This window comes from Streptomyces sp. NPDC052299 (genome assembly GCF_040679335.1).
Classification (GTDB): Bacteria; Actinomycetota; Actinomycetes; order Streptomycetales; family Streptomycetaceae; genus Streptomyces.
On the sequence record NZ_JBFAUP010000014.1, the window covers coordinates 1 to 115,343 of the forward strand.

Genomic DNA, 115,343 nt, shown 5'->3' on the forward strand with positions numbered 1-115,343 from the left:
GCGTTGTCGATGGGTGCGGACAAGGCGGTTCACGTCGAGGACGACGATCTGCACGGTACGGACGCGCTGGGTACGTCGTTGGTGCTGGCGAAGGCGGTCGAGGAGACCGGGTACGACCTGGTGATCTCGGGGATGGCGTCGACGGACGGGACGATGGGTGTGGTTCCGGCGCTGCTCGCGGAGCGGCTGGGTGTGCCGCAGGTGACGCTGTTGTCGCAGGTGTCGGTCGAGGGCGGTGTGGTGCGGGGCCGTCGTGACGGGGACAGTGCGTCGGAGGAGCTGGAGGCGTCGCTTCCGGCGGTGGTGTCGGTGACCGACCAGTCCGGTGAGGCCCGCTACCCGTCGTTCAAGGGGATCATGGCGGCGAAGAAGAAGCCGGTGAAGTCCCTGGACCTGGACGATCTGGGCATCGACGCGGACGAGGTGGGTCTGGCGGGTGCGTGGACCGCGGTGGACTCCGCGACGGAGCGTCCGGCCCGGACCGCGGGCACGATCGTGAAGGACGAGGGCGAGGGCGGCAAGCAGCTGGCCGAGTTCCTGGCCGGCCAGAAGTTCATCTAGTCCCTTTTGGTTCTTCCTCGTTTCGCTGATGTGCAGGAGTAGGTCTGATGGCTGAAGTTCTCGTCTTTGTCGATCACGTGGACGGTGCGGTCCGCAAGCCGACGCTGGAGCTGCTGACGCTCGCGCGGCGGATCGGTGACCCGGTCGCCGTCGCGGTCGGCGCGGGTGCGTCGGGTACGCCAGGTGTCCTCGCCGAGCACGGCGCGGTCAAGGTCCTGACGTCGGAGGCCGCCGAGTACGGCGACTACCTCGTCGTGCCAAAGGTGGACGCGCTCCAGGCCGCCCACGCGGCGGTGTCCCCGGCGGCGGTGCTGGTGTCGTCGTCGGCCGAGGGCAAGGAGATCGCGGCGCGGCTCGCGGTGCGGATCGGGTCGGGCATCATCACCGACGCGGTCGACGTGGAGGCCGGCGCCGAGGGTGTCGTGGCGACGCAGTCGGTGTTCGCCGCCTCGTTCACCACCAAGTCCCGGATCACGCACGGCACCCCGGTCATCACGGTGAAGCCGAACTCGGCCCCGGTCGAGCCGGTCGCCGGTGCGGGTGCGGTGGAGGATCTGGCGGTGGAGTTCTCCGCCGCCGCGACCGGTACGAAGGTGCTCTCGCGTACGCCGCGTGAGTCGACGGGCCGTCCGGAGCTGACGGAGGCCGCGATCGTGGTCTCCGGTGGCCGTGGCGTCAACGGCGCGGAGAACTTCGCGGTCATCGAGGCCCTCGCGGACTCGCTGGGGGCCGCGGTGGGCGCGTCGCGTGCGGCGGTGGACGCCGGCTGGTACCCGCACACCAACCAGGTCGGCCAGACCGGCAAGTCCGTCTCGCCGCAGCTCTACATCGCCTCGGGCATCTCCGGCGCGATCCAGCACCGGGCCGGGATGCAGACCTCGAAGACGATCGTCGCCGTCAACAAGGACGCTGAGGCCCCGATCTTCGACCTCGTGGACTACGGCGTCGTCGGCGACCTCTTCGACGTCGTCCCCCAGCTCACCGAGGAGATCAACACCCGCAAGGGCTGATATCCCCTCGACCACGCTGCCCGGCCGGGGCGGTGAGCGCGGACAACCCGCTCACCGCCCCGGCCGGTCGCGCGTCAGCCGAGCAGTGCCTCCACCAGGTCGGCGGCCCGCCGGGTGCCGCCCTCCGCCCGGGCGTCCTCGCGCAGCCGCGCCGAACGCCGGGCCACCTCGGGGTCGCCGACGAGCGCGGTGAGCGCTTCGCGCAGGGCCTGGGGGGTGGCGTCGTCGGTGTCGATGCGGCGGGCGACGCCCAGCTCGACCAGCTTGTCGGCGTTCATGAACTGGTCGACGCCCTGCGGCACGGCAATCATCGGCACCCCGCTGTACAGCCCCTCGGAGCTGCCGCCCATCCCGGCGTGCGTGACGAAGGCGTCCGCCTGCTGGAGGATGGCCAGCTGCGGCACCCACCGGTGCACCTCGACGTTGCCCGGCACGGTGCCGAGCTCCGCCAGGTCCGTCTGCTTGCCGACCTGGAGGACGACGTGCCAGCCGGGCAGGTCGCCGTAGGCCGCCAGGCAATTGCGGTAGAACTCCGGGCGGTTGGTGTACGCGGAGCCCAGCGAGACCAGCAGCACCTTCTCCGCCCCGGCGGGCCGGGTCCAGGTCCGCTCGTCGCCGCGCCCCGCGAAGCACGGCCCGACGAACGTGACGGTGTCCATGTCCACGTCGTCCGCGTGCGGCTGCATCGCGCGCGGGATCAGGGCGAGGGTGTTGTCCGGACGGCCGGTGAAGGCGTCCATGTCCAGCGTGGTCGCGCCGCACCCGGCCAGCCACTCGGTGAACCTCGCGCGGTACGCGTCGGCCCCCGGGAGCGTCCACAGCTGGGCCGCGACGTCCTTCTCGTAGCTCCGCCAGCCGACGAACGTCGGATAGAGCTGCATCAGGCGGCGGTTCTGGGACTCGGCCAGCACCCGGGCCGGGTACGCGCCGATGTCGTACAGATAGAGGTCGGCGGGGTCCTCGTCGTAGACGGCGCGCAGCTGCGGCAGGGCCTGGACGGCGTCGTCCAGGAAGAGGCCCATGGCGGCGATCGGGTCGTCGGGCCAGACGTTGTCACCGACCGGGAGCACGGAGTCGTACGGCACGAAGGCGGCGCCGGTGGCCTCGATGCGCTCGGCCATCACCGGGTCGTTGGCGTAGGTGACGCGGTGGCCGCGGGCCACCAGTTCGCGGATGACCTCGATGCTGGGCAGCACATGGCTCACGGCGGGGATGCCGATCATGGCGATGTGGGCACGGCGGGGCGACGGAGATGTCAAGGGGATCACTCGTTTCGGTTCTACGGCGGAGGTGGACACGGCAGAGCGTCGCGCCGCCACCCCGGCAAGGGCCGGTCGGTGGGCGCGTGGACGCGGTGTGCCGGACGGGTCGGGAGCAAGCCCCGTCCACGTCAGCCGTAGAGCTGCACGATGTTCATGCGGCGAGCCTAACCGCGGCCCGGTCCGCGCGCACGGGGTTTTCCGTGGGCGCGGACCGGGGCGGCGCGGGTGGCGGGTCAGGGCTGGAGGGGCATCGACCAGCAGTTGGAGAGGGCGCGCTTGCCCGCCAGGCGGTCGGTCATCCAGGAGATGGCGTCACCCTGGTCGGTAATGAGCGGGACCATGTGGTTGGTGAGGATCTTGTCACCGAGGTTGGGCAGGACGACGGCGTCGTAGGTGACGTCGCCGCCCTTGCGGCACCAGTCGACGGCGAGCTGACGCGCCTGGGCGTGCGGCACGATGTCGTCCTGGGTGCCGGTCGCCACGCGCACCGGTCCGGACGGCTTGAGGGTGCCGATGCGCTGCTTGTCGAGCGCCGCCTGCGCCTTGGGCTCGGCGGCGATGATCTCGCCGAGGGACTTGCCGGTGGTCGTCCACTTGGAGCTCTTCGCGAAGCCGAAGCCGAGGATCGCGTCTCCGACGCACATGGTCGAGGCGTCCTTCAGCGCGGCGCGCCCGGCGTCGTTGATGTTGGCCTCCACTACGTCCCGCAGATCCGCGTCGGCCTGCGCGAAGCCGTTGATCGACCAGGCGAGGGCCCCGGCCAGGGCGCTGCCGTCGATGCCCTTCATGGTCGCGGTCAGGTCGGCGGGCGGCGCCCCGGCGTAGGTGCCGGCGAGCTGGATCTCGGGGGCGTACGAGGGCTGGAGCTCGGCGGCGGACGCGCTGGCGCCGCCGCCCTGGCTGTAGCCGTACAGGCCCGTCCGGGACGTGGCCGTGAGCGAGGTGGCGGGCAGCTGGTGCGCGGCGCGGACCGCGTCGAGCAGCGCGTGGCCCTCGTCCACCCGGTTGACGTAGGTGTGCAGGCGGTCGGTGGTGCCGAGGCCCACGTAGTCGGTGACGACGACGGCGACTCCGGCGGACAGCAGCCGGTAGACGGAGAGGGTCTCGTAGCCGATCGACACGGACTCGGGGGTGACGCTCAGCGGGTGCTGGAGGGCCAGCGAGGGCGCGCACTGGTCGCCCTGGCCCATGGTGCCCGAGGCCAGCGCGACCAGTGGCCGGTCGCCGCCGCCCTTCCAGGCCGCCGAGGGCTCGATGTAGGCACCGGTCACCGCGGCCGGCTGCCCGTTGGAGTCGGTCGTGCGGTACATGAGGCGGGTGGCGGTGCCCGGCATCGGGCGGCCGTCCAGGCCCGGCAGGCTCAGGGCGAGCGGCAGGGGCTCGGTCCGGATCAGCGCCCCGTTGGCGGCGGGCAGCTGGGCGGGCGGGTCGTAGAAGGCGGGGATGGTCACGCCCCCGGAGACGACGGGTTCGGCGCCGTCCGTGGCGGACGCGGGCGCGGCGTACGCGGCCACGCAGGCCGCCGCGGTCACGGCGACGGCCGCGGCGCGGAGGGGACGGACGCGGTGGGGGGGAAGGGTGGAACGCGAACGGTCCTTGCGGCTCAAGGCTCACTCCTCGCTCTGCTCCGAAAGTACGGGTGAGCGCAAGCTAACAGCGACGCTTACCGCTGGTAACCCACCAGTAAGTTACGCATTGGTAACTGTCGTCGGCGGCCGAACTCTCCCTGCCCGGCGGCGGAGTTGCTTAAGGTGGGCCCGAGCTGATCATTCGCAGCACCTCCCGCACCCTGGAGTTGGCCATGTCCCGACCGGAGAACGACCCCACCGCCCCGCTCATCGACACCAGCAAGCCGCATCCCGCGCGGATGTACGACTGGTTCCTGGGCGGCAAGGACAACTACCCGGTGGACGAGGCCATGGGCCGTCAGATGCTGGCCGTCGAGCCGAACGTCCCGGTGATGGCGAAGATCAACCGCGCCTTCATGCACCGCGCGACGCGCTGGCTGTCCACCCAGGGCATCCGCCAGTTCCTCGACATCGGCACGGGCATACCCACCGAGCCCAACCTCCACCAGGTGGCCCAGGCGGCCGCACCCGAAACGCGCGTCGTCTACTGCGACAACGACCCGATCGTGCTGGCGCACGCCGAAGCGCTGCTCAAGGGCACCCCCGAGGGGGTCATCGACTACGTCCAGGCCGACGCGCGGAACGTCGACACCATCCTCGAACACGCGGGCAAGACGCTGGACTTCGGCAAGCCGGTCGCGCTGTCGATGATCGCGCTGCTCCACTTCGTGAGCGACGAGGACGGCGCGTACGAGCTGGTGCGCCGGCTCACCGACGTGCTCGCGCCCGGCAGTTACATGGTCATCTCGCAGATCACCGCCGACTTCCACCCGGAGGAGGCACGCGAGGTGGACAAGATGTACAAGGCCAACACCCTGACGCTGGCGCCGCGCACCCGCGACCAGTTCGCCTCGTTCTTCGACGGTCTGGAGATCGTGGAGCCCGGCATCGTCGCCGCCGAGGCATGGCACGCCGAGCTCGGCGAGCCGGTCCCCGGCACCGGCGAGGTCGTCACGCCCGGCTATGTCGCGGTCGGCCGCAAGCCGTAACGCACGGGCCTCATCCGCGGCAGCCCGGTGGCCGGTCGGCTGTCACCGGGCTGTGTGATGATGCGGGGGAAGACGGACCGGCGCGCGGGCCGGAGGGGCAGGGGGCGCAGCGTGGAAACGGGCGGGTCATCCATACCGGACGAGGAGTGGGAACGCTTCCTGCGGGAGGCCGAGGCCGGGACCCCCGGCGCCCCCGAGGAGCCGTCCGCCCGGGCCCGGATGGTGGCCCAGCGGCTGCGCGAGGAGACCGGTCCGCCCCCGGGATGGCGCACCCACCAGCCGCCCCGTCGGCGCGGCAGGGTCTGGTACGTGGTGGGCCTGGTGGTCGTCGTCGCGCTGCTCGTCGTGGCGCTGGTCCCGGGCCGGGCGGCCGGCTGGCTCGGCTTCCACGGCACGGACGGCTCCACGACGGCGACGCCCGGGCGGCCCACGCTGGACGACCCGTTCAAGGGGTCACCGGCGGAGCACTGGGCCGCCGGAACGGCCGGGATCACCATGCCCACGGCACGGGCGACCGGCTGGATGAGCGAGAAGCAGGTGTCCGACGCGCTCGACAGCAGCCTCGCCTTCCTCGCCGACACCGGCCTCGATCCTGCGGTGCTGCGCGGGGAACGGCCGGTGAAGGCCATCGCGGCCCTCAACCAGCAGCAGCCCGGCACCAAGGAATACCTGGCGAACGCCTTCGACGCCCCGACCCGGACGGACGACCCGCTGCTGCTGTTCAGCCGCTTCGACCCGTCGTACGCGCGCCTGGCCGGTGACGTGATCAAGACGCGGGGCGCGATCACCTACCGGGAGGGCGAGCGCGGCGCGGTCGAGGTCACCGCCGACGTCACCTTCGTCTACGCCGTCGTGCGGGCGTCCGGGGACAGCGACGAGGTCGCCCGGACGATCGCGCGCCGGGAGATCGTGATGAGCTGGGACGACCCGGACAAGGTGATCGGCGATCCGGGGACCTTCTCGCTGAAGTCGTACCGCCTGGACGCCGCCAACGGGGGCTGCGAGAACACCACCGGCTACTTCCGCCCCGATTTCGGGAAGGAGCCGGGGCCCTCGGACGACGCCACGGAGGTCGACCCGTACGAGCGGGGCACGTCGATGGACGAGCGCATGAAGGGCCGGGACGCGGCCGACTGCGACACGGCCACCCGCACCTGAACCCGGGGCCCTCGGCCCGGGGCGCGATACCCGGGCGGGGCGCACCCCCACGACGTACGCTTCCAGCGTGACGAGCAAACCCGACGCGGCGCAGAACCTGCGCGACCTCGCGCGGCTGCGCCGGGTCCGCGACCGGATCGACCGCGAGTACGCCCAGCCGCTGAACGTCGAGGCGCTGGCGCGCGGCGCGCACATGTCGGCGGGCCACCTCAGCCGCGAGTTCCGGAGGGCGTACGGGGAGTCCCCGTACGGCTACCTCATGACCCGGCGCATCGAGCGCGCGATGACGCTGCTGCGCCGGGGGGACATGAGCGTCACCGAGGTGTGCTTCGCGGTCGGCTGCTCCTCGCTCGGCACGTTCAGCACGCGCTTCACGGAGCTGGTCGGGATGCCGCCGAGCGTCTACCGGCAGGAGGCGGCGCAGGCGACCGAGGGCATGCCGTCCTGCGTGGCGAAACAGGTGACGCGGCCGGTCAGGAATCGAGAAGCCCCGCTGCCGGGGACGCCGCTAGCGTGAACGCGCGACGACGGGGCCGCGCGACCGCCCCGCCAATCCAGGGAGACACATGAGCAGGGCCGCAGCTACGCCGCACGCCGCCGACAGCCACGATCTGATCCGGGTGCACGGGGCACGCGTGAACAATCTCAAGGACGTCAGCATCGAGATCCCCAAGCGCCGGCTGACGGTGTTCACGGGCGTCTCCGGGTCCGGCAAGAGCTCGCTGGTGTTCAACACCATCGCCGCCGAGTCGCAGCGGCTGATCAACGAGACGTACAGCGCCTTCGTGCAGGGGTTCATGCCCACCCTGGCCCGGCCCGAGGTGGACGTCCTGGAGGGGCTGACCACGGCGATCATCGTGGACCAGCAGCGGATGGGCGGCGACACCCGCTCGACCGTGGGCACGGCGACCGACGCCAACGCCATGCTGCGCATCCTCTTCAGCCGCCTCGGCACCCCGCACATCGGCCCGCCCAGCGCGTACTCCTTCAACACCGCGTCGGTGAAGGCGAGCGGTGCGATCACCGTCGAGCGCGGCAACAAGAAGGCCGTGAAGGCGACCTTCAACCGGACCGGCGGCATGTGCACCGAGTGCGAGGGCCGGGGCACCGTGTCGGACATCGACCTCACCCAGCTCTACGACGACTCCAAGTCCCTGGCCGAGGGCGCGTTCACCATCCCCGGCTGGAAGTCCGACAGCTTCTGGACCGTCCGGGTCTACGCCGAGTCCGGCTTCCTGGACCCGGACAAGCCGATCGCGAAGTTCACCAAGAAGGAGATGCAGGACTTCCTGTACCGGGAGCCCACCAAGGTCAAGGTGGAGGGCGTCAACCTCACGTACGAGGGGCTGATCCCCAAGATCCAGAAGTCGTTCCTGTCCAAGGACAAGGACGCGCTCCAGCCGCACATCCGGGCCTTCGTGGAGCGCGCGGTCACCTTCACCACCTGTCCGGCCTGCGACGGCACCCGGCTCAGCGAGGGGGCCAGGTCCTCGAAGATCGCGGGCATCAGCATCGCGGACGCCTGCGCGATGCAGACCAGCGATCTGGCCGCCTGGATCCGCGACCTGGACGAGCCGTCGGTGGCCCCGCTGCTCACCGCGCTCGGGCAGACCCTCGACTCGTTCGTGGAGATCGGCCTCGGCTATCTGGCGCTCGACCGCCCCGCCGGCACGCTGTCCGGCGGCGAGGCGCAGCGCGTCAAGATGATCCGCCACCTCGGCTCCTCGCTGACCGACACCACGTACGTCTTCGACGAGCCGACCGCCGGGCTGCACCCGCACGACATCCAGCGGATGAACCGGCTGCTGCTGCGCCTGCGCGACAAGGGCAACACCGTTCTGGTGGTGGAGCACAAGCCGGAGACGATCGCGGTCGCCGACCACGTCGTGGACCTCGGCCCCGGCGCCGGTACGGCGGGCGGCACCGTCTGCTTCGAGGGCACCGTCGACGGGCTGCGCGCCTCGGACACCGTCACCGGGCGCCATTTCGACGACCGGTCCACGCTGAAGGCGGAGACCCGCGAGCCCACCGGTGCGCTGGAGGTGCGCGGGGCGTCCGCGAACAACCTGCGCGGCGTCGACGTGGACATCCCGCTCGGCGTGCTCACCGTCGTCACGGGCGTCGCCGGGTCCGGGAAGAGCTCGCTGATCCACGGCTCGGTGGCCGGACGGGACGGCGTGGTCACCGTCGACCAGAGCGCGATCCGCGGTTCGCGGCGCAGCAACCCGGCCACGTACACCGGGCTGCTCGACCCGGTCCGCAAGGCGTTCGCCAAGGCCAACGACGTGAAGCCGGGGCTGTTCAGCGCCAACTCGGAGGGCGCGTGCCCGACGTGCAACGGGGCGGGCGTCGTCTTCACGGACCTGGCGATGATGGCGGGTGTCGCCACGGTCTGCGAGGAGTGCGAGGGCAAGCGGTTCCAGGCGTCGGTGCTCGAATACCGCCTCGGCGAGCGGGACATCAGCGAGGTGCTGGCAATGTCGGTCGCCGAGGCCGAGCAGTTCTTCGGCTCCGGTGAGGCACGCACGCCGGCCGCGCACCGCGTCCTGGAACGGCTGGTGGACGTCGGGCTCGGCTATCTGAGCCTCGGCCAGCCGCTGACCACGCTCTCCGGCGGTGAGCGGCAGCGGCTGAAGCTCGCCACGCACATGGGCGAGAAGGGCGGGGTGTACGTGCTGGACGAGCCGACCACCGGACTGCACCTCGCGGACGTGGAGCAACTGCTCGGGCTGCTCGACCGGCTGGTGGACTCGGGCAAGTCCGTCGTCGTCATCGAGCACCACCAGGCCGTGATGGCGCATGCCGACTGGATCATCGACCTGGGCCCCGGCGCCGGTCACGACGGCGGCACGCTGGTCTTCGAGGGCACCCCCGCCGACCTGGTCGCCGCGCGCTCCACCCTGACCGGCGAGCACCTCGCGCAGTACGTGGGCGCCTGAGCGAACCCTCGCGCCCGCCCGGTCCCGGTGGCCGGGCGGGCTCTCCTCGTGGCTCTGCCTAGGATGCGGGGCATGACCGACCGTGTGCTCGAACTGTTGCGCAGCCGTCCCGACCTGGCGGAACTCGCCGCTTTCCCGTTCGACTTCGATGTGGAGCGAGCCCGTCACGTCGAGGCGGTTCACCTGGCGTCCGGGATGGAGCTGGAGCCGGTCGCGGGGGACGACACCGGGGGCACGTACTTCCTGTGCGGCGGTACGGCGGTGCTGTACGCCTCCTCCGAGGGCGACGCGGTCCTGATCGCCGACAGCGTCTCCGAGGCGCTGGAGATGCTGGTGCGGCTGCCCGGCTGGTGCGAGGGGCTGACCGCGGAGCTGGACGAGGAGGGGCTGCGGGCCGCCGTGCGTGCCGGGGACGCGGAGGCGCGCGAGGAGTTCGCACCCGAACTCGACGCCCAGCGGGCCGCGTTGATCGAGGGCCTGGGGCTGCCGGAGCGGCCGCTCACCGAACTCTTCGCCCTGACGGAGTCCGCCGCCCGGCGCACCGAGCCGGACCATCTGCTCCTCAACTCCGCGGAGCTGTGCGCCTACCGGCTGGACGAGGCGTACCGGATGTGCCTGCGGGACGTGGTCCTCGGGCCCGGCCGCGCGGCGCTGGGGCGCTTGCGTTCCGGGGAGGCGGGGGCGTGGGAGGCGGTGGACGCCGATCCGGTGCTGCGGGCGGGGGTGGTCCGGGCGGCCTGGGAGGACCGGCGCGAGGGCGATCTTCCCGTGCTGCGGGGGCTGTTGGAGCGGGAGGAGGCGGTGCGCGGTGACGGGCGGGAGGAGCGGCTGGTCGCGGCGGCGCTGGTGGCGGCGCACGGGCGGGACGAGGACGTGGCCCTGCTGCGGTCCGCCACGTCCGGGCGGGTCACCGATGCCGCGTCGGCCGTGGCGTGGGCGCGGGCCGAGGAGGGGAAGGGGCCGGACGCGTTCACCTGGGTGGAGCTGGCGCACCGTCAGGGGCTGCGCGCGCACGCCCGGGTGGAGCTGATCCGGATGCTGGACGGGACGGGGCCGGACGCGGACCGGCTACGGAGGCTGAGCCGGGCGCTGGAGGAGCTGGGTGAGTACGCGCAGGCGGTCCGCGCCCAGCGCAACCTGCTCTCGCTGCAGGACACGGACCGGGACCGCGCGGCGGAGGCGCACGTGCTGGCGCGGCTGGAGGCGGCACTGGAGGGGTGATCAGGTCAAGGCGGCGTGCCGTGAAGGTCATGTGCCGTTTCAGGATGGCCTGTTCACTGCGGCGCGACGGCGACGGCGCATCGTCGCCTTCGCTAATCGCACGCGGCTCCTCCCGGCTTCGATGGAGCCCGTCAGGCCGCTCACACCGGGGCCAAACAGACCCCTCGTAGCCTCACTTGACCGAATCCGACCACATTCGCGCACCTAACTGAACGCAAATTTTCGACGCTGCACGCATACGACGTTGTGCACTAGGCATAGGATCAAGCCGCGCAACGCGAGCCCCACCCGCCCCACCCGTCCCATTCGTAACTGTGCGCACGACGTACGAGCGTCCCTACCGACACCCCACAATCCGTTAACAGGTATCTGCGTGTCACCGATACTCAAGCCCGGTTCCGGCGACGGAGCCGCGCAGTGAAAATCAATCGCCGCCTCGTCCTGCTGGTCACCGCGCCCCTCACCGTCGCGGTCACGTTCTCGGCCCTGGCCCTGGCACCCGCCACCAACCAGGCGCTCCAGGCGAACCGGCTGGCCGACATGGTCGACGTCGCCGCCGGCGCAGCCGATTTAACTCACCAGTTGCAGCGTGAGCGCGCGGCCGCCACCGCGCTGGTCTCCGACCAAGGGGACTCGGCCGCCTTCCAGGCGAGCTCCGACGCGACCGACAAGAGCATCGCCGCCTTCAAGAGCCGCGCCCGCGGGCTCTCCGAGGTGCCCGGAAGCGCCCAGGAGTCCCTGGACCGCATCGACCGCTTCATCGACGAACTCCCCGCCCTGCGCGCCCAGGTGCGCTCGGGCAGCACCACGATCTCCGCGCTCGCCTTCGGCTACCGGATCGTCATCGCGGACCTCAACGGCTACCGCGACGGCATCGCGCAGGCCGACGGTGTCGACGCCGACATCGCCGACCGCATCCGCGCGGCCGCGGCGTTCTCCGAAGCCGCCGAACACACCGCGCAGCAGCAGATCACCGTCATGAGGGCGCAGGCCGCGGGTGGTTTCACCGCGGCGTCCCAGCGCACCTTCGACGCGAGCCGGCTCGGCTACACCGAGTCGACGAGCGTGATGTTCAGCCTCGGGCCGGGCGAGTGGCGGTCCTGGCTGGAGCGCACCCTCTCCGGACCGCGGGCCCTGGAGTCCCGCAAGCTGGAGGACCGGATCGCCCGTACGGACACCAGCAAGCCGATCGGCGTCACGCCCAAGGCGTGGCAGAAGGCGTCCGACGACCGGCAGACCCTGCTGCACCAGGTGGAGGAGCGGATCGACGAGTCCGTCGCCGCCACCGTCGACGCCGAGCGCACCAGGCTGCTGTGGACCGCCGGTGGCGAGGTCGCCCTCGTACTGCTGACCCTCGTCGGTGTCGTCCTCGTCGCCGTCCGCCTCGGCCGGGTCATGATCCGCCGGCTGCGCGACCTGCGCAACGCCGCGCACGAGGTGGCCCACACCCGGCTGCCCGCCGTCATGAGCGAGCTGTCCCAGCCCGGCGCGCTGAGCGGGGCCACGCCCGAGCAGGTCGCCGAACGCACCGGCAACCCCGTCGAGACCACGAGCGGGGACGAGATCGGTGAGGTCGGCGAGGCGTTCAACGCCGTCCACCACGAGGCCGTGCGCCTCGCGGCCGAACAGGCCCGGGTGCACGAGCAGTTCGCCGAGACCCTGGTCCGGGTCGCCCGCCGCGGCGCCCAGCTGACCAGCGTCATGGTGTCCGAGCTGGACACCGTGCAGCGCGACGAGGCCGACCCGGAGCGCATGAAGACGCTCTTCGCCCTCGACCACCTCGCGATCCGCATGGAGCGCAACACCAACAACCTGCTGGTGCTGGGCGGTTACGGCAACGCCCGGGTGCGCTCCGCAGACATCGGCTGCTCCACCGTCATCGTGGCGGCGGCCCAGCAGATCGAGCGCTTCGACCGGGTGTCCCTCGGCGCGATCGAGGCGGGCATCGGCATCGCCGCCCGCGCCGTGCACGACGTCGCGCACATGCTGGCGGAACTCCTCGACAACGCGACCCGCTTCTCCCCGCCGGACGCCCAGGTCGGGGTCGCCGTCTGGCGGCTCTGGGACCGGGCCGTCGTCCAGATCGTGGACGAGGGCGTGGGCATCTCGGCGGAACGCCGCGCCGTCCTCAACGCCGGGCTGCGCGAGCCGAAGGCGGGCATCGGGGACGTGCGGTCCATGGGCCTGCACGTGGTGGCGCGCCTCGCCGCCCGGCACGGCATCGTTGTCGAGCTGCGCGACTCCTCGGGCCCCGGCACCATCGCCGAGGTCACCCTCCCCAAGGAGGTGCTGGCCGAGGTGTCCGAGGAGCCGGCCCTGCCCACGGAGAACGGCTTCGAGTCGCCCCGTACGGTCGTCACCCGCCAGAAGAAGGACAACGTGCGCGGACGGGTCGGCCGCCCGGTCGGCGCGGGCGTCGGTGCCCGCGCGGACGCCCCGGCGGACCCGGGCACCCGCGAGGAGCACGAGGCCCCGTCCCGTACGGACGGCGACGCGCCCGCTCCGCACCCCGTGCACGACGAGCCGGCCTCGCGCATCGCGGGCGTCAGCGCCTCCGGCCTGCCGGTCCGCAAGCGCACCGCGCCCCAGCAGTGGCCCGCACGGGAGAAGCGGGCCGGTACCGAGCAGCGGTCCGGCGCCGGTGCGCCGCGGCCGACCCCCCGCCGCCGGGACTCCCGGCAGGTATCCGACGTCCTGGCGGCCTACGCCCAGGGCATCAGCCGGAGCACGAACCCCCGCGGGCGTCCCGCCAACAATGACGACACCGAACGGACCAAGAAATGACCTCACCCACCGACCTGAGCTGGATCCTGAGCGACTTCGCCGGACGCATCCCGGAGGTCACCCAGGCGATAGCCGTGTCCGTGGACGGACTCGCGCTCGCGTACACCGGCGTGGAGCGCGACGACGCCGACCGGCTGGCCGCCATCGCCTCCGGCGTCGTGAACCTGCTGTCCGCGGCCGCCCAGCTCACCGACACCGACCCGGTGGAGCACAGCCTCACCGCGATGGAGGGCGGCTACATGTTCTCCATGGCCGTCTCCAGCGGTGCCTCGCTGCTGGTCATGACCACCAGGGACGCGGACATCGGCGAGGTCAGCTACATGATGTCCGAGCTGATCAACCAGGTCGGTGACTCGTTGTCCCCCCAGGTCCGTTCCCCGCACACCTCCCCCACGCACTGACCCGGCCGTTCCCCCCACGGTCGTACCGACCCGTCCGCGGAGCCGACTCCGCGGTCGGGTCACACCGTTGTCCGACAACTCCCCGATGAGAGCACTCATGTTCTTCGACATACCCCGCCGCACCCGCCACCGCAGATTCGTCCGGCCCGTCGGTGCCGCCGCCCTCGCCCTCGGCCTGGCCGCCGTCACCGGGTGCAGCAGCGACAGCGGCTCCGGCGACGAGACCGTCAAGGTCGGCCTGGTCGCCTCGCTCTCCGGCACGTACAAGCCGGTCGGCACCGACCTGCGCGACGGCTTCCAGCTGTACCTGAAGACGCACGACAACAAGCTGGGCGGGCGCAAGGTCGAGCTCATCGTGGCCGACGAGGGCGACGGCCCGCCGACCGCCGTGCCGGCCGCCACCAAGCTGGTGAAGAAGGACAAGGTCGACGTGCTGACCGGCCTGGTCAGCGGTGGCTCGGTCAACGCGGTGCTGCCGCTGGTCGGCCAGGCCAAGATCCCCTTCCTCGGTTCCAACGCCCGTCCCGAGGTCAAGGACCCCGAGTACGTGTGGACGACGAGCTTCATGTCCGACGAGCCGGGCAAGGCCATCGCCCCGTACGTCAAGGAGAAGGTGGACGGCCCGGTCTACGCGATCGGACCGGACTACCAGGGCGGTTACGACGAACTGCGCGGCTTCACCGACGAGTTCAAGCGCATCGGCGGCAAGCTCGCCAACCCGGACGGCAAGACCAAGTGGACGCCGTTCCCGAAGACGACCAACTTCATGCCGTACTTCGCGGAGATCGCCAAGACCGACGCCAAGGCGGTCTACTGCTTCTACGCCGGCAAGGCCGCGATCGACTTCGCCAAGCAGTACGCGCAGTCCGACGTCGCCGACCTGCCGCTGTACACCGCCTTCGTCACCGAGGGCAGCGTGCTCCAGGCCGAGGGCCAGGCCGCCAAGGACATCTACTCCGTCCTCAACTACGCGCCCGACCTCGACAACGCGGCCAACCGCAAGTTCGCCTCCGACTGGACCGCCGAGCACGACACCCAGCCGACCACGTACGCCATGTCGTCCTACGACGCGGCCGCCGTGCTCGACAAGGCGATCGCGGACGCCGCGAAGAAGGGTGACGTGACGCCCCAGACGATCAACAAGGCCATCGCGAGCCTGGGCCAGATCGACAGCCCGCGCGGCAACTGGGAGTTCAGCGAGAAGGCGCACGCGCCGGTCCAGACGTGGTACCTGCGCCAGGTGCGCCCGGACGGCAACCAGCTGTCCAACGTCATGGTCCAGGACCTGGCGACGCTCGGCGGCTGACATGGATCTGCTCGATGCCCACCTCGTGCCGGCGGTCGACGGCGTGGCCTACGGGCTGCTGCTGTTCGTGGTCGCCGCCGGCCTGAGTCTCGCGTTCGGCACGGCCGGCGTACTGAACCTCTCGCACGGCATGCTGTACGCGATCGGCGCCTACACCGGCGCCGAGCTGAGCGACGGAACGTGGGGCGGCCTCGCCCTCGGGCTCGCGGCCGGAACGGCGGCCGCGGCCCTCGCCGGGGCGGGGCTCTCCGCCGCCACGGTTCCACTCGCCCGGCGTGGGCATCTGGCGCAGGCCCTGCTGACGTTCGGGATCGCCCTCGTCGGCGGGGACCTGCTGATCCAGTTCTTCGGGGCCGACGAGCTGCCGGTGCGCGTCCCCGGCGCGCTCGACTCGTCGGTCCACCTGCTGGGCCACCGCTACCCCGCCTACCGGCTCTGCTTCATCGCCATGGCCGTCGTCCTGGCGGCCTTCGGTACGTGGGTGCTCACCCGGACCCGGGTGGGCGCGGCGGTGCGCGCGTCGGCGGACGACCCCCAGATGCTCGCCGCCACCGGCCACAACCCCCGCGCCGTGCACACCGGTGTGCTCGCCGCGGCGGGCGCCCTGGCCGGTGCGGCGGGCGTGCTCGGGGCGCCGATCATCGGGCCCGGGCCCGGCACCTCCGAGAACGTGCTGATGCTGTCCCTCGTGGTCGTCGTCCTGGGCGGGCTGCGCTCGCTGTGGGCGACGTTCGCGGCGGCGGTCGCCGTCGGCGAGGTCCAGACCCTGGGCGTCTCGGTGCTCCCGGACCTGGCGCCGTACCTGCTGTTCGCCGCGATGGCGGCGGTGCTGGTGTTCCGCTCCCGCTTCACGGAGCCGGAGGCGCACGAGGAGCGGGGCCCGTCCTCCGACCCGGTCTCCCGGCTGCGCGGGCTCCTCGCCGCGCGGTGGGAGAACCGGCCGCGCAAGGCCGCGCCGCCCGCTCCGGCGACCCCGGGGCGGCTCGGTGCCTGGTTGCACTCGGCCGGGTGGCGGCAGGCCGTGCCGCTGCTCGTCCTGCTCGCCGTCCTCTTCGCGCTCCCCGGAATGCTCGACTCGTACAGCATCTCGCTCGCCGGGTCGGCCCTGGCGCTCGGGCTGCTGGCGGTCAGCGTCACCGTCCTGACCGGGTACGCCGGTCTGCCCACGCTCGGGCAGACCGCGCCGTTCGCCGTCGGCGCGTACGCCACCGCCAACCTGGCCGACGCCGGATGGACGGTGGGCCCGGTCCAGATCGTCCTCTCGGCGCTCGCGGCCGCCGTGTTCTCGGCGGTGACCGGGCCGGCGGTCATCCGCGCCCGGGGCACGACCGTGCTGATGATCACCCTGGCGGTGGGCGAGCTGACGAGTGCGGTGATCAACCAGGTCAAGTCCGTCACGGGCGGCGCCGACGGGCTGGTCGGCTTCCCGGCCACCCGGGCGCTGTGGGGCGGCGAGGGCATGACCGAGGAGCGGGAGCTGTACGTGTACGCGGCGGTCGTCGCCGTCGTGGCCGTCGCGCTCACCCTGCTGGTGCTGCGCTCCCCGGCCGGCAAGCTGCTGACCGGCACCCGGGGCGCCGAGGCGCGGATGCGCGCGTCCGGGCACCCCGTGGGGCGCTATCTCCTGGTGGCCCACATCTGCGCGGGCGCGCTCGCCGGGGTGGGCGGCTCGCTGATGGTCACCGTGCAGCAGTACCTCTCCCCCGCCGACGTCGGATTCGAGATCGCCGCGTTCGCGCTCCTCGCGGTCGTCATCGGCGGTACGACGTCGGTCATCGGCGCCCTGCTCGGCGCCGGGCTGATCGTGTTCACCCGGGACTGGGTCGCCGGCTCCTGGCCCGGCCACGGGCCGCTGCTGCTCGGGGCGCTGTTCATCGCCGCCGTGTATCTGCTGCCGCGCGGGCTGGCCGGCCTGCGCGCCGTCGTCGGCCGCCCCGTGCCCGCCGTCTCCTCCGGGAAGGTCGCCCCATGACGCCCGCATCCCACGCCGGACAGCCGGTCCCCGTGCTCGCCCTCGACCACCTCACCCGCAGCTACGGCAGCCTCACCGCCGTCGACGGGGTGTCCCTGCGGCTGCCCCCGGGCGCCCGGCACGCCGTCATCGGCCCCAACGGCGCCGGCAAGACGACCCTGCTCAACCTCATCGCCGGCACCGACCGGCCCGGCCGGGGCACGATCGCGCTGAACGGTACGGACGTCACCCGGGCGTCCACCGCGAAGCGCAGCCGCCTGGGCATCGCCCGCAGCTTCCAGCAGCCGTCCGTCATCGGCGAGCTGACGGTGCTGGACAACATCGTGCTGGCCGGCTGGACGCACCACCCGAAGAGCCGGGGGGCCTGGCGCAGCCCGTCCCGCTACCGGCTGCACACCGAGTCGGCGGCGCGGCACCTGGAGACCGTCGGCCTCGCGCACCTGGCGCACCGGCCGGCCTCGGAGCTCTCGCACGGGCAGCGGCGCATGCTCGACCTGGCCGCGGCCCTGGCGGGCGATCCGCGCCTGCTGCTCCTGGACGAACCGGCCGCCGGGCTGACCGACGGCGACATCGGCCGGCTGCTCGCCATCCTCGGGGCGCTGCCCGCGAGCGTGGCGGTCGTGCTGGTCGAGCACCACGTCGAGGTCGTCGCCGAGGTCGCCACCTCGGTGACCGTGCTGGCGGCCGGCCGGGTGCTGGTGACCGGGCCGACCGCGGAGGCGCTCGCCCACCCGGAGGTCCGCGAGGCCTACCGGAACACCGTGCCGGACCTCGTCACCGGCAGCCCCGAAGCGAGAGGATGACCGACTCCCGATGCTCGAAATCACGGGCCTGACCGCGGGCTACCACGGCGGCACGGTCCTCCACGGCCTCGACCTGTCCGTGCCCGCCGGCACGGTGCACGCCGTCGTCGGCCACAACGGCGCGGGCAAGACGACGCTCGTCCACACCGTCGCCGGTCTGATGCGCCCGGACGCGGGCACCGTACGGCTGGACGGCCGGGACCTGACCGGGCAGCCGGCGCACCGGATCGCCCGTGCCGGGATCGGCCTCGTGCCGCAGGGCCGCCGGGTCTTCGCGAACCTCAGCGTCGCCGAGCACCTGCGGCTCTCGCACCGTCCGCCGCGCCGGGGCGACGCCTCGCGGCCGAGCGTGTGGACGCCGGAGCGGGTCCTCGAACTGCTGCCGAGGCTGGGCGAGCGCCGGGGGAACCGGGGCACGGACCTGTCGGGCGGGGAGCAGCAGATGCTGGCCCTGGCCCGGGCGCTGCTCGGTTCGCCGAGCGTGCTGCTGCTGGACGAGCCGACGGAGGGCCTGGCGCCGGCTCTGGTCCGTCAGGTGCACGACCTGGTGACGACGCTGGCCGAGGAGGGCATCGCCGTGCTCCTGGTGTCGCCGAGTCCGGCGACGGCGGCCGGGTGCGCGGACACGCTCACGGTCCTGACGTCGGGCCGGGTGGCGCTGCGGCTGGACGGGGCGGAGGCCCGTAAGGACCCGACGGCCCTGCACGCGGCGCTGGAACTCGCGCCCACCGGGTCCTGACGGGCGCGAGGGGGCGGCGGCGCCCCCTCGCGCCCGGGGGGGCTACTTGACCTTCAGGCTGTGGCCGCCGAAGCCGCTGCTGCGGTCGGAGCCGCTGTTCTGGTCCTGCCACCAGGCGTCGAACTCGGGCTGGTGCATGGCCGCCCAGTCCGGGGTGTTCTCGACCTGGGTGCTGCCCATGCGGCGCGCGAGGGCGACCATCGCGGAGCCGACCGGGCCGCGTGCGGCGTCGTAACGCTCCAGCACGTCCTTCCAGTCGTCCCCGGCGTTCCAGGCCGCCTCCAGCGCGGTGGCGTCCTGGAGCGCCTTCACGCTTCCGGCGCCGACGTGCGGGCGGGAGACGCTGGCGGCGTCGCCGACGAGCACCATGCGGCCCGAGGTGTAGTGCGGGACGACCAGGTCGTAGATGGGCTGGATGAACGTCGTTTCGGCGGGCGTGCCGAGCACCTTGCCGGCCCAGAAGGGCGGGAAGTGCTCCGCGACCAGGGCGCGGAGCCAGTCGGTGAGTTCGGAGTTGAGGCGGCCGGGCGGGAGCGAGGTGGGGGTGCGCAGATCCGGGTGGAGGCCGTCCGCCTGCGGGGGCGTGGTGTAGAGCACCCAGTTGAGGCGGTGGCCGCCGGTGCCGTCCGGGATGCGGTAGAGCATGCAGTGGCCGCCGGGGAAGACGATGTTGTGGGCGTCGAGCCCGTCCGAGGGCAGCCCCTCGACGTCCTCGGACGCGCCGCGCCAGCCGATGTAGCCGGCGTACTCGGGGCTGATGCCGGGGAACATGGCCTCGCGGACCACGGAGCGGTAGCCGTCGGCACCGATGACCAGGTCGAAGCGCTCCTCGTGGCCGTCGGCGAGCCGCAGCGTCACCCCGTCGTCGGCCGGCTCCACGGCGCTGACGACGGCGCCGGAGCGGTAGTCGACGCCCTCGGGCACCCGGCTGCGCAGTTCGCTCCACAGCGAACCCCAGTTGTAGGCGCGGAAGGGGAACGGCTGCTGCCCGAAGCCGCGGCCGTGCGGCGCCTCACCGTCCCGTACGCTCCACACCCGCCGGGTCAACGGCGCCCACGGCATCTCGGGGGCTACGTATCCGGCCTCTCTCAGCTCCTCGTAGCGGTCGCTCTGGAGGGCGATTCCGACGCCCCGGTCCCGGAGTTCGGCGTCGGCGCGCTCGAAGACCGTGACCCGGTCCGCTCCGGCGCGCGACGCGGCCAGGGCCGCGGCACACCCCGCTATGCTCCCGCCGACCACGGCAATGCTGCCTCCACGCATGACTGGCTCTCCACTCACTTGATGTCCCGGCCGTCCGCCCGGCCGCTCTCCCGCCGGGGCACAGGCGCGGAAGTACGCTTGCGTTTGCGCTGGTTGGCCCTCGCCTTCGCGGTCGGGGCCCGCACCGAATCCTAGCGACGGGCGTACGGCGCGGGGACGGCCAGGTGGTTCCGCTTTTCAGCCACCGATACATCGTCAACAGTCGTCTTGTGTGCGTCGCTTGGTCATTTCTGATTAGTGTTCTGTCATGTCCCCCTCGCCGGTCACCTGCTCAGCTTCCCGCCCGGCGGCCGGCTTCGGCACCGGCCGCGACGCGCTCCGAAGACGCTCCGCCGTCCCCGGCCGCAGCTGAACGCGCGGGCCCCGGCGCCCGCGCGGTCGGCGGAACCGTCCCCCATGATTCCCGCGAGGACCCCATGACCGAACCGATATTGATCCTGCTCGCGCTGGCGGCGGGAGCCTGCGCCTCGCTGTGGTTCCTGCGCCGCGCCCGCGCCGAGAAGCGGCGGGCCGACGAACTCCAGCAGCAGCGCGCGCAGTTGACCCAGCAGATCCGGGCCGCCGAGCAGTACGTGGCGCATATCGCCCAGAACGTCGTCCAGGCGGCCGCGTCCGAGGCGCAGACCGGCCGTCCCTACCAACTGGATTCGGCCATCCCGCCCCAGCTGGCCCACACCCAGCTCGCCAACGGGCTGACCGCTCTCGCGGACCAGGTGCGCTCCTCGATCACCACGGCGGGCCGCCTCGCGCAGAACGCCGCCGAGGAACAGCTCACCCAGGTATGGGCCGAGACGGAGCGTCAGGTCGCCCAGGCCCGCCAGGAGTCGGTGGACACGGCACGGGCGGCGGTACGCGCCTTCGCATCGAGCACCGTGCACCGGGCGGCGAAGCTGAGCAGCACGATCAGCGCCGGGGTGCGGCGCCACGTGTCGGACGACGCGTACGCGACGCTGGTCGAGATGGACCACCTGGCGCAGCAGATGCTGCTCACCGCGTCCGGCTACGGCGTCCTGGCCGGTGACAAGCTGTCGCGGCGCTGGCCCGCCACCACGCTGACCGATGTGGTCCGGACCGCCATGGGGCGGGTCGAGGGCTACCAGCGCGTCCAGCACACGGACCTGGAGTCCTTCGCGGTGCGCAGCCGGTCCGTGGAGGCGGTCGTCCACACCCTGGCGGTGCTCCTGGACAACGCGCTGCGCTACTCGCCGCCCAACGCCCTGGTGCACGTCTCCCTGGAGCACGGCGCGAACGCGGCGTTCCTCGTCGTGGACGACGCCGGTCTCCGGATGGAGGACGAGCGGCTGACCTGGGCCCGCGAGGTGATGTCCGGCGAGCAGCGGGACGACATCACACGGCTGGGCGCCTATCCGCAGACGGGCCTGCGGGTGGCCTCGGTCCTGGCCCACCAGTACGGCTTCCGCGTCGAGCTGACCGCGCCGAACCTCTACGGCGGCACCCGCGCGATCATCGTGCTGCCGCAGGAGCTGCTGACCACACCCGGGCCGTCCCGGCCGGTGTCCGCGCAGTCGCTGCCCACGGCCCGGAAGGCCACCGTCCCCCCGGCCCCCGGGCCGGCCCCGCTCCCGGAGGCCCCGCCCATGACCGGGCCCGCACCCGACCCCGCCGCCCCCGCCCCGGCCGCGGCCGCCGCCCCGGCGACCGCCCCCGTGTCCCCGCCCACCGAGGAGCCCGCGTCCGGTCCGGCGCCGTCGACCACGGCCAGCGGGCTCACCGTCCGCCGGCGCGGGACGCGGCCCGCCGCCGGGGCGCGGCCCGGGCCCGAACCGGAGGTCGGGCCGGGCAGGCCCGCGGTGGCAGCGGCCTGGATGGCGGGCAGCCGCCGCAGCCGGGACAACCAGAACACCCCTCGTACGGACGAAGGACGTTGATCATGTCGGACACGCACGCGAACACCCTGGGCTGGCTGCTGGACGAGCAGCTCGGATCGGTGGAGGGCGTCCGGTACGCCGTGCTGATGAGCGGCGACGGGCTGCTGAAGGCGCGGACGCGCACCATCAGCCAGGAGGACGGCGAGAAGCTGGCCGCCCTGACCGCGTCGCTGCGCGCGTCGGGCCGGGCCTGGGACGAGTTCACCGGCGGACAGGGCGTGCGCCAGCAGCTGATCGAGTCGGTGTCGACCATCGGGCTGACCACCGCCGCCGGGCACCACACGATGCTGTCCGTCGTCACCACGGGCCCGCACGCCGACGTCGGCCTGATCAGCCACCACATGGCCCTGCTGGTCGTCCGCCTGGGCGAGCAGCTGGGCACCAGGGAGCGCACCCCGGTGCTCCAGCCGGACGGCGGCCCCGCCGCATGAGCGGCCCACGGCACGATCCGGACATGGTCAGGCCCTACGTCCGCACGGGCGGGCGGGTCCGCCCCGACCGGGACGTACGCCTGGAGAGCGTGGTCGTCGCCGCGCCGGGCCCGACCGGTGAGCTGGGGCCCGACGCGCGGCGGGTGATGAGGCTGTTCGCGGTGGGCCGGGGCGGTCTGGCCGTCGCCGACATCGCGGCCGCGCTCCAGCTGCCGCCCTCCACCGTCCGGATCATCGTGTCCTCCCTGATGGACAGCGGCCATCTGGCCAGCCCGGCCCCCGCCGCCGGTGACCAGCCCCGAAACGACCTCCTCCAGAAGGTGCTCGATGGACTCCGAGAACTGGTCTGACGCCTCGAACGGCGTCTCGTACGTACCGGCCACGGTGACCCAGTCCGCCAAGATCGTGATCGCCGGCGGCTTCGGCGTCGGCAAGACGACCTTCATCGGCAGCGTCTCGGAGGTCCGGCCGCTGCGGATGGAGGAGCCGATCACCGAGGACAGCGCCGGCGTGGACGATCTGCGCGGGGTGCCGGAGAAGACCACGACGACCGTGGGCATGGACTTCGGCCGCATCCACCTGGCCGGCGGCGCCCTCGCCCTCTATCTCTTCGGCCTGCCGGGACAGGCGCGCTTCCAGCCGCTGTGGGAGGACCTGGCCCACGGAGCGCTCGGCTGCCTGGTGCTGGCCGACACGCGCGACCTGGACGCGAGCCACGAGGCGCTGGGGCTCCTGGAGGACCAGGGCATTCCGTACGCGGTCGCGATCAATGTGTTCCCGGACGCGCCCGGATACGGCCTGGACGAGATCCGCGAGGCCCTGGCGCTGGACCCCGAGACGCCCCTGACCACCTGTGACGCCCGGGACCGTACCTCCTGCGTGTACGCCCTGATCACGCTCACGGAATACCTCGCCGCGCAACGGCCTGCCCTCTCCCTGGAGCCCACCCGATGACGTCCCCCAGCCTCACCCTGCCGTCGGCCCCGTCGGGCCGGGTCGCGCTCTACGACCCGGCCTACGCCGCCGACCCGCACGCCGCGTACGAGCGGATGCGGGCGGTGTACGGGCCGCTGGTGCCCGTCGAGCTGTCCCCGGGCATCCCCGCCACCCTGGTGATCGGCTACTTCCAGGCCCGCCGCATCCTCAACGACCCGCTGTACTTCCCGCACGACCCGCGCGTCTGGCAGGAGCAGGTGCCGGCCTCCTGCCCGGTGCGGCCGATGATGGAGTGGCGGCCCAACGCCCTGCGCAGCAGCGGCACCGCGCACGCCCGCTACCGGTCCGCCAACACCACCGCGATCGACGCCGTGGACCAGCACGAGCTGCGGGCCCGGGTCGAGAAGCTGGCCGAGGCCGCCATCGGGGACTTCGTCACGGCGGGCCGGGCCGATGTGCTCACCCAGTACGCGTGGCCGATCGCCTTCCGCGTCCTGAGCTCGCTGCTCGGCTGCCCCGACGAGATCGGGGCGCGCATCGCCGACGGCATGTCCCGGATCTTCGAGGCCACGGACGCCCAGCGGGGCAACGAGATCCTGGGCCAGGCGGTCACCGACCTGGTCGAACTGCGCCGCCGCCACCCCGCCGACGACATCACCTCCCGGCTGCTCGGCCACTCCGCGCAGCTGACCGACGAGGAGATGGGCCACCAGCTGGTCACGCTGTACGGGGCGGGCATCGAGCCGCTGACCAATCTCATCGCCAACACCCAGCTGAAGATCCTCACCGACGAGGAGTTCTCCGCCGGGCTGCACGCCGGGCACTCCACCGTGCGGGACGCGCTCGACACCGTCCTCTACACCGACCCGCCGATGGCGAACTACTGCGTCACCTATCCGCCCTACCCGGCGGACATCGACGGGGTGCTGCTCCCCGCCCACCAGCCGGTCCTGATCTCGATGGCGGGCTGCAACAACGACCCCGCGATCGCCCTGGCGTCCGGCGGCATCGCGGGCAACCGGGCGCACCTGGCGTGGAGCATCGGCCCGCACACCTGCCCGGCGCGCTCGCACGCGTACCTGATCGCGGAGACCGCCGTCACCTGTCTGCTCGACGCCCTGCCCGAGATGGACCTCGCGGTCCCGGCCGCCGAACTGCGCTGGCGCCCGGGCCCGTTCCACCGCGCGCTGGAATCCCTCCCCATCGTCTTCCCCGCCTCCCACTGAAGGAGCCCCATGTCCGAGCAGCCGATCATCGTCCTCGACCCGGCGGGCACCGACCGCCACGCGGAGTACCGGGCGCTGCGCGAGCGCGGTCCCGCCACCCGTGTCGACGTCCTCGGGGTCACCGCCTGGTCCGTCAGCGACCCGGCCGTCCTGAAGGAGCTGCTGACCAGCTCCCAGGTCTCGAAGGACGCCCGCGCACACTGGCCGGCGTTCGCCGAGACGGTGGCCACCTGGCCGCTCGCCCTGTGGGTGGCGGTGAACAACATGTTCACCGCGTACGGCGGCGACCACCGGCGGCTGCGCCGGATGATCGCCCCCGCGTTCAGTGCCCGCCGCATCCAGGACCTGCGCGCCTCGGTGGAGAAGATCGTCTCCGAACTCCTCGACGGCCTCGCCGCCCGGCCCGCCGGTGAACCGGTCGACCTGCGCACCGAGCTCGCCTACCCGCTCCCGATCGCGGTGATCGGCCGCCTCATGGGCGTCCCTGAGGACCAGCTCGACGGCTTCCGCGCCAAGGTCGACGGCGTCTTCGACTCCACCCTCACCTTCGAGGAGGCCACGGCCAACACGGCCGCCCTGTACGGGGCGCTCGACCATCTCATCGCCTCCAAGCGGGACCTGCCGGGCGACGACATGACCTCGCTCCTGCTCGCCACCCGCGACGAGGAGGGCGACGGCGGCCGCCTCAGCGACGAGGAGCTGCGCGACACGCTGCTCCTGATGATCTCCGCCGGTTACGACACCACGGTCAACGTCATCGACCAGGCGATCACGGCCCTGCTGACGCAGCCGGAACAGCTCGCCCACCTCCGCGAGGGCCGCGCCGACTGGAACGACGTGGTCGAGGAGACCCTGCGCCACGAGCCCGCGGTCAAGCACATCCCGATGCGCTACGCCCTCTCGGACATCCCGCTGCCCGACGGGCGGAAGATCGCCCGGGGCGAGGCGATCCTGGTCTCCTTCGCGCCCGCCAACCGCCACCCCGACTGGCACGGCGAGACCGCCGACGACTTCGACGTGACCCGCGCCGCCAAGGACCACCTGGCCTTCGGGCACGGCGTGCACTTCTGCCTCGGCGCCCCGCTGGCCCGGCTGGAGATCGCCACGGCCCTCCGTCAGCTCTTCGACCGCTTCCCCGGCATCAGCCTCGCGGTCCCCGCGGAGGACCTGCTCCCGCTGCCGTCCCTGATCAGCAACGGCCACCAGGCCCTTCCGGTCCACCTTCACCCGACGGCGGGCTGACCGGCCGCCGGTGACGGCGGTGGCTGGTGTCGCACCAGGGGTACGTCCGGCTGCGGCGGCAGGTGCAGACGGCGACGACGAAGCGGTCGGAGGTGACGGTCGAGCCGTCCTCCCGGACGATCTCGACCGGCCCCTCGATCAGCACCGGGCCGCCCGGCTCGACGGTGACCCGGCGGGGTTCACGTGCGTTCGGCACGGATGACCACCAGTTCCTCGGCGTCGTCACGGGGGCCGAGCAGGCCCCGCGCACGGAGCCACGGCAGCCGCTCGGTCATGACCGGCCCGAAGGGTACGGAGGACCGGTGCGTGACCGCGGCGCGCAGGCCGCTCGCGGTCAGCCGGGCCAGGGTCTCCTCCGCCCCGCACAGCCCGGAGTGGACGAGGAGCAGCACGCCGTTCGGGCGGAGGGCGTCGTGGGCGTGGGCGCAGAGGCGGTCCAGGGCCTCCCGGCCGCGGAGCCCGGCGTCCCAGGCGACCTCGGGGCCGTGGCCCCGGGCACGGCGGGGCCGCGGGGCGGGGACGTACGGCGGGTTGCTCACGATGAGGTGGAAGCGCCGGCCGACGACGGGGCCGGTGAGGTCGCCGCGCAGCACCCGGACGCGGTGGCCGGCGCGGGCGGCGTTCAGGCGGGCGGTCAGGACGGCCCGCCGCGAGATGTCGATCGCGGAGACCCGGGCCCCGCCGCGCGCCGCCAGCAGGGCCAGGGCGCCGCTGCCCGTGCAGACGTCGAGGACGTCCATGCCGGCTGACGGGCCCTCGGCCTGGAGCGCCCGCGCCAGCAGGTGGGTGTCGGCCTGCGGGGCGTACACGCCGGGCAGGGTCCACAGCCTGCCCAGGTCCACGGGCGGTGCGGCGGCAGTCGTCATCCGAATCCTCCATGAGGGGGAAGGCGGCCCTCGTTCTCCCCGGCGCGGGCTCGTCCAGTCCAGCGTGACCGGGCCCGCCGCCCGCCGCGACCCGGGAGGCCTCTCCCGGGGGCTCCCGCCGCGCACATCCGGCATCCCCGGGTGACCATGGCCGGAACAGGGCAGCCCGGCCCTCCCGTCACCGCGAAGGAGTGCCCGTGACCGACCGGAAGCACCTGCTGCGCGGCCGTACGGCCGTGGTGACGGGCGGCGCGCGCGGCCTCGGCAAGGCCATGGCGCGGGAGCTGGCCGCCCGGGGCGCCCGGGTGGCGCTGCTCGGCCTGGAGGAGGAAGCGCTCGCCGGGGTGGCCGCCACGCTCCCCGCGCCCTCCGGGCACTGGCACGTGGACGTCACCGACGACGCGGCAATGGCCCGCGTCGCCGACGAGGTGCGCCGGCGCCTGGGCCCCGCCTCGGTGGTCGTCGCCAACGCGGGCGTCGCCGAGGGCGGTCCGTTCGCGGACTCCGACCCGGTGAGCTGGCGGCGCGTGGTCGAGGTCAATCTGATCGGCAGCGCGGTGACGGCCCGGGCGTTCCTGCCGCAGCTCCTGGACACCCGGGGGCACTACCTCCAGATCGCCTCGCTGGCGTCCATCGGCGCGGCGCCGATGATGAGCGCGTACTGCGCCTCCAAGGCGGGCGTGGAGGCCCTGTGCCACTCGCTGCGCGCGGAGCTGGCGCCGCGCGGGGTGGGGGTGGGCATCGCGTATCTGAACTGGATGGACACCGACATGGTCCGGGACGCCGACCGGTTCCCGGTGCTCCGCGAGCTGCGCGCCCACATGCCCCCGCCGGCCCGGAAGACCTACCCGGCGCCCCAGGTGGCCCGGCGCCTGGCCGCGGCGATCGAGCGGCGGTCGCCGTCGGTGTACGTCCCGGGCTGGCTGCGGGGCGTCCAGGCCGTGCGGGCGGGGCTGCCGGGTGTCGTCGCCCTGGCGACCCGCAAGGAGCTGAACCGTTCCCAGTTCACCGCCACGGGCCTGCTGGGGGCCGGGGGCCGCGCCGCGGAGCCCGCCCGGCCGGACTGACCCGCGCCTCAGCGCCGCAGCCGTCGCCGCAGCGCCGCGCGCGCCGCGTTCGCGCCCGGCGCCCCGTGCACCCCGCCGCCCGGGTGCGCCGAGGCCGAGGCGAGGTACAGCCCCCTGACCGGAGTCTCGGGGCGGCCGGTGCCCGGGGTCGGGCGGAACACGAGTTGCTGGTGCGCCGACGTCGTGCCGCCGTTGATCGCACCCCCGTAGAGGTTGGCGTCCATGGACTCGATGGTCGGGGGCGCCAGCAGGCGGCGGGCCATGATGCGGGAGCGGAAGCCGGGGGCCCAGCGCTCCACCTCGTGCTCCATGCGGTCGGCCATCGCTTCCCGCTCGCCCCGGTCCCACCGCCCGGTCAGGCCGTCCTCGCCCGCGTCGCCCTTGATGCGGTGCGGGACGTGGGTGTAGGCCCAGGCGGCCTCGGTGCCGGCCGGGGAGCGGGTGGCGTCGGCGGTGCTCATCTGGCCGAAGAGGAGGAACGGCCGGTCCGGCACCTGCCCCATGGCGATCTGCGCGGCGAACCGGGTGAGGCCGTCGACGCCGTCCGCCAGGTGGACGGTGCCCGCCGTGGCGGCCTCGCGGGCGGTCCAGGGCACCGGCCCGTTCAGTGCCCAGTCCACCTTGAACGTGGCGAAGTCCCACTGGAAGCGGCGCAGGTCGTCCAGGAGCCGGGCGGGCAGATGGTGTGCGTCGACCAGTCCGCCGTAGAGCGCCGGGGCGGAGACGTCGGCGAGCACGGCGCGGGACGCGGGCACGGCCTCGCCCCCGGCGGTGCGCACGCCGACGGCGCGTCCGCCGCGTACGACGACCTCCGTGACCCGCTCGCCGCAGCGGAGCACCCCGCCGTGCCGTTCGAGGCGCCGGACCAGGGCGGCCGTGAGCGCGCCCGCGCCGCCGACCGGCACCGGGAAGCCGTAGGTCTGCCCGAGCATCGACATCAGCCAGCCGAAGCCGCCGCTGCCCGCCGCCTCGGGGCCGAGGTCGGCGTGGAGCGCGGTGCCCGCCAGCAGGACCCTGGCCGCCTCGCCGTCGAACCGCTCCTCGCCCAGGCGGCGTACGGGCAGCAGCAGGGTCCGCGCCAGGCGCAGGCCCCCGGCGGCCCGGAGCCGGGCGGCGAGGCGGAGGCCGGAACGCACCGGCGGGAAGGGCGTGAAGAGGGCGCCCAGCACGTCGCGGCGCACCCGGTCCCAGGTGGCGCACAGCTCCAGCCACGCCGCCCCGTCGCCCTCGGCGAAGGCGTCGAGCCCCGCCGCCGTGTCCCGGGCGTCGTCCTCCAGCACCGCGCACCGCCCGTCCGGCAGCGGGTGCGCCAGCACGCGGAGGGCCCGCGACCAGCGCAGCCCCTCGTCCTGGAGGTCGAGCCCGCCGATGACCGGGGAAGCCGCTGCCAGCGGGTAGAACGCGCTGAACAGGTCGGTGACGTAGTCGGGGTGCACCGCGCGGTCGCTGCGCACGGCCCCGCCGGGCCCGGGCTGCGCCTCCAGGACCTCCACGCTCCACCCGGCGGCGGCGAGCAGGTTCGCCGCGACGAGCCCGTTGGGGCCCGCGCCGATGACCACGGCGTCCGGCATCATGCCTCCAGGTGGGTCGCGGGAAGGGCTCAGACCGCTTCGCGGGCGCCCTTCGGGGCCGCCTCGACGGTCTGCGCGAGACGGGCGAGGACGCTGCGGTGGCGGAGCTGGATCAGCGCGTCGACGGCGGTGTTGTGGAGCCTGCCCGCCGGTCCGCGCAGCGGGTGTTCGTCCAGCGTCACCAGGGCGTTGTCGCCCCAGCGCCGTACTTCCAGGGCGATCCGGGCGGTGCCGATCCGCCCGCTGTCGGCCTCCAGCTCCAGGATGTGCGGGGCCTCGCAGCGCCGCACGATGGTCCGCCCCTGCACGGACCACCGGCCGATGCCCAGGGCGTACGTGAGGCTGGCGCCGACCTCCGGCCAGTCGCCCCGGCGGGGGCGTGAGCCGGAGGTCCCGACCACCCAGTCGCTGTAGCGCGAGGGGTCCGCGAGGACCCGCCAGACGTCCGCCACGGTGGCCTCGATCAGACGATGCCTTACGGCCATGGGTCCTCCTCCTGTCGTGCCGTGCGCCGGATGCTCAAGGGGTGACGATGGCGAAGTCCGGGTCCGGGGCGTCGAGGTGGCCGAGGAGTTCGATCAGCCGGCCGGCGTCCCCGGTGACCTCGACGCCGGGCCGGGCCGCCAGATCGCCCGGCTGCACCGCGCCCACCAGGAGGTCCCGGAGATCGGCCTCGGACAGCGCGAAGGTGACGTCGGGCTCGGCCACGGCAGGCCCGGTGCCGACGACGTGGGTGAGGACGCCGTTGCGCAGCCGCATCGTGAGGGGTTCGCCGCCCGCGATGTCCCACCGGACGGTGATGTCGGCGTCCCAGGCGCGGGGGCCGTTGACGCGGATGGCGAGGGAGTCGATCAGCTGGTCCAGGGTGAGGGCCGCCAGGACGTCCGGTGCGACGGTGGAGGTGGGGGTGCCGACCGAACCGTGCCGCAGTTCCAGGGCGCCCATCAGGTAGAAGTTGCGCCAGGTCCCGTTCTCGCTGCCGTAGCCGAGCTGTTCCAGCGCGTCGGCCTGGAGGGCGCGTGCCGAGGCGTTGTCCGGGTCGGCGAACAGCACGTGGTTGACGACCTCCGCCACCCAGCGGTAGTCGCCGTCCGCGAAGGACTGCCGGGCCCTGCGCAGGACTTCGTCGGCGCCGCCCATGAACTCGACGTAACGCCGGGCCGCCGGCACCGGGGGGTGCTGCCACAGGTGCGCCGGGTTGCCGTCGTACCAGCCCAGGTAACGCTGGTAGATGGCCTTGGCGTTGTGGCTGACGGAGCCGTAGTAGCCGTGCGTGTGCCAGGCCCGCTCCAGGGCGGGCGGCATCACGATCTCCTCGGCGATCTCGGGCGCGGTGAGTCCCTGGTTGAGCATCCGGAGCACTTGGTCGTGGAGGTACGCGTAGAGGTCTCGCTGCTCCGACAGGAAGGTGATCACGCGCTCCCGGCCCCAGACGGGCCAGTGGTGGGAGGCGAAGGCCACCTCGGACGACTCGCCGAAGAGGTTGACCGCCTCGGTGAGGTAGCGGGACCAGACGTGCGGGTCGCGGACCTCGGCGCCGCGCAGGGTCAGCAGATTGTGCAGGTTGTGCGTGGCGTTCTCCGCCATGCAGAGGGCGGAGAAGCCGGGGAAGTGGATGTTCAGCTCCGCGGGCGCCTCGGTGCCCGGGGTGAGCTGAAAGACCATGCGGATGCCGTCGACGGTCTCCTCCTGGCCGGTGCGGGTGATGTCCACCGTCGGCGGGATCAGCCCGACCGCGCCGGTGGACAGGGTCTGCCCCAGGCCCGCGCCGATCTGGCCCTGCGGCCCCTTGGGCAGCGCGGCTCCGTACATGTAGGCCGCGCGGCGGTTCATCGCCGTTCCCGCGTAGACGTTCTCGCTGACGGCGTGCTCCAGGAAGCCGTGCGGGGCGAGCACCGGGACGCCTGCCGCGACGTCCTCGTCGGTCAGCACGCCGCGTACGCCGCCGAAGTGGTCGGCGTGGCTGTGGGTGTAGAGCACGCCTGTCACGGGCCGCTCGCCCCGGTGGCCGCGGTACAGCGCGAGTCCGGCGGCGGCCGTCGGGGCGGAGAGCAGGGGATCGATGACGAGGACCCCTCGGTCGCCCTCGACGATCGTCATGTTCGACAGGTCGAAGCCGCGTACCTGGTAGACGCCCTCGGTGACCTCGAAGAGCCCGTGCTCGGAGCAGAGCCTGCTCTGCCGCCACAGGCTCGGGTTGGCGGTGTCCGGGCACTCCTGGTCGAGGAACCCGTAGGCTTCCAGGTCCCACACGGCGCTGCCCGTGGCGTCGCGGATCACGGGGTCCTGCGCGGTGCCCATGAAGCCGCGCCGGGCGTCTTCCAGGTCCTGGGTGTCGCCGAAGGGGTAGTCGCGCCGCACGGCCTGGTTCGCCCGGGCCACCGCGCGCTCGGCTGGCTTGGCGTCGGTGTCCTGCGTCATGTCGGTCTCCCTCAGGGCGGCGGCCGGACCGCGGGCGGGCCCGGGCACCGCCACCCTCACCCGGCGTAGGGGACCCCACAAGCGGGTGTACGCCGTACGGGGAGGCGAACGGGGTAGGATATACCCCTAGGGGTATGAACCATGACCGGGGGCCGCGACCGAGGCCCCGCACTTGGGAGGAACCGTGGAGCTGGACATGGCGGCCGACGAGCTGAAGTCGGTGCTCAACCGGCTGAAGCGGGCTCAGGGCCAGATCGCCGGGATCGTCAGGATGCTGGAGGAGGGCCGGGACTGCGAGGACGTGGTCACGCAGCTGGCGGCCGTTTCCCGCGCCCTGGACCGGGCCGGGTTCGCCATCATCGCGACGGGCCTCCAGCAGTGCATGACCGACGGCGACCGCCCGCCCATGGACCGGGACCAGATGCGGGCCCGCCTGGAGAAGCTGTTCCTGTCCTTGGCCTGAGCAGGCCGCGCCCCCCTCGCCCACATCGGGCACCGGCCCCCGGGCTACGCCTTGCGGGCGAGCAGGTGCACTTCCTGGAACTGGCGCCGGTCGTCCGGCCGGGGCTCGCGGACCATCCGGGCCGTCTCGGTCAGCCCGTGGGCGCGCAGCAGGCCGGCGAGGTGGTCGGGCGCCCACCGGTACGCCGTCGTGACGGCGTGGTCGAAGGACTGCGTGGGGTGACCGGGCCCGTCGGTCGCGGAGAAGCCGATGAGGAGGTGGCCACCGGGTGCGAGTACCCGGCCGAACTCGGCGAGGACCGGCGGGAGCGCCGCCGGCGGGGTGTGGATGACGGACCACCGCGAGAGCACCCCGTCCAGCGTGCCGTCGGCGAGATCGAGGGCGCCCATCTCCCCCACGTCGAACCGCAGTCCCGGGCAGGCCCGGCGGGCGAGCCCGACCATCGCGGGCGAGGCGTCGACCCCGAACGCGTCGAGCCCCAGGCCGGCCAGGTATCCGGTGACGTACCCGGGCCCGCACCCGAGGTCCGCCACCCGCCCGCCCGCGCCGACGGACTCCGCGAAGGCGTCGAGCATCGCGCGGTCCAGCGGGCTGTCGCGCAACGAGTCGGCGAACAGCCGCGCGTACAGCTCCGCGGCGTCGTCGTAGGCGGCACGGGTGACGGAGAGTGCTTCGTGTTCGGCCATGGCGGCGAGGGTAGCGCCCGCCGGGCTCCCTCCGGCGTGCGGCATGATCGCCCACAGCAGCCGAACGTCCGAGGGGGGCAGCATGTCGTGGACCGAGCACACCGTCGTATGTGAGGGCATCCGGCTGGTCTGCCGGGTACGGGGCGGCGGGCCCGGCCGGCCGGTCGTGCTGCTGCACGGCCTCGCCGGACACGCGGGCGAGTGGGACGCGCTCGCGGAGCGGCTGGCGCCCCGGCACCTGGTCGTCGCGGTGGACCAGCGCGGGCACGGCGCGAGCGAGCGGCGGCCGGGCGACGTCTCGCGCGCGGCGTACGTGGCGGATGTCGTCGCCGTCGTGGCGCACCTGGGCCTGGAGCGGCCCGTGCTCGTCGGGCAGTCGCTGGGCGGTCACACCGCGATGCTGACGGCCGCCGCCCATCCGGACCTGCCCGGTGCGGTCGTGCTCGTGGAGGCCGGGTGCGGGGGGCCGAATCCGGGGCTGGACGAGCACATCGGCCGGTGGCTCGACTCGTGGCCGGTGCCGTTTCCCTCCCGGGAGGCGGCGGCCGAGTTCTTCGGCGGGGGCCCGGCCGGCGCGGGCTGGGCGGCAGGGCTGGTGGAGCGCGACGGGGGCTGGGGGCCGCGCTTCGACCGGGACGTGATGACCGGGTCGGTCGCGGAGAACGCCAGGCGCTCGTTCCACGAGGAGTGGGGGCGGGTCGGGTGTCCCGCCCTGCTCGTCCTCGCCCGCAAGAGCTTCGTCCCGGCCGATGAGGTGGACGAGATGCTGCGCCGGCGCCCGGACACGCACGCGGTGAGCGTCCCCGGCACGGGCCACGATCTGCACCTGGAGCGGCCGGACGCGCTGCACGGCGCGCTGTCGGCGTTCCTGGAGGCCGTGTAGTGCTCCGACCCGCAAGGTTCGTCGGCGTCGCACGAATCCGGTGCGCCCCCGCGGAATGATGCTGCCCGCTTCGGCCGGTGACGCGACCGGCAGCAGAACAGCGACAGGAGGACGACTCAGGAGGCGGCCGGCTCGATCTCCCCCGCGAAGACGATGATCTGGTCGATGAGGCTCCGCCGCAGATGGACGACGTCTGTTCCCGCCAGGCGGGGGCCTCCGTCGGGCGTGGTGAAGACCCACTGGTACCGGGCCCATTCGTCAGGCATGTCCACCGCCGAGCAGCGCACCATCGTGCCGGTCCCCGCCGGGTGGCGCCGGATGTCCAGCACGAACCGCTCGACCGCCGCGATTCCGTCGCTGCGGCCCAGCGGTCCCCAGAACACCACGTCCGAGGTCAGGGCCTGCGAGAGCAGGGCCGTCACATAGCTGTCGTCCGAGGCGTTGAACGCGGAGACGAACGTGTCGATCGCGGAGCGTGCGGTCTCTTCCTGCATGCCCCAGTAATACCAGCCGTTTCGCCGCCTCAGGGCCTCCGCCGGTGGGGAACGGACCGGCGGAGGCCCCGTGCGCTACCCGCCGAAAGCCACCTTCGCCTCGCCGGAGCAGCGGTCCGTGCCCGTGTCGCACAGCTGGTACGTGTACGCGGGCCGGGGGCTGCCCGTGATCAGGTCGGTGAAGCGCCCGGTGTTCGGCACGGTCGCGACGACCTTGCCGTCCCGGACCACCCGGACCTCCGCCGTCGTCGCCCCGTTCCAGGTGAGGGACGCGGTGCGCGGCAGCCTGTCCGGGACCGCCTCGGCGGTGAGTTCGAAGCGGGCGCCGACCCTGACCTTGACGACCCGGCCGGGCGCGGTCTTCGTACCGAAGTACGCGTAGGCGCCCTGGGGGTCGATCACGCCGGAGATCAGCGCGTCCTCGTTCTCGCCGAGGGTCACGTAGCCCGTGGACTCGAAGCGTTCCAGGTCGATGGTGACGACGTGGCCCGGCAGCGAGACCGTGCCGAAGGCGGCGAACCGGCCTCCGGGGTCCATCACGGCCGTGAAGAACGCGCCGCCGCCGGACGGGGCGATGGCGCCGTCCCGGGTGAAGGTCCTCAGGTCCACGCGGACGATCTTCCCGCCCGCGCCCTCACCCGTGCCGAAGTACGCGTGGCTGTCGTCGGGCGCGATGACCGCCGACCGCAGCGGTCCCTCGCCCGAGGGGAGGGTGAGCGAGCCGACCTCCCTCATGGCCGCCAGGTCGATCTTGACCACGCGGCCCTGCGGGCTGGTCACCGTACCGAAGTAGGCGAACTCGCCCTGGGAGTCGATGACTCCGGCGTCGAGGAAGTCGTCCCCCGCACCGAGGGTGACCGCGCCGACGCGGGTGAACGTGGCCAGGTCCACCTTGACCAGCCGCCCGGGGTTGGTGCCCGTCCCGAAGTAGGCGTACTTGCCGGCCGGGTCCATGAGCGCCGAGCGGAGGTTGCCCTCGTCCGCACCGAGGACCAGGATCTTGTCCCAGGTGAACGTCTCCAGGTCGACGCGGACGACACGGCCCGGCGTCGCCGCGACCGCGAAGTAGGCGTACTTGCCCTGCGGGTCGATGACCGCGTCCTGGAGGATCTTCTGCCCGACGCCCACCGACAGGGTGCCGACCGTCTTGAACGTCTTCAGGTCGACCTTGGTGATGTAGCCCGGCAGCAGGTCCCACGGGTTGTCGGTGCCGAAGTAGGCGTAGCGGCCCTGCGGGTCGATGGCCGCCGCGTGCAGGTCGCGCTGGAGGACCGACGTGCCCACCACGCCGGTGCGGGCGGGGATCGCGGTCCCGCTGCCCTGCACGCGCACGGTGTGCCCGGCGTCATCCGCGTTGTCCAGGAGGGTGATCCTCCCGTCCTGGGCGGTCTTCTCGGTGGGCCGGAAGGAGAGGTCGAGGGTGCAGTGCTCCTTGCGCTTCAGCCGGAAGGGTGACGCGCCGCAGGTGCCCGGGTCCGCGACGAACGCGCCGTCGTGGTCGGTGACGCGGGCGACCGTGACCGGCTCGCTGCCGAGGCTGGTGAGGGTGACGGCGACCGGGCCGCCGGTCGTCCCGACGGGTACGGTGCCGAAGTCGATGTCGTCCGGGGTGACGGACAGGACCTTGCCGGGCAGGGCCGGGAGCCGGATGTCGGCGGTGGCCGGGACGGCCTCGGCGATCGTCACCTCCGTCCTCGTGGCGGTGTAGGCCGGGGAGGACGTCGTCACGGTGTAGTCGCCGGTGGTGGCGAGCACGGTGTAGTGGCCGGACGCATCGGTCGTCACCGGGAGGCCCACCGGGCCCCCGTCGGCGGTGAGTTGTACGGTGACGCCCTCGACGGGCTCACCGGTGGTCGCGTCGGTGACCGTGCCGTTCAGGGTGCCGGTGGTGCCGCGCGGCGCCTTCTCGGCGGCGGCGTGGATGTCCAGCCTGCCCTGCCCGTACACGTTGTTGTCCTGCGCGGTGCCGCCGCAGGAGACGTCCGGGACGTCGACGGCGGTCTCGTCCAGGAGCCGCCGCGTCGCGTCGATGTCCCGCGCGACCCCCGGGGCGGCCGACCACAACAACGCGATGGAGCCCGCGACATGGGGCGCGGCCATCGACGTGCCGCTGCCCACGGCGTACTTGCCGCCGGGGTACGTGGAGCGGATCGCGACACCCGGCGCCGAGACGTCGGGCTTGATCAGGCCGTCGTCGAACTCCGAGGGGCCGCGACTGGAGAAGGAGGCGATGTTGCCGTCGGCGTCGAAGGCGCCGACCCCGTAACTCTCCTTCAAGTTGCCCGGGTTGCCGTCGGTTCCGCAGTCCGGGCCCTCGTTGCCGTTGGAGAAGACCGGGAAGATCCCGGCCGCCACCCACGCCTGCACGGTCTGCTCGAACCACGGATCGGCGCCCGCAGCGGCGCTGCCCCACGAGTTGTTCACGACGTGCGGGCGCAGGTCGGGGCGCGGGTTCTTGCCGTGGGAGTCGGTCGGCGCCAGCATGAACTGGCCCGCGGCGAGCAGGCTCCGCTGGTCGCACGTGCTGGAGGAACAGCCCTTGGCGGCGATCCACTTGGCGCCGGGCGCGACACCGACGTGGTTGCCGGTGCCGCCGTCGCCGACCATGGTGCCGACGGTGTGGGTGCCGTGTCCGACGTTGTCGCAGGGCGTGGAGACGACGATGCCGCAACTGACCGTGGGGTCGTACCAGTTGTAGTCGTGGGTGAAGGTGCCGTCGCCGTTGTTCCCCCGGTACTGCTTCACCAGTGCCGGGTGGTCGTACTGGACGCCGGAGTCGATGCTGCCGACGACGATGCCCTCGCCGGTGGCCTTGTAGTCCTGCCACACCCGGGGCGCGCCGATCCGGTCGACGCCCCATTCGACGTCGTCCACGGTCGGCTCGTCCTGCGCCGCCTTCATCTCCGGCAGGGCGTACGTCCGGTCCCCGGTGACCCGGTCCACGTCCGGCAGGGCGGTGATCCGCTTCAGCAGCTTCGCGTCGCCCTTCACCTCGACGGTGTTGGCGATCCAGAAGGGCGTGTACGAGGCGCCGGCGTCCCGCAGCACGTCGATCAGGGCGGCCTGGCTGGTCCGGGCCGTCTTCCGGAGGCGGCTCTGCACCTCGCGCCCCTGCCGCGCCCGGTCCTTGATCCGGGCGGCGCCCTTGAGGTCGGCCTCGTCGCGGAGGTAGACCCAGAAGGTGGCGTTCCCGCCGTCGGCCAGGTCCTTGGTCAGGGCGCGCTCGACGGACGGACGGGCGGTGTCGCTCGCGGGCGCGGCCTGGGCGGCCGTGGCGGCGGGGAGTCCCGTCGCCGCCAGGCCCACGGCGAGCAGGAGGCCCCAGGCGCGTCGCGGTCTGCCTTGTCTCGGTGTCATGGAGAGGTGAACCCTTCCTGGTGGGAGTGGGCTTGCTGTTCCGTCGGCCCCCGCGCCCCGGGTCAGCGGCGCAGCGCGTACGCCCGGACCACGGTCTGCTGGGTGCGGCTGCCCGCGTCGTCCCAGGCGGTGACCCGGAGCGTGACGTGCTCCGCGCCGGTGCGCGGGTGGTGCAGGACGGCGGTGGCCGAGCCGTCGGGACGCACCCGCGGCCGTACGGAGTCGGCCCAGGTGGCGCCGTCGTCGTAGGACGCCTCGACGCGCATCCCCGTGACGCCCGGGCCCCGGTAGCCGTCCGGCCGCAGGGTGCTGATGCGCACCGGGAGGGCCCGCCCCGCGCGGGCGGTGTTGTCGCCGTCGACGCCCAGGTCGTAGCCGAGCAGGATCACCGGCAGGACGGCGCACGGGTGGTCCGGACCGTAGACGTCGGTGCAGCCGGGCGCGGTGGCGCCTGGCTTCGGGGCCGCCGAGCGGAAGGTGTACTGGGTGTCGGTGCGGGTTCCGAAAGTTTCCAGGGCGTTGGTGCGGCGGACGACGCGCTGGTCGATGCGGTATTCGGCGTCCTCGGGCACGAACAGCTGGGCGGCGGGTACCTGCTGGCCGTCGCGGTGGTAGGTGAAAGTACTCGTGGAGGCGCCCATGCCGTAGTGGGTGGGGTCCCCGTCGCCGTAGGGCGCGAGCAGGAAGCTGGCTCCGAGGTCGGAGCGGCAGAGGGCGCAGCTGATGCGACGCGGCAGGGTGGGGTGGACGGGCGCGGCGCCCCACGCGCGGTCCGCGGTGGTGCGGGCGCGGTGGGTGGCCGGGTACTCCTCCAGGTAGGTGTCGGTGAGGTCGGACGCGCGGACGGTCTGCGCGTACTGGCTGTCGTCGGCGTACACGTGGTCGGTGCGGGTGCCGGGGGCGATGTGCCGGGCGGCGAGGCGGAACGTGGCCTTCTCCCACGGGTGCCGGACCGTCAGGACGTCGTCGGCCATCCGGGGCGTGCCGTCCGCGTGGAAGGTGTTCACGAGGTGGGCGAACCGGTCGGTGGGAACGGTGAGGGCGGTGCGCTCCGGGATGGACCCGGTCGCGTGGAACGGGGCGGTGTACGTGAAGCGGCTGTCGGCGCGGCCTTCGAGGGCGACCGTGACGGGCCCCTTCGCGAGGGCGGCGAGGAGTTCCGCGCCCTGTCCGTAGCCGACGGCGACGGCCGGGACGGTGCTGTCGCCGTCGTCCTGGACGAGGGTGGCGCCCTCGCCGGGGCGGATCGCGAGGACGGCGGCGGCGTGGTGCTGGGCGGCGGTGGCGAGGGCGGGCGGGAGCCAGCCGTTGGCCCGGACGACGGCCAGCTTGCCGGTCAGGTCGCGGCCCGCGTAGTCGGCCTCGGTGCCGGTGCCCACGTCGACGGCGGGCAGCTCGCGGTCGCCGGTGAACCGCTGTCCGAGGTCCGGGGTGAGGAGGTCGAGCGGGTGCGTGGTGGTGTCCGCCCGCCATGTTCCCCGCACGAGCGGGTCGCGGAGCCGGTGCTCGGCGGTCAGGTCGAAGGTGCCGTGCCCGGCGGTGGTGTGCGAGGCGATCGCACCGTAGCGGGTGGTGTTGTCGCTGAGGCCCTTGGTGATGCCGATCGCGGCGGTGGCGCCGTCGTCCAGGGTGCGGCGGGCGGTGACGCCGAGGGCTGCGCGCTCCAGCGGGCGGTCCTCGCCGTCCACCCGGGCGGTCAGTTCGTGGGCCTGCCGGGCGTCGATGCGTACGGTGGCGTCGCCGTCGACGGTGAACTCCGGTTCGGCGAAGGTGTCCACGGCCAGCGGGATGCGGTTGGTGTCGTAGGTGGTGACGAGGGCCTGAAGTGCGTAGTCGCCCTCCGGGAGCCGCGTCTCCCAGGTGCCGTCCCCCATGAACGTGAGGCTCTGCAGCTCGGCGTCACCGTCGGCCATGCTCAGTATCTGGAGGTTTGTCTGCCCGCCGGGCCTTCCGTCGCGACCGGTGAAGGTGAAGTGCACGGTGTGCTTCGGGGGTTGCTCGGTCCAGCCGACGGCGGTGGTGAGGTGCGTGCCGTCGCCCGTGGCGGTGAGGTAGCCGTCGTAGCGGCCGGTGCCGGTACGGGTGGGGTCGACGGTGAGGGTGACGGCCGCGCTGTCGTGGGCGGGGACGGTGACCGTGCCGGCGGAGAGGGTGGCGCCGCCGTCCGGGACGGTGGAGCCCCGCCCGAGGTCGAGGGCGAGGCTCAGTGTGACCTCGTGGTCCCCGTCGTTGGTGTAGACGACGTCCCGGGTCACCTTCCGCTCCTCGTCGCGCAGGTCCCCGAAGTCGGCGGTGCCGGTCGCGGTGACCGACTGGGCGGAGGCGCGGTCCACGGCGACGCGTCCGGCGCCCTGCTCGTAGACCTCGTCGTCGGGGCCGGTCTGCGCGGCGGAGACCAGCGCGTCCTTGAGCCGGGCCGCCCGCCACCCCGGGTGCTGCTGCTTCAGGAGGGCCGCCGCCCCGGCCACGTGCGGGGTGGCCATGGAGGTGCCGTCCAGGGCGGTGTAGTACTCACCGGTGTCCTTGCCGATGTGGGTGCCCGCGGCCCGGGCGGCGACGATCCCGACGCCGGGCGCGGTGATCTCCGGCTTGAGCGCGCCGGAGGCGGTCGGCCCGCGCCCGGAGAAGGCGGCGAGGTGGTCCTGCCGGTCGACGGCGCCGACGGTGAGCGCGGTCCGCGCGGTGCCGGGGCTGGTGACGGTGGACCGGCCGGGTCCGGTGTTGCCGGCCGCGATGACGAACAGCGCGCCGGAGGACTCGCTGAGCTCGTCCACGGCCTCGCTGAGCAGGTCGCTGCCCTCCTCGGTGGGCGCGCCGAGGCTCATGGAGACGATGTCGGCCCCCTGGGCGACGGCCCACTCCATGCCGGCGATGACCGTGGACTCGTCACCGTTGCCCGCGTTGTCGAGCACCTTCCCGACGAGGAGCCCGGCGCCCGGCGCGACGCCCTTGTACGTCCCGCCGGACGCGGCCCCGCTGCCCGCGACGGTGCTCGCCACGTGGGTGCCGTGACCGCGCCCGTCCTGGACGTCCTGGCCGGGTATGAAGCTCTCCGAGCCGAGGACCCGGCCCTCGAAGTCGGGGTGCCCGAAGTCGATTCCGGTGTCCAGCACCGCGACCTTGACGCCGCTGCCGTCGAAGCCGCTCTTCCAGACCTCGGGTGCGCCGATCTGCGGCACGCTGACGTCCAGGGTCGCCCGCACCCTGCGGTCCGGGCGCACCACGGCCTCCGGCCCGTCGAGGACGGCCCGGTAGAACGCGTGCAGCGCGTCCTTCTCGACGTCCACGGCTGCCGCGCCGAGCGAGGTGAGCGGGGTCCGGTGCGTGACGCCCGGGACGTCGCCGGCGCGCGCCGCGAGCGTGGACCGGGCGGGGGTGCCCGCGTAGTCGACGATGAACGGCAGGGTGTCGCTCCCGCTGTTGCCCTGCCCGTCGGCGGCGAGCCGGGTCACGTTGAACAGCTCCCGGTCGAGCCGCCCGGACGCCAGCCCCTCCCCCGCGCTGTCCGGGATGACATAGGTGTCCCCCGAAGGCCCCTGCTCGGTGCGGAAGGTGGTGGACCTCCCCTTGGCCGTCCCCGCCGCCGCCTCGGCGTCGACCGAGACGCGCCCGTCGGTGTCGGTGGTGACGGTGACCGTGTCACCGGTGACCAGGGTGACGGTGTCGCGGTGCGGGGCCCGACCGGCGACGGTGTCCTGCGTGCGCACGGCGACGGGCGCGGTCCCGGCGGCCTGTCCGGGGAGCACGGGGCCGAGGAGGGTGAGGACGAACGCCGAGGCGAGGAGCGCGGTGCCGCGCGCCGCCCCTCCGCCGCGACTGACGGGACCGGTGCGCATCGTGGCCTCCTGGCGAGGTACGGCCCCGGCAGGGGCTGCCGGGCGACGGACGAACGGGAGCACAGGCACGGGCCGGGCGACCGCAGAGGCAGCCGCGCGGCCCGTTGCCGGTCATCCTCGGGTCGGCGTCGCGGTGAGGCATAGGAGGTGCGGGTGGCGAGGATGCGACATGTCGCCTGTTCGCCGAGGGTCGGCGCGGCCGGGGCACCGTTTCCGGCCACGGTTACGATCTCCCGGTGCCTCGGTTCCCCGACGAAGAAGGCAACGATGAGTGACGGCCCCGACGCCCCCAAGAGCTGCTGCACCCCCTCCCGGGACGGCGCCGCCGCGACCGATCCGGTCCTGAGCATCGGACGGGTGGCCCCCCGCGCGCCGGAGGCGGCCTACGCGGACCGGGTCGAGCTGCCCGGCGGCACGTTCCGGATGGGCAGCGAGGACGCCGACGTGAACCGGGGCGATGCCGAGGGCCCGGTGCGCGAGGTGAGCGTCGGGGCCTTCGCGATCGACGCGTACGCCGTGACGAATGACCGGTTCGCCGCGTTCGTGGAGGCCACCGGCTACCGCACCGAGGCGGAGGAGTTCGGCTGGAGCTACGTGTTCGCGAAGTTCCTCCCCGGCCACCTGCGCAAGGTGTCGCCGCGCCCCCAGCAGACGCCGTGGTGGTGCGGGGTGAGCGGCGCCCGCTGGGACGTTCCCGAGGGCCCGGGGAGCCACATACGCGACCGGGGCGACCACCCGGTCGTCCACGTCACCTGGCGCGACGCGCTCGCGTACTGCCAGTGGGCCGGTGCCCGGCTCCCGACGGAGGCGGAGTGGGAGTACGCCGCCCGGGGCGGGCTCGACCAGGCCCGCTATCCGTGGGGCGACGAGCTCACCCCGGGCGGCGAGCACCGCTGCAACATCTGGCAGGGCTCCTTCCCCACCCGCAACACGGAGGAGGACGGCTACGCGGGCACGGCCCCCGTCCACACGTACGCGCCCAACGGGTTCGGGCTGTACAACACGGCCGGCAACGTGTGGGAATGGTCCGCCGACCCCTGGCAGCCCGGCACCGACGACCGGCGGACCATGCGGGGCGGCTCGTACCTGTGCCACGACTCGTACTGCAACCGCTACCGGGTCGCGGCGCGCACCTCGAACACGGTGGACAGTTCGGCGGGCAACATCGGCTTCCGCGTGGTGTGGTGACCCACGCCGAGGGCCCCCGGGACGAGGTGCGTCCCGGGGGCCCGTGGAAGGCGGTTCAGGTCAGGAGAGCTTGAACGCCGTGACCTGGTGGATGCCGTTGTCGGACAGGTAGTAGCCGCCACCGGACAGGCCGGCGGTGCGGTCCATGCCGCTGTCGTCGCTGTTGAGTGACAGCACCTCGTCGACACCGTCGCCGTCGAGGTCGCCCGCGAAGTAGTTGCGCGCCCCCGTGGCCACGGGCGTGCTCCCGACGTACGCGGCCCAGGAGTCCTTGGACTCCATGATGCTCGGGTCCCAGACGTACAGGCCCGCCTCGGCACCGGCGACCAGCAGCGAACGCCCGCCGGGGCCGGTCAGGAAGCCGCCGCCGTAGGACTGCGGCAGCACACCCTGCTGCTTGTACGCGCCGTTCGCCTCGAAGCGGCGGAAGGAGGCCGTGCCGCCCTCGTACAGCGCCCCGTCCTTGGCGAAGAAGCTGAAGTGCGTCCAGAGGCCGCCGGAGACCTTGCTGAACAGCACCTCCCCGGTGCGGCCGTCCCGGATCTCGAAGAGGACCTGTGTGCCGGTGCCGGCGCTGCCTGCGGTGTCGAACTCGTACGGCGCGTCGACCGTCCAGGCGTAGACCACCGCGTGGCCGTCCGCGTACGGGATGTCCTTGGAGGCGAAGACACCCTCGTTGGTGACCGCGGTGCGGACCGGGGTGACCGCGTTGGCCGGCGCCTTCGGGGCCTGGGTCCAACGGGTCTTGCCGGTCTTGGCGTCCAGCGCGACCCCGCCCACGGCGGGCTTGGCCAGGGCCAGCGCGTTGACGCTGGAGTACGAGACGTACACCTGGCCGTCGTTGACCGACGGGTCGGAGAAGAGCACGTCGCCCGCCTCCGCGGGGGCGTTGTACGTCCAGATCGCGCGGCCGTCACCGGAGTAGGCGCGCAGCGCGTCCGTGGCGACGAGGATGTCCAGCTTTCCGTCGCCGTTCAGATCGGCGAGCCGGGCCGAACGGACGTACGTGCCGCCGCCGTCGATCGTGGCGAGCGTCTTGCCGTTCCTGCCGTCGAGGACGACCGTCGCGGTGTCCGCCGCGACGACGATCTCGGGCTTGCCGTCACCGTTGACGTCACCGGTCCGGATGTCGTGGACGCCGCCCGGGACGGTGGCCTGCCACAGCTTCTCGGGCTTGGAGCCGTTCACCATCGACGGGCCCGAGTAAGCCCAGACGCCGTTGGACGAACCGCCCATGATCAGGTCGTTCTTGCCGTCCTTGTTCAGGTCGGCGCTCTGCGCGTAGGCGATGTCGCCCTGGAGCGGCGTGACCTTCTCCGCCTTGCCGTTGCCCAGCTTGAAGGTGCGGATGTTCTGGCTCTGGTCGATCACCCGGACGTGGGAGCCCTGGGCGTCGGTGTAGAGGTCCTGGAACATCGGGGAGGCCGCGACGCCCTTGGTCTGCCACGCGACCTTGCCCTTGCCGGTGAAGACCGTCAGCGACGCGTAGCGCAGGCTGCCCCGGTTCTCCGGCTCGTACATCTTGCGGTCGTCCTGGGCGGAGGCGACCAGCTTGCCGTCGAGCACCGAGAGACCCCAGGTGCTGGCGGCGTCGCGACTGTTCTCGGCGTCCCGCTTGGTCGTGCTGGACCAGAGGACCTGGTCCGCGCTGTCGCCGCTGACGACGCGGATGGTGCTGGCGCCGATGTTGAGGTTCTCGTCGAACGAGGACTCCGAGACCGCGTACTCGTCGCCCGCCTTCGCCCCGAGGTCACCGACCGCCAGCGCGGTGGGCACCACGTTGTCGCGACCGGCCAGCGTGGAGCGGTCGCCGGTCTTCAGGTCGTACGCGGCGATCTCGTAGTGCACCGCGTCGTTGACGTCGGCCTGCTCGACGGCCACGATCCGCTTGCGTCCGGCGTCCAGACGCATGATGCGGCTGTACAGCCCGTTGTCGGTCCGCCAGGTGACCGATCCGTCGGCGGTGTCGAGCACGGCGGTGTGGCCGCGGCCCTCCACGCCGGTGGCCCTGGCGAGGTTCCAGGAGACGGCGACCTTGCCCGCGCCGAGGTCCTGGATGTCGCCCCAGTTGGTGTACCGGGCTTCCTCGGTGTCGAAGGACCAGGTACTGGCCGGGGTCAGCTTCCCGTCGGCACCCGCCGAGAAGCGAATGCCGGTCAGGGTGGCGGTCGCGTCCGCCGGGACCTTCGCGTCCCCGCTCATCCGGGGCGCGTCGGCGACCAGCAGGGTGCCGTCCACGATCTTGACCATGGAGGCGTAGTTGTACAGCTTCGACCAGACCGTGGCCCCGGTCTTCCCGTCGAGGACCGTCACGAAGGTGCCGGTGCTCAGGTCGGAGCCCGGGGAGGTGAACGGCCGGGGGTACGGCGTGGTGCCGACCTTCGCCGAGAACACCAGGTCCGGGACGCCGTCCCCGGTCAGGTCACCGGCGGAGTAGCCGGAGTCCGAGTTCGGCGAGAACGGCGAGACCGCGTTGTAGCCCATGAGGATCTGGGGCGGGTACGGCTCGGCGCGCCACACCTGGAGCGGCTTGACCTGCCAGTCGGTGTAGAACGAGCTGCTGGTGCGGGCCCAGGTCTCGCTGCCGTCGGCCGCGTGGAGCTGGACGTTGCCCATGCTGTTGACGGAGTAGTAGGCGCCGTCCTTGCCGACCGGCACCGTGGCGCCCAGACCGCGCACGCCTTCCAGCGTGGACTTCGCCGTCATGGTGACCTTGGTGTTCGGGTCGGTGGCGGCGGCCGTCGCCTCGGAGTCGGCCTTGTCCTGCGTGCCGGTGGTGTCCTCGGCCTTCACGTACGGGTCGAGGGTGACGTTGGCGGCCAGCTTCTTCGCTTGGGCGCTGGTCAGCTTCATCGGCGCGCCGCTGCCGCTGTCGGCGGCGAGGGCCTGCGGGGCGACGGTCAGGCAGAGGCCCGCCGCGACGAGGCCGGCGGCGAGCTGAAGCGCCCGCCGGGAGTGCTGGGCTCTCATTACTTCGCTCCCTGGGTGAAGCTGACGGCGGTGCCGTTCGCGATCACGGGCTGGTTGAAGGAGTACTGGAGGGCGTCGGTCCCGGCCTGGTCGGCGATGCCGACGGTGGCACCCGCGCCCTTGTCCGCGACGGACTGGTACTGCAGGGTCACCGCGCCCGTGGCCTCGTCGAAGACCGCCTCGAAGGTGGCGCGGCCCGAAGTGCCGTTGGCGTAGGCGGCGTTGTTCCACACGATGGCGAACTTGCGGCTGCCCTTGGTGCCGGTGGTGGCGGTCTGCACGGAGGACTTCTTGTCGAGCGTCAGGTCGTCCCACAGCGGGGCGACGATGCCCTTCACCGCGTTGAACCCGACCGTCGGCAGAGCCGTGTTGCTGTAGTCGCCGACGCGCGAGGACAGGAAGTTGATCAGACCGTCGGTGGTGACCGAGGCGGTGGAGTACGAGACGCCGTAGTGCTTCACGGGGAAGGGAAGGGCGACCGTGGCGGAGTCCTCGTCACCGGTCAGGGTGACCTTCTTGGAACCCGCGATCCAGGAGTAGGCGGCCGGGACGCAGACGTTGCCGGAGTTGTCCGTGCGGTTGGGGACCTGCACGTTCTTCGTCAGGTCGGCGGCGCCGACGGCGGCGGCACCGGTGTAGACGCCGTTGCAGAGGACCGGCGCGGCGGGCTTCACGGCGAGGGCGTAGGAGCCCTCGGCGACCTTCTTGAAGGTGTACGTGCCGTTGGCGTCGGTGGTGGCGGCGGGCAGCGGCGTGCCGTTCAGCTCGACGGTGGCGCCGGGCAGCGGCTTGCCGGTGACGTCCCGGACGATGCCGGAGACCTGGTGGCTGGGCACCGCGGTCAGCGCGATGTCCTGGGTGTACGCCTGGCTCTCGGCAAGGGTGACGTCGGTGGCCGAGCCGTTCGCGTAGCCGTAGCCGCTGAACGCGAAGGAGTACGTGCCGGCGGCCAGCGGCAGGCGGTAGGCGCCGTCCGTGCCGGTGGTGACCGTGCGGACCGCGCCGGCCGCGTCGGTGGCCTTCACGGTGATGTTGGGCAGCGCGGCGCCGGTGGCCTTGTCGGTGGCCTTGCCGCTGACGACGGCCGCGGTGTGCGGGGCCTTCTCGACGGAGGCGAGGATGTCGAGCTTGCCGTTGCCCCACACGTAGTTCATCCCGGCGGTGCCGCCGCAGTGGGTGTCGTCGACGTCACGGGCGCCCTCGTTGAGGAGGTTGCGGGTCTCCTCGATGTTGCCGATCAGCGAGGGGGCCGCCGACCACAGGAGCGCGACGGCGCCCGCGACGTGCGGGGTCGCCATCGACGTACCGTTGATGGTGTTGTACGCGTTGCCCGGCCAGGTGGACGGGATCTGGACGCCCGGGGCCGAGATGTTCGGCTTGGCGCCGCCGTCGATCGGCGAGGGGCCGAAGCCCGAGAAGTTCGCGATCTTGCCGGTCGAGTCGTAGGCACCGACGCCGTAGGACTCCGCCTGCGACCCCGGCGGGTGCGTCGTGGAGCAGGTCACGCCGTCACCGTCGTTGCCGGCCGCGAACGCCTCGAAGATGCCCGCGGAGTTCCAGGCGTTCAGGATGTCCGTGTAGAAGGTGCCGTCGTCACCGCCCCAGGAGTTGTTGACGATGTTCGGCGCCAGGTCCGGGCGCGGGTTCTGGCCGTTGTGGTCGGTCGGCGCGAGAATCCACTGACCGGCGTCGAGCAGCTCGTCGTCGTAGCAGAGCTCGGTCGTGCAGCCCTTGGCGGCGATCCACTTGGCGTTCGGCGCGACACCGAGGCCGTTCTTGGCGACCATCGTGCCCATGGTGTGGGTGCCGTGGCCGTTGTTGTCGCACGGCGCGGTCGTGGAGCACTGCCCGGTCGCGTCGTAGAAGTTGTAGTCGTTCGAGAAGGTGCCGTCGCCGTTGTTGCCGCGGTAGTTCGCGACGAGGTCCGGGTGGTCGTACTGCACACCCGAGTCCACGTTGGCGATGACGATGCCCTCGCCGCGGTCCTGGTACTGGTCCCAGACCTGGTCGGCCTTGATGTCGCTGACGCCCCACGCCGGGGCGTCGGTGCCGTCGGCGGACGAGTCGGTGCCGAGCGCGGCGGCGCGCGAGGTGGTGACCTGCTTGTCGGAGGTCTCGATGTCGTCCATCTTGAACGAGCGCCGCTCGACGACCGACGCCACGTCCGAGCGCTTCGCCAGCTCGGCGACGAGGTCCTGGTCGCCGGTGACCTTGACCGTGTTGGCGATCCAGTAGTTCTCGTGCCCGACCTTCTCCTTGTCGAGGAAGGCGTTCAGCGACTTCTGGCTGGACTTGGCGTGCGAACGCAGCTCGCTGTACGCCGCCGCGGCCTTCTTCGCGTGCGTCTTCTGCTTCTTCGCGCCGGACAGGTCGGCCCGGTCCTTCAGGACCACGAAGAAGGTGGCGTCCTTGCCGTCGCGCACCGCGCTCATGAGCGCGGAGTCGATCTTCGCCGAGGCGGATGCGGAGGGGGCCGGGGAGTCTGCCGCGAGTGCGGGCAACGGGGTGGTGATCAGGGCAGCCGCGGCGAGCGAGGCCACCGTCCATACGGCGGTTCTGCGCCTGGACGGTCGGGGCAGGGGCATCGAGCACTCCTCCGAGTGACGGTACATACGGGGTGCGCGCACGCTAGGCATCTGCCGTTACTCGGCCATTACACGCCTGGTCAGGCACAACGCACCCAGCCCGGAACGGGGTTGACGCCCTGTCGGCACCTCGGCCCGCCGGACTGGTGGTACGACCGCCGCGGATGTGCCGCTGAGAAGCTACGGGGGCACGACCGTCATGCCCGCACCGCCGGCCCGCCCCAGGAGCACCCCGATGGACGCGACCACCACAGAAGTCCCGACCCCGCTCACCGAGGCGTTCCTCGACGCCCTGCGCGGAAAGCTGGGCGGTCTCGTCGACGCTTCGGCGACGACCCGGGCGGTCTACTCGACGGACGCGTCGAACTACCGGATCGTCCCGGGCGCGGTGCTCATGCCCCGGTCGAAGGAGGACGTGATCACCGCGGTCGGGATCGCGCGTGAACACCGGGTTCCGGTCACCGTCAGGGGCGGCGGGACCTCGTGCGCCGGGAACGCGGTGGGGCCGGGCCTGGTGATCGACTTCTCCCGCTCGATGAACCGCGTGCTGTCCGTCGACCCCGGCTCGTCGACGGCCGTGGTCGAGCCGGGCGCGGTGCTGAGCACGCTCCAGCAGGAGGCCCTGCCGCACGGGCTGCGGTTCGGCCCCGACCCCTCGACGGCCACCCGCTGCACGATCGGCGGGATGATCGGCAACAACGCGTGCGGGCCGCACGGCCTCTCGTACGGGCGCACGGCCGACAACGTGGTGTCGATGACCTGGCTGACGGGCGGCGGCGAGGTGATCACGGTGGGCTCGGGGCCGGAGGCGCTCGCGGCGGTGCCCGGGCTCGACGCGTTCGTCACGGAGCACCTGGCGGTGCTGCGCACCGAGTTCGGGCGCTTCGGGCGGCAGATCTCCGGCTACTCGCTGGAGCACCTGCTGCCGGAGAACGGGCGCAACCTCGCGGCCGCGCTGACCGGCACGGAGGGCAGCTGCGGCGTCCTGCTCGAAGCCACGGTCCGGCTCGTCCCGCAGGCGCCCGCCCCGGCGCTCGCCGTCCTGGGTTACGCGGACATGGCGACGGCCGCGGACGACGTGCCGCACCTGCTGCCGTTGCGCCCGCTCGCGCTGGAGGGCCTGGACGCGCAGCTCGTGGACGTGGTCCGCCGTTCACACGGCGACGCGGCCGTGCCCTCGCTGCCCGAGGGCGGTGGCTGGCTGATCGCCGAGGTGGGCGGGGCGACGTCGGCGGAGGCGGTCGAGGCGGCGCGCGCCCTGGTCGCGGCCTCGCACGCCACGGACAGCGCCGTCCTCCCGGCGGGTCCCGAGGCGACCCGGCTCTGGCAGATCCGGGCCGACGGCGCCGGCCTGGCCGGCCGCACCGCCGACGGCAAGCAGGCGTGGCCCGGCTGGGAGGACTCCGCCGTGCCGCCGGAACGGCTCGGCGACTATCTGCGCGGGCTCCAGGCGCTGATGGCCGAGCAGGGGCTCTCCGGCCTGGCCTACGGCCACTTCGGCGACGGGTGCGTCCACGCCCGCATCGACTTCCCGCTCGACGCCGGGGGCGCGCCGATGCGCGACTTCCTGGAACGCGCCGCCGCCCTGGCCGCCGAGCACGGCGGATCGCTCTCCGGCGAGCACGGCGACGGCCGCGCCCGCTCGGAACTGCTCCCCTCCATGTACGGCCCCGAGGCGCTGCGCGCGATGGAGGCGTTCAAGGCCCTCCTGGACCCGGACGACGTCATGAACCCCGGTGTCGTCGTCCGCCCCGCGCCGCTGGACGCGGACCTCCGGCGGCCGGGGGCGCGGCGGCTGCGGGCGAGCGACGGTTTCGCCTTCGCGCGCGACGGCGGGGACGTCACGGACGCCGTGCACCGGTGCGTCGGGGTGGGCAAGTGCCGGGCCGACCTGCGCGGCCAGGGCGGCTTCATGTGCCCGTCGTACACGGCCACCCGCGACGAGAAGGACTCCACGCGGGGCCGGGCGAGGGCGCTCCAGGAAATGCTGAACGGCGGCTTCGTCTCGGAGGGCTGGAGCTCCCCGGAGGTCCATGAGGCCCTGGACCTGTGCCTGAGCTGCAAGGCGTGCGCCAACGACTGCCCTACGGGGATCGACATGGCCACGTTCAAGTCGGAGGCCCTGCACCGGACGTACAAGGGCCGCCGCCGCCCGCTGAGCCACTACACCCTGGGCCGGCTCCCGCAGTGGCTGCGCCTGCTGGCGCCCTTGGCACCCCTGGTCAACCTGGTCGGCCGGGTGTCCGTGCTCCGGCGGACGATGATGACCCTGATGGGCGCGGACAGCCGTCGCTCACTGCCCCCGCTGCCGGCGAGGCCGTTCCGGTGGAGCGGGGCTTCCCGGAGACGGCCCAGGGCGAACGGCCCCGAGGTGCTGCTCTGGGTGGACTCCTTCTCGGACGCGCTCGCACCGGAGATCCCGCGCGACGCCGTGGAGGTCCTGGCGGCGGCGGGCTGCGACGTGGAGATCGCCGCGCCGGGCGCCTGCTGCGGCCTGACCCTGATCTCCACGGGCCAGCTGACCGCCGCCAGGGCGAAGCTCCGCTCCACGGTGGACCTGCTGCTCCCCCACGTCCGGGCCGGCCGGACGGTGATCGGCATCGAGCCGAGCTGCACGGCGACGCTCCGCTCGGACCTGGTCGAGCTCCTGCCGGACGACCCCGGCGCCGCGGAACTCGCGGGCGCGGTGCGGACGGTCGCCGAATTCCTCGTCTCGATCGGCTGGACGCCGCCGCGGGCGGCTTCACCCCTCCTGGTCCAGCCCCACTGCCACCACTACGCGGTCATGGGCTACGAGGCGGACCGCTCGCTCCTGGAGTCGATGGGCTGCGACGTCGACATCTCCGCGGGCTGCTGCGGCCTGGCCGGAAACTTCGGCATGGAGAAGGGCCACTACGAGGTCTCCGAGAAGATCGCCCGGGAGGGCATCCTCGCCAAGGCGGCCGACGCCCCGGACCGCCGCATCCTCGCCGACGGCTACTCCTGCCGCACCCAGGTCCGGGACCTGGCGGGCCTGGACAGCCGCCATCTGGTGCAGGTGCTCGCGGAGGCGTTGCGGCACTGACCGGCCGCCGGGTCAGGGCAGGGGGAACCACTCCGCCAGCCGCTTGGCGACGACCGGCACGTCGAGGTGGTCCTGCGCGACGTCCTCGACGAACGGGCCGGCCACCGTGACGGGCGGCGGAGCGACGGCGGCGCCGCCGTTGAACCGCAGGAAGACACGCATGGCGAGCCAGGCGGTGCGCTTGTTGCCGTCGATCAGCGCGTGATTCCGGGCGACGGAATGCAGCAGCGCCGCCGCCTTCTCGTGCAGCGTGGGATACAGCTCCGCCCCGAACACATGGGTCCGGGGCCGCTCGATCGCGGAGACCAGGAGCCCCAGGTCACGCACACTGTGCTCGGTCCCGTTGACGGCCCGGGCGATGGCCAGCACCTCGTCGATCCGGACGTACCGCACCTCGGTCACTTCAGGTAGTCCATGATCTCCGCGTCGCTGACCATGAGCTCGGCCAGGACGTCGTCCACCTTCAGTTCGGAACGCTCCTGGGCCTCCCGGATGGCCTCGATCGCAAGCTCCTGCTTGCTGCGGCCCTCTCTGCGGGCACGCTCGGTGAGCTGCGCGTCGAGGTCGTCGGGGAGCCGGAGTGTCATCGCCATACAGAGATGATACCGCTCCGGTATCAGCCGCGCGGCAGAAGCCGGGAGGCCCGGCCACCGAAGTGGCCGGCCCCGGTGTGTCGGGCGTCAGACGCCGGCGCCCACCCGGGCCGCCGGCGCGTCGGCGGTCGCGGGGGTGATGAGGCGCGCGCGGTAGACGCGCAGGCGCAGGGTGCACCAGATACCGATCAGCGAGATCACCATCAGGGCCACCGCCGGCGGCCAGTACGCGCCGCCCGCGAGGGAGGACAGCCACACCGCCGTGACGGGGGCGAAGCCCGCGAAGACCAGGTTGCAGATCTGGTACGACAGGGAGATGCCGGTGTACCGCACGTGCGGGGCGAAGCCGTCCGCGAGGATCGCCGCCATCGGCCCGTACAGCGCCGACATCACGAGGCGCATGGCGAGCATCGCCAGATAGATCAGGACGACGTTGCCGGTGCCCACGACCATGAACTGCGGGATCGAGAGCAGCACCACGCCGGCGAGTCCGCCGACGACGACCTTGTGCGCGCCGATCCGGTCGCCGAGCAGCGACAGGAACGGGGTGACGACCAGTTCCAGGAACGCGGCGAGCGTGAGGCCGTTGAGCAGCATCGACTCGGACAGGTGCTGGTCGTCGGTGCCGTACGAGAGGAGGTAGCTCGTCACAACATAGTAGCCGCCGGTCGCGGTGGCCAGCGAGAAGACGCCCACCAGCACGGTCTTCCAGTCGTTGCGCAGCACCTCGGCGACGGGCAGCTGCGAGGCTCCCCCGCGCTTCCCGTTCTTCTTCTGCTGCTCGGTGTGGATGTCCTCCATCACCGGGGAGTCCTCCAGCTTGGTGCGCACGACCAGGCCGATGACGACGAGGAGCGCCGAGGCGAGGAACGGTACGCGCCAGCCCCAGCTGTCGAAGGCGGCGTCACCGAACAGGCTCATGAGGCTGAACATGCCGGTGGACAGGAGCGCGCCGACCGAGGAGCCGAGCTGGGCGAAGGAGCCGAAGAAGGTCGCCTTGCCCTCGGGGGCGTTCTCCACGGCGATCAGGACCGCGCCTCCCCACTCGCCGCCGATCGCGATGCCCTGGACGAGCCGGAGCACGATCAGCAGGATCGGGGCCAGCGGGCCGACCTGGTCGTAGGTGGGCAGCAGGCCGATGGCGACCGAGGCGATGCCCATCATCATGAGGGTGATGACCAGCGTCTTCTTGCGGCCGACGCGGTCACCGATGTGCCCGAACACGATGCCGCCGATCGGGCGCAGCAGGAAGCCGACGGCGAAGGTGGCGAAGGACGAGATGGTCTTCAGGGCCGTCGGCATGTCGGCGGGGAAGAAGACGTCGTTGAACACGATCGCCGCGGCGGTGGCGAAGGCGTAGAAGTCGTACCACTCGATGGAGGTTCCGGACAGGGCGGCGAGGGCCGTCCGGTACGGGCTCTGCGGTCGGCGGGCGGTGGTGGTGCGGTCCGACAAGGGGACCTCCGGCAGGTGAGTGCAGACGGGGACGTTGCAGCCAGTCGAGTTGGGGAGAAAAGGGGGGTACGGGGCCCGGCGGCCGGGCCACGGAAGGATCGTCCGGCCGCCGGGGAATCGGGGTCTGCCCGCCGGGTCAGCGGCCGGAAGCGGCCCAGGCGCGGCTGCCGCCGACCCAGGTCTCCAGGACGCGGACGCCGGTCAGCTCGTCGGCGGGCACGGTCAACGGGTCGGCGTCGAGGACGACGAAGTCGGCCAGCATGCCCGGGGCGAGCGCGCCGACCGCGTCCTCGCGGTGCAGGGCCGCGGCCGCCGCGCCGGTGTGGGCGTGCAGACCGGCCTCCACGGGCAGGCGCAGCGACTCGTCGCCGAGGACGGTGCCGAGCACGGTCCGGCGGGTCGCGGCGGCGGCGACGGCCTCCAGCGGGGCGGGCGGGGCGACGGGCGCGTCGGAGGAGAAGACGACCGGGACGCCGGCCTCGGGGCAGCGGCCCGCCGGGTTGTAGCGGTGGCCCATCTCGCCGATGGCGGTGAGGGTGCCGTCGCCGGTGCGCAGGTGGTGCTGGGGCTGCATGACCGGGACGACGCCGAGTTCGCCCATGCGGTCGATCTGCTCGTCGGTGGGCAGTCCGGAGTGCTCGATGCGGTGGCGCATGTCCTCGCGCGGGCGCTCCGCCTGGGCCTTCTCGATGGCGTCGAGCACCATGCCGATGGCGTACGGGGACTGGGCGTGGGTCGCCGTCTGGAGGCCGGCCGCGTGGGCGCGGCGGACGATCTCGGCGTACTCCTCGACGGAGTGGTAGAGCTGGCCGTGGTGGCAGCAGTCGGCGGCGTAGCCCTCGGGGAAGTAGGCCGTCCAGCCGCCGAGCGTGCCGTCGGCGTAGAACTTCACGCCCTGGATGCGGAAGTGGTCGTCGCCGAAGCCGCGCACCGCGCCGAGTTCCAGGGCGGTGTCGAGCAGCGCCGAGGTGAGGTAGGCGGAGACCCGCATGCGCAGCGAGCCGTCCGCGTGGGCGCGCAGGTACGTCTCCATCTCGCGGCGCGAGACCTGGGCGTCGCCGATCGTGGTGACGCCGGCGGCGAGGAACACCTCCTGGGCGCGCAGGAGGTGGTCGGCCATGATGTCGTCGGGCTCGGAGAGGTGGAAGTTCGGGCCGTGGTTGCCGATCTTGACGCCGGCCGGTCCGGTCAGCAGGTCGCAGGCGGCGTCCCAGAGCTGACCGTCGGGCTGCCCGTCCTCGAAGTGGCCGATGCTGCCGCCCTCGGGGGACGGCGTGTCCGCGTCGATGCGGCAGGTGCGCAGGGTGTGGGAGTTGACGACGCCGCCGTGGCCGGAGGCGTTCATGACGTAGACCTCGCGGTCCTCGGCGACGCGGTCCAGGTCGCGGCAGCTGGGGTGGCGGCCCTCGGCCAGGCGGCGGTGCTCGTAGCCGAAGCCGCGGACCGGGACGCCGGAGGGCAGGTCCCGGGCCGCCTCGCGCAGCACCTCGACCATGGTGTCGATGTCCGGGACGCGCTCGGGGCGCAGGTCGACCCAGGCGAGCGCCTGGCCGTACATGACGGGGTGGCAGTGGGCGTCGATGAAGCCGGGGTGGACCAGGCCGCCGTCGAGGGACAGTTCCTCGTCGGCCTGGCCGCCGAGCGCCGCGCGGGCGTCCTCGGCGGTGCCGACGTGCACCACGCGGTCGCCTCGCACGGCCAGCGCCTCGGCGCGGACCGAAGTGCCCGGGACGGCTACGGCGGCGCCGGTGACGAGGAGCGTGCGCTCGGGGGAGTCGGTGGGACGGGGCATGGCAGGCTGCTTTCGACCAGAACGTACAGGGCTCGCCGACAGACGATTCGGCTCGCAGAACGATAAAGAGCGAACGCCTGATTAACCAGAGGCTCCGGAGAAGAAGTTTTGTAAAGTTGGATCGCGCCTTGGGTTACGTATCGACTGCCCACCCCCGCCGGGGCGGCCGGACCGGCCCTCAGACGGCGTGCGGGCGGAGGTCGTAGCGCTCCTTGACGAGCTCCAGATGGAGCCAGCTCTCCACCTCGCGCACGGCGCCCAGGCCGCGGATCTCCTCAAGCGTGGCGCGTACGGCGTCCAACGACTCCGCGGTGATCGTGCCGACCGCTTCCGCCCGCCCCAGGCACGTCGAGAGGAAGGCCACGCGCGCGAACCCCGCGACGGTCTCGGCGACCTCCGCCGCCCGACCGGACACGCGCAGGCTGAACCCGCACAGGTAGCCCAGGCCGAGCATGTCGGGCCGCACCAGCGCGACCACCTTCGCCACCCCGCCGTCGAGCAGCCGCAGCGTCCGCGAGCGGGTCGCCCCCGCCGAGAGGCCGACTCGCCCGGCCAGCTCGGCGAACGGCAGCCTGCCGTCCTCCTCCAGCTCCGCGAGGATGCGCTCGTCCGTCGCGTCGAGCACGCCGACGGTCGGCTCGTCGGTGAGCAGGTAAGGGTCCTTGACGTGCCGCGTCGCCACCAGCGGATCCACCGCACGCACGCCGGCGAGGGCGCGGATGTGCTCGATCGTGCGCTCCAGCTCCCCGAAGCCCGCCGTGCGCAGCTCGGCCATGATGGCCCGCCGCCCGCTCGTCAGCGTCACGAAGGGCGCCTGCGGGAGCTCGGCCACCCGCCGCGCCACCTCACCGGCCGGACCGTGCGTGTCGATGGCGAGGTGCGCCGAGGCGGTGAGGGCGCGTACAGCCGGGTGCACGATCGCCACCACCCGCACGGCACCGGACTCCTGGAGCCTCTGCACCCGCATCCGGGCGGCCGGCCGGGACAGCCCGACACGCTGGGCCAGCGTCTCGTAGGTGAGCCGTCCGTCGCCCTGCAACTCCCGCACGATCGCCAGGTCGGTCTGGTCGAGCTCCACGTAGCGCCCCTCTTCGTTCAGCGGTGTCCGCCCATTCTGATCCCGCCGGGCAGGCCGTCCGGCTCCGGGCCCGCTCCGATCCGGAATCCCCCTTCCTCACAATCATCCCGTCCGAGGTGGACAACTGACACAGCCGAAACGTAAGTTTCTCGACGATTACACGATCGAATCATCGACGGAGGCTGACGTGACACGACCTGTAGCCGTGATCACCGACACGGGGGAGCTCGACCCCTCCCCCGGCGTGGAGCTGCTCACCGAGGCGGGCTTCGAGGTACGCGTCGCCGGCGGCACGGCCCCGGACGCGATCGCCGCCGCCGCGCACGACGCCGTGGCTCTCGTCGTCGGCTACGCCCGCGTGGACGGCGCTCTCCTCGACCGCCTGCCGCACGTGCGGATGCTGGCGACCATGTCCGCGGGCTACGACATGATCGACACCGCCGAGGCCGCGCGCCGCGGCCTGTGGGTGGCCAACCTGCCCGACTCGGCCACCGAGGACGTCGCCGTCCACGCGCTGGCCCAGATCCTCGCCCTCGCGCGGCGCCTGCCGCAGGCCGACGCCGTGGTCCGGGCCGGCGGCTGGAGCACCGACCTCGCCGAAGTGCCGCGGCGGCTGAGCGAGATGACGCTCGGCCTCGTCGGTCTCGGCCGGATCGCCCGGGTCCTGGCCCGCCTCGCCGCCCCGCTCTTCGGCCGGATCGTCGCCCACGACCCGCACGCCTCCGACTGGCCGGAGGGGGTCGAACGCCTCGACCTCGACACCCTGGCCCAGACCGCCGACGCCCTCTCCCTGCACGTCCCGTCCACGCCGCAAACCCGCGGCATGGTCGACGCCGGACTGCTCGCCCGGATGCGGCCCGGCGCCGTCCTGGTGAACGTCTCGCGCGGCGACCTCATCGACCCCGGCGCGGTCCTGGACGCCCTGGACAGCGGCCGTCTCTCCGGCGCCGCGCTGGACGTCTTCCCCGTCGAGCCGCCCGCCGCCGACGACCGGCTACGCAGTCACCCCCGGCTGCTGGTCTCCCCGCACTCCGCCTTCCTCTCGGACGCGTCGCTGCGCGCCTACGTCACCGAGCCGGCCGCGAACGTCATCGCCTGGTGGACCACCGGGCGCCCCCGTACCCCCGTCGTGACGCCGCAGCGGACCGCGACCGCCCCTCTCACCGACAGCACGCAAGGAGACCCCGCGTGACGGACATCCTGGACACCCCCGCCACCACTCAGGACGCGGACATCGCCGCCGAGGAACTGCGGCTGCGCCGCGAACTCGCGGCCGTCTACCGCCTGGTCGCCCATTTCCGTATGACCGACCTGATCTTCACGCACATCTCGCAGCGGCTGCCGGGCCCGGACCACCACTTCCTCATCAACCCGTACGGTCTCCTCTTCGAGGAGATCACCGCGTCCAGCCTGGTCAAGATCGACCTGGACGGCAACGCGGTGGAGCCGAGCCCGCACCCGGTCAACCCGGCGGGCTTCGTGATCCACAGCGCGATCCACAAGGCCCGCACCGATGCCCACGTCGTACTGCACACGCACACCAGGGCGGGCTGCGCCGTCGCCGCGCAGAAGTCCGGCCTGCTGCCCGTGAACCAGATGTCGATGGAGTTCCACAACCGCGTCGGCTACCACGACTACGAGGGCGTCGCCCTCAACCTCGCCGAGCAGGAGCGCCTGGTCGCCGACCTCGGCACCCACCCGGCGCTCATCCTGCGCAACCACGGCCTGCTGACCGTCGGCGACAGCGCCAAGCAGGCCTTCCTGCGCATGTTCTACCTGGAGAAGGCCTGCGAGATCCAGGTCACCGCCCAGGCTGGCGGCGCCGAACTCGTCCTGCCCTCCGACCAGGTGGCCGAGTACACCGCCCAGCAGCTCACCGGCGAGGGCGGCGCCTCCTCCGACTTCGAGGACCACGACGCGTACGACCTGGCCTGGGCGGCGCTGCTGCGGCTGGTGGAGCGGATCGCGCCGGACTACAAGGACTGACCGCCTCCGGCAAGGGCTCTTGCGCGGGGGCGACGACGCCGGCCACGCCGGCCCGCCCGTACGGCTTCCTCCGAACTTCGCGGCGCTCCGGGCCGGGGAGATCGCGGACGGCCCGGCCGCTGAGGACCTTCGCCGCGGTGCGGGGCATGACGACCGCGGACGGCGACGACCACCGGCGGCCGCGGTCGTTGCGACCAGGTGACCGACGCCGGCGTCCCTCGCGTGAGGACGGCGTGTACGACACCGGGCGCGGCCGGGCGGGCCTGGTGACGGGCCACGAAGGTGCCCGCCTCCAGCTCCGCCCGCTCGGCGGCGGCCGCGCGTGGGACGCGGACCCGGACCGCCTACGGCCGCTCGACCCGGCCGAGTCGCTGAGCTCACGTGTGGCCGGCGCCCACGCCCGTAGCCGTAACGGCCTGAGCGTCAGCGGCATGCGAGGCTCCCCACCTGACACGGCCGGGGAGAGAACGCCGGGTGAGCCCATCGGGATCAGCGGGCGCCGCGTCCGGCCCCCGGAGGGGCCGGACGCATCAGCCTGGACTATCGGCGCTGCAGGGACTTGACGTTGTCGCCGAAGGACCAGCCCTTCGAGCCGTCCCAGTTGAGGGACCACGTCATGAGGCCCTTGAGCGTGCCGTTGAACGTGTTCCACGCCTGGCCGACCTGGCTGGGCGCCATGTAGCCGCCGCCCGCGCCGGGCTGGGCCGGCAGACCGGGCACCTGCTTGTCGTACGGCACCTTGATCGTGGTGCCCTGGATGGTCAGGCCGCTGTTGAGGCAGGTGGTCTGGGCGGCGAAGCCCTCCACGGTGCCGGCGGAGTACGAGTCGCCGGAGCAGCCGTACATGCTGCCGTTGTAGTACTGCATGTTGAGCCACCACAGCCGGCCGTTGTCGACGTACTTCTTGATGATCGGCAGGTACGCGCCCCAGATGGACCCGTAGGTGACGCTGCCGCCGGTGACGTACGCGGTCTCGGGCGCCATCGTCAGGCCGAAGCCGTCCGGCATCTTGCCCAGCACGCCGTCGATGATGCGGATCAGGTTGGACTGCGAGGCGGACAGCGTGTTGATGTTCCCGCTCCCGGACAGACCGGTTTCGATGTCGATGTCGATCCCGTCGAAGTTGTACTTCTTGAGAATCGGGACGACCGTCTCCACGAAGCGGTCGGCGACCTTGCTCGACGACAGGTCGATGCCCGCGGCCGCGCCGCCGATGGACATCAGGAGCGTGGCACCCTTCGCCTTGGCCTCACACATCTCCGCGGGCGTCGACACCTTCACACCCGCGTCCATGCCGTCCTCCCACAGGACGGTCCCGTCCGAGAGGATCACCGGGAAGGCCGCGTTGATGACGTTGTAGCCGTGCTGGGCGATCCGGCTGTCGGTGATGGGGACCCAGCCCATCCCGGGGTGCACGCCGTTCGAGGCGCCGTCCCAGTTCTCCCAGTACCCCTGCAGCACCTTGCCGGCCGGCTTGGGCTTTGTGGCACAAGTGGCGTCACCCGGCGGGTCCGTGGGCGGCGGGGTGGTCGGCGGGTCGGTCGGCGGCGGAGTGGTCGGCGGGTCCGTGGGCGGCGGCGTGGTCGGCGGAGGCGTCGTGCCACCGGGACCGGTGAGCGACACGTCGTCCGCGAAGTACGCGGGCGTCCCGTACCACCCGTGCAGGTAGACCGTCACCGACGTGGTGTTCGCACCGGTGGTGAAGCCGACGCTGAGCTTGCTGTACGACGAGGAACTGGGCGTCCAGGTCTGCGGCTCGGCGGCCGCACCGGTGCCGCTGGCGCCGAGGTACACGTAATTGCCCTGGACGAAGGCGCTCAACGTGTACGTCGAGTCCGGCTGCACACTGACCGTCTGGCTGCACTGGGCGTTCCCCAGGCCGGACGGCGTGGCCTTCAGCGCGGACGAGCCGGAATGCACCGGGCTGCTGGTGACCTCGCCTGACCCATTGGCGCAGGACCAGCCCGAAAGCCCTTCCTCGAAACCGGAGTTGGCCACCAGGTTCGCGGCGTCGGCCGCGCCGGCCGAACCGGAACCCACCAGGGCGACGCATGCGCCGACGAGGACGGCGGCGCTCACCCCGGCGATCGTTCGGGTCAGGACGGGGGCCGAGTGCCCGTCACCTGCGCCCGGCAGCGTACGAATTCTCCGACGGAACATGCTGTGCTCCATTCTGGCGACATGCCACGGGCGTGAGCGTGCGGGAGGTGGGGCGCGGACGCGCGGCCCCGATGAACTGGAGAAATGCAGTCCGGCGATCGACGGGATCGTAGAAGGGGGGCCGCGGCCCGTCAATAGGTCTGGACCAAAGGTGCTCGACTGCCGGGGGCCCCGCTTGACGAAACTTGACAGACCGAGCACCGCCCGGCGAATCGCTTGCACACAGGCCCGGCACGGTGGGAGGGTGCCCGGTCCGGCGCCCTGATTGGACTGACCGTGGCCTGCCACCGACGCACGTAGACGGGGAGGTGCTCTGCGCGAACGCGCCCCGACTGCGCACCGAGCGTTTCACCGCTGGCGTCACTCAACTCGGCGAGAGCGCCGCAGCCGTCCGCCCGGGGGGCGTGTACGCCCAGGCCGGGCTCGCTGACGACGCTCCCTCACGACCGCGCCGTAGTCACCAACGACGCCGACTACGGAGCTTCAGCTACGCACGAGTCCGAGGGTGCACGAATCATGTGCAGCAAGCAGCCACAAGACAGGCTCCTGATCCGCGAGAGCGAGTCAGGGCCCTGAGTGATCTCCGGGGCCGGCTGGGGGCCGAGGGCGAGACCCCCCTTCCGCTCTGGTTCCACATGCCTCCCGATCGGGCTACGGGTGCGCTCCCCAGTTTCAGGTCAGCAGCCCGCCGATGGCCGTGGCGAGGGCTTCTCCGCTCTGCTGGACAGCGGTTCCGAGGACAAGCGCGGGCAGCGCCTGTGCGATTCCCCTCAGCGTGTGCGCCTGCTCGGCCGGAGCCGCAAGTGAATCGTCCGCGGTGCCCGCCATGGCTCTCAGAGCTTCCATGTGCTGCAGACCCGCCGCGTTGCGCTCCAGGTCCCCTCGGAACGCGGCGAGGAGGGCTCGTACGGCGTCGACATCGGTGACGCCGTTGGCCGATGCAGCCTGGTTCACATGGGAAATGTTCTGCCCGACGACGTTCTGGAGTGGGGCGTTGTTGTTGCCGCCGATGCTGATGCCCGTGCCGTGTCCCGACTCGGGTGTGGGGTCAGGTCGACGTCGTCCGATGGCCATCACTTTCCTCCTTGGCTGGTAGAGCCCTGACCGATGTTGCTGTTGCCGTTACCGACGATGTTCTGGATCGGAGCGTTGTTGTCGCCATAGATCTGGATGTTGTTGGTCACAGCAGCCACCTGCTGGTCGTAGGCGGTGGTGTCGACGCCCAGGTCCCGCAGGTAGGCAGCGACGGTGCGGAACACGCAGGTCTCCATGAGGACGACATGTCGCTTGGCGTCATCACTCTGATGCATGTCAGTGACTTCCTCGGTCGAGTACCGGTCCCGCAGGCTCACAGGATCCTCCTCCACGGCCCGATCCTCGGTGCTCCCTCCGAGTGCGATCCGGGCGACCAGGCGCCACAACGTCAAGGGGCCGACCGCCGCGTCCAGGAGAGCTTGGATCGTCACCCACCTGAGCAGCCGCACACCGCGCTTGCCGATGGGGGCTGTTGTCACCTTCAGCTCGTTGTAGAGCGGGGTCATGACGTGAGGCCGTACGGTGAGACGCAACTCGCCTGCCTCCAGAGCGGCGTGAACGAACACGCTCACCACCACCTGGCCGTCCCAGGTGATGCACTGCGCGCGCAGATAGCGTCGCGTCGGTTTGCTGGAGGGCGACTTACGACCCCGGTCAGTCAGGTCCGGCGCTTCCCCGGTCGCCTCCCGCGTCCGCTGTAGCCAGAGATGGGCCGGCAACCCGAAAACTTGCTCCATGGTGAATCCTGGCAGCGGGTCCGTGATCTCCCTTGCGCCCCGCCCCAGTTCGTCGAGTGCCGCCCCCACGCACCGCAGCAGTTCGGCCTCGCCGAAGGGCTTGACCGACGCGTCGGGGTCCATGGGTTTCAGAGGGATGTTGATGTGGGCGGCTCCCCAAAGGTCACGCCCGGCGCCGATAAAGTGCTGCGAGACGTCATAGGGCAGCTGGCGCCCCTCCTGTTCCTTCCCGATCTCCGCGAGTCTCCGAGTGGCCCTCGGCGCCGTCCACGGCAGCACGTCGCGGGAGATCCGCTTGCGACTCAGGACAGACAGAGCGGACCTCGCCACCAACCGGTCCCCGACGTACACCACTGCCATCCCAGCAAGTAGGCCGACCGGCGCCGCGGCCAGCCCGAGCCTCGCCTCCGGCACCGGTCCATACGGCACCAACGCCAGCATCCACGGAGCGACGAGAGGCAGATACGCCAACCACGGGCGGCGGGCCAGCCGACTGTTGAGCTTCTTCTTGCGCTGCGCTCGAAACGCCGCCCACCTCATGGTGAGGGCGGTCAGGACCGCAGTTATCCAGATCGCCGTCGCCCACGGAGAGACATACCCGGCCGCCGACAGGAGCAACAGGAAGCAAAGACGCCGTAGCCACCGCCCGCGCCGTGCACGCAGGCTGTGCGCCACCATCGGGACAAGATCGAACCCATACGACGGCACAGGCACCGGCGGGCCGTTCAGCACATGGTGGACAACCCATTGCGCCGTCGGCTCGCCCAGCGGAGGGCAATCGTCACTGCCTTCCAGGTAAATGGGCCTGCGTGTACTACGCCGCGGCTTCTTCGGAGCCGCGTTCTTCCCCCGAAACTTGCGCCACCACGCCTTAAGCTCCTTCACTCGATCCGGCCGCGCATAGACCGCCTGGCACAGTAACCGCGTCACCTCAGTGACAGTCGGATCCACCTCCGCAGGACGAGGCGTGTCGGCCGCCGGGGCAGCCCACTGGACGGGCACACCGGGCCACCCGTCCGTGCGCGCCCCCTCCTGCTGCCTCTTCTCCCGAGCTTTGGTACCCCAGGCGATTCCCATGCCGCTCCCCCGTTCGCTCGTACGGCGGGCATCTTCACGACGAACGGCGGAAGTCGCCAGAGCACAAAGGCGACATTGCGCGTAACAGGCCGGGAGACAGGTAGATTGACCGAAACCTGATAAGGCAAGCCGGACGAAGCCGTCCATTCCGCAAAGGCACATGGAGGCGACCCGGGCCATCACAACCACCACCGCTGCGATACCGACGAGTCGTCTGCTGAAACGGCTGGATGTTAGCCGCGCGTTGAGACGATAGGCACTGCCGTCTCAGCAAAACCCCCAGGTCAGACGCCCGACTTCACCGGCTCCAGAATCGCCACGCACTCCACATGATGCGTCATCGGAAAAGCATCATCCGGAAGGGGAGCTGACATACCCGCAGGTCAGGCATTGCTTTCGGTGCGCCTAGCGGGCTGTGCGGGCACCGACAGCGTCAAACGAGCGTCTCGCCTCATCCCGGCTCCGACTGCGGGACAGGTCAACGAGCGCCAGCGTTGGAAGACATTACCGACGGCCCCTGGGGGAGAGTCTGCACCAGAGGCTTGAACGTGGCGTCGCCACGACCAAGATCCGTCCCTGGTCCTCCGCAGGCTCCCCTCCTTTACACCGCGAGGCTGCGGACTCGTGCCCTGGTGAGTGCGACGTAAAGCGAGCGGTGGGCTTCGTCGGCGGGGTCGAGCCCCTTCCGGAGCACAGCCGCGTCGGACTCTTCCAGTCTCACCCCGACCCTGTCCCACTCCTTGCCCTTCGCCTGGTGGCATGTCAGGCCGGGAACGAGTCGCTTATGCGCGTCCTCCAGCCGTATGCGCAGGTTGCCGAGAGCCTTGCGCGGTGTCCGCTTCTGGCTCTCCGGCCGCTCGATGTGCGTCTTGGTGACCACGCTGTCCGCCAAGGCGGTCCAGATTTCGCCGAGGTCATCCTGGCTCGCCAGGCGCTGAAGAGCAGCCTGTAGGTCCGGACGCAGCTGCTCGAACGTTTCGGCTTCTTCGATGCCCAGGGTAGTCCGGGCGTCGGTGAGGAACGCGGCAGGCAGGCCGAAGGAGCTCTGGGTGAGTTCGTTGAGAAGCAAGGTGCACACGGCTTCCTGGAACGGTCCTGACGGCTGCTTGACGGCCAGGGGGAGGACATGGGGGTCCCCGTCCCACAGCGTCTTCCACCGCCGTGCGAGGACGACATCGACGTCACGTGCCACCCCCGCGGGAAGGACCACGCGCTCTCTACGGCGCAGTAGACGTGCCAGTGACGCCTGGTCACTGCTGTCGTGCCACCTGAACGATGTCTGAAGTTCGCCGCGTTCGAATCCCAGTAGCTCGATGAGCCGGCGCACGCTCTCCGGGCGTGCGCCACGAAAGGCGTAGAGGGCCTGCCAAGGGTCTCCCACCAGAGTGACGGCGAGTCCCGCTTCCGCCGCGGTGCGGATGATCTCCACGTCCAGATCGTTCGCGTCGTAGACCTCGTCGACAAGCAGGGACCTGATCGTCCTGGCGAAGTAGGTCGACACGTGGGCGCGGATACCGTCAATGCCGAGGGCCCCGTGCAGGACCTCACGTACGTTCTCGTGTGTACACCATCCTCTGTTGACCGCAGCGGCGAAGTCCGCTGGCCTTATGTGGTTGTCCGGCTTCGCCTCTGGCAGGTAGGTGGTGCTGACCTGGGTGCCCGCCAGGCGGAGAGCGGGCTTCGCGGTAGTGCGGATGGTGGGAAAGTGCGTCCGCCATGTGTCCAGCACCTCCAGTTCCTCGTGGCCGCCTGGCCACTGGAGGAACCCAGACCGCAGGAGGTGGGTGAGTAGGTCGTTCAGGATGGTGTCGAGCGTGACGATGCGATGGGGCCACGCCAGGGCCGAAGGACCCCACTGTCGAACCACGCGGCGACGTATCTCCTCGGTGGCCGAGCGAGTGAAGCTGACCGCCACGACCGCTCGGTGATCGATTGTGCGCGCGAAGCGGTGCAGGCCGAACCGCTGGTGCGAGACGGTCGTCTTTCCGGAGCCGGGAAATGCCTCTACGTAGACAAGGCGGTCAGGGCTTGCGGCGGTGAGGAGTTGTTCCGGCGTGAGAGCGCGGGTGCCAGGCCAGCGACTACTCATCGTCAACCGTCATCCGACGTGTGGCTGTCGGCCAGCTCCCGAGGGAGGGCCGCCAGTATCGGAGTTCCTCCCATGGCGGTGCATCCGGATCCGGCGCGTCAGAGTCCGGAGGGTCCGGGATCGGTTCGTCCCCGCTTGTTTCCGCCCACTCCCTCTCTTCCCTCTGCCAATCGTCCGGCCAGTGAAATTCCTCAGCATCATCAACCTGTTGCTCGTCCGTGTTCCGTTCGCCGTCCAGCACGAGCCAGTCCGGCTCATCAATGGACTCATGGGGGTCGGTCTCATCGGCCGGGGCGGGCGGGTACATGAACTCGAACAGCCGCCGGATGTGGTCGGGCACGATCGGAAGGCTCGACGCCTGCTCGGGACCTGCTTCGTTGGCCTCTGCCAGGAGGCCGGCGAAGGCAAGCGCAAAGTCGCCCTTCTTGCTGGAACCCCGCCCTGCCGGAACGCCGGGCTGCCCGTCCTTGCCCTTCCGCGCGCTGCGGAACAGTTCGTACACCGTCCGGGCCGTCACGAGCGGCTCGTCCAGGTCAGCCTCGCGCAGAGCCGCCGCGATCAAGTGCTCGTTACCCTCGGTGATCGACGGTTCCAAGGTCGGATGGCTGACGAAGGCATCGACGACCGAGGGGTCGTGGTCAGGAAGCCAAGTCGGCTTCTTGTGCTCCTTGCTCTCGAACGATTGATCGCTGTCGACGAGGATCGCCAGTTTGGTGCACAGTTCCTTGCCCCGAGTTGCCAAGAGATGCACCGGCCACTGCCCGACCTTCCATCCCATGTGCACAATGCTGAGTGCGTCGATGAATGCGTGCTTGCGCGCGTCCCCTCCGGCCCAGGTCCTGCCAAACTCCCTTAGGACGGCGGCGTCGGTGACCCCCTCAACCAGGACGAGGCGGTCGGCGAAGAGGGCGGCGGACCGACTCGCGTCCAGATGGAGCCGTGTCTTCCGCAGCGTGATGTCGCGGTGCTTCGCCGGCACGACGTCGGCGACGGTGCGGCACACTCTCCCTTGCGCCGTCTGGCGCACGACGACGAGTTCCTCGGGGGCGCAGGATGTGATGACGTCCGTCGCATGGCTGGAAAGGATGACCTGCAGCTCCGGCCGCTTCTTGACGGTTCTACGCAAGTACCGGACGAGAGCGTGCTGCAACTGCGGGTGGAGGTGCGCCTCAGGCTCCTCAATGACGACCGTTGCATGGAAGGGCTTCGTACCGAAGAAGGAGTCCTCCTCCGACTCGGCATCAGCCTGTGCCTGTTGGAGGTTCCGGGTCGCCTGCTGGATCTGCTCAATCTCTGTGGGGGGCGGCTGGTCGGAAGCATCCTGGTGAGACCGGGCGGTGTCCTGGGGAAGTTCGGTGGAGTCCGGTATCGCTGCCAGGATCACGGCGATATGCAGCAGGTTGACGTACCCCAGCCCGGACACTTCAAGAGGCCGAGCAAATCTGCGTCCCTCCATGACAGCGAGCATGACTTCCAGCACGCGAGCCAAGTAGGTATCGTCGATGACCTGCCCACGTATGTACGACCACTGGCGACTCACCCCAGCCGACAGGTCCGTGAGGTAGCCGCCGATCCTCTTCTCGACGGCGTCGATGATGCTCTCCTTGGCCAGCTCCTCGAGCATCTGGGAGGCCCGCGCCCGGAGCCCCACGAGGTTCCGGGTGCCGTTCAGGCGCTGCTGTTCAGCACGGAGCAGCTCAACCAGGATCCGTGCCTCGCGGCGCGCCAGTTCGTCCAGAGGATGACGCCAGGCCGGCAGGTAGATCAGCTTGTACGGGTCCAGGTCCAAGGACCTGCCGTGGGCCGTGTCAATCTTCGGGGTGACGCTGCCGAGCCTGCGACTCAGCGTGACACCCCAGGTCTGAGCGACATCCCCAAGGCGCTGGTGGCTGACCTCGTGCAACTGACGTCCGAGACGACCTTCCCCGGTGAGGCTATCGCCCAGCCGGTACTCCACCTTGATGGTGCGGGTGGACCTCTCGGGTGCGAGCGTGGCGGAACCGTACCTCGGCAGGGTTGGGAAGCGAGAGCCGGGATGAGAAAGGTAGAGCGCATCCGTGAGCGTTGTCTTTCCGGCGCCGTTGGCTCCGATCAGCACGCTGAAACGGCCAGGTAAATGGCAGACCATCTCGCCGTCTGCGCTCGCCCGAAACCCGCTCACTGCGATACGACTCAGGTGCACCATGCCCCCCATGGACAAGAAGTACGTGAGTAGCCATCATCACCCCGAGCACTGACAACACTCTTTCCCTTGCGATCACTTGCGGTCTGGACCTGCCTGAGTTCCATCGAACACAGGACGGCTCCACGCCCCCCGCCCGGCAAAATGATCTTCCTGACAGTCCATCCAAGGACACTCGACACAGGCCGACCGCGAGCGTCCACCTGAGCAGGCAAACGCCTCTGCCCCGTCCGTGCCGGACGAGACAGAGGCTCGCTCATGCGGCGCCGGTCAGCGGAACATCCATGCGCTCCCAGGCCCCGAGCACAGCCTTGTGGGCGTCCGGCTGCAGGTGGGCGTAGCGCTGGGTGGTCTGGAAGCTCTCGTGGCCGAGGAGGTGCTGGACCTCGTAGAGGGAGACTCCCTTCTGGACGAGCCACGAGGCGCAGGTGTGCCGCATGGAGTGGGGCGGATAGTGCGGGACGGGGAGCTGCTCACCGTCGGTGTCGAAGTAGTGGGCGTTCTCGATGGCCGGCCACCAGGTCTGGCGGCGCCAGTTGCCGTCGTCGAGGCGACGGCCGGCGCGGCCCTTGGTGATGGTGGTGAAGACCAGGGCGTCGCGGTCGAGCGGGTGGATGTGCTGTTCGAGGGCGTCCAGGACGTGTGGCGGGAGCGGGACCTCACGGCGGCTCCTCGAACTCTTGGGGTACTCCTTGATGCCGCTCTTGGTGTTGACCTCCACCACGAACAGGCGGGAACGGCGCTGGTCGATCCGATGGCGGTGCAGGCCGGCGAGTTCGCCCCAGCGCAGGCCCGTGTAGAAGCCGAGCAGGCACATGGTGCGCCATGGGGCCGGGAGCTCGTCGACGATGCTCTGCGCCTGGTCGAGGGTGAACCATTGCGGGGGCTTGATCGCGATCTGCGGCAGGTCGATGTTCCGGCAGGGGCTGACCGCGATGACATCGTCGTCGTCGGCCGCACGCATGATGGACGACAGCAGGTTGTACGCCCTCTTGATCGCCGAGGCGCCAACCCCCTTCTCGACCAGTCCGCGGATCCAGCTCTGGACGTCCATGCGGGTGACGGCCCGCATCTCCCAGTCGCCCCAGTGGGGCAGCACGTGGTTCTTGATGCTGGAGGCGTCGCCGCGCAGCGTGTGGGGCTCGGCGACGCGGGCCTGCCACCAGCGGGCGTGCCACTCGTGAAACGCCATCTCGCCCGCTCGGGGGTCCCTCATGCTTCCGCGGGCGAACTGGGTCTCCATATCTGTACCCCAGGCGCGGGCCTGCGCCTTGAGGGGAAACGACTCGCTGAACCGGTCTCCAGCCCGGTTGCGGACGGTTGCCTGCCATTTGCCGGACTTCAGCTTCCGGAGGTACGTGGTTCCGGTCCTTCCTGTTTCTCGTATGGACGGGCTTGGTCCTGGTCAGCGGCGGCGCACCGGCGGCGCGACCGCCCTGCTGTTGATGAAGTCGTCCAGGCTCGCGGCGGGGACGCGGACGCGAGAGCGAGCCGGTCCTGTGCGCAGGTCGACGACGGGCAGCTCGCCCGCGGCGATGAAGCGGTAGACCGTTCGGCGGTCGACGTCCAGGGCTGCGGCAACGGCAGGTATGGACAGCAGGCGCGGGGCCATAGGCGGTTCCTTTGCGGGAGAAAGAGCGACGAGAATTAAGAGATCTACCTGGGACGGGGGCAACAAGCCCAGCAGTTGCTGCGCGATCGCCGAATAGGTCATCTACGTACGGCCGGAATCTCCGAGCGGAGCAGAAGAGAAAACGAGCGGGACTACGTGTGCGCGGCAGGGAACCTGAAATCGGCGCGTAGGCGGATCAAGTAAGGCGTCCTCTGGGGATGTGGGCAGACTTCTGGCAGGGACCGGCACGACAGGCGTTCCGGGACCCCCAATGATCCGGAGAATCCCCGGTTTCGCTAACCGGGGATCGTCGGCTATATTTCGCCCACCCCGGCCTCCCCTGGGGGGCATGAGGGGGTCGGCGAGGAGGTTCTGCGGGGCGATTCCGAGGGCTGTGGCGATGGCGACGAGGTCGTCGATGTCGCAGCGGCGGACGGTGCGTTCGATGCGGGAGAGCGCGGTGAAGGTCATGGGCCGGCCGAGCGTGGTGACGCGGGCGGCGAGCTGGCGCTGGGAGTAGCCGCGGGCGGTGCGGGTGCGTTCGATGGCGTGGGCGGCAGCGTGTCCGGCGGGTCCGATGGCGAGGGGGCGTGGCGGCATGGGTGGTGTTGTAGCTTGCGCGCCGGCCGGTCCGGAAGGGTATTCCTGTCTGCCGTGAGCGATGCGAATCACGCGGCAATTTCCGGCGGCGATTTCGGTGACCGGGAATCCGGCCCTACAGTTGCGGCCGACGCGGCATGCCGACGGGCTGTACCGAATTCCAGCGCAAAGTCTGGACTTCTGCGCACCAGGTGTGGCTGTGTTGGCCATGCACCCGGCGCCGCCGGATTCCCCTGACCTCTCCTGAAAGGTGGTCGATCGCCATCGCCCGTATCCGCACCATCAAGCCCGAGGCGTTCTCGTCCGAGTCCCTCGCGGCGGTGTCCCTGTCCGCCGAGCGGACCTTCTTCGGGCTGCTCACCCAGGCCGACGACCAGGGCCGGTTCCGCGACCAGGCCGCCGTCATCGCCGGCCAACTGTGGTCGCTGCGCCGCGAGCACGGCCCGGAGGCGGTCGAGGACGACCTCATCCAGCTCGACGGCGCCGGGCTGATCTGCCGGTACGCGGGCGGGGACGGCAAGCGGTACCTGCACATCGTCACCTTCGCCAAGCACCAGAAGATCAACCGACCCAGCGGCGTCCGCACTCCCCCGTGCCCGCACCACGATCTCGGGATTCCGCGCGAGCCCTCACCGCAGACGCAGGGAGCTGTTGTGGAGTCCTCCGCGAGTCGTCAGGGAGGACTCAAGGAGCCCTCCGTGAACTACGAATCCGCAGGTCAGAGCCGATTCCGTGAGCACTCATCGCATCCGCACGGAGGGCTCGCCGAGCCCTCCGTGAGCCCTCACCGTCCGGATCTAGGACCTAGGAACAGGGATCTAGGATCTACCCCGTTGGGGGGCGCAAGCGCCCCCGCGCCCGACTCGGACTCGACGAAGGACCTGATCGGCGAGTACGCCGCCGGATGCCCCCACCGCCCGCCGCAGGACGTGCTCAGCCACCTCGGCCGCGAGGTGAAGAAGCTCCTCGCCGAGGGCATCTCGCCGGACCACATCCGCGCCGGCCTCGCCCGCCACCGCGCCAAGGGCCTGCACCCGAGCACCCTGCCCAGCCTCGTCCACGAGGCCATGAACGCCGCCCCGGCCGCCGCTGCCCACCAGCCGTGGACCAACCCTGCCGACACCGCCGCTGCCTACGGAGGCGACCTCTGACCACCTCCACCCTCACCCGCGATCCGCAGCAGCCCGCCCGGATCACCGGCCGACTCGGCGACATCCTGGCCCAGCGCGGCATCGCCCCCGACGCAGCCGCCCAGGAGCCAACGCCCGAACCTGTCACCGCACTGCAACAGGCGGAAGCCCGCATCCCCGCCCGCTTCCGCCACGCCCTCGCCAACCATCCCCAGGTCACCGCCTGGGCGGACGCGATCGCCCGCGCCGGACGCCCCGGCCCCGGCGGCGCACCGGGCATCGCGGAGGGGCCCTCCCTGCGGATCGTCGGCCCGACCGGCACCGGCAAGACCCACCAGGCATACGGCGCGATCCGCACCCTGCTGGCCGCCGGGGTCCGCCTGCGCTGGGAAGCCGTCACCGCCGCTGACCTGTACGCCCGCCTGCGCCCACGCCCCGGTTTCGACAGCGAGCGTGACCTGCAGAGCCTGATGCGCTGCCCGCTGCTGCTCCTGGACGACCTCGGCGCGGCAAAGACCAGCGAGTGGACCGAGGAGCTCACCTACCGGCTGATCAACCACCGGTACGACCACCTGCGCCCCACCCTGATCACCAGCAATCTCACCACCGACGCCCTGCGGGCGGCCCTCGGCGACCGCGTCGCCTCTCGCCTGGCCCAGATGACCGAGCGCGTCACCCTCGAAGGCGAGGACCGCCGCCGTCAGAAGCCCGTCGCCTGACCCCGACAGCGCCCATCCCGCCCCCTTGCACCACACCGGAGATTCCTGCTCTTGCCCTCCCCTGTCCCGATACGCCCCGCCTTCGAACGGCGAGGCCGTCCCCTCCTCAGGGGGATCACCCTGATCGCCGCCGTCGGCTTCGTCCTCTCCTACGACGCCCTGCGGCAAATGGCCGTCGCCGCCCACATCAGTGGACCGCTGACCTACCTCTTCCCCCTCGTCATCGACGGCTTCATCGCGCTGGGCGTCACCGCCCTGCTCATCCTGCGCACCGCCCCTCTCCGCTCCCGCCTGTACGTGTGGACGCTCGTCACCCTGGCGACCGGCGCCAGCATCTGGGCCAACGCCCTGCACGCCATCCGCCTGAACGAACAGGCCCGCCTCCACCTCAACAACGCCACCGTCGGCGCCCTGTCCGCCATCGCCCCACTCGCCCTCGCCGGCGCCGTCCACCTCTACCTCGTCATCAACCGCCACCTCGCCGCCAACAAGGCGATGGCGGCCGAACCGCCAACCGCCAAGGCACCCAGTGGCGGACCGCCACCGCCCGCTGCCAAGTCCGCCGCCACCGCCATACCCGCTAAGCAGCGCCTGGTGCAGCCGACCGCCACGCCAGAGCCGAAGCCGCCCGCCGCACCGGCTTCCCCCGCCACGACCGCCACGGCGCCGCCTCCCGCCACCGCCACACCGCCGAGGAAAGCGACGCCAAAACCTGGCGGGCGCAAGGCCAGCGCCCCTGACGCGTACCTCCTGGAGCTCGCCCGCCAGATGCGCTACGAGACCGGCACCGTCCGCCGGACCGACCTGGAGCGCACCGCCCGTGCCCAGGGCTACACCGTCGACAGGGCCCGGGCCCAGAAGGCCGCCGACACCGTCCTGGAAGAAGCGGCCACCACCAAGAATCTGGCGGCCACCGCCTGACACTCCTGTCACCCCATGCCTACACGGGCGCCCCTCCAGCACTCACTCCGAAGGAACACCCTGATGCACGACAGCCACACCGAGGCCCCCACCAACCAGCCGTTGGTGGCCACCAACCCGGCCCCGGGCGGAGCAAGGTATGGCGTTGGACCGTCCAAGGGCCGGTCCCACGCGAAAGCCTCCGCCCCGGGGGTGGCGGAGGCAGGTCCCCGGCGCGAGGGCGCACCGGAGCCAGGGGGCGTGCGTGCCGCCGACGAGGCCGCGCTGCACCGAGTCGCCCGCCGCCGCGCCCGCCAGGACGTGCAGCGTCGAGAGCGTGTCGACGTCCGCTACAGCATCGACGAGAAGCAGGCGATCCTCGCCGAAGCCCGCCGCCACAACCTGGCCGGCGCGCACCTCGTCGGCGCCATCGTCATGGCCCACCTGAACGGCGACCTCGCCCTGCCCGACCAGCGCACCACCGCCGACGACCTGATCGATGAGTACGCCGCGCTGCGTACGCAGCTCGCCAGGATCGGCACGAACGCGAACCAGATCGCCCACCGGCTCAACGTCGGCGGCGAGGCACATCCTGTGGACGCCGCCGTCCTCGCCAAGGCCCGCCAGCTCGTAGCGGCGGTGCAGCAGGCGGTCTCGGCGGTCGACACCGCCGCCGACGTGACTGCCACGAACCGCCGGGCGGCCTGATTGATCGCCAACATCGTCAAGCCCGGCCACAAGACCCGGGGCGTCCTGAACTACCTCTACGGGCCCGGCCGCGCCAACGAACACACCGACCCCCACCTCGTCGCCTCATGGGACGGCTTCGCCCCCGACCCCGGCCGCGACCCCGACGCCACCCTCGCCCAGCTCGCCGACGTCCTCGACCTGCGGGTCAAGCAGGCCGGCCCGAAGGCGCCGAAGAACCACGTCTGGCACTGCTCGATCCGCGCCGCCCCCGAAGACCGCCACCTGACCGACGACGAGTGGGCCACCATCGCCCGCCGCGTCCTCAACGCCACCGGCATCGCCCCGGCCGACGACCCCGACGCCTGCCGCTGGGTCGCCGTCCGCCACGCCGACGACCACATCCACATCGTCGCCACCAAGGTCCGAGGCGACCTCCGCCCGCCGAGGAACTGGAACGACTTCCTGCGCGCCGACAAGGAACTCGTCACCATCGAGAAGAAGTACGGGCTCCGCCAGGTCCCGCGCGGAGACCGCACCGCCGCCAAGCGCCCCACCCGCGCCGAGCATGAGAAAGCCCGCCGCACCGGGAACACCCGGACCTCCCGCGAGCACCTGCGCACCATCGTCCGCACCGCCGTCTCGGCGGCCACGACCACCGAGGAGTTCTTCCACCTCGTCGAGGGAGCCGACGCCCTCATCGACGTCCAGTACTTCCCCTCCGGGGACGTCCGCGGCTACAAGGTCGCCCTCGACGGCGACACCAACGCCCAAGGCGATCCGGTGTGGTTCTCCGGCTCCACCCTCGCCGCCGACCTCTCCTACCCCAAGATCGCCGAACGCCTCACGACCGCGGAAGCACCGCCTGCCAACCAGACCGAAGCCCCGGCCTGGCGACGACTCACCATCGCCGTCGACCGGACGCCCGACTACCTCGACCATGGCGAGGACCAGGCCGGACAGGCTCACATCGCCGTCCTCGCCGAAGTCCTCGACGCACTCCCCCTGGTCGCACCTGTCAGCCTCCAAGCCCAGCTGGTGCAGGCAGCCACGGCGTTCGAGTGCGCCGGCCGCTCCCGCATTGGCGCCCACCATCAGCAGACCCAGGCCACACGACGAGCGGTGAAGGCCATCCTGCGCGTGCCCCCGCCCAGGGACGGAGCCCTCCTCGCGACCGTACTCGACGCCCTCCTCCTTGCGGTCATCGCCGCCCAGCACTGGCACCGCATCCGCAACCACACCCAGCAGGCCGAAGCCGCCCGACGATCAGCCGAGCACCTCCATGTCGCCTACAGGAACGCAGCCGCAGAGACTGTGGCCGTGATCCACCACCGGGGTCAGCGCCTCACCCGACCGATCGTGGAACGGCAGGCCGCCACGGTGCGCCGAGCGCTGCCCGAACTGGCCGAGCAAATCCTCGCCGAACCTGCCTGGCCCGCCCTCGCCACCACCCTCAACGACGCCACGGCAGCCGGTCACGTCGACCCCGCCGCACTCCTCGCCCAAGCCGCCCGCCACCGCGAACTCGGTACCGCCACCAGCCTCACCGAAGTCCTCATCTGGCGCCTCAGGCGCCTTCCGGATCTGGCCGTCGACAGGCTGCCGCCCGACAAGACAGTAGGCGGAGTTCGGCCTGGTCCCGCCACACTCACGCCCAGGGCGGCACAGTCAGACTCCCTTCCAAGGAGCCGTTGACGCAGACCCCACCGCGAGCAGCGCATCCGCATGCTCACTGGGTGAAAATCGCTCGCGTTCCGCTTCGGCGCCCACTCGCCCCGATGCTGAGAAGGTAGACCGGATCACGCTCAGTCGATCTTGCCCTCCAGCAGCTCCAACGCCTCCCCCCACCGGAAGCGGTCCGCTCCCCCGCCCGCCTTGGGCCGGTGCGGCTCGTACGACCCGACCAGCACGCCCATCTCCCGCAGCTGGTCCAGGTTCCGGCCGTAGGCCGGGTGTGTGGCCATGGCTGCGTTCACGTACGGCAAGACGACCGTCGGGATGCCGATCCCGTACGCCTCGCACAGGATTCCCAGCGCGAGGGTGTCGGCGATGCCGGCGGCCCACTTGTTGATCGTGTTGAACGTGGCCGGCGCGACGGCGATGGCGTCGGCAGGCGGGAGCGGGCGCGGGTCGCCGGGACTGAGCCAGGCCGAGCGGATCGGGTAGCCGGTCTGGGCCTCGATCGCCTCGGTGTCGAGGAAGCCGAGGCCCTGGGGTGTGGCGATGACGCCGACGCCCCAGCTCTGCTCTTGCGCGGCGGTGATCAGCTTGTGTGCGTCGCCCGCGATGCCGGCGGCGCAGACGACGACGTAGAGGAAGGGCTTCCTCGGATGGTCGTTCACTGCCCGTCTTCCCTGTCCGCGGTCAGGAGCCTTGCGGCTTCCTCGGCGCAGCCCCACGAGAGGGTGACACCGGCGCCTCCGTGCCCGTAGTTGTGCACGACCACGGTGCCGTCCTCCGTCCGCTCTGCTTCCACCCGGACCCGGGCCCGGGTCGGTCGGGCGCCGATCCGGTGTTCCAGGATGCGGGCCTGGGCGAGACGAGGTTCGACCTCGGCACAGCGGGTGAGGATGCCGACCGCCGCCTTGTCGTCGGGGCCGAGGTCGCCTTCGCCGTCGATGGCGATGCCGCCCAGGACGACGGTGTCGCCGTGAGGGTAGAAGCACAGCAGGTTGGGCGAGAGGCCGGTGTCCTCGGAGAAGAACTCGGTGAGCCCCGGGTTGGTGACGACGATGTGCTGGCCGCGGATGGGACGAACGCCAGGGTCCGGGAGCAGATCCTTGGCACCCAGGCCCGTGCAGTTGACGATCACGGCAGCAGGGCTGGCGTCCGCGAGCGAGGCCAGGCGCCGCTGCTCGACCGTTCCTCCAGCAACGTCGAGCCGGCGCAGGAGGTAGGCGAGGTAGGTGGGCATGTCGATCAGCGGCACCGTGAACCGGTAGCCGACCGAGAACCCGGCCGACAGTTCGGCCAGCTCACACGGCCGAAAGCCGGGCAGGGTGGTGGCCCAGTCCGGCGGCGCCTCGGCCGTGTGGGACGCCTCGATGCCACTGGTGAGCCGGACGCCCGTGGACGGGTCCTCCGCCAGCTGGCGGAAGATCTCCAGGGACCGGCGCCCCCACTGGTCGACCTTGTCCTTCGGCTCGACCAGGTACGGCCCCCACATCGCCCCGGCCGCCAGTGACGTGACGCCCGGCACCTGCTCGGCGATCACGTGCAGCAAGGCTCCGGCCTCGGCGAGAACGACGGCGGTGGTGAGACCCGCCACCCCAGCACCGACAACGACAACGCGCTCCCCTGCGGTCACGTCTCTGACCCTAGAGGTCACGCTCCGACGCCGCAGGCACACCGAGAAAATCGACTGCCATCGGCGCGGCGAGACGGTGCGGGTACACACTGCCCTGGGTCTCTGACACCGCGCGGTGATCCTTGTGCACCCGGGTGCCCTGCTCACGTATCGTCGCCAAGGTGACCAACGCGCATGTGGCGAGCAGGCACCGCCTTCCCTCCCATGATCTTGCGGAACTGATCAAAGAGTTCGACCTCGGGGACGTCGTCGACTGGCGTCACCTGACCGACGGCCTCATGAACGTGAACTGGCAGCTGGACACGCCGCGCGGGGCCTTCGCTCTCAAGCGGGTCACGGATGTGCCGCTCGACAGGTTGCGCCGCAATCTTGCCGTGCTGCCAGCCCTGGCTGAGGCCGGCATTCCGGTGATCGTCCCTGTGGTGGGCTCGTCGGGTGGGATCGTGGTCGAGGCCGGTGGGAGCGGGTACTGCCTGTTCCCATGGGCCCGAGGAGCGCACGTTCGTGGCGTTGACCTCCCCGTCGCTCGGGTGCGGCGGCTCGGCGCAGTCCTCGCCGAGCTCCACCTGGCGCTCGGGCGCGCCGCCGAAACCGGAGTCCTCCCCGCTGTTCCCGACAGTCTCACCGCGGACGTCGTCACGCCGGAACGGGCGTCGGAGAAGGCCGACCGGCTCGCCACTGCTGCGCGGGCCCACGGTTCGGGCGACTCCTTCGACGCGGCGGCGCTCGACGCCCTCGCCAAGCGTCGGGTGTTGCTCGCCAAGTACGCGGCCCTGCGCCCTGAGGGAGACGTTCCCGCAGGGCCGTACGGCTGGACGCACGGCGACTTCCAGTACCGGAACCTCCTCTGGGCCGACGGCGATCTGACGGCCGTCCTGGACTGGGACCGGCTGGGCGTCCGCCCGTACGCCGAGGAGGTCGTCCGGACGGCACAGGTGCAGTTCGGGGTAGAGGGCGTCTTCGGCCTGGAGCGGGTGGCGGCCTTCGTGAGCGGCTACCGGTCGGTGATCCCGTTGGAGCCGGCCGCGCTGCTCGACTCCGCACGTCGCCTGTGGTGGAAGCGGATGACAGACTTTTGGCAGCTCGAGTTCCACTACGACCGGGGTGACCACTCCTGCGACGACCTGTTCATCGCCGACGAGGCGCTCCTCCACTGGTGGACAAAGCGACTCGACGAGGTGGAGCGGGCGTTCGGCGGCGCTCTCTAGATCCCCAGTTCCCGGAGCTCTGGGAGGCACGGGCGGGTGAAACGTGCCGCTCTGGTCCGCGCCAACTCCCCCAGCGCTTCGCGGTCCACGTCGCGGATCGCTCGCGCCCACGCCTCGGGGCCGGCGGTGGCGGGCAGGACGATTCCGGCGTCGCCGATGGCTTCGGGGATCCCGCCCCGGTTCGTACCGATGGTCGGGACGCCGTGAAGGGCGGCCTCGACGATCACGCGGGGGAACGCATCTTCCACCGTGGACGGGACCAGCAGCAGGCGGTGGCTACCGTACAGCGGCTCCATGTCGTAAACACGGGGCACATACGTGACGTTCGGATAGGCCGCGAAGTCGGCTGAGGTGTCCCACCAGCCCTCGACCAGGGTGAAGGGCTGCTCCGGCATGAGGCGGATGAGGTGGTGCAGCAGCTCGGCGCCCTTGGCGGGGATGGGGTTGATCATGAGTACGGCCGGGGGCCGCTCCCTGTCCGTGTCCGTAGCCGGTCGTGGGCGGGCGAACGGCGGGTACACCACGTCGATGCGGGTGCCGGGCGTGTGGGGTGCCCGGTCGCGGACGAACTTCGACACGGCCAGCCCGTAGTGCGGACGGCCGGCGAGCACGCCCAGGCCGGTGGCGGAGACGGAGTGGAGCAGGCCGGCGACGAGGGTGGTCGGCGTCGCCAGTTCGGCCAACTTCGCTGATCCTTCCTGGGCGGTGAACACGACGTCGGGGCTGAGTTCCCCCAGGAGGCTGGCCAGTGCGTGCTCCACGTTGTTCTGCATGAACGCCGCGCACTCGACCCCGTTCCACCGGTAGCGCAGGGAGCCGTTCGCTTCGTCGTACGGGACGCGATGCCTGTGGAGATGTGCGCGCATGTCGGGGAGCTGGGTGGCTCCGTCCCACGGCGCCTCGTGTGAGCCGAGGTAGGTGACGCGCCAGCCGGCGGCGGCGAGTTCTTCGGCGAGGAGTTGCTGGGTGACCTCGGCGCCTCCGATGAGGAAGGGAGGTGGGGTGCGGCGCCAGGCGAAGAGGGCGGTGGGCACCGGCGGTCACCTCGCCCAGAAGCCGACGAGGGCTTCCACTCCCCGAGCGACTTCGTCCGGGTCGGCGTCGGCAGCGAGGACCGTGAGCTCTCGCGTCATGGGCCGGCGGGCCGTGTGGACGAAGTAGTCGCGTGCGTGGTGAAGGAAGCCCGGCTCATGGAGGAAGTACTCGGACTCGGCGGCGGTGTGGCCGGCGGTCTTCCGGCGGAGGTGGAGCGACTCGGCCGGTACGTCGAGGTAGAGGGTGCGATCGGGGCGCAGGAACGGGAGCGTCGTGAGCCGGCCGTGGAGCCGGTGATGGACTCCGTATCCAAACAGAGCGTCCAGGGCGTACGCGTGGGCGAGCAGGGTGTCCACGGAGCGGTCGAGGACGACGATCTGCCTGCCGCTCGCGGCGGCCTCGGCCACTCGGGTCGCCTCGATCTCCATGAACCGCTCGAAGGCGGCCAACTGGGCGGCCGCGGAGTCGGTTCGGGCCGGAGGGATGTCGTCGCGGTGGGCAATGTGCTTGACGTAGCAGTCGGAGACGAACGCGCGCGAGCCGAGGGTGGTGTGGCGGAGGTGGCGTATCGCCGTGGACTTGCCGGCGTAGGAGGGCCCCTCCAGGGCGATGATCAGCACGTCGTCTCCTCCGTCCGGTAGAAGCGCTCGGCATAGAGTCCCGTGCCGTCGACGAGGTCGGCCGCCGTGGTGAAGGCGTGCCGGATCGGCCGGTACATCTTCCGGGCCGGGTGCATCTGCGAGCCGTGCATCCGCAGGACGGTGACCTTGTCCAGGACGACGTCGGTGATGTCCACCAGCTCGGGCCGCATGGCCGCCCCCGTACGCGTACGGAACAGGTGCTGGTCGCAGCCGACGAGCGCGTACGTCGCCCAGAAGGCGAGGTCCTCCCAGAACCAGGTACAGCCGAGACGGACGGCCGCTTCGTGGACGAGGAGGTGGTCGGGGTGACGGGTGACGGCGGCGGGGGCGAGGAGCTCGGCGTCGGGGTGGAGCGCGGCGATCCGGCGCAGCTCCTCGGTGACCCGGTCAAGCACCTGTGGGTCGTAGGGCCCGTACGGCGGCTCGGCGTCTTTGTGTCCGAGAAGGAGTCGGCGGGCGGCGAACGGTGCGAGCGCGGCGGCGCCCTCGCGGTCGCGCAGCTCGGACACCATGTCGACGTCCGCGTACGTGGCTTCCAGCGCGGGGTGCACGCTGCGGGAGCGGGTGAAGACGGTGACCACGGTCAGCGGTCGGGGGCTGGCGAGGAAGGCACCCGAGGCGGAGAGGGAGAAGTCGTCGTGGTGGGGTTCGATGACGAGGACCGGGCGGCCGGCGGGGGTTCGGGCCTCGACGTAGTACGGAGCGTGGGTGTGAGGCGCTGTCACCTCCAGGACACGGTGGTCCATGGCCCGGTGGCGGGCGGCGAGCTGCTGGGTGTGCGCCCGGTGGGCGCGGTGGAGGTCGTCGGGAAAGGTGTAGATGCCGCTGCCGTCCGGAACCGGCAGGCCGACGGCGGGCAGGGTCTTGGGCTGGGGCCGCACGGGGGTCTCCTTCGTCATCGCACGGTGGTCTCGTACCAGTGGCGCCACATGCGGGGCGACCGGAGCCGCAGGCGGGCGGTGACGGGGTTCTGCCACCAGAGCATCCGCAGGCTCGACCACTGGTCGTAGCGGCGGGTCGACGGGCGTACGCGCAGGTCGTCGAGGATCGCCACGGGCCGTCCGGTGGCCTGGCCGTGGGCGCTGAGCCGAGCGAAGAACTCCACGTCCTCGCTCATGAACAGGTCGTCCCGGTACCCGCCGACGTGGTGGAAGGCGTCGGCGGTGCAGAACTGGTTGACGCCCTGGGCTCCACCGCGCCGGGTTCGGTAGTGATCCCAGTACGCGCACAGCAGGCGGGCTCCGAGCCGCTCGGGCGTGTAGAGCGGCGGGATGGCACCGCCGACCGCCCCGGCGTCCATGGCGGCAGCGGCGGCGGTGACCGCCTCCAGCGGCAGGGCCACGTCGGCGTCGGTGAAGAAGAGACGGCCGCTGCGGGCGGCGCTCGCGCCGGTGTTGCGTACCCGGCCGATGTTGCGGACGGACTCGGTGACGACGCGGGCGCCGAAGGAGGCAGCCATGTCGGCGGTGGCGTCGGTGCTGGCGTTGTCGACAACGATCACCTCCCCGGTGCGGCCGGTGACCTCCTCCCAGCGGGCGAGGGAGGCGAGGACGGAGGGCAGGTAGCGGGGCAGGTAGGCGACCTCGTTGAAGGCCGGGATCACCACCGACAAGGCAGGGGTGGTCATCGGTACGTCCTTTCGGGACGGGGTACGCGGAAGAGGTGCGGGGTCCGTCGGCTCAGCTCGTCCAGGCGGCCGGCCCACCGGACGCGGTCGTCGCCGGGTTCGGAGTGGGCCCAGCAGCGCAGCGTGTGGAAGACGGCCCAGGCCGTCAGCTGGTGGTGGTCCAAGGCGAGTGGATAGGCGTCGGTGACCGTGCGGGCCCGGGCGGAGGCGATGGCGCCGGACATGACCAGGGTCTGGGCCACGTCGGATTCGCGGGGGCCGGCTGCGGCGTCGGTGAAGTCGACGAGGTGGCGGACGGCTCGGGGCCCAGCGAGCACGACGTTGTCGCCGTGCAGGTCGCCGTGACACCACACCGGGGCAGCCACGGGGGCGTCGGCGATGGCGGCCAGGGCGGGCGCGATGCGGTCCAGAGCGCTGGGCGGGCAGCGACGGCCGATCGAGGTGACCTGCTCATGGAGCGGCCGGCGCGGGGCCCACGGCTGGACCGGGGACCGGTGAAGGCGGCCGAGCAGGCCGCCGAGGTCCCTCAGGGCTCGCTCGTCGTCCACCCGGCCGGATCGCACTGCGCTTCCCAGGGTGAGCGGGCCGAGGTCCGCGGTGATGAGGGCGGTCACCTCGTGGCCGGGCACGTGTCCGTGTGCGAGGACGGCGGGCACAGGGACGTGCTGCGCGACGGCCCGGACCGCCGCCGCCTCGGTCGCGGCGTTGCGGCGGGCGGTGACCGCGTACAGCTTGATCACCACACTCCGACCGTCGGCCAGGAAGGCCCGGTACACGACCGTCCTCGACCGTGCCGACAGGCGGTGTGCGGCATGGACCGGAACTCCCACGAGACCGAGGGCGGCGCGCGCGACGGCAGCAGGTACGTTCGTTGTGCTCACCGCGCACCCGCCGGTTCCGCTCCGAAGGCACCCAGGCGGCGGACGTGCCGAAGGGTGACCGCCAGGTGCCGCCGGTACTCGGCCACGTCCTCGGTGACGGGGCAGTCGGCCTGCCAGGGCTTCTCGGGGCCGACGAAGTGCACGAGGGCCGCGGCCGGGTCCGGCCTGAGCGACCGGGTGACGACCCGCCGCACCCAGTTGCCCCGCTCCAGGAACCGGCCGGTCTCGAACCTGTTGAGTCCGGCGGCGGCCGGCCGCACGCGGCCGGAGTGCAGGAGCCACAGGTTCAGGGCGTCCTGGTCGTTGTGGAGGATGTGGCGGCGGCCGCGGACGAGCGCGTGCTCGACGCCCCTGCGGACGACGGGCATGTGGCCGGTGCGGGTCCAGAGAACTCCGGCATTGAAGTAGGGACGGCCGCGCAGGTGGGGCCAGCGTTCGGCGGCCCCGGGCAGCGCCGGGCACTCACCTACGGCCGGGTTGAACTCGTCACGTACGGCGCCGATCTCGTCCTCCCGGAGGGATCCAAGCGGATCGGTGACGTCTCCGCGTACGAGCACGTCCGCGTCCACGTAGATCAGGTAGGGCCGGCGGACGAAGTCGGGCGTGAACTCGAACCGCAGGTAGGTGGTGACGGTGATGTACGAGGCGTCCGCCATGCGCGAGGCGCGCAGCGGGACGCAGCGCCGGAGGTCGAAGGAGGCGAAGCCGGTCCGCTTGGCGAAGTCGGAGAGGAGCAGGGCCTGCGTCGGGGCGAGGTCGAGGGTGAGCACCCGTACCGCCGCATGGCGGCGGGCGACGGGGGTGAGGCTGTCGGCCAGACCCGCGATCGCGGCGAGGCCGGGGACGAGGTACTGCTGGTCGATGCAGAGACCGAACGCGTACACGGGACGTCGCCTTTCAGGCGTGGTGCCGGAAGGGAGTGAGGGACGGGACGGTGAGCGAGCGCGGAAGCTCACCGGTTGTCCCCGCCGCCGGAGGGGGCGAGGACCTTGAGGCTGTCGGGGTTCGTCGATCTCCCAGCAGGGCCCGCCCCCGGTCGGCGGCCTCAGCACCCACACGGTGCCGTCGGCACGGACGTCGGTGACGATCGCCCGCCGCCCGTCTCCGTCCCGGACGAGGTCACCGACCCACGCGCGCCGGGCGCTCACGAGGTGCCCTCGTTGTGCGTGTCGGTCTGTCCGAACCAGCCGGAGGCCGCGTCCGCGAGGTCGCGGCGGCGTCGGGCCTGACCGGGCGTACGGCGGCCCGGGGTGCCGTTCGACGCGTCCGCGACGAACCCTCCCCGATCGCGGAGGAGCACGCCGAGGGCCGCGAACTGAGCCGCGTCAGAGGCGACATGCGCCGGGCCGCTGACGACGACGCCTCGGATCATCCCGGCGGACAGGGCGGCCGTGACCGCCTGCCACCCCGGCCGCTCAGCGAGCGGCAGCGCCGGGTCGGAGTCGGACCAGACCCCGGCGACGTGCCAGTGCCGGGCGACGGCGTAGTAACGGCCACGCTCCTCGCTCTCGCCCAGGGCGGTGGAGGTGGTGGCGCAGGAGTAGACGGCAACGGGTACGTGCCCGAGGCCGCCGGGCGGGTTGTTCGGCATGCCTCCAGGCTGGTGGCCTGCGATGCATGGGCCCAGGCACGGCCCGTCGCAGCGGAGGAACCTCGTACCGGGCTCGACTGCCACGTCCCGTGGCAGCGGTCGCGGACTCCGCCGTGGGGCTGGCACGGCCCGTAGCAGTCATGTCGGCGGCACCCGCGGAGCTACTACGGACCGTGGTACTGAGGCCCGTTCCTCAGCGCACCCCGAGCGGGACACCGGCGGAGTTGGCCAGCCCGCGCAGTCGGCTGACGGACACGCCGGCGAGCCTGCTGATGATGACGCCGGGCAGCATCTGGTGGCGCACCCAGCCGGGAGCCGTCTCGCACACCGTTTGGAGGGTGTCGGCGGCGGCCTCCCACCGTCGGCATTCCACCTGGGTGAGAGCGACGTCCAGGCCGAAGCGGGCGCGGGTGGCCAGCGGCACGCTGGCGTCCAGGCGGACGGTGTCCATGAGGCGCAGAGCGCCGCCCGTATCGCCGAGCGCCACCGCGATGCTCATCGCTTGCGTGGCGGCGTACATCGGCCCGTACGGCTGTGCGTGCGAGCCGCGGGCGTGTTCATCTCCGATGCGAGCTGCGACGGCGTGCGCCTGGGAGAGGTACTCGCGGGCGTGGTCCGCGCTCGCCCCGCCCCGGGAAGCGGCGACGGCGGCGTTCGTGACGAGCTGACCGTAGACGCTGAGCCGGTCCGGATCGTGCTCGCTCATCTTGGGCTCGATCCGGTCCGCCTGGGCCGCCGCGAGGAGGAAGCCCTGCTTGGTGCGCCCATCACGGAGATTGACCCACGCGGTCGTGGCGGCGAGATGGGCGTCGCGCAGTTCGTCCCCGCCCTGGACGGCGATCTGCCGTCCGTACGTCAACGCCGCGTACGCCAGGTCTCGCGAGCCAAGCACGTTGGCGGCCATGCCCGCGGTCTGGAAGGTGTCGATCAGGACGCCGGCGGCGGCCTCCCGTTCATCGAGGCCTGCAGCGTCGAACCGGGCGCGGGCTTCTGGAAGGAGCCGCCCGAGGAGGGTACCGAGCTCGATGTATCGCCCTTCCCAGTACGCGGCGTCCGCGCGACGCACGACAGCTCGAAGTTCTTCGACGCTGCCCGGCTCGACATCGGCGGGGATGCCGATGGCAGCGTCGTGGGTCGCCGCGGAGACCACACGCAGCGCGGCCCGCTCGTCGCGGTCCATGGACCGGCGGGGCGCCTGCTGCCCGAGGAGCACGGCGATGTCCGTACCGAGCGCGTCGGCGATCGACAGCAGTGACGGCAGGGAAGCCGTCCCGCCGCGTTCGAGCTTGCGGACGACGCCGACGGACACACCGGCCGCCTCGGCTAACTGCTCCTGCGTCATGGCACCGCGCAACGCCTTCAAGCGCTCAGAGGTGGTGTACTCCGACCACTGCATACTCCAGAACCTCCGCGTGATGGGCCCCACACGGACAGTACTCACAGAAGCGGTGCGGTGGACAGCCCTCGGCCAGGCGGCAGTTGACGCTCAGACCGTGAGCACAGCCGTGACGCCGAGAAGAGCCTCCAGCTCGGCGACCGCCCTGTCTTCATCGGTGGCGTGAACAGTCGTGATGCCCAGCTCGGCAGCCGGCGGCAGGTTCACCTGATGGTCGTCCACGAACACGCACCGCTCGGCAGGCAGCCCGATCCTCTCCAGTGCGAGCCGGTAGATAGCCGGGTCCGGCTTCGCGAGTCCCTCGAGCTCGGACACGACGTGCACGTGGAAGAGGTCCCAAATGCCGACGTGCTCGTATGGGTTGAACGGATCGAGCCCGAAGCTGTTCGACAGCAGCGCGAGCCGGTGGCCGGCAGCTCGTGCGGCCCGAGCGAGCGCGATCATCCGACGCGCCGGAGGAACGTCGACCCAGGCCCGTCCCATCAGGTTCACGGGGTCCACGTGCTCACCGAGGAGAGCCGCGGTTCCCTCGTTCCACTCAGCCTGCCCTATCTCACCGATCTCCAGCGCCGCATAAAGCCGCCGGCCTTCGGGGTGATCGTTGAGAGTGGCACGCCACGCGCCCGGCTCCAGCCCCTCGGACACACACCAGGCGCGGTGTACGGCGATGGGACTAGCGGTGAGCACCCCGGCGAAGTCGAGAATCAGACCACGCCGCTCATGCCTGTCGGGAGTGGCAGTGCTGTGCGACATGCGGTGACGCCCCTTTCGCGATTGACCCAACGGGGACGCTACCGCGTACCGCGTGTGTGTCATGGCGAAGAGCGTCCTGGCGGAAGACAGCGGCCGGGGAGACAGTCCGTCCGGTCCGGACCCAACCGCCCTGTTCCGACAGGATGGTTCGGGGGCGCCGCTGAGTTGTCTGTCCAGGGTCGCCAGGACGGCCGGGTTCCTCCGCTAATGGCGGTCGGCGCAGCTCTCTCCTCCTCCGAACTTTCCACGACATCGCAGGGTCATGTACCACGAGGCTATTTACAGGATATTCGTCAAAGAACCCGCTGAGGCGAGCAACTGTTGTGGCGTCAGGGTTTGAAGCCTCCTGGCTCAAGGTGCGATGGTGGCGTCTGTGAGTGAGCAAGCATCTTGGGAGGGACTCACCCCGGAGGAGGTCGCCGCCGGGGCCGCTGAGACCCAGACGTTTCTCTTAGACCGGAAGGCAACGCACCGGAGGCATGTCCCCGTTCGGCGTGACTTCGTACAACTCCCACCGCGAGCGGAAAGTCGTCACAGCGTCCTCGCCCAGTTCGTTCAGGGCCGGGACCTGCGCGGGCTGAAGGCGTACCTGTTCATCATCGCGATCACCAGCTCAGACCTGGACGACTGGAGCACAACGCTCAACAGCTCCGTCTGGGCAAGGGCGATCGGCGCGACAGAGACGGCGGAGCCGACGAGCGCACGAGCGGCGGTCAATAAGATCTTCGGCCGTCTACAGGAGCGTCGGTTGATCAAGTACGGCCGCATCCCCGGCACACATAACATCAGGGTTACCCTGCTCCGCGAGGACGGCCAGGGCGGGGAGTATACCCGACCCGGCCGGGAGAACCGAGACCCGTATCTGAAGGTGCCCAGGGATCTCTGGGATTCAAGAGCCATCGATGATCTCGGTCTCCCCGGATTGGCCATGCTGCTTGTCCTGAGCTGCGAGCGGCCAGCCTTCGAACTGCCGCCCGAGCGAACTCCGGACTGGTATGGCTGGTCGGCAGACACGACCGAGCGAGGCTTCAAGGAGCTGGCCCGCAAGGGGTTTATCGAAGTCAAGAAGACCTTCAAGACGGCCCCTGCCAGCCCGAGGGGTTACACCCATAGCAACCGATACACACTTCTGCCCCCATACGTCCATCGAGGACGTAGCGCCACCTCTCAGACGGATGCCCCTGTCAGGTAGGCGTACGACAGGTCCCGGAGTCTCTGTGGGGCGCGACGCTGCCGCACCCCACAGAACCCCAGGCTGAGGCGGCACACGCCGGCAAGCAAATTCCGCCACAGCTGCAAGTACCCCTCGTCGGAAGGAGAACTACTTGAGCACCAACGGTAACGCGCCCAGACAGCCTGGCGACCCCGTGATCAACATCAATCTGTCCGGGAACGCACAGCTGAACTGGGCCTACGGGGATCAGATGCCGAGCATCCGGTCTGACTCTGAATCCGGGTCTTCGGACCGGCGGCCCTTCTGGAAGAACGTAATCTTCTGGACAGCAGTCGGGGCCATCGCCACCACCGTGGGCGCCATCACCGCGTTCCTTTAGGGCCGGTCCGCCCTTTGCGGCGGACGGCAGGACGTCGGCATTCGCCCCGTTCGGGTCTTCTGGACGGGGCCACCCCGAACGCTCCGCCGCAAGTCAAGGGAACTAGCAAGCGTCCGTGAGTTGAACATCGGAGGTCCTGACACGACGAGGGGAGCTCGTGCGCCCCTGCGTACTTGCGTGCTCCGGCTCCCGCAACCGTACCTTCGCGGGGTTCTTCAAGCACCCGTGCGAGCCGTAGGGGACTCATTGAAGCCGGCCAAGAAGGTACTCCTCGACCTCGATGCATCGTCGAACGTGTCCATCCGCTCCAACGAAGAACTGCTCGGCAAGGTGCAGTCCGCGATCGCCGCGGACGACAAGGCGCGTAAGAAGAAGGAGGCCGAGCCGCTCCGCCGCAAACCGGTCCTGTCCGGGATCCCGGACAACGAGCTCGATCGCCGGGTGCGAGTCTCCATGTGGGACGTGCTGCACACGCTCGGCCGGGCCACGACGCTGTCCTGGAAGGGGGCAGGGCGTGGCCTCGCGGAGCACTGGGGAGCCCTGAAGTACAGCCAGGCGTTGACGGGCGGCCCTGACTCGTTTCTCGGGCTCTCGACCGAAGGGCGGAAGATCGCCGAACGGTACAAGACCATCCAGTCGCACGAGCTCGGCATGGCCTTCGGACTCACGCTCGCGAAGCAGGTGCTCGGGCGCCGGTTCCCCGAGCACTCCGTGAGCATTGTCCCCGCCGACACGGTCTTGCGCGCCGGGTGGGCTCTCACGAGCAGGGAGAAGGGCAACAAGGTCGGGTACGGGTACCGGCCGCAGTACTTCGCGGAGGTCTGGCGTCCTGGGGAACCGTCCCTCGTGATCCCCATCGCGACCAAGGGCAACCACAGCAACGCGGCGATTTCGGCCGGCCAGCTGGCGTCCGCGTCGGTGCACGCCGAGGCCGTGCACATCGGCGCGTGGAACGAGACCCCGAGCCTCCTGTTCAGCACGGAGCTGCCCGCGGACGGTACCGTAACCGTCCACGCGCTGCAGGCTCCCGGCCGTGACGGCTGGCTCGCCGACCCCTCCGGCGAGAGCAAAGCCGACCTGGACACCGCCCCATCGGAGGAGAACCCCTTTCCGGGGATCCAGCCGCCCCATGTGGGAGGGGCGGCCCGCGAGCCGGTACCCGGCTGCCACCTGACCCCCGAGTACTTCAGGTGGTTCCAGCAGGTCCTCGGACATACGGCGGCGGCCGGACTCATGGCCTTCACCGGCTCCGGCCAGGGCACTGCCCGCTACCTCACGAAACGGCAGGGCAACGAACGGTTCGACGACTTCGAACACGCTGCCGCCGGCAGCGTCCAGGACATCAGCCACCGCCTCCTCGAGCGCACCTACGCAGGCACCGACCACGTGTTCCGCCTAAACGGGCCGCGCGTCGAAGCGTTCTCCGGCGTGGACAGGGAACTCTTCGACCTCCTCGCCGAAGGGGAGGTCGAGGAGTACCGCCTCCGCGTACACGCGGCCCGGCACACTCGCCCCCAGCTCGCCTGGGACAAGAAGTGGGGCGGCCCCGTGTCCGTCCACGCCGACGGATCCGTCCTCGCCATCCGTCTGCTGCCCGGTCAGCGCGTGAAGCGCAGCTAGCGGACCGGCCCGAAAACGCCGGAAGATCAAGCGCGTGACCTGCGAGCGCCGACAAAGACGCAGGTCACGCGCCCCAACACACGGATCACACCGAGTGCCTTCTAAGCGCCTGCTCTCAGCGCTCGCCCACCCCGACCATGATCATTAGCAGGTGGCCCGCAAGCCTGCCCAGCGTCAGCCGGGGGATTGAACCCGCCCCACACGCCGCTATCCGTGCTGTCTCCGGGCCTGACGGCGGTGCTGCCCCGGTACATCTACACGCGGGCTCAGCCAGAATGGCGCAGGAGTTGCTCCGCGGTGAGTTCGACACGGAGGGAGTCCTCGTCGAACCCGTACATGCGTGTGGGGAGGTTCAGGTACTCCGACTTCGAGGGGTAGTGGAAGTAGAGGATCTCTCCGCAGACCGGTGCGGCGTCCTTCAGGATGGTGTCCTGGCAGGTGCCGAGAACGGTGATGCCGTATTCGGTGGCGACGCTGCTGATGGCACTGAGCACCTCCCGGCGATGCTCCTTGCCGAGCGAGTCGCCAAGCTCGTCCAGGATGAGTACCCGTCCCTGCGGGTGAGGGGCTGCCAGCAGCGCCGCCAGTACGAGGTTGATGGAGAACAGCTTCTCCTGCGCGGTGTTGGTGACCGTGTCATAGGAGAGCAGCGGCCCGTTGGGATTGCGCCGCCACCGCGGGGTGACGGAGCAGCGCCAGTGGTGGTCGGCTCCTGTTGGCGGGTCAATGCGGTATTTGAGGTCGGCGCCGAACCCTTGAGAGCCGCGGTCGAGCCGGTTCAGCGCAGTGGCGATGCTGTCGAGCGCGCTGCTGACTCGCTGGATGATGACCGCCTGGGTGTGCTGCAGCTCCTCATCGAGCTTGTCGACGGACGAGGCGATGAAGTCCTGCTCCCGCTGGCGGGCTTGCCTCAGGGCAGCAATCTCTGAGTCCGCAGCGGCGTCGGCGTCCGCCTTGTCGTCGAGCCAGTCGGCGAGGGCGCGGAGGGTGGGCTGGGTACGCACGTCCGGGGCGGCCTCGTGCATCTCGGCAGCGCGGGCCAGGGCGTGGGTTGGATAGCCCTTGGTGCGGGCCTCCACCCGCAGGACGGTACGGCAAACGTCGACCGTGCTGACGACAGCCTGGTGGAGATCGGCGGCACTGCGGCACTCAACGGGTTGCTCGGGAGAGGCAACAGTTGACGGGGGCGGAGCTTCGGTGAGGAGTTCGGCATGGTTCTCGGGGAGCCAGACGGCCGGCCATCCCAGCTCTGTCCGGGCGGTCTCCTCGTCGCCACCGAACAGACCGATGGCGCGTGCGATCTGCTCGGTGCCTGCAGAGCCGGCAAGGACCGTGAGACGCTCCTCCAACTCCTTGATCTCCTTGTCCGCGCCGGCGATGTCCCGGTCAAGCACGGCGATGCGCTGCTCGCGGCTGGCGACGGCTGCCTTCGCCGTGGTGACGAGGTCCGCTGCGGTGTCGGTCTGTTTCTTGAGACCAGGCAGGGCGGCGCGGATCGCTGTGAGGGAACGTAGGGCCACATCGTGCTTCGCGATTGCCCCTGGCAGAGACTCGACGGCTGCAGCGCAGGCAAGTTGGGCCTCGGTGACACTGATCCTCGTAGCGAGACCGGAGAGGAGAGAACTCAGATCGGTCATCCTCGTGAGGGCGGCGTCCCGCAGATCGCGCAGGTGGGAGCAGATCGCTTCACGGCCCAGCACCGGTTCGGGAAACGCGCCGACCACATGGACGCCGAGCCCGTCCATGGAGGCGTGCGGGGGTGCGCCTGTCCAGTGGCCCTGACTCGACAGGGCGGTAAGGAAGCCGCGGGCGGAGTCGGGGGCCGAAAGAACGCCGACTGGCAGGGCCGGGCTGTCGGAGGAGTCTGCCCCAGCGATGCCGACCTCAGGAGAGGCCACCAGAACGGCTCCCGGATGGTCCCGGAGGGCCTCGACCGCCGCACTGAGCGCACTTCGGGGTACGCAGACGGCCTCCCGCCATGGATGCAGGACGGCCTCCCACAAGTCACGTGCGGAGGGGTCGACCTCGGTCTGATCGTACAATCCGACCGCGTCGATGCCTGCGTGGCCCAGGGTGGCAACGAGCTCGCCGACTCTGCCCGCCTGCCCCTGCGTCGCTTTGGTGAGCTCCTGTTCGGCAAGGGCGGCGTCGCCTTCCGCGATGCGCTGGCCGACTTGTGCGTCCTCCTTCTCGTCACGCAGGGTCGCGAGGCGCGCTGTCAGGACGCTTGCGGATTCGCCTGCATGCCGTCCTGCCAATTCGCGCAACCTGACGAGGTCCGCTTCGGCGTCGGTGAGGTCCCGCTCAGCTGCGAGCTCGTCCTTCTGGCAGGCGAGCCATGCCTCCTGTGCCTGCCGGTGCTCCTTCCCGGCGGCACGTACTGCTGACTCCAGCGCCCGGACGTCCTCGTAGGCGACGCGTTCCCCCCGAAGCACTCCCAGGGTGTCGCGGGCTGACTCCAGGAGCGCGTGGGTGGCGGGGAGTAATGCTTCGGCGCTGCGCTGCCGTGCGACGGCGTCCAGCACGGACCGCGCCAGACACGACCGCTGGTCCGCCAGGGCACTGCCCAGCTTGGCGCGGAGGTCTTCGCGCAGCGCCACGGCTTCGAGGAGCTGGTCCTCGCGGGCAAGATCGATGTCATGCTGGGTGAGCGCACGAACGTAGTCCCCCCGGCGGTCCGCCAGCTCACGACGCTGCTGCCGGTCACGCTCCAGGACGCTCGACCGGCCCGAGAGCGTCAGCAGGGCCTCTCCGATACGGTCCGGCGTGTACGTCGCTGCCTCCAGCTTGAGGAGCGAGGGCCGTGACCGCACCTGACCGCGCGAGGCAACGTAGGCGAGGACCTTCGGCGAGCGTCCGTACAGGTGATGTGCGTACTCACTGGAGCCAAGCGGACGGCCGCCGAGCTGGCGGAAGAACTCCGGTGCCGCACGATGGCGTTCGTCGTCGTCGCCCTCCGTCAGCAGGTGGACGCCTGGCTGGTGGCGGACCTGGAGGTGCGGCCTGTCGCTGCTGATCTGGAGCCAAACGGTGTGCGGTCGGGCTTTCCCTGCCTCGGCGAACAGGCCCACCACGTAACCGCGGTCCGCGGCCCCGACAAGCTGCGCGGACGCCCCGGCGACGATCGGTTCGAACAGTAGCGTGGCGGTGTTGGCGGTGCCGTTTCCAGTGGCCTGCCACTCCGGATCGCCGAGCAGCAGGGACACCGCTGCCAAGAAGCTCGTCTTGCCCGATTCGTTGGAGTCTTTTGGTCCACGGCCGGTGACGGCAACGAAGGTTCCCGGGATGAGCGCGATCGGGTCGCTGGTCAGCCGTGCGATCCCGAACGTCTGGACGGCGACCAGCGGTCGGGCGCCGATGATCCCGGTGGGGGTGCCAGTTGCGGGTTCGGTCGTCACGGTGACTCCCGGTGTGCAGGGGCCGCCTCCTCGGCTGCCCGGCGTTCGAGGATGGCGCGGGCCAGGTGACCGTCTGGGCGTCCCGCGATGATCAAGTCCTCCCACAACGCACTGACTCGTGCGGGGCTCAAGCGCTGGAGGGCCGGACCGGGGACGAAGTTGCCGGGGCCCGCAGTGTCCACCATCCCGGCAGCGCTGAGGGTGCGCAGTGCTTGCCGGATGACGGTCTGGGCCAACGCACGGTTGCGGGCCAGTTCGGTCACGGTGACCGGGTGCCTGCGGCTGTCCCACTGGTCGTGGGTATGGCGCCCCAGAGCACGCGGCAGGGCGACGGTGTGCACTAGGACCAGCGCCAGAACGGCACGTTCGGCGCTGCTCAGGGCGCCGACCCCCGCTGCGCTCAGCTCTGCGGCGACGGCGTCAGGGTAGCCGGTGGTCCAGGTGCCGCTGGGAGTGCGAACCAAACAACGCCCCATGCCGGCGAGGATCTCCTCGACCTGCGCCCTGGTACCGGGATCTGCGAGTGCCCCGACCTCACGGACGGTGAGTGGGCCGTGTGCCGTCTCCAGAGCAGTCACCAGGGACCGTGCGACCTGGAGGTTGCTGGACGGGGGCACCTGGTCTGGGGCGGTCAGGTCCGCCGGGGGAGATACCGGCGCCTCCGCGCGCGGTTGAGCGCTGTCGGAGGCAAGCCGCGGCAGCAGGTGGTGCCCCCTTCGTAGCGCGGCCTTCACGGGGCCGGGCAGCGCAGCCACTGCCGGGCCCAGGTACGACTGGGCGCCGGTGCCGACGATCAGGCCGTGGCCGGGGAGCACGCGATCAAGTGCGGCCGCGATCCTGTCGGCCCTGGCGCCCAGGTCAAGACAGGTCTGCGCGACCAGGCCGGCATCGAAGACGTGCCCCGGGTACGGCGGGAGCGACGGGTCAGGCCACGCCGCTCGCAGGCACACCGCGAACACCAGCCTGATGACGCGGGAGAGCGGAGAGGGTAGCTGACTGCCCAGATGATCCTCGTTCGGGGCGTTCCCCGCCGGCCATCCCAGGCGCACCGCTTGTGCGTGGTCGGCATCGTGGACCTGTAGCACTGCCCTGCCCGCCAGTGCGGCGGCCTGTGCCGCCCGCGCTGTCACTGCAGCGTCGGTTGGATACTCGGCCTGGCCCTCGGCCCGGAGGGCTGCGAGCAGCAGGGCTGCCCGGTGCTCGATATCGTCCGTCATCCGCCGTCTCCGGATCCCGGGGAGAGGTGGAGGGTCACCCGGTGGAGGTAGGTGACAGTGGCAGTGCTGTCGACGCGCACCGGAACGGCCAGTTCCACGCGCACCGGAACCTCGGGGTCCTCGTCGCAGGCCAGCAGGTCCACCAGGATACGCGCGGCAGCGGGCCAGCCCTGGTCCTCCAGTACGGCAGTAACGTCAGTCTCGGTCAGTCCCGCCAGCAGGTCCTCCACCAGCACCTGACGCCTAACGGCTTCGTGAGCTTCCGCCTCCTCCAGCGAGGCGAAGGGGTCCGACTGGCTCTCCCCCCGGACCTGCGGCGGCATCGGCCGGCCCTTGGGCGGTGATGACGGCGTGTACTCGGCAGCCGTGTCCACGATCGCCTGGCCGTCAACCCACGGCGGCGGAGCGTCCGAGACGAGCTGGCCGCCGAAGTGGCCCAGCTGCTCCAGGCCGGCTGTCCGGGTGAGCTGGTGGTACTCGGCGGGAGTAAGAACATCGAGGTTCAGGCTCCCGCCTCCGTTGTCCAGGATCTTTCCGACGGCGGCGAGCAACGCCTGGCGGTAGAACTGAGCAGCCTCGATCAGGGCGGTTGCCGCGTCTTCGAGCAGAAGGTGACCAGAGAACGCACGTGTGACCAGGCCGTTCAGTGCGACCACCTGCTTGGGAAAGTCGGTGCGGTCATGCCGCCGCTGAGTACGAATCAGCTCGTCCAGAGTGGCGTTCGCCACCTGTCGCTGTAGGTCGAGCGCGAACACCAGCAGACCGTGCCGGCAGTCCTGTAGTGCCTCCAATGCCTTCGCCGGGTCGGGATCAGCGAGCTCGAATAGTTCGCGGGTGCGGTCCAGCAATCCGACCAACTCGTCCACGCCGCCGTACAGCGACAGCCGTTCGGCCGCGAAGGCGCCTGCGAGACCGGCCGGGCGCACAACGTAGCGATCCTGGTGGGCCTTAAGCAGGTACGGTTCCAGGAAGCCCATGTCGATCAGCAGACTGAGGCGGGACTCGACCACGGGCACGGGCCAGCCTCGGCCCGCCGGGCCGAGGAGGTCCAGCAGCTGGGCACGGGTGAGCCCGCTGAGGGCGGAGTGCTCGGCAAAAACCGCCACCACATCTCTCGCCAGTCGCACCGCCTCCGGGTCCTTGACGACCACCTCACGGTGTGCTGCCAGTGGAGCCACAAACGCACGCCAGTTGGCGAACCGGTCGGCCGGCGCGAGCATCACCTCATCGTCTTCGGTGTCGTCCCAGGAGAGCTGGATCCCGCTCACCCCGCAGCCTCCTGGCTGAGCCGGAGCAGGGGCCGCTGAGCGAACTGTTCCAGGACCGAGGGAAGACCAGGAAGGACCGAGGTGTACTGGGTCTCCTGCTCCCGGGACTCTCCACTCGCGGCGATGGCGAGCGCGAGCTCGCGGAGGTCACCGTCCACCCGCTCGGCGAGCTCGGCGGCGAGAAGGCGGTCGCGTTCCCTGTCCTCCTTCGGCTTCTGGCGCTGCCGATAGGGGCCTGCCTCCCACTCGTCGACATGCATCCCCACGGCGTGCACTGGTCTACCCAGCCGCCGCGACAGGTTGTCGACGATCGCGATGCCGTCGGCGTCCAGGTCGCACCACGCAGCAACCGGAAGCGGCGAAAGCCAGTCGAGGACAGCCACTAGCTGGTCCGTGGCGTACCCGCTGCCCCACACACAGAGCCAACGCGACGTCAGTTCCGGCAGACGGCGGCAGACCACTCCGAAGGTGTCCGAGTTTTCCACCACCAGCACGCCCACGGCATCGCAGACAGCATTCCCGAGCAGGCGCAGGCTGTTGGCGGGAAGGCCGACCCACGGCTGGGCCACCGCCGCGTCGGCGGCCACTGAACCGATGTGCCATGACAGCGGGCCTTTGACGCGGAGCGCGGTGTCCTCCTCGTGTACCGCCTCCTCGAACTCCGACCCCACCAGGTTCGCGAACGCTGCCTGCTGCTGTGCGGTCCACCGTTTGGAGCCACCCAGGGCGAGCGCCGCAAGCTGCTTGAGGGTCACCTCCTCCTCTCCCTGGGCCCGGAGAGACCACCAGGAGGCGCCCGCTCGGATCGCGGCCTCGTATACAGACCACGCCTTCGCCGCCGTCTGGCTGCCTGCGGGCACCACGAGTCCGGCGGCCGGGTCCACCGCTGCCAGCAGTTTGCGCTCCGCGGTCAACTGCTCCAGCGACTCCATCACCTCCATGAGATCGGCTCGGGCACGTCGGGGTTCGCGGGCGCCGCGAAGCTCGGCGATGCGATCCTCTGCCTGGAGTGACCACGCCTGGGACAGCCGCCACTGGGTGGGGGAACCGAGCGCCACCCACTCGTCCACCTCACAGCGCAGCACCACACCGCCGCATCGCACCAGATCGGTCGCCACCTGCAGGGCGGCCTCTCCGAACCGACCCACCACCGTGCTCCACGCGCGGCGCTCCGCCGCGAGCACCCAAAGCAGGTCGGCAGAGGACAACACGGACGGGGGCTCGAACAGGTCGGCAGGACAGCCCGGGACGAGGTCGACGGCGTGCACCCGCAGGCGCCCGCGACGGTCACGAGGCAGCCGGTCCTCCCTGGACCGCCTGACCGGTACCGTGACTGCACTGACACCGGCTGGAAGGCCGCCGACTCCAATCGAAATACGGCCGTACGCCTCGCCGAACAGCATTCCCTGTCCCGTGTGCTGCCCCACAAGATCCCCCCCGTAGCTGCAGTGATCGTCCACGGCACCCAGGAAGTCAGGGCGATCAGCGCACGATATGACACCAAGGGTAGACAGTCAGTGACTGAATTTCACACGATCTGCATCACTGGAACCCGCGAAGGGTTGCAGTCGTCTCACTCTGAGCAACATCTGACGTGGAGTCCGGAGCGGTGGTCGGTGCAGTGCACACGCCCCCAGGGCAGGTGCCGAGCGACTGAGCGCAGTCGTTCGCCCGCCCCGCCACGGACGACCCGAACCGACTGTGGAGCGACAACGGCGGCCCGCCGTCTATCCCCGGTCCAGAACCTGGTCCACAGCGAAAGGGATCCATAACCTGATAGAGGCTCTGATCGCGGGGACCGCCGCCCGAAGTCGGTGGGGCTGGAACTGGTCGGTGTGGACTCGGCTGGCCACGCGCGCACCACGGCTCTGCCGGGCCGGCGGTGGCCCGGCAGACTCTTGAGGCCCTCCAGCAGGCCCTGACCGAGGAAAAGCACTCCGCTTCCAGCGGCAGTTGCCCGTGTGGAGCGTGGTCCAGCGCCAGACCGCGAGTACACCGCCACACCGCAGGAGCGGGCCGGGGCTCAACGTCGGAACGTTCTCAGTTCTTGTGTCCCGCCGCGAAGATCGACGGGACATCTGACCAGCCCCTCAGCTCAACTGGCGAACCATCAAGACGAGCGTCAAATGAGCGTCGAGATACCTCCGCGAGCGTCATCTGAGCGTCAAGATATCGCCCGTAACGCTCACACGGCGCATACCGCGCACCCGCGAAACTGCAGGTCAGGCGTCCTTCTTCGCCGGCTCCAGGATCGCCACGCACTCCACGTGATGCGTCATCGGAAACAGATCGAACGCCCGCAGCGTCCGCACCCGGTATCCGCCCTCCGCGAAGTACGAGATGTCGCGCGCCAGCGCCGCCGGGTCGCAGGCCACGTAGGCGATCCGGCGCGCCCCCAGCCCCACCAGCTGCTTCACCGTGGCGCGGCCGGCGCCCGCGCGGGGCGGGTCCAGGACGATGAGGTCGCACTCGGTGATGCCCGTGCGGGGCAGGACCTGGTCGACCTTGCCGTGTTCGATGCGGACGCGGTCCAGGTCCGCCAGGTTGTGGCGGGCGTCCTCGACCGCTCGCTTGCCGGACTCGATGCCGAGGACCGCGCCCTTCTCGCCGATGCGCTGGCCGATGGCGCCGGCGAAGAGGCCGACGCCGCAGTAGAGGTCGAGGGCCGTGTCGTTCTTGCGGGGCAGCAGGCCCTGCATGACCGCGCGGACCAGGGTGTTCGCGGCCTGCGGGTGGACCTGCCAGAAGCCGCCGGAGCCGACGCGGTACGTGCGGTCGTCGGCGCGCTCGCGGACGAAGCCGCGTCCGTGGACCCGGTGCACTCCGCCGTCGCGTTCGTCCACGCGGAGGACGGAGACCGGCTTGTCGAGTTCGACGAGGGGCAGGCGGCCGCCCGGGCGGGGGGTCAGGATGACCTGGCGGTCGTGGGAGCCGGTGGCCGCGATGGCCTCCACCGTGGCCATCCGGGGCCAGTCCTGCTGCTCGACGCCCAGCTCGGAGACCCCGGGCGCGGCGATCATGCAGTGGTCGATGATCTCGATGTCGTGCGAGCGGTGCTTGCGCAGGCCGACGCGGCCGTCCTCGTCGATGGCGTACTGGACCCGGGTCCGCCAGGCCGGCACCTCGCCGGCGGGGAGCTTGTCGCCCTCGGCCGGCATGACCGTGCCGTCCCAGCCCGCCTCCTCCGGCGTGAGGCCCGCGAGGCGCTGGAGCTGTTCGGCGATGACCTCACCCTTGAGGCGGCGCTGGGCGCCCGGCTTGGCGTGCTGCCAGTCGCAGCCGCCGCACTTGCCGGGACCGGCGAACGGGCAGGGGGCCGGCACCCGGTCCTTGGACGCCTCGATGATCTCCACCGCGTCCGCGCGCAGGAAGCGCGAGTCCTCGGCGCCGTCGGTGACCCGCGCGACGACCTTCTCGCCCGGCAGGGTGTGCCGTACGAACAGCACCCGGCCCTCGTCCGTGCGGGCGATGCAGTGACCACCGTGCGCGACCGGGCCGACCTCGACCTCGTACTCCCGCCCGACCAGCGACTCCGGCTGCGTCTCCCCGGTCTGCGGCGACGTGGATTCGTTCTGCATGAGGGGGTGGCTCCAGAGGGGGAAGGGGGGCGGCCCGCGGCCGGACGACAACAACCTACGAGTCTACGTGCGTGTCGTCCGGCCGCCGACCACCCGGCGGCCGGCTGCCTCAGCCCTTCGGCGTCGGTTCCTTCTGCTTGCGCTCCACCGGTCCCCGGCGCACCGAGCCGGGCGCGTTCCAGTCGGCCCGCTTGCGGGCGCGCTTCTTCGCGGCCTCGGAGGATTCCAGCTGGTACGGGACCGAGGTGACCATCACACCGGGGGTGAAGAGCAGCCGGCCCTTGAGCCTCAGGGCGCTCTGGTTGTGGAGCAGGTGCTCGTACCAGTGGCCGACGACGTACTCCGGGATGTAGACGCTCACCACGTCGCGCGGGCTCTCCCGGCGCAGGCTCTTGACGTACTCGATGACCGGGCGCGTCACCTCGCGGTACGGGGAGTCGAGGATCTTCAGCGGCACGTTGATGCCGCGCCGCTCCCAGTCCTCCCTGAGGGCCTTCGTCTCGGCCGGGTCCACGCTGATGGAGAGCGCCTCCAGGTGGTCCGTGCGGATCAGCTTGGCGTAGGCGAGGGCGCGCAGGGTGGGGCGGTGGAGCTTGGAGACCAGGACGATCGAGTGCACCCGGGAGGGGCGGATCGACTCGTCGGGGGCGGTCTCGTCGGCGGCGATCTCCTCGGCGACCCGGTCGTAGTGCCTGCGGATCGCGGTCATCGTGCCGAAGAAGATGACCATGCCGAGCAGCGCCACCCAGGCACCGTGGGTGAACTTCGTGGCGAGGACGACGACGAGCACCAGACCGGTGAAGAAGGCGCCGAAGGCGTTGATCGCCCGGGAGCGGATCATGTGGCGGCGCTTGGCCTGGTCCTTCTCGACCGCCAGATGCCGGTTCCAGTGCCGGACCATGCCGGTCTGGCTGAGCGTGAAGGAGACGAACACGCCGACGATGTACAGCTGGATGAGCCGGGTCGAGTCGGCCCCGTAGATCACGACCAGCAGGATCGCGGCACCGGCCAGCAGCACGATGCCGTTGGAGAAGGCGAGCCGGTCGCCGCGGGTGTGCAGCTGGCGGGGCAGATAGCGGTCCTGGGCCAGGATCGAGCCGAGCAGCGGGAAGCCGTTGTACGCGGTGTTCGCGGCCAGGAAGAGGACGAGGGCGGTGGCCGCGGCGAGGATCACGAAGAAGAACGTGCCGTCGCCGAAGACAGCGGCCGCGACCTGCGAGATCACCGGGTCCTGGACGAACGACGAGCCGACCGGGGTGCCGTTGTTGATCAGGTCCTTCGCAGGGTTCTCGGCCATCTTGACGTCGGTGGCCATGGCCAGACCGATGATGCCGCAGAACATGGTGACGGCGAGCAGGCCCATCATCGCGAGCGTGGTCGCGGCGTTCTTGCTCTTCGGCTTGCGGAACGCGGGAACACCGTTGCTGATCGCCTCGACGCCGGTGAGCGCCGCACAGCCGGAGGAGAAGGCGCGCAGCAGCAGGAAGACGAGGGCGAAGCCGGCCAGCCCCTGGTGCTCGGGCCTGATCGTGTACGCGGAGGTCGGGGCGTGCATGGTGTCGCCGAGGACGAGCCCGCGGAAGGCACCCCAGACGATCATGATGAAGACGCCGGCCACGAAGAGGTACGTGGGGATGGCGAAGAGCTTCCCGGACTCCTTGACGCCGCGCAGGTTCATCAGGGTCAGCAGGACGATGGCGGCGACCGCGCACCCCGTCTTGTGCTCGACCACGAAGGGGATCGCGGAGCCCAGGTTCTCCACGCCGGAGGAGATCGACACCGCCACGGTCAGGACGTAGTCGACCAGCAGCGCGCTGGCGACGGTGAGCCCGGCCTTGGGGCCGAGGTTGGTGGTGGCGACCTCGTAGTCGCCGCCGCCGCTCGGGTAGGCGTGGACGTTCTGTCGGTAGGAGGCGACGACCGTGAACATCAGGACCACGACCGCGACCGCGATCCAGGGACTGAAGTGGTACGCCGACACACCCGCGATGGACAGCACGAGGAGGACTTCTCCGGGTGCGTAGGCCACCGAGGACAGCGGGTCGGATGCGAAGACGGGAAGGGCGATGCGCTTGGGGAGGAGCGTCTCCCCCAGCTTGTCGCTGCGCAGGGCCCGTCCGATCAGGATCCGTTTGGGCACGTCGGTCAGTTTGGACACGCAGAGGATCGTAAGGGTTCCGTATGGAGCCCGCCCCCGCTGTGACGGCGTGGCCCGCCAATGTCCTGCACTCGGCCGGAAACGCCACGGAATCCTTAACGCAATCCTTGCGCGGCACCGCCCGGAAGCGCCCCGGCACGTCGTCTTTGCCACCCGCGCGCCCCGATGCGCACACTCGGATGAGGCGACGCGAACGGCGCCGCATAAGCTCGTAAGCGGGCGACGGGACAGACCGTTGCCCCGTTGTTTGCCCGGCCAGCCGAGGAAAGAGTGTGAGCAGGGTGTTTTCGCAGGTCAGCCGGACGACCAGGACTGCGAGGTAGGCGCAAGGTGCACATCGTCATCATGGGCTGCGGGCGAGTGGGAGCCGCTCTCGCGCAGACCCTGGAGCAGCAGGGGCACACGGTCGCCGTCATCGACCAGGACCCCACGGCGTTCCGGCGCCTCGGCTCCGGGTTCGGTGGCCGTCGCGTCACCGGGGTCGGTTTCGACCAGGACACGCTGCGCGAGGCGGGGATCGAGGAGGCCGGAGCGTTCGCGGCGGTGAGCTCCGGCGACAACTCCAACATCATCGCGGCCCGGGTGGCGCGCGAGATGTTCGGCATCGAGAACGTCGCGGCCCGGATCTACGACCCCCGGCGCGCCGAGGTGTACCAGCGCCTGGGCATCCCGACGGTCGCCACCGTGCGCTGGACGGCGGACCAGATGCTGCGCAGGCTGCTGCCGTCGGGCGCCGAGCCGCTGTGGCGCGACCCGAGCGGCGGCGTGCAGCTCGCCGAGGTGCACACGACGCCGTCCTGGATCGGGCACAAGATCAGCACGCTCCAGGAGGAGACGGGCGTGCGCGTGGCGTTCCTCACCCGGTTGGGCGAGGCCATACTGCCGTCGTCGCAGACGGTGCTCCAGGAGGGCGACCTCGTCCACGTGATGATGCGTACGGACGAGATCGCGAAGGTCGAGGCGGCCTTCGCCGAGGGCCCCGAGGAGGGCGGTCACTGATGCGTGTGGCGATTGCCGGGGCCGGCGCGGTGGGACGTTCCATCGCGGGCGAGCTGCTGGAGAACGGGCACGAGGTGCTGCTCGTGGACAAGGCGCCGACCGCCATCTCGGTGGAGCGGGTGCCGATGGCCGAGTGGCTGCTCGCGGACGCCTGTGAGATCACGTCGCTGGACGAGGCGGCGCTCCAGCGCTGCAACGTCGTCATCGCGGCGACGGGCGACGACAAGGTGAACCTGGTCGTCTCGCTGCTGGCCAAGACCGAGTACGGCGTGCCGAGGGTCGTCGCCCGGGTGAACAACCCGAAGAACGAGTGGCTGTTCAACGAGTCGTGGGGCGTCGACGTGGCGGTGTCCACGCCGCGTCTGATGTCGGCGCTCGTCGAGGAGGCGGTGAGCGTCGGCGACCTGGTCCGGCTGCTGCGCTTCAGCCACGGCGACGCGAACCTGGTGGAGCTGACGCTGCCGCCGGAGTCGGCGCTGGCGGGGACCCAGGTCGGGGACGTCGCCTGGCCGGAGGACACCTCGCTGGTGACGATCATCCGGGGCCAGCGGGTGCTGACCCCGAACCCGGAGGAGAGCCTGGAGGCCGGTGACGAGCTGCTGTTCGTGGCCGCGCAGGCGCGCGAGGAGCAGCTGGAGGACCTGCTGTCGGTGCGCCGGGGCGACTCGGAGGCGTAGAGCGTGCGAGAGGGGCCCCGTCACCGGCCGGTGACGGGGCCCCTCTCGTACGTCTCAGAACTCCTGGCCCCTGGCTGCTTCGGCGGCGGCCGCCTTACGGGCCTTCTCGGCCTCCTCCTCCGCCTCCATCTCGGCGAAGACGTCGATCGGCGGCGGTGCCTTGGCGAGGAAGACCCAGGTCAGGTAGACCGCGAGCAGGAACGGCGGGATCTTCAGCGCGACCAGCACCCAGCCGAACTGGGTCGTGTCGGCCCACCAGTACAGCGGGAAGAGGATCGCGCACTTGGCGAGCAGGATCAGCCCCCAGGCGTAGCTGGCCTTGGTGTACGCCTTCTTGCGGCCGGGGTTACGGGTGCGCCAGGAGAGGTTCTCCTTGAACACCGGGCCCAGGATCAGGCCGATCAGCGGGAGGCCGGCGACCGCGGTGACCAGGTAGGCCAGGGCGAGGCCCAGGGTGTAGAGCATGCCCGGCAGGTAGAAGTCCTTGGCGTTGCCCGTCATCTTGGCGAAGACCACGCCGAAGGCCACACCGAAGACGCCGCTGAAGGCGTGCTTGACGGTGTCCTTGCGGATCAGCCGGACGACCACGAGCGCGAGCGACACCGCCAGGGCCGCGATGGCCGAGTAGGTGAGGTTCTTGTTGATGGTGAAGATCGTGACGAAGAGCAGCCCGGGCAGGACCGTCTCCACCATGCCCCTCACGCCGCCGAAGGCTTCGAAGAGCGCGGCCTCGGTGACCGCCCTGCTGTCGGCCTCCTGCTGGTCGGTGGTGCGGTCCGTGTCGGACGTCGGCTTGTCGAGAGACGTCACCGGCTACTCCTTGCCGAGCGGTCGGAGTTCGTATTTGGGGTTGAACAGCACCCGGCGACCGTGGCTCATGGCGATCCGGCCGGAGGCGATGAGCTTGCGGCCCGGTTCGATGCCCTGGATGGAGCGACGGCCGAGCCAGACCACGTCCAGCGGTGCGGTGCCGTCGAAGAGCTCCGCCTCCAGGGCGGGCACTCCGGCGCGCGGTCGCAGGGTGACCGTCCGCAAGGTACCAGTGACCTTCACGATCTGGCGGTCGCCGCATTCGGAGATCCGGGTGCACCCCGAGGCCTGCGAGTCCTCCTCCAGCTCCTCGCACTCCAGGTCCTCCTGGGAGCTCGAAAGCCGGTCGAGCATCCGCCGGAAGCGCCCGGCCGGGCGGTCGCCCTTGGGGGCCTTCTCGAATCGGGGAACAGCACTCATACCCGAAGGGTACCGGTCCCGCGAGGTCATGGCGGGTGGCCGCCGTCTCACCCGTACGGAGGACCCGTACGCGCCCGTCCGCCGGTCTCAGGCACGCTCGAAGCGGTAACCCATGCCCGGTTCGGTGACGAAGTGGCGGGGGTGGGAAGGATCGGCCTCCAGCTTGCGCCTGAGCTGGGCCATGTAGACGCGCAGGTAGTTGGTCTCGGTGCCGTACGAGGGCCCCCAGACCTCCTGGAGCAGCTGGCGCTGGCTGACGAGCCGGCCGCCGTTGCGGACCAGGACCTCCAGGAGGTGCCACTCGGTGGGCGTGAGCCGTACGTCGCGGCCGTCGCGGTGGACCTTCTTCGCGGCGAGGTCGACGGTGAAGCCCTCGGTCTCCACGACGACGACCTGGTCGCCGCCGTCCTGGCCGACCGGCTCGGCCCGCCGCACCGCGGCCCGCAGCCGGGCCAGCAGCTCGTCCATGCCGAAGGGCTTGGTCACGTAGTCGTCGGCCCCCGCGTCCAGCGCCTCGACCTTCTCGTCGGAGGTGTGGCGGGCCGAGAGGACCAGGATCGGGACCCGGGTCCAGCCTCGCAGGCCCCGGATCACGTCGACGCCGTCCATGTCGGGCAGCCCGAGGTCGAGGACGACGACGTCCGGGTGGCGGGTGGCGGCGAGCTGGAGGGCGGTGGCCCCGTCGGGCGCGGCGTCCACCTCGTACTTGCGCGCCTTCAGGTTGATCACGAGGGCGCGTACGATCTGCGGCTCGTCGTCCACCACAAGCACCCGGGTCATCGGGGTCCTGCCTTTCTGCGGGGCGTACGTCGGTGCGGGGAGGTCGGGGCGGTCCGGGAGGTCCGGCCGGTCCGGGCGGTTCATGAGGTGATCCGCGCCGGGAGGCCCGGGGCGGCCGGGGCGTGGCCAGGGGCGGCCCTGAGGGTCAGCACCATGGTGAGGCCGCCTCCCGGGGTGTCCTCGGCGTCGAGCGTGCCGCCCATGGACTCGGCGAAGCCCCGGGCCACCGCGAGGCCGAGGCCGACCCCGGCGCCGCGCGGGGCGTCTCCGTAACGCTGGAAGGGCTCGAAGATGCGCTCCTTGCCCTCGTCGGGGACGCCCCGGCCGCGGTCGGTCACCCGGAGTTCGACGCGGGCGCCGAGCGCGCTGGCCGCCACGGTGACGCGGTCGCCGTCGGGGCTGTACTTCACGGCGTTCTCCACGATGTTGGCGACGGCCCGCTCCAGAAGCCCGGGGTCGACGGCGACCATGGGCAGCGTCTCGGGTATGTCCAGGTCGACGCTGTCCTCGGGGACGCCGCCGAGGGCCATGGGCACCACCTCGTCCAGGTCGATCTCGCGGATGAGCGGGGTGACGGTGCCGGTCTGGAGGCGGGACATGTCCAGGAGGTTGCCGACGAGGTGGTCGAGGCGGTCGGCGCCGGCCTCGATGCCCTCCAGGAGTTCCGCCTCGTCGTCCTCGGACCAGGCGACGTCGTCCGAGCGCAGCGACGAGACGGCGGCCTTGATCGCGGCGAGCGGGGTGCGCAGGTCGTGGCTGACGGCCGCCAGGAGCGCGGTCCTGATGCGGTTGCCCTCGGCGAGTCTGCGGGCCTCCTCGGCCTCGTCCACCAGGCGCTGGCGGTCCAGGACGACGGCGGCCTGGGCGGCGAACGCCCCGAGCACCCGGCGGTCCTCGGCGGGCAGCACCCGGCCGGTCAGGGCCAGGGCCATGTGGTCCCCGACGGGCATGTCCACGTCGGCGTCCTCGGGCCGGGCGGCCGGGGCCGGGCCGACGCTGCCCGCGCAGGTCCAGGGGTCGACGTCGCTGCGCCGTTCCAGCAGGGCGACGGAACCCATGCCGAAGGTCTCCCGGACCCGGTCCAGCAGGGCGGCCAGCGTGGTCTCGCCGCGCAGCACGCTGCCGGCCAGGAACGACAGGATCTCGGACTCCGCGCGCAGCCGGGCGGCCTGATGGGTGCGGCGGGCCGCGAGGTCCACCACGGAGGCCACCGCGACGGCCACCGCGAAGAAGATCACGATGGCGACGAAGTTCTCCGGGTCCTGGACCGTGAGGGTGTGGGTCGGCGGGGTGAACCAGTAGTTCAGCAGCAGCGAGCCCACGGCGGCCGACGCGAGGGCGGGCCGCAGCCCGCCGAGCAGGGCCGCGCCCACGGTCAGGAAGAGGAAGAGCAGAACGTCGTTGGCGAGCCCGGGGCCGTTCTCCAGGCCCTTGAGGAGCAGCGAGAGGAGGACCGGACCGCCGACGCCGACCACCCAGCCCCAGAGGATGCGGGCCCGGCCGAGGCGGGCGCCCCGGGCGATGGGCAGGCCCCGGCCCTTGGCGACCTCGTCGTGGGTGACGATGTGGACGTCGAGGTCGGTGCCGGACTCGCGGGCGACGGTGGCGCCGACGCCGGGTCCGTAGATGTACTGCCAGGTCTTGCGCCGGCTGGAGCCCAGGACGATCTGGGTGGCGTTGACGCCCCGGGCGAACTCCAGGAGCGCCGAGGGTATGTCGTCGCCGATGACGTGGTGAAAGGTGCCGCCCAGGTCTTCCACGAGGGTGCGCTGGACGGCCAGCTCCTTGGGCGAGGCGGAGGTCAGCCCGTCGCTGCGGGCGATGTAGACGGCCAGGATCTCGCTGCCGGAGCCCTTGGCCGCCATCCGGGCGGCGCGGCGGATGAGGGTGCGGCCCTCGGGACCTCCGGTGAGGCCGACGACGATGCGTTCGCGGGCCTGCCAGGTGGTGCGGATGTTGTGCTCGCCCCGGTACTGCTGGAGGTATTCGTCCACCCGGTCGGCGACCCAGAGGAGGGCCAGCTCGCGCAGGGCGGTGAGGTTGCCGGGGCGGAAGTAGTTGGAGAGGGAGGCGTCGATCCGGTCGGGCTTGTAGATGTTGCCGTGGGCCATGCGGCGGCGCAGGGCCTGCGGCGACATGTCGACCAGTTCGAGCTGGTCGGCCCGGCGGACGACCTCGTCGGGCACGGTCTCGCGCTGGCGGACGCCGGTTATGGACTCGACCACGTCGCCGAGGGACTCGAGGTGCTGGATGTTGACGGTCGAGACGACGTCGATGCCGGCCTGGAGCAGTTCCTCGACGTCCTGCCAGCGCTTGGCGTTGCGGGAGCCCGGCACGTTGGTGTGGGCCAGTTCGTCCACCAGGGCGACGGCCGGGGCGCGCTCCAGGACGCCGTCGATGTCCATCTCGGTGAAGACGGCCGAGCGGTGCTCGATCTCTCGGCGCGGGACCACTTCGAGGCCGTGCAGCAGGGTCTCGGTGCGCGGGCGGTCGTGATGCTCGACGAAGCCGACGACGCAGTCGGTGCCGCGTTCGACGCGCCGGTGCGCCTCGGCGAGCATCGCGTACGTCTTGCCGACGCCGGGTGCCGCACCGAGGTAGATCCGAAGTTTGCCGCGCGCCATGGCTCCATTGTCTTCCGGAACAGGCGGCTGCCGCCGTGGCAGCCACGGTTCGAAAGTACCTGGTGAATTTCCGGCATATCGGACAGGGATGGGGGAGCGGCGGGATTTGACGCAACCCTGACACCGCTCCCCCGGCCGGTGATCAGTGCTCGATGATGTGGCCGTCGCTGAGTTCGAGGACCCGGTCGGCGAGGCCGAGGAGCTGTGCGTCGTGGGTGGCGACGAGCGCGGTGACGCCCTCGCTGCGCACGACGGCGCGCAGCAGCTCCATCACCGCGAGGCCGGTCTCCGCGTCGAGCTGTCCGGTCGGCTCGTCGGCGATCAGCAGGGCGGGCCGGTTGGCGAGCGCGCGGGCGATGGCCACGCGCTGCTGCTGTCCGCCGGAGAGCTCGCCGGGGCGCTGGGCCGCGTGGTCGGCGAGGCCGACGAGGGAGAGCAGCAGGGACACCCGCTCCTCGCGCTCCTTGGGGTCGGCCTTGCGGAGCCGCAGGGGCACGCCCACGTTCTCGGCGGCGGTGAGGATCGGGATCAGGCCGAAGGACTGGAAGATGAATCCGATCCGGTCCCGGCGCAGCTCCAGGAGTCCGTTCTCGCCGAGCGAGGAGAGGTCGGTGCCGTCGACGGTGATCCGGCCGCCGTCCGGGGCGTCGAGGCCGCCGACGAGGTTGAGCAGGGTGGTCTTGCCGGAGCCGGAGCGCCCCTTGAGGGCGACGAGCTCGCCGCGCGGCACCTCGAAGGAGACGCCGCGCAGCGCGTGCACCGCTCCCGCGCCGGAGCCGTAGGAGCGGTGCAGGTCCTCGACGCGGACCATGGGGCCGTCGGCGACGGCCGTGCCGGCGCCTCCGCCGGTGCTGGTGTCGGCGGTGTGGTCGGTCATGGTGTTCCCCCGTGGGTCCTCGGTCCTGTCGGCCGCCAGTATGTGCAGGTGGCGCGGGACCGGGCAATGCCCCTCCCCCGTCATCCCCGCATCGGCCGCCGGACGCTTCCGGCCGGTGTCGCCCCCGTACGCGCCGGTGGACCGCACCCCGGAGAAGGGGTGCGGCCCACCGGCCGGTGTCCGCGGGTGCGGGTGCGGGTCAGCGCACCTCGGTGATCTCGGGACCGCGCTGGAGGCCCGCCATGCCGCCGGAGAACTTCGAGCCCTCCTGCTCCTCCTGCTGCACGCCCTCGGGGACCATCTGGGCGTCGTTGGGGAGCTTGAGGACGATCGGGTCGCGCGGGGCCATCGGGCCCTCGCCGCGGACGACCACGGTGTCCCGGAAGACCGACTCCAGGAGCCCGGCGGCCTCCGGCTGCACGGCGCCCTGACCGGAGATCACCCCGCGCAGGAACCAGCGCGGGCCGTCGACGCCGACGAAGCGCACCAGCTGCACGCCGTTCGCCCCGTCGGGAAGCTGTACGGGGACCTGAGCGCGCAGCTCCCAGCCCAGCGGGCCCTCGACCTCGTCGATGATGCCGCCCTGCTGGGTGATGCCCGTGGCGATCTCCTCGCGGACCTCGCCCCAGATGCCCTCCTTCTTGGGGGCGGCGAAGGCCTGGAGCTGGATGGCGCTGTCGCGCATCACGACGGTGGCGGCGACGATCGCGTCACCGGCGACCTCCACGCGGAGCTCCATACCCTCGACGCCGGGCACGAAGATGCCGCCCAGGTCGACCCGGCCGTCGCCGGGCTGGGACACCTCGCTGACGTCCCACGGACCGTCCGGGCGCGGCGCCGGCGGGAGGTTCGTCCGGCGGGTCTCGCCCTCGGCGTCATCCTGCTCGTCGACGACCTGCTCGGCCTCGCGCGCCTCGTCCGCCGTGTCATCGGCGGCACCACTGTTCTTGCGACGTCCGAACACGTCACTGTCCTTCCCGGTCGGATTCGACCGAAGCGTAGCCGTTCCCGCCCTGGGGAACCCCGCCCCGGACGCCATCAACATCAACGGCGGCATGGCCGCCGGTGGACCCGAAGCCCCCTTCGGCCCGCGCCGAGCCGGGAAGCTCCGACACCTCGTGGAAGCGCACCTTCTCGACCTGCTGCACGACCAGCTGGGCAATCCGGTCGAACCGCTCGAACCGCACGGACTCGCGCGGGTCGAGATTGATGACGATCACTTTGATCTCTCCACGGTACCCGGCATCGACCGTCCCCGGGGCATTCACCAGGGCGACTCCGCAGCGGGCGGCGAGACCGGATCGGGGGTGCACGAACGCGGCGTACCCGTCGGGCAGGGCGATCGAAACCCCGGTGGGCAGTACGGCCCGCTCCCCCGGCGCGAGCTCGGCGGCCTCGGTCGTCACGAGGTCCGCGCCGGCGTCGCCGGGGTGCCCGTAGGACGGAAGCGGAACCTCCGGGTCGACCCGGCGGATCAGGACGTCGACGGGGTGGCGCATCACGGGTTCACCTCGAAGGCGCGGGCGCGCCTGACCTGGTCGGGGTCGGCCATGGCCGCCTGGATCTCGGCGGGCCGGCCGTTCTCGATGAAGTGGTCGACCTTGACCTCGATGAACAGGGCGTCGGCCCGCACCGCGACCGGCCCGTCCGGGCCGCCGATCCGGCCGGTGGCCCGGGAGTAGATCTTCCGGCCGTGCACGGCGGTGACCTCGGCGTCGAGGAACAGCACGGTGTCGACGGGGACGGGCCGCACGAAGTCGGTCTCCAGCCGTCCGGTGACCGCGATGACCCGCAGCAGCCAGTTCAGCGAGCCCAGCGTCTCGTCGAGAGCGGTGGCCAGCACCCCGCCGTGCGCCAGGCCCGGAGCGCCCTGGTGGGCCGCCTTCACGGTGAACTCGGCGGTCACCCGGACGCCCTCGCCGGCCCGCGCCTGGAGGTGCAGCCCGTGGGGCTGGCCGGAGCCGCAGCCGAAGCAGTGCTCGTAGTGCGCGCCGAGGAGCTCGCCGGGGGCCGGGGCGTCGGGGTGCCGGACCGGTTTCACCGCGTCGGCCGGGGGCGTCAGAGCCGCAGATGTTCCACTCACAGGCGCAGACCTTACCCGCGCGGGTACGCGCCGGTCGCACCGTGCCAAGCTGGAGCCATGCAGCCTTCGACCCCGCCCTACGACGAACGTCTCACCGCACCCCGTTCGTGGTGGCTGATCGCCGTCCTGATCGGCATCGCGTGCGCGCTGATGCTGCTGCCGCTGGGCACCCTGCCGCTCCTCGCCGGCCTGGCCGGCGGCACGGTCCTGTCGGCCGTCGCGGTCAGCTCGTACGGCTCCGCCCGCATCCGGGTGGTGGCCGGTGCGCTGGTCGCCGGGGACGCGCGGATTCCGGTCTCGGCGCTCGGGGAGGCCGAGGCGCTGGACGCCGAGGAGGCGCGCGCCTGGCGCACGCACAAGGCGGACGTCCGGGCCTTCATGCTGCTGCGCAGCTACATCCCGACGGCGGTCCGGATCGAGGTCACCGACCCGGCGGACCCGACCCCGTACGTCTATCTCTCGACGCGCGAACCGAAGGCCCTCGTGGCGGCGCTGGACGCGGCGGTCCGGGCTCAGGGCCTTTCGTCCGGACCGGGTCGCAGCGGGGGCTGATCCGGGAGGCGGTCCCAGGGGATCTGTTTGCCGCGCAGGTCCTTCCTGACCCGTTCGGCGAGCTTCCTGGTGTCGCGCCGGTTCATGGACGCGCCGACCGCGGCGCCGATCATGAACGGGATCAGGCTCGGCAGGTCGCGCGCGGTGCGCTTCATGATCTGGCGGCGCAGTTCGCGCTTCATCCGGCCGCTCAGCGCCGCGTCGACCGAGGCGGGCCGGGTGACCTCGATGCCGCGCTCCTCGGTCCAGGCGGAGAGGTAGGCGGTGGAGCGCCGCCCGATGCCGCCCGGGGGACGGCGTCCGTAGACCTCGTGCAGCTCGGCGACGAGCTTCATCTCGATGGCGGCGACGCCGGTGACCTCGGTGGCCAGCTCGGCGAGCATGACGGGCGGCACGGGCATCATGGCCGCCGCGCCGATTCCGGCGCCGACGGTCGCGGTCGCGCGGCTCGCGCCCACGACGAGCCGGTCCGCGATCTCCTCCGGCCCGAGGCCGGGAAAGTGCTTGCGCAGGGTGGCGAGGTCACGCACAGGGACGCGGGGAGCGATGTGGATGATCAGGTCCGCGATTTGACCGATCGCTTCCTTGGCGCTCTCCCCGCCCTTGCGTACACCCCGTTTCACTGAACTCAGACGGCCTGCCCCGGTCACGGGCTCCGTCCTGCCGACCTGTCCGGCCCCATCGGCCGTGTCGGCTCCGACAGCCTCACGGGCTGCGCGTACCGCTGCTTCGGCTGCTTCGAGCGAGGCCGCCTGCAGGCCCCGCTCGTCGTCCTGTCCGTCCGGCGAGGGTGGCAGGGCGGACCGCTCGGCAGGCGCCTGGGCGCCTTCTGCCGGGCCTGTACCGCCCTGGTACGCCTCCGGTGGCCTTCTGCCCCAGGGGCGCCGCTTGCGGAACGGTGTGTCCCCTGCCACGGCCGACCGGATCTCAGTCGCAGTCGCGGCAGATCGGCTGACCGTTCTTCTCGCGGGCCAGCTGGCTGCGGTGGTGCACGAGGAAGCAGCTCATGCAGGTGAACTCGTCGGCCTGCTTGGGCAGGACCCGTACGGCCAGCTCCTCGTTGGACAGGTCTGCGCCGGGCAGCTCAAGTCCCTCGGCCGCGTCGAACTCGTCGACGTCGACGGCGGACGCCGTCTTGTCGCTCCGGCGCGCCTTCAGCTCTTCAAGGCTGTCCTGATCGACGTCGTCGTCGGTCTTGCGTGGGGTGTCGTAATCCGTTGCCATGTCGCTCTCCCCCTCTGGGTGTCTGCGGTGTCTCAGCGCTCGTAACGCGTGAGAGGCCGGACTTGTGCCCGACCTGAGGCGGAGATTTTGCCTCACATCAAGGTCTGTTACTCAATCGACACCCAAAAGGACCGCTCGGGAGTGATCGGCTTGGGTGGCGATGGGGACCGTACACGGTCCCGGCGGCGCCCTTCGCAGGCGCCACCCCGTGTACTTCCCGTCATGTCTGCCCCCGAAAACCCGGTGATTCGCCGGGTTTCCGGTGAGTTCCCTGGTCACGGAGCGTGGGCAGGGAGATATTCGCTCCTGTGATCGATCACACACGGACGCTCCGGGATCAGGTCCCGAAAATTCCGCTCAAAGCGAACAAAAAATAATCGGCGCGCAAAGCTCCTCACAGGCCGGTCAGACCGGCAGTGAGACGCGCATCACAAGACCACCGCCCTCGCGCGGCTCGGCGATGATACGGCCGCCATGGGCGCGGGCGACGGAACGCGCGATCGACAGACCGAGCCCGACCCCCTTGTCGCTGCCCGTCCGCTCCGTACGCAGCCGCCTGAAGGGTTCGAAGAGGTTGTCGATCTCGTACGCCGGGACCACGGGGCCCGTGTTCGAGACGACGAGCACCGCCTCGCCGGGCAGCAGTGCCGTGCTCACCTCCACCCAGCCGTCCTCCGGGACGTTGTAGCGGACGGCGTTCTGTACGAGGTTCAGCGCGATGCGCTCCAGCAGGACGCCGTTGCCCTGGACGACGGCCTCGGCCAGCTCCACGCGCATGTCCACGCCCTTGCCCTCGGCCTCGCCGCGCGCCTGGTCCACGGCGCGCGAGGCGACCTCGGCGAGGTCGACGGGTTTGCGCTCGACGATCTGGTTGTCGCTGCGGGCCAGCAGCAGCAGGCCCTCCACCAGCTGCTCGCTGCGCTCGTTGGTGGCCAGCAGCGTCTTGCCCAGCTGCTGGAGCTCGGGCGGCGCCTCCGGGTCGGAGAGGTGGACCTCCAGCAGCGTGCGGTTGATGGCGAGCGGCGTGCGCAGCTCGTGCGAGGCGTTGCCGACGAACCGCTGCTGCGCGGTGAAGGCCCGCTCCAGCCGGTCCAGCATGTCGTCGAAGGTGTCGGACAGCTCCTTGAGCTCGTCGTCCGGCCCGTCCAGCTCGATGCGCCTGGACAGGTCGGTCCCGGCCACGGTGCGGGCGATGCGGGTGATCCGGCCCAGGGGCGAGAGCACCCGGCCCGCCATGCCGTAGCCGAAGGCGAAGGCGATGATGCTGAGTCCCACCAGGGCCAGCAGCGACCGGTTGAGCAGCGTGTCCAGCGCCTGCTGGCGCTGGTGGTTCACGCAGGCGTTCATCGCCGCGTTGAACTCGTCAGGAGCCGCCGTCTGGGGCAGGTTGCAGACCTCGCTGGTCACTTTGCCGGAGGCGATCTTGAACGGCAGCTCACTGCCCACGTGCATGGCCTGGGCGGCCAGCATGTAGATGATCGACAGCAGCAGGATGCCCGCGATCAGGAACATGCCGCCGTACAGCAGCGTGAGCCGTATCCGGATGGTCGGGCGCAGCCACGGGTAGGGGGCCTCCTGCTGTTTGGGCTCCCAGGTGGGTTTGGGGGGCACCCCCACGGGCGGCGGGACGGCGGCCACCGGCGTCAGATCCGGTAGCCGGAGCCGGGCACCGTGACGATCACGGGCGGCTCGCCGAGCTTGCGGCGCAGGGTCATGACGGTCACCCGGACGACGTTGGTGAACGGGTCGGTGTTCTCGTCCCACGCCTTCTCCAGCAGCTGCTCCGCCGAGACGACGGCGCCCTCGCTGCGCATCAGGACCTCCAGGACGGCGAACTCCTTGGGCGCGAGCTGGACCTCCTGGCCGCCCCGGAAGACCTCCCGGCGGTTGGGGTCCAGCTTGATGCCGGCCCGCTCCAGGACGGGCGGCAGGGCGACGGTCGTGCGCCGGCCGAGGGCCCGTACCCGGGCGGTCAGCTCGCTGAACGCGAAGGGCTTGGGCAGATAGTCGTCCGCGCCGAGCTCCAGGCCCTCCACCCGGTCGCTGACGTCCCCGGACGCGGTGAGCATGAGCACCCTGGTGGGCATGCCGAGCTCCACGATCCGGCGGCAGACGTCGTCGCCGTGGACCAGGGGGAGGTCGCGGTCGAGCACCACGACGTCGTAGTCGTTGACCTCGATGCGCTCCACGGCCGCGGCCCCGTCGTAGACGACATCGACGGCCATGGCCTCACGGCGCAATCCGGTGGCCACCGCATCGGCGAGCAGCTGCTCGTCCTCCACGACGAGTACGCGCACGGCGCTTCCTTCCCTAGAATTTCGCAAGCGGTCTGCACCCCGGGGCTCCGGGTGTCCGGGACGGCCCGGCCGTCCGCGCCGCGGGCACGGCCCCGGCACACTTGTGCGGCTCCATCCTGCCCGTAACCCGCATAAACCGGCGGTAAGACGTCCCGCCCCGACCTGGGGCTCCGGGGAAGCAACGGGATTTCCGGGCCAGTTGAGGTTTCTCTGAGCTTCGGGCGGGGGAGTACGCATTCACACCCGCGATCACGTCTTCCCATGTGGCGTTGTCACAGGCCCCTCCGTCCCCCGGAGAGTGCGTGATCACCCGCCCTACCGCCTCGGCGGAGGGAAACCCGGGCACACCCCCGTGCCACCGACCCACGATGAGGGGGCGCTTCATGGACGCTTTCACCGCAGGTCTGCTGCACCGCATCAAGACGACCGAGGACGACCTCACCAAGGCCCGAGAGACGGGCGACGACTTCCTGGCGGACGTCGAGCAGAGCGAGCTGGACGACCTCCGTCGTCTCGCCGCCGAGCACGGTGTGCGAATCAGCACGACGGCGAACGCCTGACCGTCACAAACGGGCGAAAGGCCCCGCAGCCGCTGTACGGCGGCTGCGGGGCCTTTCCGCTGCCCCGGTACGGCTCGGCGGTCCCGGATCAGTCGTGCCAGGCGCCCAGCTCGTCCAGGAGGGCCTGGAGCGGTTCGAAGACCCCGGGGGACGCGGCGACGGTCAGCTCGCCGTCGGCCGGCCTGCCCGGGCGCCCGCCGGTGAGGGCGCCGGCCTCCCGGGCGATGAGGTCGCCCGCGGCCAGGTCCCAGGGGTGCAGCCCGCGCTCGAAGTAGCCGTCGAGCCGGCCGGCGGCCACGTCGCAGAGGTCGATCGCGGCGGAGCCGCCGCGCCGGATGTCCCGGACCTGCGGGACGAGGTCACGCGCCACCTCGGCCTGGTGGGCCCGGACCTCGGCGACGTAGTTGAAGCCGGTGGCCACCAGCGCCTCGGCGAGCGGGGCGGTCTCCCGGCACCGCAGCCGGACGTCCTTGTTGCCGTACGCGCCGCCCGTGACGAAGGCTCCACGACCGCGCTGAGCGAAGTACGTCTCGCCGCGCATCGGCACCTCGACCACCCCGGCGACCCGCTCGCCGTACATCTCGACGCCGATGGAGACGGCCCAGGACGGGAGTCCGTACAGGTAGTTCACCGTGCCGTCGAGCGGGTCGATCACCCAGCGCACACCGCTGACGCCCTCGGCGGTCGTGCCGCCCTCCTCCCCGAGGTAGCCGTCCAGCGGGCGGTTGGCGATCAGGTACTCGGTGATCAGCTTCTCGGCGGCGATGTCCATCTCGGTCACGACGTCGACCGGGCTGGACTTGGTCGCGGCCACGCCCAGCCCCGCCGGACGCCCGTCGCGCAGCAGCCGGCCGGCGAGTTCCGCGGCTTCCCGGGCGAGTTCGAGCAGGGTCTCCACTGAGTGTTCGACTTGGGTCACGGCGTTCCCTAAGAGGTTGAGAGTGCGGCGGACGGGGAAGGGCGAGGGCTTACGCGTAGGGGCTGTCGGCGCCCGCGGCGGCGGGCTTGGGCGCCCGGGCCGGGCAGCAGCCCACCGGGCAGAGGTCGTGGCTCGCGCCGAGCGTCCCGAGGGCGCACCGCCGCGGCTCGCCGCCCCGCTCGGCGTCGGCCCGTTCCAGGACGAGCTCGCGCACGGCGGCGGCGAACCGGGGGTCGGCGCCGACCGTCGC

96 protein-coding genes and 1 pseudogene (1 of these 97 running past the window's edge) are annotated in these 115,343 nt (G+C 71.4%); 39 read left to right on the top strand and 58 right to left on the bottom strand.

Annotated features, from left to right (window positions below):
• On the top strand, positions 1-561 hold a 561-nt coding region (locus AB0L33_RS23225; RefSeq protein WP_365684331.1), incomplete at its 5' end, for an electron transfer flavoprotein subunit beta/FixA family protein.
• A gap of 47 nt (positions 562-608) precedes the next feature.
• Complete coding sequence (locus tag AB0L33_RS23230) at positions 609-1,571, top strand: electron transfer flavoprotein subunit alpha/FixB family protein (RefSeq protein WP_365684332.1); 963 nt, start codon at positions 609-611, stop codon at positions 1,569-1,571.
• Between the two features lie 74 nt (positions 1,572-1,645).
• Here AB0L33_RS23230 and AB0L33_RS23235 read toward each other — a convergent pair whose 3' ends face one another.
• Positions 1,646-2,794, bottom strand: a complete 1,149-nt coding sequence (locus AB0L33_RS23235; protein WP_365684645.1) for a macrolide family glycosyltransferase — start codon at positions 2,792-2,794, stop codon at positions 1,646-1,648.
• A 272-nt stretch (positions 2,795-3,066) separates the two neighbouring features.
• On the bottom strand, positions 3,067-4,440 hold the full coding sequence (locus AB0L33_RS23240) for a lipase family protein (RefSeq protein WP_365684333.1): 1,374 nt from the start codon (positions 4,438-4,440) through the stop codon (positions 3,067-3,069).
• Positions 4,441-4,634: 194 nt separating this feature from the next.
• On the opposite strand from AB0L33_RS23240, the gene AB0L33_RS23245 reads away from it, so the two are divergent.
• The 11 genes from AB0L33_RS23245 (at position 4,635) to AB0L33_RS23295 (ending at position 18,773) form a co-directional block, all read left to right on the top strand.
• Complete coding sequence (locus tag AB0L33_RS23245; protein ID WP_365684335.1) at positions 4,635-5,450, top strand: SAM-dependent methyltransferase; 816 nt, start codon at positions 4,635-4,637, stop codon at positions 5,448-5,450.
• Positions 5,451-5,561: 111 nt separating this feature from the next.
• Positions 5,562-6,608, top strand: coding sequence for a hypothetical protein (locus AB0L33_RS23250; protein ID WP_365684337.1), 1,047 nt, complete (start codon positions 5,562-5,564; stop codon positions 6,606-6,608).
• 67 nt (positions 6,609-6,675) lie between these two features.
• The gene (locus AB0L33_RS23255; protein ID WP_365684339.1) at positions 6,676-7,125 is read left to right on the top strand and encodes a helix-turn-helix transcriptional regulator; all 450 of its coding nucleotides are present in this window, start codon (positions 6,676-6,678) and stop codon (positions 7,123-7,125) included.
• A 49-nt stretch (positions 7,126-7,174) separates the two neighbouring features.
• Positions 7,175-9,547 carry an excinuclease ABC subunit UvrA gene (locus AB0L33_RS23260; RefSeq protein ID WP_365684341.1) on the top strand — a complete coding sequence of 791 codons (2,373 nt, stop codon included), beginning with the start codon at positions 7,175-7,177 and terminating at the stop codon, positions 9,545-9,547.
• Positions 9,548-9,619: 72 nt separating this feature from the next.
• Entirely contained in the window at positions 9,620-10,768 is a 1,149-nt protein-coding gene (locus AB0L33_RS23265) for a hypothetical protein (RefSeq protein ID WP_365684343.1), read from the top strand.
• A 417-nt stretch (positions 10,769-11,185) separates the two neighbouring features.
• Complete coding sequence (locus AB0L33_RS23270) at positions 11,186-13,552, top strand: nitrate- and nitrite sensing domain-containing protein (RefSeq protein ID WP_365684345.1); 2,367 nt, start codon at positions 11,186-11,188, stop codon at positions 13,550-13,552.
• Positions 13,549-13,953, top strand: a complete 405-nt coding sequence (locus tag AB0L33_RS23275; RefSeq protein ID WP_361024805.1) for a roadblock/LC7 domain-containing protein — start codon at positions 13,549-13,551, stop codon at positions 13,951-13,953. The genes AB0L33_RS23270 and AB0L33_RS23275 overlap by 4 nt, the downstream gene beginning before the upstream one ends.
• Positions 13,954-14,050: 97 nt before the next feature.
• Positions 14,051-15,259, top strand: a complete 1,209-nt coding sequence (locus AB0L33_RS23280; protein WP_365684647.1) for an ABC transporter substrate-binding protein — start codon at positions 14,051-14,053, stop codon at positions 15,257-15,259.
• A 1-nt stretch (position 15,260) separates the two neighbouring features.
• Positions 15,261-17,231 carry an ABC transporter permease gene (locus AB0L33_RS23285; protein WP_365684347.1) on the top strand — a complete coding sequence of 657 codons (1,971 nt, stop codon included), beginning with the start codon at positions 15,261-15,263 and terminating at the stop codon, positions 17,229-17,231.
• The gene (locus AB0L33_RS23290; protein ID WP_365684349.1) at positions 17,228-18,034 is read left to right on the top strand and encodes an ATP-binding cassette domain-containing protein; all 807 of its coding nucleotides are present in this window, start codon (positions 17,228-17,230) and stop codon (positions 18,032-18,034) included. Before AB0L33_RS23285 ends, AB0L33_RS23290 begins: the two co-directional genes overlap by 4 nt.
• Positions 18,035-18,044: 10 nt before the next feature.
• Entirely contained in the window at positions 18,045-18,773 is a 729-nt protein-coding gene (locus AB0L33_RS23295) for an ABC transporter ATP-binding protein (protein ID WP_365684350.1), read from the top strand.
• Positions 18,774-18,815: 42 nt separating this feature from the next.
• On the opposite strand, the gene AB0L33_RS23300 is transcribed toward AB0L33_RS23295, so the two are convergent.
• Entirely contained in the window at positions 18,816-20,033 is a 1,218-nt protein-coding gene (locus AB0L33_RS23300; protein ID WP_365684352.1) for an FAD-dependent monooxygenase, read from the bottom strand.
• A 416-nt stretch (positions 20,034-20,449) separates the two neighbouring features.
• On the opposite strand from AB0L33_RS23300, the gene AB0L33_RS23305 reads away from it, so the two are divergent.
• From AB0L33_RS23305 to AB0L33_RS23330, 6 genes are read left to right on the top strand one after another with little or no spacing between them, the layout of a single operon-like run.
• A complete protein-coding gene (locus AB0L33_RS23305) occupies positions 20,450-21,922 on the top strand; it encodes a hypothetical protein (protein ID WP_365684354.1) in 1,473 nt (490 codons plus the stop codon).
• Positions 21,923-21,924: 2 nt separating this feature from the next.
• Positions 21,925-22,353 carry a roadblock/LC7 domain-containing protein gene (locus AB0L33_RS23310; RefSeq protein WP_018105448.1) on the top strand — a complete coding sequence of 143 codons (429 nt, stop codon included), beginning with the start codon at positions 21,925-21,927 and terminating at the stop codon, positions 22,351-22,353.
• A 23-nt stretch (positions 22,354-22,376) separates the two neighbouring features.
• Positions 22,377-22,703 (top strand): DUF742 domain-containing protein, encoded by a 327-nt coding sequence (locus AB0L33_RS23315; RefSeq protein WP_365684357.1) that lies wholly within the window; start codon positions 22,377-22,379, stop codon positions 22,701-22,703.
• Complete coding sequence (locus AB0L33_RS23320; protein WP_365684359.1) at positions 22,681-23,307, top strand: ATP/GTP-binding protein; 627 nt, start codon at positions 22,681-22,683, stop codon at positions 23,305-23,307. The genes AB0L33_RS23315 and AB0L33_RS23320 overlap by 23 nt, the downstream gene beginning before the upstream one ends.
• Positions 23,304-24,515, top strand: a complete 1,212-nt coding sequence (locus AB0L33_RS23325; protein ID WP_365684361.1) for a cytochrome P450 — start codon at positions 23,304-23,306, stop codon at positions 24,513-24,515. The genes AB0L33_RS23320 and AB0L33_RS23325 overlap by 4 nt, the downstream gene beginning before the upstream one ends.
• Before the next feature lie 9 nt (positions 24,516-24,524).
• Positions 24,525-25,757: a cytochrome P450 gene (locus AB0L33_RS23330; RefSeq protein WP_365684363.1), complete on the top strand. Its 1,233-nt coding sequence runs from the start codon at positions 24,525-24,527 to the stop codon at positions 25,755-25,757.
• Here the strand turns inward: AB0L33_RS23330 and AB0L33_RS23335 are convergent.
• Both AB0L33_RS23335 and AB0L33_RS23340 read right to left on the bottom strand, forming a co-directional pair.
• Positions 25,705-25,953 carry a CDGSH iron-sulfur domain-containing protein gene (locus AB0L33_RS23335; protein WP_365684365.1) on the bottom strand — a complete coding sequence of 83 codons (249 nt, stop codon included), beginning with the start codon at positions 25,951-25,953 and terminating at the stop codon, positions 25,705-25,707. The two genes, AB0L33_RS23330 and AB0L33_RS23335, sit on opposite strands and share 53 nt — an antisense overlap.
• A complete protein-coding gene (locus AB0L33_RS23340) occupies positions 25,937-26,623 on the bottom strand; it encodes a HemK2/MTQ2 family protein methyltransferase (protein ID WP_365684366.1) in 687 nt (228 codons plus the stop codon). Before AB0L33_RS23340 ends, AB0L33_RS23335 begins: the two co-directional genes overlap by 17 nt.
• A gap of 197 nt (positions 26,624-26,820) precedes the next feature.
• Here AB0L33_RS23340 and AB0L33_RS23345 point away from each other — a divergent pair, with 197 nt between their 5' ends.
• Positions 26,821-27,690 (top strand): SDR family oxidoreductase, encoded by an 870-nt coding sequence (locus AB0L33_RS23345; RefSeq protein WP_365684368.1) that lies wholly within the window; start codon positions 26,821-26,823, stop codon positions 27,688-27,690.
• A gap of 8 nt (positions 27,691-27,698) precedes the next feature.
• On the opposite strand, the gene AB0L33_RS23350 is transcribed toward AB0L33_RS23345, so the two are convergent.
• The 3 genes from AB0L33_RS23350 to AB0L33_RS23360 are packed head-to-tail and all read right to left on the bottom strand — an operon-like array spanning position 27,699 to position 31,682.
• Positions 27,699-29,261 (bottom strand): NAD(P)/FAD-dependent oxidoreductase, encoded by a 1,563-nt coding sequence (locus AB0L33_RS23350; RefSeq protein ID WP_365684369.1) that lies wholly within the window; start codon positions 29,259-29,261, stop codon positions 27,699-27,701.
• A gap of 29 nt (positions 29,262-29,290) precedes the next feature.
• Complete coding sequence (locus AB0L33_RS23355; RefSeq protein ID WP_365684371.1) at positions 29,291-29,746, bottom strand: SRPBCC family protein; 456 nt, start codon at positions 29,744-29,746, stop codon at positions 29,291-29,293.
• Positions 29,747-29,780: 34 nt separating this feature from the next.
• Positions 29,781-31,682, bottom strand: a complete 1,902-nt coding sequence (locus AB0L33_RS23360; RefSeq protein WP_365684373.1) for an alkyl sulfatase dimerization domain-containing protein — start codon at positions 31,680-31,682, stop codon at positions 29,781-29,783.
• Positions 31,683-31,866: 184 nt separating this feature from the next.
• Here AB0L33_RS23360 and AB0L33_RS23365 point away from each other — a divergent pair, with 184 nt between their 5' ends.
• Positions 31,867-32,145, top strand: a complete 279-nt coding sequence (locus tag AB0L33_RS23365; protein WP_365684375.1) for a metal-sensitive transcriptional regulator — start codon at positions 31,867-31,869, stop codon at positions 32,143-32,145.
• A gap of 44 nt (positions 32,146-32,189) precedes the next feature.
• On the opposite strand, the gene AB0L33_RS23370 is transcribed toward AB0L33_RS23365, so the two are convergent.
• The gene (locus tag AB0L33_RS23370; protein WP_365684377.1) at positions 32,190-32,831 is read right to left on the bottom strand and encodes a class I SAM-dependent methyltransferase; all 642 of its coding nucleotides are present in this window, start codon (positions 32,829-32,831) and stop codon (positions 32,190-32,192) included.
• An 82-nt stretch (positions 32,832-32,913) separates the two neighbouring features.
• Here AB0L33_RS23370 and AB0L33_RS23375 point away from each other — a divergent pair, with 82 nt between their 5' ends.
• Positions 32,914-33,714 carry an alpha/beta hydrolase gene (locus AB0L33_RS23375; protein ID WP_365684379.1) on the top strand — a complete coding sequence of 267 codons (801 nt, stop codon included), beginning with the start codon at positions 32,914-32,916 and terminating at the stop codon, positions 33,712-33,714.
• Positions 33,715-33,830: 116 nt separating this feature from the next.
• Here the strand turns inward: AB0L33_RS23375 and AB0L33_RS23380 are convergent, their stop codons facing one another.
• From AB0L33_RS23380 to AB0L33_RS23390, 3 genes are all read right to left on the bottom strand, one after another.
• Positions 33,831-34,208: a nuclear transport factor 2 family protein gene (locus AB0L33_RS23380; protein WP_365684381.1), complete on the bottom strand. Its 378-nt coding sequence runs from the start codon at positions 34,206-34,208 to the stop codon at positions 33,831-33,833.
• A 75-nt stretch (positions 34,209-34,283) separates the two neighbouring features.
• Complete coding sequence (locus AB0L33_RS23385) at positions 34,284-37,565, bottom strand: S8 family serine peptidase (protein ID WP_365684383.1); 3,282 nt, start codon at positions 37,563-37,565, stop codon at positions 34,284-34,286.
• Positions 37,566-37,627: 62 nt separating this feature from the next.
• Positions 37,628-41,401, bottom strand: a complete 3,774-nt coding sequence (locus AB0L33_RS23390) for a S8 family serine peptidase (protein ID WP_365684385.1) — start codon at positions 41,399-41,401, stop codon at positions 37,628-37,630.
• A 267-nt stretch (positions 41,402-41,668) separates the two neighbouring features.
• Here AB0L33_RS23390 and AB0L33_RS23395 point away from each other — a divergent pair, with 267 nt between their 5' ends.
• Positions 41,669-42,589 carry a formylglycine-generating enzyme family protein gene (locus tag AB0L33_RS23395; protein WP_365684387.1) on the top strand — a complete coding sequence of 307 codons (921 nt, stop codon included), beginning with the start codon at positions 41,669-41,671 and terminating at the stop codon, positions 42,587-42,589.
• Between the two features lie 60 nt (positions 42,590-42,649).
• Here AB0L33_RS23395 and AB0L33_RS23400 read toward each other — a convergent pair whose 3' ends face one another.
• Both AB0L33_RS23400 and AB0L33_RS23405 read right to left on the bottom strand, forming a co-directional pair.
• Positions 42,650-45,559 carry a VCBS repeat-containing protein gene (locus AB0L33_RS23400; RefSeq protein ID WP_365684389.1) on the bottom strand — a complete coding sequence of 970 codons (2,910 nt, stop codon included), beginning with the start codon at positions 45,557-45,559 and terminating at the stop codon, positions 42,650-42,652.
• Positions 45,559-48,144 (bottom strand): S8 family serine peptidase, encoded by a 2,586-nt coding sequence (locus AB0L33_RS23405; protein WP_365684390.1) that lies wholly within the window; start codon positions 48,142-48,144, stop codon positions 45,559-45,561. The genes AB0L33_RS23400 and AB0L33_RS23405 overlap by 1 nt, the downstream gene beginning before the upstream one ends.
• A gap of 235 nt (positions 48,145-48,379) precedes the next feature.
• Here AB0L33_RS23405 and AB0L33_RS23410 point away from each other — a divergent pair, with 235 nt between their 5' ends.
• Entirely contained in the window at positions 48,380-51,208 is a 2,829-nt protein-coding gene (locus AB0L33_RS23410) for an FAD-binding and (Fe-S)-binding domain-containing protein (protein ID WP_365684392.1), read from the top strand.
• Between the two features lie 12 nt (positions 51,209-51,220).
• On the opposite strand, the gene AB0L33_RS23415 is transcribed toward AB0L33_RS23410, so the two are convergent.
• From AB0L33_RS23415 to AB0L33_RS23435, 5 genes are all read right to left on the bottom strand, one after another.
• A complete protein-coding gene (locus AB0L33_RS23415; RefSeq protein ID WP_365684394.1) occupies positions 51,221-51,610 on the bottom strand; it encodes a type II toxin-antitoxin system death-on-curing family toxin in 390 nt (129 codons plus the stop codon).
• Positions 51,607-51,801 carry a CopG family transcriptional regulator gene (locus tag AB0L33_RS23420; protein ID WP_143617898.1) on the bottom strand — a complete coding sequence of 65 codons (195 nt, stop codon included), beginning with the start codon at positions 51,799-51,801 and terminating at the stop codon, positions 51,607-51,609. Before AB0L33_RS23420 ends, AB0L33_RS23415 begins: the two co-directional genes overlap by 4 nt.
• An 87-nt stretch (positions 51,802-51,888) precedes the next feature.
• The gene (locus AB0L33_RS23425; protein ID WP_365684396.1) at positions 51,889-53,256 is read right to left on the bottom strand and encodes an MFS transporter; all 1,368 of its coding nucleotides are present in this window, start codon (positions 53,254-53,256) and stop codon (positions 51,889-51,891) included.
• Between the two features lie 136 nt (positions 53,257-53,392).
• Complete coding sequence (locus AB0L33_RS23430; protein WP_365684399.1) at positions 53,393-55,048, bottom strand: amidohydrolase; 1,656 nt, start codon at positions 55,046-55,048, stop codon at positions 53,393-53,395.
• Positions 55,049-55,226: 178 nt separating this feature from the next.
• Positions 55,227-56,126: an Lrp/AsnC family transcriptional regulator gene (locus AB0L33_RS23435; RefSeq protein WP_365684401.1), complete on the bottom strand. Its 900-nt coding sequence runs from the start codon at positions 56,124-56,126 to the stop codon at positions 55,227-55,229.
• 187 nt (positions 56,127-56,313) lie between these two features.
• On the opposite strand from AB0L33_RS23435, the gene AB0L33_RS23440 reads away from it, so the two are divergent.
• On the top strand, positions 56,314-57,318 hold the full coding sequence (locus AB0L33_RS23440) for a C-terminal binding protein (RefSeq protein ID WP_365684403.1): 1,005 nt from the start codon (positions 56,314-56,316) through the stop codon (positions 57,316-57,318).
• On the top strand, positions 57,315-58,112 hold the full coding sequence (locus tag AB0L33_RS23445; protein WP_365684405.1) for a class II aldolase/adducin family protein: 798 nt from the start codon (positions 57,315-57,317) through the stop codon (positions 58,110-58,112). Before AB0L33_RS23440 ends, AB0L33_RS23445 begins: the two co-directional genes overlap by 4 nt.
• A gap of 540 nt (positions 58,113-58,652) precedes the next feature.
• Here the strand turns inward: AB0L33_RS23445 and AB0L33_RS23450 are convergent.
• The 8 genes and pseudogenes from AB0L33_RS23450 to AB0L33_RS23485 form a co-directional block, all read right to left on the bottom strand.
• Positions 58,653-60,272: a glycosyl hydrolase family 18 protein gene (locus AB0L33_RS23450; protein WP_365684407.1), complete on the bottom strand. Its 1,620-nt coding sequence runs from the start codon at positions 60,270-60,272 to the stop codon at positions 58,653-58,655.
• Between the two features lie 672 nt (positions 60,273-60,944).
• Positions 60,945-61,346: a hypothetical protein gene (locus AB0L33_RS23455; protein WP_365684409.1), complete on the bottom strand. Its 402-nt coding sequence runs from the start codon at positions 61,344-61,346 to the stop codon at positions 60,945-60,947.
• On the bottom strand, positions 61,346-62,974 hold the full coding sequence (locus AB0L33_RS23460) for a hypothetical protein (protein WP_365684411.1): 1,629 nt from the start codon (positions 62,972-62,974) through the stop codon (positions 61,346-61,348). The genes AB0L33_RS23455 and AB0L33_RS23460 overlap by 1 nt, the downstream gene beginning before the upstream one ends.
• Positions 62,975-63,722: 748 nt before the next feature.
• Positions 63,723-65,210, bottom strand: a complete 1,488-nt coding sequence (locus tag AB0L33_RS23465) for a UvrD-helicase domain-containing protein (protein WP_365684412.1) — start codon at positions 65,208-65,210, stop codon at positions 63,723-63,725.
• Positions 65,203-67,395, bottom strand: coding sequence for an AAA family ATPase (locus AB0L33_RS23470; protein WP_365684414.1), 2,193 nt, complete (start codon positions 67,393-67,395; stop codon positions 65,203-65,205). The genes AB0L33_RS23465 and AB0L33_RS23470 overlap by 8 nt, the downstream gene beginning before the upstream one ends.
• A gap of 253 nt (positions 67,396-67,648) precedes the next feature.
• Entirely contained in the window at positions 67,649-68,608 is a 960-nt protein-coding gene (locus AB0L33_RS23475; RefSeq protein ID WP_365684416.1) for a tyrosine-type recombinase/integrase, read from the bottom strand.
• A 189-nt stretch (positions 68,609-68,797) separates the two neighbouring features.
• Positions 68,798-69,004 (bottom strand): helix-turn-helix domain-containing protein, encoded by a 207-nt coding sequence (locus AB0L33_RS23480; RefSeq protein ID WP_359588412.1) that lies wholly within the window; start codon positions 69,002-69,004, stop codon positions 68,798-68,800.
• Positions 69,005-69,367: 363 nt separating this feature from the next.
• Positions 69,368-69,604, bottom strand: a pseudogene (locus AB0L33_RS23485) (helix-turn-helix transcriptional regulator); the annotation flags it as partial.
• A 263-nt stretch (positions 69,605-69,867) separates the two neighbouring features.
• Here AB0L33_RS23485 and AB0L33_RS23490 point away from each other — a divergent pair.
• From AB0L33_RS23490 to AB0L33_RS23510, 5 genes are all read left to right on the top strand, one after another.
• On the top strand, positions 69,868-70,755 hold the full coding sequence (locus AB0L33_RS23490) for a hypothetical protein (protein ID WP_365684649.1): 888 nt from the start codon (positions 69,868-69,870) through the stop codon (positions 70,753-70,755).
• Positions 70,752-71,453: an ATP-binding protein gene (locus AB0L33_RS23495; protein ID WP_365684651.1), complete on the top strand. Its 702-nt coding sequence runs from the start codon at positions 70,752-70,754 to the stop codon at positions 71,451-71,453. Before AB0L33_RS23490 ends, AB0L33_RS23495 begins: the two co-directional genes overlap by 4 nt.
• A 114-nt stretch (positions 71,454-71,567) precedes the next feature.
• On the top strand, positions 71,568-72,374 hold the full coding sequence (locus tag AB0L33_RS23500) for a DUF2637 domain-containing protein (protein ID WP_365684653.1): 807 nt from the start codon (positions 71,568-71,570) through the stop codon (positions 72,372-72,374).
• 63 nt (positions 72,375-72,437) lie between these two features.
• Positions 72,438-73,061, top strand: coding sequence for a plasmid mobilization relaxosome protein MobC (gene mobC / locus AB0L33_RS23505; protein WP_365684418.1), 624 nt, complete (start codon positions 72,438-72,440; stop codon positions 73,059-73,061).
• A complete protein-coding gene (locus AB0L33_RS23510) occupies positions 73,062-74,735 on the top strand; it encodes a mobilization protein (protein ID WP_365684420.1) in 1,674 nt (557 codons plus the stop codon). It abuts the gene before it with no gap.
• 110 nt (positions 74,736-74,845) lie between these two features.
• On the opposite strand, the gene AB0L33_RS23515 is transcribed toward AB0L33_RS23510, so the two are convergent.
• Both AB0L33_RS23515 and AB0L33_RS23520 read right to left on the bottom strand, forming a co-directional pair.
• Positions 74,846-75,382 carry a flavoprotein gene (locus AB0L33_RS23515; RefSeq protein ID WP_365684422.1) on the bottom strand — a complete coding sequence of 179 codons (537 nt, stop codon included), beginning with the start codon at positions 75,380-75,382 and terminating at the stop codon, positions 74,846-74,848.
• Positions 75,379-76,347, bottom strand: coding sequence for an FAD-dependent oxidoreductase (locus AB0L33_RS23520; RefSeq protein ID WP_365684424.1), 969 nt, complete (start codon positions 76,345-76,347; stop codon positions 75,379-75,381). The genes AB0L33_RS23515 and AB0L33_RS23520 overlap by 4 nt, the downstream gene beginning before the upstream one ends.
• A gap of 161 nt (positions 76,348-76,508) precedes the next feature.
• Between AB0L33_RS23520 and AB0L33_RS23525 the strand changes: the two genes are divergently transcribed.
• Positions 76,509-77,555 carry a phosphotransferase gene (locus AB0L33_RS23525; protein ID WP_365684426.1) on the top strand — a complete coding sequence of 349 codons (1,047 nt, stop codon included), beginning with the start codon at positions 76,509-76,511 and terminating at the stop codon, positions 77,553-77,555.
• Here the strand turns inward: AB0L33_RS23525 and AB0L33_RS23530 are convergent.
• The 9 genes from AB0L33_RS23530 to AB0L33_RS23570 all read right to left on the bottom strand — a co-directional run bounded on the left by AB0L33_RS23530 (position 77,552) and on the right by AB0L33_RS23570 (position 85,479).
• On the bottom strand, positions 77,552-78,589 hold the full coding sequence (locus tag AB0L33_RS23530) for a glycosyltransferase (protein ID WP_365684428.1): 1,038 nt from the start codon (positions 78,587-78,589) through the stop codon (positions 77,552-77,554). The genes AB0L33_RS23525 and AB0L33_RS23530 overlap by 4 nt on opposite strands.
• A gap of 6 nt (positions 78,590-78,595) precedes the next feature.
• The gene (locus AB0L33_RS23535) at positions 78,596-79,210 is read right to left on the bottom strand and encodes a hypothetical protein (RefSeq protein WP_365684430.1); all 615 of its coding nucleotides are present in this window, start codon (positions 79,208-79,210) and stop codon (positions 78,596-78,598) included.
• On the bottom strand, positions 79,204-80,130 hold the full coding sequence (locus tag AB0L33_RS23540) for a PIG-L family deacetylase (protein WP_365684432.1): 927 nt from the start codon (positions 80,128-80,130) through the stop codon (positions 79,204-79,206). Before AB0L33_RS23540 ends, AB0L33_RS23535 begins: the two co-directional genes overlap by 7 nt.
• Positions 80,127-80,858, bottom strand: a complete 732-nt coding sequence (locus AB0L33_RS23545; protein WP_223777252.1) for a glycosyltransferase — start codon at positions 80,856-80,858, stop codon at positions 80,127-80,129. The genes AB0L33_RS23540 and AB0L33_RS23545 overlap by 4 nt, the downstream gene beginning before the upstream one ends.
• Positions 80,855-81,739 (bottom strand): aminoglycoside phosphotransferase family protein, encoded by an 885-nt coding sequence (locus AB0L33_RS23550; RefSeq protein WP_365684434.1) that lies wholly within the window; start codon positions 81,737-81,739, stop codon positions 80,855-80,857. Before AB0L33_RS23550 ends, AB0L33_RS23545 begins: the two co-directional genes overlap by 4 nt.
• Positions 81,736-82,623 carry a glycosyltransferase gene (locus AB0L33_RS23555; protein WP_365684436.1) on the bottom strand — a complete coding sequence of 296 codons (888 nt, stop codon included), beginning with the start codon at positions 82,621-82,623 and terminating at the stop codon, positions 81,736-81,738. Before AB0L33_RS23555 ends, AB0L33_RS23550 begins: the two co-directional genes overlap by 4 nt.
• A gap of 260 nt (positions 82,624-82,883) precedes the next feature.
• Entirely contained in the window at positions 82,884-83,330 is a 447-nt protein-coding gene (locus tag AB0L33_RS23560) for a hypothetical protein (RefSeq protein ID WP_365684438.1), read from the bottom strand.
• A 193-nt stretch (positions 83,331-83,523) separates the two neighbouring features.
• Positions 83,524-84,726 carry a helix-turn-helix transcriptional regulator gene (locus AB0L33_RS23565; RefSeq protein ID WP_365684440.1) on the bottom strand — a complete coding sequence of 401 codons (1,203 nt, stop codon included), beginning with the start codon at positions 84,724-84,726 and terminating at the stop codon, positions 83,524-83,526.
• A gap of 90 nt (positions 84,727-84,816) precedes the next feature.
• Complete coding sequence (locus AB0L33_RS23570) at positions 84,817-85,479, bottom strand: HAD-IA family hydrolase (protein WP_365684442.1); 663 nt, start codon at positions 85,477-85,479, stop codon at positions 84,817-84,819.
• A 373-nt stretch (positions 85,480-85,852) separates the two neighbouring features.
• Here AB0L33_RS23570 and AB0L33_RS23575 point away from each other — a divergent pair, with 373 nt between their 5' ends.
• The 3 genes from AB0L33_RS23575 to AB0L33_RS23585 all read left to right on the top strand — a co-directional run bounded on the left by AB0L33_RS23575 (position 85,853) and on the right by AB0L33_RS23585 (position 88,652).
• Positions 85,853-86,671 (top strand): hypothetical protein, encoded by an 819-nt coding sequence (locus AB0L33_RS23575; RefSeq protein ID WP_365684444.1) that lies wholly within the window; start codon positions 85,853-85,855, stop codon positions 86,669-86,671.
• 133 nt (positions 86,672-86,804) lie between these two features.
• The gene (locus AB0L33_RS23580) at positions 86,805-87,032 is read left to right on the top strand and encodes a hypothetical protein (protein WP_365684446.1); all 228 of its coding nucleotides are present in this window, start codon (positions 86,805-86,807) and stop codon (positions 87,030-87,032) included.
• A 246-nt stretch (positions 87,033-87,278) separates the two neighbouring features.
• Positions 87,279-88,652 (top strand): hypothetical protein, encoded by a 1,374-nt coding sequence (locus AB0L33_RS23585; RefSeq protein ID WP_365684448.1) that lies wholly within the window; start codon positions 87,279-87,281, stop codon positions 88,650-88,652.
• 266 nt (positions 88,653-88,918) lie between these two features.
• On the opposite strand, the gene AB0L33_RS23590 is transcribed toward AB0L33_RS23585, so the two are convergent.
• The 6 genes from AB0L33_RS23590 to AB0L33_RS23615 form a co-directional block, all read right to left on the bottom strand.
• Positions 88,919-92,050: a hypothetical protein gene (locus AB0L33_RS23590; RefSeq protein ID WP_365684450.1), complete on the bottom strand. Its 3,132-nt coding sequence runs from the start codon at positions 92,048-92,050 to the stop codon at positions 88,919-88,921.
• A complete protein-coding gene (locus AB0L33_RS23595; RefSeq protein ID WP_365684452.1) occupies positions 92,047-93,267 on the bottom strand; it encodes a hypothetical protein in 1,221 nt (406 codons plus the stop codon). The genes AB0L33_RS23590 and AB0L33_RS23595 overlap by 4 nt, the downstream gene beginning before the upstream one ends.
• Complete coding sequence (locus AB0L33_RS23600; RefSeq protein WP_365684454.1) at positions 93,264-94,535, bottom strand: hypothetical protein; 1,272 nt, start codon at positions 94,533-94,535, stop codon at positions 93,264-93,266. Before AB0L33_RS23600 ends, AB0L33_RS23595 begins: the two co-directional genes overlap by 4 nt.
• On the bottom strand, positions 94,532-95,938 hold the full coding sequence (locus AB0L33_RS23605; RefSeq protein WP_365684456.1) for a Wadjet anti-phage system protein JetD domain-containing protein: 1,407 nt from the start codon (positions 95,936-95,938) through the stop codon (positions 94,532-94,534). Before AB0L33_RS23605 ends, AB0L33_RS23600 begins: the two co-directional genes overlap by 4 nt.
• An 819-nt stretch (positions 95,939-96,757) precedes the next feature.
• Positions 96,758-98,113: a class I SAM-dependent RNA methyltransferase gene (locus AB0L33_RS23610; protein WP_365684458.1), complete on the bottom strand. Its 1,356-nt coding sequence runs from the start codon at positions 98,111-98,113 to the stop codon at positions 96,758-96,760.
• A gap of 109 nt (positions 98,114-98,222) precedes the next feature.
• The gene (locus tag AB0L33_RS23615) at positions 98,223-100,271 is read right to left on the bottom strand and encodes an APC family permease (protein ID WP_365684460.1); all 2,049 of its coding nucleotides are present in this window, start codon (positions 100,269-100,271) and stop codon (positions 98,223-98,225) included.
• Positions 100,272-100,601: 330 nt separating this feature from the next.
• Here AB0L33_RS23615 and AB0L33_RS23620 point away from each other — a divergent pair, with 330 nt between their 5' ends.
• Both AB0L33_RS23620 and AB0L33_RS23625 read left to right on the top strand, forming a co-directional pair.
• Positions 100,602-101,270, top strand: a complete 669-nt coding sequence (locus tag AB0L33_RS23620) for a TrkA family potassium uptake protein (RefSeq protein ID WP_026242838.1) — start codon at positions 100,602-100,604, stop codon at positions 101,268-101,270.
• Entirely contained in the window at positions 101,270-101,947 is a 678-nt protein-coding gene (locus tag AB0L33_RS23625; protein WP_365684462.1) for a TrkA family potassium uptake protein, read from the top strand. The genes AB0L33_RS23620 and AB0L33_RS23625 overlap by 1 nt, the downstream gene beginning before the upstream one ends.
• A 54-nt stretch (positions 101,948-102,001) precedes the next feature.
• Here the strand turns inward: AB0L33_RS23625 and AB0L33_RS23630 are convergent, their stop codons facing one another.
• The 8 genes from AB0L33_RS23630 to AB0L33_RS23665 all read right to left on the bottom strand — a co-directional run bounded on the left by AB0L33_RS23630 (position 102,002) and on the right by AB0L33_RS23665 (position 109,541).
• On the bottom strand, positions 102,002-102,757 hold the full coding sequence (locus tag AB0L33_RS23630; RefSeq protein WP_365684464.1) for a DUF3159 domain-containing protein: 756 nt from the start codon (positions 102,755-102,757) through the stop codon (positions 102,002-102,004).
• 3 nt (positions 102,758-102,760) lie between these two features.
• A complete protein-coding gene (locus AB0L33_RS23635; protein WP_365684466.1) occupies positions 102,761-103,177 on the bottom strand; it encodes an OB-fold nucleic acid binding domain-containing protein in 417 nt (138 codons plus the stop codon).
• Between the two features lie 87 nt (positions 103,178-103,264).
• Entirely contained in the window at positions 103,265-103,957 is a 693-nt protein-coding gene (locus tag AB0L33_RS23640; RefSeq protein WP_018105400.1) for a response regulator, read from the bottom strand.
• An 80-nt stretch (positions 103,958-104,037) separates the two neighbouring features.
• Complete coding sequence (locus AB0L33_RS23645) at positions 104,038-106,581, bottom strand: sensor histidine kinase KdpD (protein ID WP_365684468.1); 2,544 nt, start codon at positions 106,579-106,581, stop codon at positions 104,038-104,040.
• 142 nt (positions 106,582-106,723) lie between these two features.
• On the bottom strand, positions 106,724-107,458 hold the full coding sequence (locus AB0L33_RS23650; protein WP_365684470.1) for an ABC transporter ATP-binding protein: 735 nt from the start codon (positions 107,456-107,458) through the stop codon (positions 106,724-106,726).
• Between the two features lie 199 nt (positions 107,459-107,657).
• Positions 107,658-108,422 (bottom strand): DUF3710 domain-containing protein, encoded by a 765-nt coding sequence (locus AB0L33_RS23655; RefSeq protein ID WP_365684472.1) that lies wholly within the window; start codon positions 108,420-108,422, stop codon positions 107,658-107,660.
• A gap of 1 nt (position 108,423) precedes the next feature.
• Positions 108,424-108,957 carry a dUTP diphosphatase gene (gene dut, locus AB0L33_RS23660; RefSeq protein ID WP_365684474.1) on the bottom strand — a complete coding sequence of 178 codons (534 nt, stop codon included), beginning with the start codon at positions 108,955-108,957 and terminating at the stop codon, positions 108,424-108,426.
• Positions 108,957-109,541 carry a PaaI family thioesterase gene (locus tag AB0L33_RS23665; protein ID WP_361024997.1) on the bottom strand — a complete coding sequence of 195 codons (585 nt, stop codon included), beginning with the start codon at positions 109,539-109,541 and terminating at the stop codon, positions 108,957-108,959. The genes dut and AB0L33_RS23665 overlap by 1 nt, the downstream gene beginning before the upstream one ends.
• Positions 109,542-109,598: 57 nt before the next feature.
• On the opposite strand from AB0L33_RS23665, the gene AB0L33_RS23670 reads away from it, so the two are divergent.
• A complete protein-coding gene (locus AB0L33_RS23670; protein WP_365684476.1) occupies positions 109,599-110,093 on the top strand; it encodes a DUF3093 domain-containing protein in 495 nt (164 codons plus the stop codon).
• Here the strand turns inward: AB0L33_RS23670 and AB0L33_RS23675 are convergent.
• The 4 genes from AB0L33_RS23675 to AB0L33_RS23690 form a co-directional block, all read right to left on the bottom strand.
• Positions 110,054-111,007, bottom strand: a complete 954-nt coding sequence (locus AB0L33_RS23675) for a hypothetical protein (protein ID WP_365684478.1) — start codon at positions 111,005-111,007, stop codon at positions 110,054-110,056. The two genes, AB0L33_RS23670 and AB0L33_RS23675, sit on opposite strands and share 40 nt — an antisense overlap.
• A 13-nt stretch (positions 111,008-111,020) precedes the next feature.
• Positions 111,021-111,317 (bottom strand): DUF4193 domain-containing protein, encoded by a 297-nt coding sequence (locus AB0L33_RS23680; protein WP_003965732.1) that lies wholly within the window; start codon positions 111,315-111,317, stop codon positions 111,021-111,023.
• A 405-nt stretch (positions 111,318-111,722) separates the two neighbouring features.
• A complete protein-coding gene (locus AB0L33_RS23685; RefSeq protein WP_365684480.1) occupies positions 111,723-112,955 on the bottom strand; it encodes an ATP-binding protein in 1,233 nt (410 codons plus the stop codon).
• A gap of 5 nt (positions 112,956-112,960) precedes the next feature.
• Positions 112,961-113,614, bottom strand: coding sequence for a response regulator transcription factor (locus AB0L33_RS23690; RefSeq protein WP_143617776.1), 654 nt, complete (start codon positions 113,612-113,614; stop codon positions 112,961-112,963).
• 383 nt (positions 113,615-113,997) lie between these two features.
• On the opposite strand from AB0L33_RS23690, the gene AB0L33_RS23695 reads away from it, so the two are divergent.
• Complete coding sequence (locus AB0L33_RS23695) at positions 113,998-114,174, top strand: hypothetical protein (RefSeq protein WP_365684482.1); 177 nt, start codon at positions 113,998-114,000, stop codon at positions 114,172-114,174.
• An 88-nt stretch (positions 114,175-114,262) separates the two neighbouring features.
• Here the strand turns inward: AB0L33_RS23695 and AB0L33_RS23700 are convergent, their stop codons facing one another.
• Entirely contained in the window at positions 114,263-115,072 is an 810-nt protein-coding gene (locus tag AB0L33_RS23700) for an inositol monophosphatase family protein (protein WP_365684655.1), read from the bottom strand.
• Between the two features lie 70 nt (positions 115,073-115,142).
• Positions 115,143-115,343, bottom strand: partial view of a ferrochelatase gene (locus AB0L33_RS23705; protein ID WP_365684484.1) — the 3' portion only. 927 nt of this gene lie beyond the right edge of the window; the window shows 201 of its 1,128 coding nt (coding positions 928-1,128); its start codon lies beyond the right edge, outside the window — the gene reads right to left on this strand; it ends in the stop codon at positions 115,143-115,145.

What these genes read in the sequence shown, in the direction of transcription:
- mobC (WP_365684418.1), top strand. Translation starts at nt 72,438, where the DNA reads ATGCACGACAGCCACACCGAGGCCCCCACCAACCAGCCGTTGGTGGCC.
- AB0L33_RS23375 (WP_365684379.1), top strand. Translation starts at nt 32,914, where the DNA reads ATGTCGTGGACCGAGCACACCGTCGTATGTGAGGGCATCCGGCTGGTC.
- AB0L33_RS23235 (WP_365684645.1), bottom strand. Translation starts at nt 2,794, where the DNA reads ATGATCGGCATCCCCGCCGTGAGCCATGTGCTGCCCAGCATCGAGGTC.
- AB0L33_RS23430 (WP_365684399.1), bottom strand. Translation starts at nt 55,048, where the DNA reads ATGCCCCGTCCCACCGACTCCCCCGAGCGCACGCTCCTCGTCACCGGC.
- AB0L33_RS23420 (WP_143617898.1), bottom strand. Translation starts at nt 51,801, where the DNA reads ATGGCGATGACACTCCGGCTCCCCGACGACCTCGACGCGCAGCTCACC.
- AB0L33_RS23560 (WP_365684438.1), bottom strand. Translation starts at nt 83,330, where the DNA reads ATGCCGAACAACCCGCCCGGCGGCCTCGGGCACGTACCCGTTGCCGTC.
- AB0L33_RS23695 (WP_365684482.1), top strand. Translation starts at nt 113,998, where the DNA reads ATGGACGCTTTCACCGCAGGTCTGCTGCACCGCATCAAGACGACCGAG.
- AB0L33_RS23325 (WP_365684361.1), top strand. Translation starts at nt 23,304, where the DNA reads ATGACGTCCCCCAGCCTCACCCTGCCGTCGGCCCCGTCGGGCCGGGTC.
- AB0L33_RS23465 (WP_365684412.1), bottom strand. Translation starts at nt 65,210, where the DNA reads ATGAGTAGTCGCTGGCCTGGCACCCGCGCTCTCACGCCGGAACAACTC.
- AB0L33_RS23380 (WP_365684381.1), bottom strand. Translation starts at nt 34,208, where the DNA reads ATGCAGGAAGAGACCGCACGCTCCGCGATCGACACGTTCGTCTCCGCG.
- AB0L33_RS23245 (WP_365684335.1), top strand. Translation starts at nt 4,635, where the DNA reads ATGTCCCGACCGGAGAACGACCCCACCGCCCCGCTCATCGACACCAGC.
- AB0L33_RS23305 (WP_365684354.1), top strand. Translation starts at nt 20,450, where the DNA reads ATGACCGAACCGATATTGATCCTGCTCGCGCTGGCGGCGGGAGCCTGC.
- AB0L33_RS23475 (WP_365684416.1), bottom strand. Translation starts at nt 68,608, where the DNA reads ATGAGGGACCCCCGAGCGGGCGAGATGGCGTTTCACGAGTGGCACGCC.
- AB0L33_RS23410 (WP_365684392.1), top strand. Translation starts at nt 48,380, where the DNA reads ATGGACGCGACCACCACAGAAGTCCCGACCCCGCTCACCGAGGCGTTC.
- dut (WP_365684474.1), bottom strand. Translation starts at nt 108,957, where the DNA reads ATGCGCCACCCCGTCGACGTCCTGATCCGCCGGGTCGACCCGGAGGTT.
- AB0L33_RS23260 (WP_365684341.1), top strand. Translation starts at nt 7,175, where the DNA reads ATGAGCAGGGCCGCAGCTACGCCGCACGCCGCCGACAGCCACGATCTG.
- AB0L33_RS23280 (WP_365684647.1), top strand. Translation starts at nt 14,051, where the DNA reads ATGTTCTTCGACATACCCCGCCGCACCCGCCACCGCAGATTCGTCCGG.
- AB0L33_RS23285 (WP_365684347.1), top strand. Translation starts at nt 15,261, where the DNA reads ATGGATCTGCTCGATGCCCACCTCGTGCCGGCGGTCGACGGCGTGGCC.
- AB0L33_RS23340 (WP_365684366.1), bottom strand. Translation starts at nt 26,623, where the DNA reads ATGACGACTGCCGCCGCACCGCCCGTGGACCTGGGCAGGCTGTGGACC.
- AB0L33_RS23455 (WP_365684409.1), bottom strand. Translation starts at nt 61,346, where the DNA reads ATGGCCATCGGACGACGTCGACCTGACCCCACACCCGAGTCGGGACAC.
- AB0L33_RS23385 (WP_365684383.1), bottom strand. Translation starts at nt 37,565, where the DNA reads ATGACACCGAGACAAGGCAGACCGCGACGCGCCTGGGGCCTCCTGCTC.
- AB0L33_RS23595 (WP_365684452.1), bottom strand. Translation starts at nt 93,267, where the DNA reads ATGACGGACGATATCGAGCACCGGGCAGCCCTGCTGCTCGCAGCCCTC.
- AB0L33_RS23470 (WP_365684414.1), bottom strand. Translation starts at nt 67,395, where the DNA reads ATGGTGCACCTGAGTCGTATCGCAGTGAGCGGGTTTCGGGCGAGCGCA.
- AB0L33_RS23650 (WP_365684470.1), bottom strand. Translation starts at nt 107,458, where the DNA reads ATGACCGACCACACCGCCGACACCAGCACCGGCGGAGGCGCCGGCACG.
- AB0L33_RS23265 (WP_365684343.1), top strand. Translation starts at nt 9,620, where the DNA reads ATGACCGACCGTGTGCTCGAACTGTTGCGCAGCCGTCCCGACCTGGCG.
- AB0L33_RS23645 (WP_365684468.1), bottom strand. Translation starts at nt 106,581, where the DNA reads ATGGCGCGCGGCAAACTTCGGATCTACCTCGGTGCGGCACCCGGCGTC.
- AB0L33_RS23275 (WP_361024805.1), top strand. Translation starts at nt 13,549, where the DNA reads ATGACCTCACCCACCGACCTGAGCTGGATCCTGAGCGACTTCGCCGGA.
- AB0L33_RS23300 (WP_365684352.1), bottom strand. Translation starts at nt 20,033, where the DNA reads ATGCGTGGAGGCAGCATTGCCGTGGTCGGCGGGAGCATAGCGGGGTGT.
- AB0L33_RS23480 (WP_359588412.1), bottom strand. Translation starts at nt 69,004, where the DNA reads ATGGCCCCGCGCCTGCTGTCCATACCTGCCGTTGCCGCAGCCCTGGAC.
- AB0L33_RS23230 (WP_365684332.1), top strand. Translation starts at nt 609, where the DNA reads ATGGCTGAAGTTCTCGTCTTTGTCGATCACGTGGACGGTGCGGTCCGC.
- AB0L33_RS23360 (WP_365684373.1), bottom strand. Translation starts at nt 31,682, where the DNA reads ATGACGCAGGACACCGACGCCAAGCCAGCCGAGCGCGCGGTGGCCCGG.
- AB0L33_RS23370 (WP_365684377.1), bottom strand. Translation starts at nt 32,831, where the DNA reads ATGGCCGAACACGAAGCACTCTCCGTCACCCGTGCCGCCTACGACGAC.
- AB0L33_RS23320 (WP_365684359.1), top strand. Translation starts at nt 22,681, where the DNA reads ATGGACTCCGAGAACTGGTCTGACGCCTCGAACGGCGTCTCGTACGTA.
- AB0L33_RS23540 (WP_365684432.1), bottom strand. Translation starts at nt 80,130, where the DNA reads ATGACGAAGGAGACCCCCGTGCGGCCCCAGCCCAAGACCCTGCCCGCC.
- AB0L33_RS23315 (WP_365684357.1), top strand. Translation starts at nt 22,377, where the DNA reads ATGGTCAGGCCCTACGTCCGCACGGGCGGGCGGGTCCGCCCCGACCGG.
- AB0L33_RS23570 (WP_365684442.1), bottom strand. Translation starts at nt 85,479, where the DNA reads ATGTCGCACAGCACTGCCACTCCCGACAGGCATGAGCGGCGTGGTCTG.
- AB0L33_RS23605 (WP_365684456.1), bottom strand. Translation starts at nt 95,938, where the DNA reads ATGCTGTTCGGCGAGGCGTACGGCCGTATTTCGATTGGAGTCGGCGGC.
- AB0L33_RS23625 (WP_365684462.1), top strand. Translation starts at nt 101,270, where the DNA reads ATGCGTGTGGCGATTGCCGGGGCCGGCGCGGTGGGACGTTCCATCGCG.
- AB0L33_RS23635 (WP_365684466.1), bottom strand. Translation starts at nt 103,177, where the DNA reads ATGAGTGCTGTTCCCCGATTCGAGAAGGCCCCCAAGGGCGACCGCCCG.
- AB0L33_RS23390 (WP_365684385.1), bottom strand. Translation starts at nt 41,401, where the DNA reads ATGCGCACCGGTCCCGTCAGTCGCGGCGGAGGGGCGGCGCGCGGCACC.
- AB0L33_RS23400 (WP_365684389.1), bottom strand. Translation starts at nt 45,559, where the DNA reads ATGAGAGCCCAGCACTCCCGGCGGGCGCTTCAGCTCGCCGCCGGCCTC.
- AB0L33_RS23395 (WP_365684387.1), top strand. Translation starts at nt 41,669, where the DNA reads ATGAGTGACGGCCCCGACGCCCCCAAGAGCTGCTGCACCCCCTCCCGG.
- AB0L33_RS23310 (WP_018105448.1), top strand. Translation starts at nt 21,925, where the DNA reads ATGTCGGACACGCACGCGAACACCCTGGGCTGGCTGCTGGACGAGCAG.
- AB0L33_RS23405 (WP_365684390.1), bottom strand. Translation starts at nt 48,144, where the DNA reads ATGCCCCTGCCCCGACCGTCCAGGCGCAGAACCGCCGTATGGACGGTG.
- AB0L33_RS23670 (WP_365684476.1), top strand. Translation starts at nt 109,599, where the DNA reads ATGCAGCCTTCGACCCCGCCCTACGACGAACGTCTCACCGCACCCCGT.
- AB0L33_RS23640 (WP_018105400.1), bottom strand. Translation starts at nt 103,957, where the DNA reads ATGACCCGGGTGCTTGTGGTGGACGACGAGCCGCAGATCGTACGCGCC.
- AB0L33_RS23610 (WP_365684458.1), bottom strand. Translation starts at nt 98,113, where the DNA reads ATGCAGAACGAATCCACGTCGCCGCAGACCGGGGAGACGCAGCCGGAG.
- AB0L33_RS23355 (WP_365684371.1), bottom strand. Translation starts at nt 29,746, where the DNA reads ATGGCCGTAAGGCATCGTCTGATCGAGGCCACCGTGGCGGACGTCTGG.
- AB0L33_RS23450 (WP_365684407.1), bottom strand. Translation starts at nt 60,272, where the DNA reads ATGTTCCGTCGGAGAATTCGTACGCTGCCGGGCGCAGGTGACGGGCAC.
- AB0L33_RS23680 (WP_003965732.1), bottom strand. Translation starts at nt 111,317, where the DNA reads ATGGCAACGGATTACGACACCCCACGCAAGACCGACGACGACGTCGAT.
- AB0L33_RS23290 (WP_365684349.1), top strand. Translation starts at nt 17,228, where the DNA reads ATGACGCCCGCATCCCACGCCGGACAGCCGGTCCCCGTGCTCGCCCTC.
- AB0L33_RS23350 (WP_365684369.1), bottom strand. Translation starts at nt 29,261, where the DNA reads ATGCCGGACGCCGTGGTCATCGGCGCGGGCCCCAACGGGCTCGTCGCG.
- AB0L33_RS23545 (WP_223777252.1), bottom strand. Translation starts at nt 80,858, where the DNA reads ATGACCACCCCTGCCTTGTCGGTGGTGATCCCGGCCTTCAACGAGGTC.
- AB0L33_RS23330 (WP_365684363.1), top strand. Translation starts at nt 24,525, where the DNA reads ATGTCCGAGCAGCCGATCATCGTCCTCGACCCGGCGGGCACCGACCGC.
- AB0L33_RS23295 (WP_365684350.1), top strand. Translation starts at nt 18,045, where the DNA reads ATGCTCGAAATCACGGGCCTGACCGCGGGCTACCACGGCGGCACGGTC.
- AB0L33_RS23565 (WP_365684440.1), bottom strand. Translation starts at nt 84,726, where the DNA reads ATGCAGTGGTCGGAGTACACCACCTCTGAGCGCTTGAAGGCGTTGCGC.